General features: G+C 60.1%; 102 protein-coding genes, 1 tRNA gene and 3 pseudogenes (2 of these 106 only partly in view). 29 read left to right on the top strand and 77 right to left on the bottom strand.

Going from position 1 to position 115,343, the window contains the following annotated elements; translation table 11 throughout:
* Both U5G49_RS02255 and U5G49_RS02250 read right to left on the bottom strand, forming a co-directional pair.
* Positions 1–1,214 carry the 5' end (the start) of a hypothetical protein gene (locus U5G49_RS02255; protein ID WP_193445720.1) on the bottom strand. 1,234 nt of this gene lie to the left of the window's left edge, so 1,214 of the gene's 2,448 nt are visible here — the first part of the coding sequence; the start codon lies at positions 1,212–1,214; the stop codon falls past the left edge of the window.
* 58 nt (positions 1,215–1,272) lie between these two features.
* Positions 1,273–2,406, bottom strand: a complete 1,134-nt coding sequence (locus U5G49_RS02250; RefSeq protein ID WP_193445719.1) for a glycosyltransferase family protein — start codon at positions 2,404–2,406, stop codon at positions 1,273–1,275.
* Between the two features lie 245 nt (positions 2,407–2,651).
* Between U5G49_RS02250 and U5G49_RS02245 the strand changes: the two genes are divergently transcribed.
* From U5G49_RS02245 to U5G49_RS02235, 3 genes are read left to right on the top strand one after another with little or no spacing between them, the layout of a single operon-like run.
* The gene (locus tag U5G49_RS02245; RefSeq protein ID WP_193445718.1) at positions 2,652–3,473 is read left to right on the top strand and encodes an ABC transporter permease; all 822 of its coding nucleotides are present in this window, start codon (positions 2,652–2,654) and stop codon (positions 3,471–3,473) included.
* Entirely contained in the window at positions 3,474–4,772 is a 1,299-nt protein-coding gene (locus U5G49_RS02240) for an ABC transporter ATP-binding protein (RefSeq protein ID WP_193445717.1), read from the top strand.
* 32 nt (positions 4,773–4,804) lie between these two features.
* Positions 4,805–6,397, top strand: a complete 1,593-nt coding sequence (locus U5G49_RS02235) for a TylF/MycF/NovP-related O-methyltransferase (protein WP_193445716.1) — start codon at positions 4,805–4,807, stop codon at positions 6,395–6,397.
* A 125-nt stretch (positions 6,398–6,522) separates the two neighbouring features.
* On the opposite strand, the gene U5G49_RS02230 is transcribed toward U5G49_RS02235, so the two are convergent.
* Positions 6,523–7,712 (bottom strand): IS3 family transposase gene (locus U5G49_RS02230; RefSeq protein WP_193445715.1). Its coding sequence is split into 2 segments (ribosomal slippage): positions 6,523–7,463 and positions 7,463–7,712, totalling 1,191 coding nucleotides; the frame shifts between segments, so codons are not numbered across the junction.
* Positions 7,713–7,809: 97 nt separating this feature from the next.
* Between U5G49_RS02230 and U5G49_RS02225 the strand changes: the two are divergent.
* Positions 7,810–8,031, top strand: a pseudogene (locus U5G49_RS02225) (hypothetical protein); the annotation flags it as partial.
* Positions 8,032–8,108: 77 nt separating this feature from the next.
* The gene (locus U5G49_RS02220; protein WP_284200558.1) at positions 8,109–8,384 is read left to right on the top strand and encodes a transposase; all 276 of its coding nucleotides are present in this window, start codon (positions 8,109–8,111) and stop codon (positions 8,382–8,384) included.
* Here U5G49_RS02220 and U5G49_RS02215 read toward each other — a convergent pair.
* The 4 genes from U5G49_RS02215 to tnpA form a co-directional block, all read right to left on the bottom strand.
* Positions 8,366–8,842: a hypothetical protein gene (locus U5G49_RS02215; protein ID WP_132576265.1), complete on the bottom strand. Its 477-nt coding sequence runs from the start codon at positions 8,840–8,842 to the stop codon at positions 8,366–8,368. The two genes, U5G49_RS02220 and U5G49_RS02215, sit on opposite strands and share 19 nt — an antisense overlap.
* 92 nt (positions 8,843–8,934) lie before the next feature.
* The gene (gene tnpC, locus U5G49_RS02210) at positions 8,935–10,470 is read right to left on the bottom strand and encodes an IS66 family transposase (protein ID WP_193445714.1); all 1,536 of its coding nucleotides are present in this window, start codon (positions 10,468–10,470) and stop codon (positions 8,935–8,937) included.
* A gap of 68 nt (positions 10,471–10,538) precedes the next feature.
* Positions 10,539–10,892 (bottom strand): IS66 family insertion sequence element accessory protein TnpB, encoded by a 354-nt coding sequence (gene tnpB / locus U5G49_RS02205; protein WP_071084382.1) that lies wholly within the window; start codon positions 10,890–10,892, stop codon positions 10,539–10,541.
* On the bottom strand, positions 10,889–11,275 hold the full coding sequence (gene tnpA, locus U5G49_RS02200) for an IS66-like element accessory protein TnpA (protein WP_193445713.1): 387 nt from the start codon (positions 11,273–11,275) through the stop codon (positions 10,889–10,891). The genes tnpB and tnpA overlap by 4 nt, the downstream gene beginning before the upstream one ends.
* 85 nt (positions 11,276–11,360) lie before the next feature.
* Between tnpA and U5G49_RS37310 the strand changes: the two are divergent.
* A pseudogene (locus tag U5G49_RS37310) lies at positions 11,361–11,992 on the top strand (IS5 family transposase); the annotation flags it as partial.
* Here U5G49_RS37310 and U5G49_RS02190 read toward each other — a convergent pair.
* The 3 genes from U5G49_RS02190 to U5G49_RS02180 form a co-directional block, all read right to left on the bottom strand.
* On the bottom strand, positions 11,989–12,279 hold the full coding sequence (locus U5G49_RS02190) for a hypothetical protein (protein ID WP_193445711.1): 291 nt from the start codon (positions 12,277–12,279) through the stop codon (positions 11,989–11,991). The pseudogene U5G49_RS37310 and the gene U5G49_RS02190 overlap by 4 nt on opposite strands.
* 74 nt (positions 12,280–12,353) lie before the next feature.
* A complete protein-coding gene (locus tag U5G49_RS02185; protein ID WP_193445710.1) occupies positions 12,354–13,406 on the bottom strand; it encodes a polysaccharide pyruvyl transferase family protein in 1,053 nt (350 codons plus the stop codon).
* Between the two features lie 332 nt (positions 13,407–13,738).
* A complete protein-coding gene (locus tag U5G49_RS02180; protein WP_193445709.1) occupies positions 13,739–14,650 on the bottom strand; it encodes a glycosyltransferase family 2 protein in 912 nt (303 codons plus the stop codon).
* Between the two features lie 529 nt (positions 14,651–15,179).
* On the opposite strand from U5G49_RS02180, the gene rfbC reads away from it, so the two are divergent.
* From rfbC to rfbA, 4 genes are read left to right on the top strand one after another with little or no spacing between them, the layout of a single operon-like run.
* A complete protein-coding gene (gene rfbC, locus U5G49_RS02175) occupies positions 15,180–15,746 on the top strand; it encodes a dTDP-4-dehydrorhamnose 3,5-epimerase (protein ID WP_131647306.1) in 567 nt (188 codons plus the stop codon).
* A 13-nt stretch (positions 15,747–15,759) separates the two neighbouring features.
* The gene (gene rfbB, locus U5G49_RS02170) at positions 15,760–16,815 is read left to right on the top strand and encodes a dTDP-glucose 4,6-dehydratase (protein WP_193445708.1); all 1,056 of its coding nucleotides are present in this window, start codon (positions 15,760–15,762) and stop codon (positions 16,813–16,815) included.
* A gap of 1 nt (position 16,816) precedes the next feature.
* A complete protein-coding gene (gene rfbD, locus U5G49_RS02165; RefSeq protein WP_193445707.1) occupies positions 16,817–17,710 on the top strand; it encodes a dTDP-4-dehydrorhamnose reductase in 894 nt (297 codons plus the stop codon).
* Positions 17,707–18,570, top strand: coding sequence for a glucose-1-phosphate thymidylyltransferase RfbA (gene rfbA, locus U5G49_RS02160; RefSeq protein ID WP_193445706.1), 864 nt, complete (start codon positions 17,707–17,709; stop codon positions 18,568–18,570). The genes rfbD and rfbA overlap by 4 nt, the downstream gene beginning before the upstream one ends.
* A 27-nt stretch (positions 18,571–18,597) precedes the next feature.
* On the opposite strand, the gene U5G49_RS02155 is transcribed toward rfbA, so the two are convergent.
* Genes U5G49_RS02155 through U5G49_RS02145 form a run of 3 tightly spaced genes read right to left on the bottom strand, consistent with a single transcriptional unit; the run spans position 18,598 to position 20,594 of the window.
* A complete protein-coding gene (locus U5G49_RS02155) occupies positions 18,598–19,407 on the bottom strand; it encodes an anti-sigma factor family protein (protein WP_193445705.1) in 810 nt (269 codons plus the stop codon).
* Positions 19,404–20,009, bottom strand: coding sequence for an RNA polymerase sigma factor (locus U5G49_RS02150; RefSeq protein ID WP_193445704.1), 606 nt, complete (start codon positions 20,007–20,009; stop codon positions 19,404–19,406). Before U5G49_RS02150 ends, U5G49_RS02155 begins: the two co-directional genes overlap by 4 nt.
* 48 nt (positions 20,010–20,057) lie before the next feature.
* The gene (locus tag U5G49_RS02145; protein ID WP_193445703.1) at positions 20,058–20,594 is read right to left on the bottom strand and encodes a tetratricopeptide repeat protein; all 537 of its coding nucleotides are present in this window, start codon (positions 20,592–20,594) and stop codon (positions 20,058–20,060) included.
* Between the two features lie 168 nt (positions 20,595–20,762).
* Here U5G49_RS02145 and U5G49_RS02140 point away from each other — a divergent pair, with 168 nt between their 5' ends.
* The 3 genes from U5G49_RS02140 to U5G49_RS02130 all read left to right on the top strand — a co-directional run bounded on the left by U5G49_RS02140 (position 20,763) and on the right by U5G49_RS02130 (position 23,638).
* Positions 20,763–21,815, top strand: coding sequence for a type III polyketide synthase (locus U5G49_RS02140; RefSeq protein ID WP_193445702.1), 1,053 nt, complete (start codon positions 20,763–20,765; stop codon positions 21,813–21,815).
* Complete coding sequence (locus U5G49_RS02135; RefSeq protein WP_193445701.1) at positions 21,812–22,315, top strand: isoprenylcysteine carboxyl methyltransferase family protein; 504 nt, start codon at positions 21,812–21,814, stop codon at positions 22,313–22,315. Before U5G49_RS02140 ends, U5G49_RS02135 begins: the two co-directional genes overlap by 4 nt.
* 75 nt (positions 22,316–22,390) lie before the next feature.
* Positions 22,391–23,638, top strand: a complete 1,248-nt coding sequence (locus U5G49_RS02130; protein WP_193445700.1) for an NAD(P)/FAD-dependent oxidoreductase — start codon at positions 22,391–22,393, stop codon at positions 23,636–23,638.
* On the opposite strand, the gene U5G49_RS02125 is transcribed toward U5G49_RS02130, so the two are convergent.
* The 8 genes from U5G49_RS02125 to U5G49_RS02090 form a co-directional block, all read right to left on the bottom strand.
* Positions 23,628–24,167 carry a gluconokinase gene (locus U5G49_RS02125; RefSeq protein WP_193445699.1) on the bottom strand — a complete coding sequence of 180 codons (540 nt, stop codon included), beginning with the start codon at positions 24,165–24,167 and terminating at the stop codon, positions 23,628–23,630. The two genes, U5G49_RS02130 and U5G49_RS02125, sit on opposite strands and share 11 nt — an antisense overlap.
* 27 nt (positions 24,168–24,194) lie before the next feature.
* Positions 24,195–25,148: a peptide ABC transporter ATP-binding protein gene (locus tag U5G49_RS02120; RefSeq protein ID WP_018445768.1), complete on the bottom strand. Its 954-nt coding sequence runs from the start codon at positions 25,146–25,148 to the stop codon at positions 24,195–24,197.
* On the bottom strand, positions 25,145–26,161 hold the full coding sequence (locus U5G49_RS02115) for an ABC transporter ATP-binding protein (RefSeq protein WP_193445698.1): 1,017 nt from the start codon (positions 26,159–26,161) through the stop codon (positions 25,145–25,147). Before U5G49_RS02115 ends, U5G49_RS02120 begins: the two co-directional genes overlap by 4 nt.
* Positions 26,161–27,051, bottom strand: a complete 891-nt coding sequence (locus U5G49_RS02110; RefSeq protein WP_193445697.1) for an ABC transporter permease subunit — start codon at positions 27,049–27,051, stop codon at positions 26,161–26,163. Before U5G49_RS02110 ends, U5G49_RS02115 begins: the two co-directional genes overlap by 1 nt.
* 9 nt (positions 27,052–27,060) lie before the next feature.
* Positions 27,061–28,065, bottom strand: coding sequence for an ABC transporter permease subunit (locus U5G49_RS02105; RefSeq protein ID WP_193445696.1), 1,005 nt, complete (start codon positions 28,063–28,065; stop codon positions 27,061–27,063).
* An 87-nt stretch (positions 28,066–28,152) separates the two neighbouring features.
* Complete coding sequence (locus U5G49_RS02100; protein ID WP_018244874.1) at positions 28,153–29,748, bottom strand: ABC transporter substrate-binding protein; 1,596 nt, start codon at positions 29,746–29,748, stop codon at positions 28,153–28,155.
* A gap of 340 nt (positions 29,749–30,088) precedes the next feature.
* Entirely contained in the window at positions 30,089–30,571 is a 483-nt protein-coding gene (gene rirA / locus U5G49_RS02095; protein ID WP_018244873.1) for an iron-responsive transcriptional regulator RirA, read from the bottom strand.
* Between the two features lie 333 nt (positions 30,572–30,904).
* A complete protein-coding gene (locus tag U5G49_RS02090) occupies positions 30,905–32,401 on the bottom strand; it encodes a CoA-acylating methylmalonate-semialdehyde dehydrogenase (protein WP_193445695.1) in 1,497 nt (498 codons plus the stop codon).
* A 192-nt stretch (positions 32,402–32,593) separates the two neighbouring features.
* Here U5G49_RS02090 and U5G49_RS02085 point away from each other — a divergent pair, with 192 nt between their 5' ends.
* Positions 32,594–32,908, top strand: a complete 315-nt coding sequence (locus U5G49_RS02085; RefSeq protein ID WP_018244870.1) for a putative quinol monooxygenase — start codon at positions 32,594–32,596, stop codon at positions 32,906–32,908.
* A complete protein-coding gene (locus U5G49_RS02080; RefSeq protein WP_018445773.1) occupies positions 32,905–33,786 on the top strand; it encodes a LysR family transcriptional regulator in 882 nt (293 codons plus the stop codon). The genes U5G49_RS02085 and U5G49_RS02080 overlap by 4 nt, the downstream gene beginning before the upstream one ends.
* On the opposite strand, the gene U5G49_RS02075 is transcribed toward U5G49_RS02080, so the two are convergent.
* The 3 genes from U5G49_RS02075 to traA form a co-directional block, all read right to left on the bottom strand.
* Positions 33,783–33,950 carry a hypothetical protein gene (locus U5G49_RS02075; protein ID WP_164903171.1) on the bottom strand — a complete coding sequence of 56 codons (168 nt, stop codon included), beginning with the start codon at positions 33,948–33,950 and terminating at the stop codon, positions 33,783–33,785. The two genes, U5G49_RS02080 and U5G49_RS02075, sit on opposite strands and share 4 nt — an antisense overlap.
* A 43-nt stretch (positions 33,951–33,993) precedes the next feature.
* Complete coding sequence (locus U5G49_RS02070; RefSeq protein ID WP_128409056.1) at positions 33,994–34,431, bottom strand: DUF4174 domain-containing protein; 438 nt, start codon at positions 34,429–34,431, stop codon at positions 33,994–33,996.
* A gap of 109 nt (positions 34,432–34,540) precedes the next feature.
* Positions 34,541–39,187: a Ti-type conjugative transfer relaxase TraA gene (gene traA, locus U5G49_RS02065; RefSeq protein ID WP_322790905.1), complete on the bottom strand. Its 4,647-nt coding sequence runs from the start codon at positions 39,185–39,187 to the stop codon at positions 34,541–34,543.
* Between the two features lie 349 nt (positions 39,188–39,536).
* Between traA and U5G49_RS02060 the strand changes: the two genes are divergently transcribed.
* Together U5G49_RS02060 and U5G49_RS37305 are read left to right on the top strand one after the other, a co-directional pair.
* Positions 39,537–40,481: a nucleotidyltransferase and HEPN domain-containing protein gene (locus tag U5G49_RS02060; RefSeq protein WP_210262440.1), complete on the top strand. Its 945-nt coding sequence runs from the start codon at positions 39,537–39,539 to the stop codon at positions 40,479–40,481.
* 31 nt (positions 40,482–40,512) lie between these two features.
* Positions 40,513–40,694: pseudogene (locus tag U5G49_RS37305) on the top strand (IS481 family transposase); the annotation flags it as partial.
* Between the two features lie 118 nt (positions 40,695–40,812).
* On the opposite strand, the gene U5G49_RS02050 reads toward U5G49_RS37305, so the two are convergent.
* Positions 40,813–40,889 (bottom strand) — tRNA-His (locus U5G49_RS02050).
* A 129-nt stretch (positions 40,890–41,018) separates the two neighbouring features.
* The gene (locus U5G49_RS02045) at positions 41,019–41,468 is read right to left on the bottom strand and encodes a phasin (RefSeq protein WP_018244864.1); all 450 of its coding nucleotides are present in this window, start codon (positions 41,466–41,468) and stop codon (positions 41,019–41,021) included.
* A gap of 213 nt (positions 41,469–41,681) precedes the next feature.
* Here U5G49_RS02045 and U5G49_RS02040 point away from each other — a divergent pair, with 213 nt between their 5' ends.
* Positions 41,682–45,467, top strand: coding sequence for a sensor histidine kinase (locus U5G49_RS02040; RefSeq protein ID WP_193446666.1), 3,786 nt, complete (start codon positions 41,682–41,684; stop codon positions 45,465–45,467).
* Between the two features lie 221 nt (positions 45,468–45,688).
* On the opposite strand, the gene U5G49_RS02035 is transcribed toward U5G49_RS02040, so the two are convergent.
* Positions 45,689–47,641, bottom strand: coding sequence for an acetoacetate--CoA ligase (locus U5G49_RS02035; protein WP_193446667.1), 1,953 nt, complete (start codon positions 47,639–47,641; stop codon positions 45,689–45,691).
* 276 nt (positions 47,642–47,917) lie between these two features.
* Here U5G49_RS02035 and U5G49_RS02030 point away from each other — a divergent pair, with 276 nt between their 5' ends.
* The gene (locus U5G49_RS02030) at positions 47,918–49,810 is read left to right on the top strand and encodes an AsmA family protein (RefSeq protein ID WP_193446668.1); all 1,893 of its coding nucleotides are present in this window, start codon (positions 47,918–47,920) and stop codon (positions 49,808–49,810) included.
* Positions 49,811–49,899: 89 nt separating this feature from the next.
* On the opposite strand, the gene U5G49_RS02025 is transcribed toward U5G49_RS02030, so the two are convergent.
* The 5 genes from U5G49_RS02025 to U5G49_RS02005 all read right to left on the bottom strand — a co-directional run bounded on the left by U5G49_RS02025 (position 49,900) and on the right by U5G49_RS02005 (position 55,509).
* The gene (locus U5G49_RS02025; RefSeq protein WP_018244860.1) at positions 49,900–50,718 is read right to left on the bottom strand and encodes an ABC transporter permease; all 819 of its coding nucleotides are present in this window, start codon (positions 50,716–50,718) and stop codon (positions 49,900–49,902) included.
* A 3-nt stretch (positions 50,719–50,721) separates the two neighbouring features.
* Positions 50,722–51,633 carry an ABC transporter permease subunit gene (locus tag U5G49_RS02020; protein WP_018244859.1) on the bottom strand — a complete coding sequence of 304 codons (912 nt, stop codon included), beginning with the start codon at positions 51,631–51,633 and terminating at the stop codon, positions 50,722–50,724.
* Between the two features lie 4 nt (positions 51,634–51,637).
* A complete protein-coding gene (locus U5G49_RS02015) occupies positions 51,638–52,780 on the bottom strand; it encodes an ABC transporter ATP-binding protein (protein ID WP_012756109.1) in 1,143 nt (380 codons plus the stop codon).
* A 95-nt stretch (positions 52,781–52,875) separates the two neighbouring features.
* Positions 52,876–53,973: a polyamine ABC transporter substrate-binding protein gene (locus U5G49_RS02010; protein ID WP_018244858.1), complete on the bottom strand. Its 1,098-nt coding sequence runs from the start codon at positions 53,971–53,973 to the stop codon at positions 52,876–52,878.
* A gap of 126 nt (positions 53,974–54,099) precedes the next feature.
* A complete protein-coding gene (locus U5G49_RS02005) occupies positions 54,100–55,509 on the bottom strand; it encodes a helix-turn-helix domain-containing protein (protein ID WP_193446669.1) in 1,410 nt (469 codons plus the stop codon).
* Between the two features lie 190 nt (positions 55,510–55,699).
* Here U5G49_RS02005 and aceA point away from each other — a divergent pair, with 190 nt between their 5' ends.
* Positions 55,700–56,989 carry an isocitrate lyase gene (gene aceA / locus U5G49_RS02000; protein ID WP_193446670.1) on the top strand — a complete coding sequence of 430 codons (1,290 nt, stop codon included), beginning with the start codon at positions 55,700–55,702 and terminating at the stop codon, positions 56,987–56,989.
* Positions 56,990–57,010: 21 nt separating this feature from the next.
* Complete coding sequence (locus U5G49_RS01995; RefSeq protein WP_003545603.1) at positions 57,011–57,247, top strand: SMc00767 family acetate metabolism repressor; 237 nt, start codon at positions 57,011–57,013, stop codon at positions 57,245–57,247.
* Between the two features lie 142 nt (positions 57,248–57,389).
* On the opposite strand, the gene U5G49_RS01990 is transcribed toward U5G49_RS01995, so the two are convergent.
* On the bottom strand, positions 57,390–58,259 hold the full coding sequence (locus U5G49_RS01990) for a LysR family transcriptional regulator (RefSeq protein ID WP_193446671.1): 870 nt from the start codon (positions 58,257–58,259) through the stop codon (positions 57,390–57,392).
* A 90-nt stretch (positions 58,260–58,349) separates the two neighbouring features.
* Here U5G49_RS01990 and U5G49_RS01985 point away from each other — a divergent pair, with 90 nt between their 5' ends.
* Complete coding sequence (locus U5G49_RS01985) at positions 58,350–58,586, top strand: hypothetical protein (RefSeq protein WP_193446672.1); 237 nt, start codon at positions 58,350–58,352, stop codon at positions 58,584–58,586.
* On the opposite strand, the gene U5G49_RS01980 is transcribed toward U5G49_RS01985, so the two are convergent.
* From U5G49_RS01980 to U5G49_RS01965, 4 genes are all read right to left on the bottom strand, one after another.
* On the bottom strand, positions 58,559–60,406 hold the full coding sequence (locus tag U5G49_RS01980; protein ID WP_193446673.1) for a methyl-accepting chemotaxis protein: 1,848 nt from the start codon (positions 60,404–60,406) through the stop codon (positions 58,559–58,561). The genes U5G49_RS01985 and U5G49_RS01980 overlap by 28 nt on opposite strands.
* A gap of 258 nt (positions 60,407–60,664) precedes the next feature.
* Entirely contained in the window at positions 60,665–63,196 is a 2,532-nt protein-coding gene (locus U5G49_RS01975; protein ID WP_193446674.1) for a methyl-accepting chemotaxis protein, read from the bottom strand.
* A gap of 311 nt (positions 63,197–63,507) precedes the next feature.
* The gene (locus tag U5G49_RS01970) at positions 63,508–63,651 is read right to left on the bottom strand and encodes a hypothetical protein (RefSeq protein WP_003556626.1); all 144 of its coding nucleotides are present in this window, start codon (positions 63,649–63,651) and stop codon (positions 63,508–63,510) included.
* A gap of 271 nt (positions 63,652–63,922) precedes the next feature.
* Positions 63,923–65,143, bottom strand: a complete 1,221-nt coding sequence (locus U5G49_RS01965; RefSeq protein WP_193446675.1) for a BaiN/RdsA family NAD(P)/FAD-dependent oxidoreductase — start codon at positions 65,141–65,143, stop codon at positions 63,923–63,925.
* 88 nt (positions 65,144–65,231) lie between these two features.
* Between U5G49_RS01965 and U5G49_RS01960 the strand changes: the two genes are divergently transcribed.
* From U5G49_RS01960 to edd, 5 genes are all read left to right on the top strand, one after another.
* Positions 65,232–66,668 carry a glutamine synthetase family protein gene (locus tag U5G49_RS01960; RefSeq protein ID WP_018244849.1) on the top strand — a complete coding sequence of 479 codons (1,437 nt, stop codon included), beginning with the start codon at positions 65,232–65,234 and terminating at the stop codon, positions 66,666–66,668.
* Between the two features lie 9 nt (positions 66,669–66,677).
* The gene (locus U5G49_RS01955) at positions 66,678–67,976 is read left to right on the top strand and encodes an NAD(P)/FAD-dependent oxidoreductase (protein ID WP_193446676.1); all 1,299 of its coding nucleotides are present in this window, start codon (positions 66,678–66,680) and stop codon (positions 67,974–67,976) included.
* A 135-nt stretch (positions 67,977–68,111) separates the two neighbouring features.
* Positions 68,112–69,587, top strand: a complete 1,476-nt coding sequence (gene zwf / locus U5G49_RS01950; RefSeq protein WP_018244847.1) for a glucose-6-phosphate dehydrogenase — start codon at positions 68,112–68,114, stop codon at positions 69,585–69,587.
* Between the two features lie 10 nt (positions 69,588–69,597).
* Positions 69,598–70,296, top strand: coding sequence for a 6-phosphogluconolactonase (gene pgl / locus U5G49_RS01945; RefSeq protein WP_130715643.1), 699 nt, complete (start codon positions 69,598–69,600; stop codon positions 70,294–70,296).
* A 77-nt stretch (positions 70,297–70,373) separates the two neighbouring features.
* Complete coding sequence (gene edd / locus U5G49_RS01940) at positions 70,374–72,197, top strand: phosphogluconate dehydratase (protein ID WP_193446677.1); 1,824 nt, start codon at positions 70,374–70,376, stop codon at positions 72,195–72,197.
* A 73-nt stretch (positions 72,198–72,270) separates the two neighbouring features.
* On the opposite strand, the gene U5G49_RS01935 is transcribed toward edd, so the two are convergent.
* The 7 genes from U5G49_RS01935 to U5G49_RS01905 form a co-directional block, all read right to left on the bottom strand.
* A protein-coding gene (locus U5G49_RS01935; RefSeq protein ID WP_370090368.1) for an IS3 family transposase occupies positions 72,271–73,637 on the bottom strand; the annotation gives its coding sequence in 2 pieces (ribosomal slippage) (positions 72,271–73,160 and positions 73,160–73,637; 1,368 coding nt in all).
* Between the two features lie 117 nt (positions 73,638–73,754).
* Positions 73,755–74,108 (bottom strand): hypothetical protein, encoded by a 354-nt coding sequence (locus U5G49_RS01930; protein WP_018445791.1) that lies wholly within the window; start codon positions 74,106–74,108, stop codon positions 73,755–73,757.
* A gap of 176 nt (positions 74,109–74,284) precedes the next feature.
* Positions 74,285–75,373 (bottom strand): ABC transporter ATP-binding protein, encoded by a 1,089-nt coding sequence (locus tag U5G49_RS01925; RefSeq protein ID WP_018244844.1) that lies wholly within the window; start codon positions 75,371–75,373, stop codon positions 74,285–74,287.
* Positions 75,374–75,517: 144 nt separating this feature from the next.
* Complete coding sequence (bglA, locus tag U5G49_RS01920) at positions 75,518–77,170, bottom strand: beta-galactosidase BglA (protein ID WP_018445793.1); 1,653 nt, start codon at positions 77,168–77,170, stop codon at positions 75,518–75,520.
* Between the two features lie 34 nt (positions 77,171–77,204).
* On the bottom strand, positions 77,205–78,368 hold the full coding sequence (locus U5G49_RS01915) for a carbohydrate ABC transporter permease (RefSeq protein ID WP_193446821.1): 1,164 nt from the start codon (positions 78,366–78,368) through the stop codon (positions 77,205–77,207).
* 1 nt (position 78,369) lies between these two features.
* Positions 78,370–79,383 (bottom strand): carbohydrate ABC transporter permease, encoded by a 1,014-nt coding sequence (locus U5G49_RS01910; RefSeq protein ID WP_018445795.1) that lies wholly within the window; start codon positions 79,381–79,383, stop codon positions 78,370–78,372.
* 187 nt (positions 79,384–79,570) lie between these two features.
* On the bottom strand, positions 79,571–80,932 hold the full coding sequence (locus tag U5G49_RS01905) for an ABC transporter substrate-binding protein (protein ID WP_018244840.1): 1,362 nt from the start codon (positions 80,930–80,932) through the stop codon (positions 79,571–79,573).
* 298 nt (positions 80,933–81,230) lie between these two features.
* Here U5G49_RS01905 and U5G49_RS01900 point away from each other — a divergent pair, with 298 nt between their 5' ends.
* Positions 81,231–82,256 (top strand): LacI family DNA-binding transcriptional regulator, encoded by a 1,026-nt coding sequence (locus tag U5G49_RS01900; protein ID WP_193446820.1) that lies wholly within the window; start codon positions 81,231–81,233, stop codon positions 82,254–82,256.
* Between the two features lie 16 nt (positions 82,257–82,272).
* Here U5G49_RS01900 and folD read toward each other — a convergent pair whose 3' ends face one another.
* From folD to U5G49_RS01770, 26 genes are all read right to left on the bottom strand, one after another.
* Entirely contained in the window at positions 82,273–83,172 is a 900-nt protein-coding gene (folD, locus tag U5G49_RS01895; protein WP_018244838.1) for a bifunctional methylenetetrahydrofolate dehydrogenase/methenyltetrahydrofolate cyclohydrolase FolD, read from the bottom strand.
* A gap of 120 nt (positions 83,173–83,292) precedes the next feature.
* Positions 83,293–85,062: a GumC domain-containing protein gene (locus U5G49_RS01890; protein WP_193446819.1), complete on the bottom strand. Its 1,770-nt coding sequence runs from the start codon at positions 85,060–85,062 to the stop codon at positions 83,293–83,295.
* Positions 85,063–85,281: 219 nt separating this feature from the next.
* Positions 85,282–86,121: a WecB/TagA/CpsF family glycosyltransferase gene (locus U5G49_RS01885; protein ID WP_193446818.1), complete on the bottom strand. Its 840-nt coding sequence runs from the start codon at positions 86,119–86,121 to the stop codon at positions 85,282–85,284.
* Positions 86,122–86,411: 290 nt separating this feature from the next.
* Positions 86,412–86,951, bottom strand: coding sequence for a hypothetical protein (locus tag U5G49_RS01880; protein ID WP_112905977.1), 540 nt, complete (start codon positions 86,949–86,951; stop codon positions 86,412–86,414).
* The gene (locus U5G49_RS01875) at positions 86,951–87,316 is read right to left on the bottom strand and encodes a hypothetical protein (protein ID WP_003556590.1); all 366 of its coding nucleotides are present in this window, start codon (positions 87,314–87,316) and stop codon (positions 86,951–86,953) included. The genes U5G49_RS01880 and U5G49_RS01875 overlap by 1 nt, the downstream gene beginning before the upstream one ends.
* 117 nt (positions 87,317–87,433) lie before the next feature.
* Entirely contained in the window at positions 87,434–87,997 is a 564-nt protein-coding gene (locus U5G49_RS01870; RefSeq protein WP_018244835.1) for a rod-binding protein, read from the bottom strand.
* A gap of 32 nt (positions 87,998–88,029) precedes the next feature.
* Positions 88,030–88,443 (bottom strand): hypothetical protein, encoded by a 414-nt coding sequence (locus tag U5G49_RS01865; RefSeq protein WP_018244834.1) that lies wholly within the window; start codon positions 88,441–88,443, stop codon positions 88,030–88,032.
* A 7-nt stretch (positions 88,444–88,450) separates the two neighbouring features.
* Complete coding sequence (gene fliR, locus U5G49_RS01860; RefSeq protein WP_018244833.1) at positions 88,451–89,203, bottom strand: flagellar biosynthetic protein FliR; 753 nt, start codon at positions 89,201–89,203, stop codon at positions 88,451–88,453.
* Complete coding sequence (gene flhA / locus U5G49_RS01855; protein WP_018445802.1) at positions 89,200–91,287, bottom strand: flagellar biosynthesis protein FlhA; 2,088 nt, start codon at positions 91,285–91,287, stop codon at positions 89,200–89,202. The genes fliR and flhA overlap by 4 nt, the downstream gene beginning before the upstream one ends.
* A gap of 150 nt (positions 91,288–91,437) precedes the next feature.
* Positions 91,438–91,704 carry a flagellar biosynthesis protein FliQ gene (gene fliQ, locus U5G49_RS01850; protein WP_017967052.1) on the bottom strand — a complete coding sequence of 89 codons (267 nt, stop codon included), beginning with the start codon at positions 91,702–91,704 and terminating at the stop codon, positions 91,438–91,440.
* A gap of 107 nt (positions 91,705–91,811) precedes the next feature.
* Positions 91,812–92,240 carry a flagellar hook assembly protein FlgD gene (gene flgD, locus U5G49_RS01845; protein WP_193446817.1) on the bottom strand — a complete coding sequence of 143 codons (429 nt, stop codon included), beginning with the start codon at positions 92,238–92,240 and terminating at the stop codon, positions 91,812–91,814.
* Positions 92,231–92,680 (bottom strand): flagellar biosynthesis repressor FlbT, encoded by a 450-nt coding sequence (gene flbT / locus U5G49_RS01840; protein ID WP_018244830.1) that lies wholly within the window; start codon positions 92,678–92,680, stop codon positions 92,231–92,233. The genes flgD and flbT overlap by 10 nt, the downstream gene beginning before the upstream one ends.
* Positions 92,677–93,024: a flagellar biosynthesis regulator FlaF gene (gene flaF / locus U5G49_RS01835; protein ID WP_003545562.1), complete on the bottom strand. Its 348-nt coding sequence runs from the start codon at positions 93,022–93,024 to the stop codon at positions 92,677–92,679. Before flaF ends, flbT begins: the two co-directional genes overlap by 4 nt.
* Positions 93,025–93,058: 34 nt before the next feature.
* Positions 93,059–94,111 carry a flagellar hook-associated family protein gene (locus U5G49_RS01830; RefSeq protein WP_193446816.1) on the bottom strand — a complete coding sequence of 351 codons (1,053 nt, stop codon included), beginning with the start codon at positions 94,109–94,111 and terminating at the stop codon, positions 93,059–93,061.
* Between the two features lie 3 nt (positions 94,112–94,114).
* Positions 94,115–95,602, bottom strand: coding sequence for a flagellar hook-associated protein FlgK (gene flgK, locus U5G49_RS01825; protein WP_112905975.1), 1,488 nt, complete (start codon positions 95,600–95,602; stop codon positions 94,115–94,117).
* A gap of 19 nt (positions 95,603–95,621) precedes the next feature.
* On the bottom strand, positions 95,622–96,923 hold the full coding sequence (locus U5G49_RS01820) for a flagellar hook protein FlgE (protein ID WP_018072584.1): 1,302 nt from the start codon (positions 96,921–96,923) through the stop codon (positions 95,622–95,624).
* 126 nt (positions 96,924–97,049) lie between these two features.
* The gene (gene rem / locus U5G49_RS01815) at positions 97,050–97,721 is read right to left on the bottom strand and encodes a transcriptional activator Rem (RefSeq protein ID WP_003545558.1); all 672 of its coding nucleotides are present in this window, start codon (positions 97,719–97,721) and stop codon (positions 97,050–97,052) included.
* A gap of 280 nt (positions 97,722–98,001) precedes the next feature.
* Positions 98,002–98,559, bottom strand: coding sequence for a transglycosylase SLT domain-containing protein (locus U5G49_RS01810; protein WP_112905974.1), 558 nt, complete (start codon positions 98,557–98,559; stop codon positions 98,002–98,004).
* Positions 98,507–99,949, bottom strand: coding sequence for a flagellar hook-length control protein FliK (gene fliK, locus U5G49_RS01805; RefSeq protein WP_193446815.1), 1,443 nt, complete (start codon positions 99,947–99,949; stop codon positions 98,507–98,509). Before fliK ends, U5G49_RS01810 begins: the two co-directional genes overlap by 53 nt.
* On the bottom strand, positions 99,946–101,241 hold the full coding sequence (gene motC / locus U5G49_RS01800; RefSeq protein ID WP_193446814.1) for a chemotaxis protein MotC: 1,296 nt from the start codon (positions 101,239–101,241) through the stop codon (positions 99,946–99,948). The genes fliK and motC overlap by 4 nt, the downstream gene beginning before the upstream one ends.
* 4 nt (positions 101,242–101,245) lie before the next feature.
* A complete protein-coding gene (locus U5G49_RS01795; RefSeq protein WP_193446813.1) occupies positions 101,246–102,565 on the bottom strand; it encodes a MotB family protein in 1,320 nt (439 codons plus the stop codon).
* Complete coding sequence (locus U5G49_RS01790) at positions 102,562–103,191, bottom strand: hypothetical protein (RefSeq protein ID WP_193446812.1); 630 nt, start codon at positions 103,189–103,191, stop codon at positions 102,562–102,564. Before U5G49_RS01790 ends, U5G49_RS01795 begins: the two co-directional genes overlap by 4 nt.
* 203 nt (positions 103,192–103,394) lie before the next feature.
* The gene (locus U5G49_RS01785) at positions 103,395–104,357 is read right to left on the bottom strand and encodes a flagellin N-terminal helical domain-containing protein (protein WP_018244821.1); all 963 of its coding nucleotides are present in this window, start codon (positions 104,355–104,357) and stop codon (positions 103,395–103,397) included.
* Positions 104,358–104,657: 300 nt separating this feature from the next.
* Complete coding sequence (locus tag U5G49_RS01780) at positions 104,658–105,569, bottom strand: flagellin N-terminal helical domain-containing protein (RefSeq protein ID WP_018445808.1); 912 nt, start codon at positions 105,567–105,569, stop codon at positions 104,658–104,660.
* A 247-nt stretch (positions 105,570–105,816) separates the two neighbouring features.
* Positions 105,817–106,725: a flagellin N-terminal helical domain-containing protein gene (locus U5G49_RS01775; RefSeq protein WP_018244819.1), complete on the bottom strand. Its 909-nt coding sequence runs from the start codon at positions 106,723–106,725 to the stop codon at positions 105,817–105,819.
* 281 nt (positions 106,726–107,006) lie between these two features.
* Positions 107,007–107,912, bottom strand: a complete 906-nt coding sequence (locus tag U5G49_RS01770) for a flagellin N-terminal helical domain-containing protein (RefSeq protein ID WP_018244818.1) — start codon at positions 107,910–107,912, stop codon at positions 107,007–107,009.
* A 446-nt stretch (positions 107,913–108,358) separates the two neighbouring features.
* On the opposite strand from U5G49_RS01770, the gene U5G49_RS01765 reads away from it, so the two are divergent.
* Positions 108,359–110,275 carry an O-linked N-acetylglucosamine transferase, SPINDLY family protein gene (locus U5G49_RS01765; RefSeq protein ID WP_065276529.1) on the top strand — a complete coding sequence of 639 codons (1,917 nt, stop codon included), beginning with the start codon at positions 108,359–108,361 and terminating at the stop codon, positions 110,273–110,275.
* A gap of 244 nt (positions 110,276–110,519) precedes the next feature.
* Here the strand turns inward: U5G49_RS01765 and fliP are convergent, their stop codons facing one another.
* The 7 genes in view from fliP to flgG are tightly spaced (at most 15 nt apart) and all read right to left on the bottom strand, a layout consistent with a single transcriptional unit that may run on beyond the window.
* Positions 110,520–111,257 carry a flagellar type III secretion system pore protein FliP gene (gene fliP, locus U5G49_RS01760; protein WP_018244816.1) on the bottom strand — a complete coding sequence of 246 codons (738 nt, stop codon included), beginning with the start codon at positions 111,255–111,257 and terminating at the stop codon, positions 110,520–110,522.
* Complete coding sequence (locus U5G49_RS01755; protein WP_193446811.1) at positions 111,254–111,757, bottom strand: flagellar basal body-associated FliL family protein; 504 nt, start codon at positions 111,755–111,757, stop codon at positions 111,254–111,256. The genes fliP and U5G49_RS01755 overlap by 4 nt, the downstream gene beginning before the upstream one ends.
* Positions 111,758–111,769: 12 nt before the next feature.
* Positions 111,770–112,486, bottom strand: a complete 717-nt coding sequence (gene flgH / locus U5G49_RS01750; protein ID WP_003556536.1) for a flagellar basal body L-ring protein FlgH — start codon at positions 112,484–112,486, stop codon at positions 111,770–111,772.
* Positions 112,483–113,025, bottom strand: coding sequence for a MotE family protein (locus U5G49_RS01745; protein WP_018445813.1), 543 nt, complete (start codon positions 113,023–113,025; stop codon positions 112,483–112,485). The genes flgH and U5G49_RS01745 overlap by 4 nt, the downstream gene beginning before the upstream one ends.
* On the bottom strand, positions 113,022–114,143 hold the full coding sequence (locus tag U5G49_RS01740; RefSeq protein WP_027685986.1) for a flagellar basal body P-ring protein FlgI: 1,122 nt from the start codon (positions 114,141–114,143) through the stop codon (positions 113,022–113,024). The genes U5G49_RS01745 and U5G49_RS01740 overlap by 4 nt, the downstream gene beginning before the upstream one ends.
* Complete coding sequence (gene flgA / locus U5G49_RS01735; protein ID WP_131647253.1) at positions 114,140–114,622, bottom strand: flagellar basal body P-ring formation chaperone FlgA; 483 nt, start codon at positions 114,620–114,622, stop codon at positions 114,140–114,142. Before flgA ends, U5G49_RS01740 begins: the two co-directional genes overlap by 4 nt.
* Before the next feature lie 15 nt (positions 114,623–114,637).
* Positions 114,638–115,343 carry the 3' portion of a flagellar basal-body rod protein FlgG gene (gene flgG, locus U5G49_RS01730; protein ID WP_028734020.1) on the bottom strand. 83 nt of this gene lie beyond the right edge of the window, so only the last 706 of its 789 coding nucleotides appear in the window; its start codon lies off the right edge, out of view; it ends in the stop codon at positions 114,638–114,640.

The following is a 115,343-nucleotide window of genomic DNA, read 5'->3' as shown; positions in this document are numbered from 1 at the left end:
GATCTTGCCTTCTCAAGGTCCGCCTTTGTCGCCGCTTCGTCGAGAAGATACCGTCGAAATCCGCCCTCCCAATCATCGGTTACGATGCAATCCTTCAACGGCTCGAGAGACATCAGACGCGAAGCTATCACCGGAGTACCGCAGCTAAGCGCCAGAAGCGCGCGATTGGCCGATTTACACTCTGAAAATTCATCCTCGATCTGGGGCATGAGGAAGGCGTCACTCGCCCTGACAGCCTCAAAGCAGCCCTCCTGGCTCCACAACTCAAATCGTGACCGGAATGGGAGTGGCTCTATCAAAGTCCTATAAGCATCAGAGCGGCTACTCATAACGACCAGTTCGAAATCAACCGTCTGCGCAAGGCGGATCAGATCAGATGCAATGAGCGTCAGGGTTTGTATGCCCGATTGAAAGCTGTCCGAACCCGAGTTTCCGAACCAGATGAGCTTCTTGCCACCGTTGAGACCCGAGACCCGCGCCTGATTCCCCACTTTATTGCGACTTGCAGTCGCTAGAGAAGCGACCCTTCGAGAGCCGGATGTCCAAGAATTACGAAGCCGCTGATGAAACCTCGCCGGCAAGCTGCGCGGCGCGCGGGACAGCTCTGCGACCAGCAGCCGCAGAGACAGAAAAGACCCTCGTGCCTCTCGTTGCAGGCGTCCTATTTTGGATTTCAGGGCGATCAAGCGAGCGCGCGGGCGAACGAGGCGGCGAAGTTCAGCTAGACTATAGGGATCAATCTTTTTGACGCTGAAAACACGCGTGCGCTCAATGAGCGCACTAGACTCCGCTTGATCAGGAATAACAACGATCGGAATTGAATCCGAAAGCGAAGCGGATAAAACCTTCCTCAGCTGCTCCGTTGGCACCACGATAGCGTCGATGTAGGGAGCCTGAGAGAGAATGATAACCCTGCGCAGTTCCCCCGAGCTGTTGCCGTACCTGGGATGCGTGACATAATCGCATAGATCGAGAAAGACCTTTCGTGCGTACCGTTCGCGGAGTTCCCGCATAATCGCGGTCAAAACATGGCTTACCGTCTTGACGAATATGACGACATCATACTCCTTCAAATGCTCGATCTTGGCATCGCGAACCGAGAAATAGGCATTTTGGAATCCATTGTCCGCAAGGGCGAAGCTGGGATAAAGCGCGCGATACCTAAAACTGGCAACGTTCGGGCTGATGTCTGACGATACCCAAGCAATCTTCATGTGGCTACCAGGAAAAGATCCATACTGCGCAAGGCGTCACCGAGGATCGCTCTTGCATTCAAACATGCAACCGCAGGACCCTTACAACTTGGTCCTCCAATCTCGCAAGAGAATAAAACTCCGCGATCCTATCCTGCACGTGCTGCAACAAAGAAGCCGCTTGGCTCTGGGGCATCGAAAGCAATTCGATGATCCGTTCTGACCAGGTTTCGTTCTCGGTTTGGGGCAAGCCCGTAATATCGCAAATACGAGCATAGACCGGTCCTGTCGACAGCACAGGCAGGACGCCAGAACTCGCATACTCTATGAACTTGGTATTTGCCTTGCAGTCATTAAACGGATTGCGCACCAGCGGCGCCAAGCCCACTTTCCAGTCAAGCTCACGCATCCTCGCGAGGAAACCATTATAGTCCGCCGTCGGCGGAATGGCGCGCACCCTGCTTCCGTATTTCCGAACCATTTCAGGCGGCATCTTGATCGATCCGAAGGTTTCGAAGCGCGCTTCCGGGAGACGATCCAGCACATGCTCGATGGACGGCAGGACTTGCGCGAGATCCTCCGCGTGACCGGCAGTCCCCATGTAGCCGAACAGGAGCTTGTCCGACAGTTCTCGCTTTATGTCATTTGAGGCGGGGCAATATATCTCGCCGGCGATGGCCTCGGACCTGAAGTCATAGCGGTTAAAACGTCTCTTCAGCTCTTCGGTGGACAGGTAAATAAGGCTAGCGCCTTCGCAGAGCGCTCGCATGCTCTGCAGGCGGATAGGATCACGGTACCGATCGTACTTTGCCTTACCCAGCGAGAGCGGAACGTCAAACAAGTCATCGTCGAAATGGCTCACGAGCGAAATGCCCGCGCTGTGACAGTAAGCAACGACTTCCTTCGAACCGACACCTCCATAGCGGCTCGCCACCACTATAGTAGGATGCAAAGACGACAGAAGTGCACGCATATCTTGAGGGGTCGAAATGACCGACTCCTCAAACAGAGCGAGCGCAATCTCCCCGGTCTGCCGGCGTAACGTCAGCGGCAAATCAAAGCTTATTCGCTGAGTTGCACCAGCTCCATCAGCCATTACCACCACCCTATGCCGAGCGTCGGAAAAATGGCGATCGAATATGAGCGGAGAAATCTTCGAGGTCGATTGTCCCTGAGAGGTGGGGCGGAACATACGGGCGATACGGCGCAGCATTCAATGGCACTTCATCGGTAGCAATATTCGTAAAGGCTTGAGTTGCCGCTTTAGATATAGCAGGAGAAACGCAATCGCAAACATTATCCCCACCCGAGGTATCGTGTGCGTTCGGAGCCGGGGGCAAGACGCCTCAAAACGGCGTGCGGGAGAAGTTTTCGCTGGCGCACCGGCCAAAAGCTGAATATCGGTTCCCCGCTGGACCATGCAACTCACCCACTAAGATAGGACATTTGTTTCTCAGCATGCAGACTGAAAGCGTTGATTTCGATGGTACGCCTTCGCCGGCCAAACAGGTCCGGCATAGTATCGCGCTTGCCTATCAATTGTTCCGACCGCAGCTCAAGGCCAAATTCAACCGGTCATTCCTTGGCTATTTCTGGATCATTTTCCCTATAATTGTCCTGACGGTGGCGGCGCACGGAGCACATCAATCTGGCATCATGTTCGCGCCAGACATCAATCTCCCGTTTTTCATATTCTATATGATTGGAGTGGTGGCGTGGCTGAATTTTGGTGAGGCTCTTATGCTAGGGGTGCGATCGGTTGAAGCCTCCCGGTCGTTCATCGCGCGTGTCCGCTTTCCAATGCTTAGCATCGTGCTCAGCCAGTTGTTTGCAATCCTTGTCGACGGCCTGATCCGTATTCTTTTCGTCGCCCTGGTCTCGCTTGCCTTTGGAATTGGCCCGTTGAGAGTCATACTTAGCTGCGGGATTATCCTGTTCGGGACGGTGTTTGGGGCAATGCTCGGCGCCTTTATTGCTCCCTTTGCGCTATTGGTGGAGGACGTGAAGCGCATCTTTCAGCTATTTTTGTCGTTCGGACTTTTAATTAGTCCGGTGTTCTTTCAGCCGCGGCCCGGCACAACATTGGAGACTGTTTTATATTTTCATCCGATTGCCCCGATAGCTTTGCCGGCTCGCAAGGCGATGGCGGGTACACCGATTGACGTTCCGCTGTCGATTGTGTTCGGTCTCATTGTGTTGGGTCTATTGATTGTAGCGCTACGCTTCTTCATCAAGGCAAAGCCGCTGATCGTCGAGCGCATGCTGTTGGGAGGGCGATGAATGTCAGATAATGCCGTCGTCCGCGTCAACGGTTTGAACAAAAAATTCAATCGCGATCTGAAAGGCTCCTTTACATCGGGCATTCGTACGCTGATTGGTGGTGCCTTTAAAGAGAACCCCAGCAAGCTGAAGGCTGGCGAATTTTGGGCGCTTCGAAACATAAATTTGGAGCTCAAGAAGGGTGAGTCACTTGGCCTTGTCGGGGTCAATGGCAGCGGCAAGACCACCCTGCTTCGCTTGATAGCCGGGGTCATAAACCCTACATCCGGAACGATCGAGACCCGTGGCAAAATCGCACCCATGCTGGCTCTCGGCGCAGGCTTTGAACCCAGCCTCAGCGGCTCTCAGAACGTCTACCTCAATATGTCGCTTCTTGGCATGACCACGGATGAAATCCGAGCGAGCTACGACGCGGTCGTCGATTTTGCGGAGATCGGGGAAAGCATCGACGCCCCGCTCGGCACCTATTCTACGGGCATGAGGATGAGGCTTGGATTTGCATGCGCCGTCCACACCGACCCGCAACTTCTCATCGTCGACGAGGTACTGGCAGTCGGGGATGCGAGCTTCCGCGTAAAGTGCCGCAACAAGATCAACGATATCCGCAAGGGAGGGGCATCTCTCATTCTCGTCTCCCATTCCCGGCTTTCGATAGAGTACTTGACAGATCGAGCAATCTATCTGCGGAAGGGCCAGGTGCTGGCAGAGGGAGATTCGAAGTCCGTTCTCGATGCCTATGAAGCCGATCAAGCCAGCACAACAAGAGAAAAGCTAAACAGTCGGGACAAGCCCTCAACCTCTGCGACATCAATTGCGACAGGCAAGAAAATAACCATCGACCACGTCCGATTGCTTGACAATGCCGGCCACGAAATTGAGCAGATTTTTCCTGGCGAGGATTTGACCGTCGAAGTAGCCGTGACAGCTCATGAAGACCTTGACGAGTGTGCTTTCAACGTCATGTTTAAGCCGGTGGTCGAACCAGTGGTCTATCATCCCTCCTCGACACGAGATGAATTGGGATGGGTACAAATTACCAAAGGCAGGCACACGGTTCGCATGAAATTTGATCCTGTGATCTATTTGCCTGGCCTTTACTCGATCAGAGTCAACATCTCGCAGGGATCGATGATGGACATACTGTGTCACGTGGAAGAGAAGAGTGTCCGAGTACTGCGACCCGAGGGAAAGATAATTCGTTCGCACTATATACCGCCGCTGCACATCGACCTCGCAGGCTTGGCTGTTACTGCGCCGGATCCGGAGGACGTGGATTTTGAAGGAGCAGAAGATCTTTGACGAGGCGTCCGGGCATACTGAATGAAAGGTCAGTGCAACTTGTTGTGTTTCATGTCGATAAAGGCGCTGCTGTTATCGATCGAACCAAATATGGAGACTTTCGCGCGCGGGATTATCACAAAATGATTGCCCTCATGTGGGCGTCATTCCGGCGCTACCACCCAGGCACGACCCTCACAATTCTTACGGATACAGACAGCCGATTTAAATTGCCGGGTGCTACGATCTGGCGTCGCGAAATCGACATCGATCGAATAATGTATGAGCGCATGATCTGGCAACGCGATGCACTCACGCGCCTCGGCAGCGAACACCCGGTATTCCTGCTCGACTCCGACATGCTCTGCCTCAGAAGCTTCGCCCACTTATTTGAACAGAAGACCGGTACCTTTGATCTCGCGTTGACATTCCGACGCTCCCACAACTCACCGATCAACGGCGGGTTGTTGATCGTCAATAGCGGTGACGAAGCGCGCAAGCGCGTAGTGAGCATGATGTCTCAGATGATTGATAACTACACGTCTATGAGCGAGGAGGAAAAGACATGGTTCGGCGACCAGCTCGCGCTCCGTGATCTTGTGGGCCTACATCACAGCAAAATGCGTAACCTTCAAGTGATCGAAAACTGGCTGGGACACATCCTTCTGCTGGACTGCGAACAATATAATTTCACCCCGAAATTGAGCGATCATGACATCCTCAAGCCGACGACGAAGTGTCGGCTGTATCACTTCAAAGGTAATCTCAAGCATTATATGGGGCCGTATTTCACGGTCGCACGTGCCAAGCCCTTTAGGCCGTCGGCATTTCTTGCCTATCCGTTTCTGCCCTGGGCACTCTTTAAAATTTGGCGGCTGGAGCGGATTCGACACGCTGAATCCCGACGTGGCGAACAACAGCCGGAGAGCAACGGCGCGATAGCGACGAAGAGAAAAGGTCCTGACGAAGGCGAGCAAATACGCACCGAAATCAAGACGCTTTCCGATGAGCTGCGCGCTCGCAATTTGACATACTGCGGCTATGACAAACTGGCCATCCTTCACGATTGTATTGTTGATGTGGAACGGAACAAGCTGGAAGGGCGGTTCGTTGAGGCAGGGGTCGCTCTTGGCGGCTCGGCTATCTTCATGTGCCATTATAAATCTCACAATAGGCCACTAGACCTGTATGACGTTTACGACCAGATCCCAGCTCCTGGGCCGGAAGACGGGTTTGATGCACATGAGCGCTATGCTCAAATCGAGTCTGGGCAGTCCCACGGCCTTGGCCAGGATCAATATTACGGTTACCTAGGCGATACAAAGCAGCTTGTCGCCGACAACCTCAAGACTTTCGGCTTTCCTGCGTTGGAGCACAACATCCATTTCATCAAGGGATTGTTCCAGGATACGATGAACCGGACAGAACCTGTCGCAGTGGCTCATATCGACGGCGATTGGTACGATTCGGTGAAGACTTGCATCGATCGCATTGCGCCACATATCGTAAAGGGCGGTTACATTATATTTGACGACTATTCGTCTTATTCCGGATGTCGGAAGGCAGTGGATCAGTGGCTCGCGCAATCACCTGAATTCGAGCCGGTGGTGATTAAGCGCTCCATTGCCGTTCAGCGAAAACGCTAGCGAATCTCTGTCAATCCTCCGAGGTTGCCGATCTTGGCGTCTGCCTCGCCTCTTTCACCGTACGCGCGGTCATCTGCGCTGCGTGAACAGTCGACAACGATGCCGATTGACCTTGCCCCCAAGTTTTATCCAATTTTGAGTTCGCTCCGGCGGTTTTGGGTTGCTGTATTTGGGGCGGTAGCGGCGAGTTGCGGTGCGGAGCCATTTCGGCTGCGCAGCACCGCAACGCGTCGCGGGTTGATGGATTGAGCGAACTCGGTCGGTGTCAGCCAGCCGAGGCCGGAATGCGGTCGGTGATCATTGTAATCGCTGCGCCAGTTTGAAAGCGCTGATCGAGCATGGGTCAGTGACGAGAAGAGCGTTTCATTCAAGAACTCGTCGCGCAGGCGCCCATTGAAGCTTTCGATGAAGGCGTTCTGGATCGGCTTGCCAGGCGCAATGTAATGCCAATCGACCTTGGCCCGACCCGTCCATTGCAGGATCGCATTACTGGTGAACTCGCTGCCGTTGTCACTGACGATCATCCTGGGTTTGCCACGTTCCTCGATGATCCGATCAAGCTCACGAGCAACCCGCAGGCCGGAAAGCGATGTATCAGCGACGAGAGCCAGGCATTCTCTGGTGCAGTCGTCCACGACCGTCAGAACCCGGAACCTGCGACCATCGGTGAACTGATCCGACACGAAGTCCAGCGACCAACGATCATTGGCAGTCATCGGGATCAGCATCGGTGCTCGTGTGCCTATCGCTCGCTTCCGGCCGCCGCGCTTGCGCACGGTCAGCTTCTCCTCCCGATAGAGCCGGAAGAGCTTCTTGTGGTTCACAAGGTGTCCCTCGCGCCTGAGCAGCACATGAATGCGTCGATAGCCGAAGCGGCGGCGTTCATGCGCCAACGCCTTCATTCGCTCGCGAAGGCCCTGATCGTCGCCGCGGCTGGTGTCGTAACGGATCGTCATGCGGCAAAAGCCGATGGCTTTACACGCCCGCCGTTCGCTCATCCGATGTTGATCCATCAGATGCGCGACAGCTTTCCGCTTTGCTGCGGGCGTCACCACTTCTTTCCCAAAAGGTCTTTCAAAGCAGCATTGTCGAGCATGGCATCCGCCAGAAGCCTCTTCAGCTTCGTGTTCTCGTCCTCCAACGTCTTCAGCCGCTTGGCTTCCGACACCTCCATGCCGCCGAACTTGGCTTTCCATTTATAGATGCTGGCATCGCTGACGCCGTGCTTGCGGCAAAGCTCCGAGACCGGCGTGCCCGCCTCGTGCTCGTTCAGAATGCCGATAATATGTTCGTCTGTGAAACGGCTGCGCTTCATTCCCTGGTCCTCTCAATGGGCCAGAGCTTACTTCAAAATGGATTATTTCAACGGGCAAGGTCACGATGCATGAAGACGACATGATGGTCGCCGGAAGAGAAAAGAACCCGGACCGGGGGATCTCGCCATTGCTCTCGCTCTTCTGCTCGTCAGCAGCTACGTTATAACCGGCAGCTTTGGCATCATGTTCAACCAGAAGGCTCTGGATCCGATCTTCGCCTATATGGTCGCCCTTATTTGTGTGGATCGTGGCAGCACAGGCTTTGCACTTGCGCCATTCCTGGGAAAACTGCTTCGCACTTTACTGGCGTTGCTCTAGCTGACGTCACACCGATGCCTAGGCTCTGTCCCAAATCGGCTGAGGCGTGATTCAAGACTGCTGTTTAGGAGGCAGCAGTGGCGGGAGGCGATTTGAGTGATGAGGAGTGGCGGATCATCGAACCACTGTTGCCGACCGAGCGTGGTCGCAAGTCTCGGCCCTCCCATGACAACCGTCGCTGTTTTAACGGAATGCTCCATGTCTTGCGTTTTGGTTGTCCGTGGGTAAGCGTTGTTCCGGGCACACCGCGCCTTGACCAGGACGGGTTTGAAGGGTCGAGAGCCAGCCATGACGTGGATCGGAACTATGCGCCAAAAGGAGCTGACAGCCGATGTTACTTACGCAGCATGTGAAGGTCGAATCGAGCGATTTCCGTTTCCAGCACATCTAATTGCTCGCATGTTTCCGCAATAATTACATCGGTGCGGTCATAATTCCCAAGGATGCGCACCCCGTATCCCTCAAGGTATATATCCATGAACCGAGCCTCGCGCAGACTACGCCGCAGTATGCGTTGAAATTCGGAGCTTGCGGAAACTATGGGCCGAAGCACTCCTGAAAAGTTCACGATGGTGCCGGCGTTTCCAAGATGATTATAGAGCGCGAGAAATTTTCTCTCCCCGGCTAAATAATCCTGAAGTTGATTGGCCTTTAGGGCACTTTCATAGGTGAACAAACTTGTCGCCGTACATTCCGCTTCGGTCAGCCAGTGATCGAAAACAGAGACAAAAGCAAAAGGTACGCCCAGACTGGCAATCTCCTGATCGCCAATATCGGGAAAGTGGTCCTGGTGCGGAATAATGACGGCCATAACGCTGCTCAGACAAGGTGGTCCAGAGCTACCTCTATGAGTTGTAAGCTGTCAATCGTCTGCGTCCCGGCAATAGAAGCTTTGAGCACATATCACACCACCAAGTTATTCCACGGCAGGAGTTCTCCTATTCGGCTCTGCTTGTGGCCATTGACGATGGCGGTAAGGGCTCTGGCCAAATACGCATACGGATCGACGGCATTGAGCTTGCACGTCTCGATCAGCGAGGCGATGATCGCCCAGTTCTCCGCTCCAGCGTCATGTCCGGCGAAGAGCGCGTTCTTCCGATTGAGAGCAATCGGCCTAATGGTTCGCTCGACGCTGTTGTTGTCGATCTCGACGCGACCGTCGGTCAGATAGACGCAGAGCCCATCCCAGTATTTGGCGACATAGGCGAGTGCTTCGCCGAGCGGCGACTTGCCAGCGACGCGGGCCCGATGAAGGATGAGCCATGTCCGCATGTCTGCGATCAACGGCGCTGACCGTGCCTGCCTCCCAGCGCGGCGAGCTTCGGCGTCGAGACCGCGCAGCCCTGCTTCGATGCGATAGAGTTCGCCGATCCGCTTCACGCCATCCTCAGCAATCGGGGTCGCGCCGGTGCGGGTGATCTCGACCAGCTTACGCCGAGCATGCGCCCAGCAATAGGCCAGCCGGATGTCGGGACCCACACGATCCGGCGCAATCAGCCGATTATATCCGGCGTAGCCGTCGACCTGAAGCACGCCCGTAAACCCTTGCAATATCCGTTCGGCATGCTGCCCGCCACGCCCTGGAGCGTAGGTAAAGGCTACGCCGGGTGGAGCACCTCCGCCCCATGGTCGGTCATCGCGGGCCAAGGCCCAGAAGTATCCAGTTTTGGTTTTGCGGGAGCCAGGATCGAGGACTGGCGCACGGGTCTCGTCCATGAACAGCTTGGTGGACCGCTTCAGGTCGGCGATCAGAGCGTCGAAGACCGGGCGAAGCTCGAATGCCGCCCGGCCGACCCAGTCGGCGAGCGTGGAGCGGTCGAGATCAACGCCCTGGCGGCTCATGATCTGGGCCTGTCGGTAAAGCGGCAGGTGATCGGCATATTTGGAGACCAGCACATGCGCGATGGTCGCCTCCGTCGGCAACCCGGCGTGGATCAATCTAGCAGGCGCTGGAGCCTGGGCAACGCCGTCGGTGCAGGCACGGCAGGCATATTTGGGACGACGCGTGACGATGACGCGAAATTGTGCCGGGATGACATCGAGCCGCTCGGACACGTCCTCCCCGATGCAATGCAGGCCTCCGCCGCAAGAGCAGATCAAGCTTTCTGGCTCGATGATCTCCTCGACACGAGGAAGATGGGCTGGAAGAGAACCCCGATTGGCGGCGCGTGGTTTAGGCTGCGGCTTCCCTAAGGGGCTATCGGCTTCATCTTCGGCATGGATGGCAGCAATGGCCGTTTCCAGGTCCTCCAATGCGAGATCGAATTGTTCAGGATCGGCCTTCTCGGATTTGCGGCCGAAGACTGCCTGCTTGAAAGCTGCGACCAGCTTCTCCAGTCGTTCGATCCGGTCATCCTTGCGAACTTCACGCGCTTGCGCTGCGATCAGCATGGCCTTCAGCACAGCAATGTCGTCTGGAAGATCGGCGGCATCCAACATGCCCGAAGTCTATCAAACCCCGTCACGCTTCGCCGGAAGAATCCACCGTCCGAGTCATCGTGCCGCATCTATTCGATGGCATCCGGCGGTCTCGCCTCTACGGAACGAACCCGACGCCAGTCGAGGCCTGCGAACAACGCTTCGAACTGCGCGTGGCCCAGTGTCATTAGGCCGTCCTTGATGCCCGGCCAGGTGAACGTGTGTTCTTCCAACCGCTTGTAGGCCATCACCAGACCGCTGCCATCCCAATAGATCAGCTTCAGTCGATCTGCTTTCCGGGACCGAAACACGAAGACCGTCCCCGTAAAAGGGTCCTTATGCAGCTCGTTCTTGACCAGCGCCGCCAGGCCATCGTGGCCCTTGCGGAAGTCGACCGGTTTGGTGGCCACCATGATCCGGACGCGGTTCGACGGAAAGATCATGCCGGAACCGCGCAGGCACGCGCGACAGCGGCGATGCGAGCGGCAGACGCGCCTTCTTCCAGCCGGATGGTGACAGAACCAACGATGATCTCGGGGCGACCGACTTCCTTCGACGGCGAGTTCGAAACAGGGGGGTCAACGATCACCGCTGCGAACTCGACCGCATCCTCGGGTGCAGGCAGAACCAACTTGCGCTGCCGGGCCATAGTTCGCCAAGTCGAAAGACGGTTGGCCCGTAATCCATAGCGCTCGGCAACTTCATTCACCTTCGCACCGGGCCGAAGGCTCTCCGACACGATCTGCGCCTTGACCTCATCCGGCCAATGACGGTGGACCTCACGTCCAGGCTTCCTGGCTGTGAGAACCTCCACTGTAGTCTCCATGGAGAAACTCCCGTTGCTCGTCCATGGTAAGGCGATCACAGATCAGTGCGGCGAGGACAACGTGGGAGCGGCACACCGGTTACGTCCGTGGCGGGATATGCACGAGCGGTATGGAAAGTGGAATTCGGTCTATGTTCGGTTCCGCCGTTGGGCCGAACAAGGCGTATGGGACGCGCTGCTGGAAACGCTTGTCGAATTTGGGCTGACCGACGACTGGCAACATATGATCGACAGCACCACGGTTCGCTGCCATTCGCAGGCAGCGGGCGCTAAAGGGGGACTCACAAGGAGGGTTTTGGTCGATCACGCGGCGGCTTTACGACAAAAATCCATGCCCGCGCAGACGGTCAGGGGCGTCCTCTTGGTTTTGTCCTGACAGGCGGCGAGACCTCCGATTATCGTGCCGTTCTTGCCATACCCGTGGGCAAACCAAAGTCATTTCTAGCCGACAAGGGCTATGACGGCGACGCTGTTCGCGAAGAGCTGCTCATCCATGGTATTCGTCCGGTTATCCCGCCGAAAGCGAACCGCAAAAACCCGCCTTCCTGCGACTCTGAGATATATAAAGACCGCAACCGTATCGAGCGAATGTTCAACCGGCTCAAGCAGTTCCGTAGAATCGCCACTCGTTACGACAAAACCCGAACTTCCTTCGAAGCGTTCCTTTCACTGGCTGCGGCAAAAATATGGCTGCCGCACTTTGTGGATCGTCTTTAGGTCACCTCTGGCGCTGCAACGGAAAAGGTTTCACCTACAGACAAAATCAGTGAGCTTGGCCCATGGATTTTGATGTGTCGTGCTGCTTGATTTTTGCATTCAGGATCGTGATTGATCCGATGGTTACACAATCGTCTCCAACCGGTGTGGGAAAAGGCAATCCTTTCCGCCGTCAAAATGTCAACGCCGGATGCGCCTCTTATCTCCTTGATGAGTTCTTGCCACGAGGCCTTCTCTTGAAAGAGCCTGTCGACAAGCTCGAGTATCTGCAAAACAGGTCCGGCCATGAAACCCCTCCATCAGGAAGCGACCTTATCGCATCTTCACCATCAACTTTGTCAACAGAGCCTAGTTGATCTGCTTACGGGCGGCCCGGAATCGCATTTACGAAACGCTGCATCACCAAATGGCACGCCTGGGCCGAGGTTCTGATCGTCTCCAGATCCGCATCGAGGTGATGGCGGAGTTGCCCGGGTTCGATGAGTTCGAAACCGAGGGCACTCGCAATTCCGGGGGAGCGTTCGTCGACCTTGACGAGAAAACTCCATTTGTTCTGACTCAACATATGAAGATGCGCATGGAGGCGACTACCCACATGCAAGTCCACTTGCCCGTAAAATGCCAGGAGCCTGTCAACGTCGTCGGCAAGGAGGATCTCGTACCCAAGCTGTCGAGCGAGTTGGCGCAGGTGGCGAGGCGTCTTCGCCTTTTGGCTGCCCAAACGCATCCCGAACCGGTCGGCCAACGGCTCAAAGACAGACGGAGGATCGAAATTCTGATGGAACACCAAAACCCGCCTCTTGTCCGGAAATAACTCGGCCACCTCTTTTAAAACCGGAATCTCTCTATCCCAGAAATCACCGCGATCTGTAATCGTTACCGCGATGGTTGATAGGTTGCGCTCGAACTTAGAGCCGTCCAATAGAGGGCGGTCCATGACAACTGGGCAGCAGGTCATCAGTGTCTGTTCACGCAATGCCGGCAACGCCGTGTCCAGAAGCCCCTTCGTCAGCGGACAGCGCCAACTTGAGTATTCAATTCGTTCGTGGATGATCGACAAGATCTCACTAGCGTTGTCTGTGAACCCTTCGTTGAAACCCGCTTCTCCGTGCAGACCGATACCGAAGGGTATGAACACCAGGTTTGACTTGCGTAGCGTGCTTGCCTTCATTTTCGCGATCGGCGCGAAGTCATCCTTGAGCTGGTTGGCTCCGGCGAGAATCACATAGCGATGCGACTGCAACCGCGCAAAATCCTCATCGACGAGGGGCGTTCTGGGAGAAAACATCGCTGACTGAGAGAACCTGCCTACCTGCCTCTCAATCGCACGCAAGATGAAGCCGTCACCATAATTGACCTTCTTTTGATGACGAATGGAAGGCGGAACCAGAAATGGGGTGAGAACTGCGGACATCAAGAATTGCACCTATTTCGGGCTAGCGTAAACCGCATATGGACTAGAAGGCGCGAAACAAGGATCGGCGACAACGACACGCTCCACTTCCCGAATTTGACTATCTCTCAGAATAAAGAAACGCAGATCTCGGCCCGATTGAGCCATGACGTAGCCTTTTGATCCGACAGGTTATAGCGATTCATCATTGCTCTCTTGACGCCTCCACTCAGAAGTAACAACTCCTCTATGTCCCGAAGGCGACATTGCGTTTAGCCGCCTTCCGAGACAAAGGCTAGCCTTTTTCCCGAGCGGCCCCGCTTCCTTCGAAACCGTCGATAGGCGCGCAGCGCCTACAGCCTGTTCAGTAGAGCGAGAATGGGAAGAAATCTGGTCTGGAGCGCGCTTTGGCGCTTTATCCCAGTTCGCTTGAGCACCGACAATCTCTCAAAGGGCCAACCACCGTTGCGAGCCCGCTGAAAAGCATGGAAAGCGGTGCGATTTTCGGGGGTAAGACGATCCTCGAAGGTCTTGATCGCCTCTTCGTGAGCAGTGTTCCACGCACGCCATTGCCCCCGGAAGGCCATCCACAATCTGGCGACTTGCATTGAGATACCGTTGTTAGCGCCGACCAGGTTGGTGGCGTGCTGGCGGTATTTCAACACCGGTTCCGAATCGTATCTGACCACCCCGCCGCAGCCTGCCACGACAATATAGAACCACCAGTCGTGGGAAATGAGACGTGTTTTCGGCAATGTATCGACCACAAGATCCCTCGCCGCCTGATTGAACATCATGGTGTTGCCTCCGCCGATGCTCTGGACCAAGGCGTTGCGAAAACTTGGTTCGAGTTTGAATTCGGGCGACATTCCTACATGATTGAGTTGTTCATCGACAATTTCAGTCCGAGCGAAATAAACTGCCGGCCTGCCAGGATCGACCCGCGAGAGCCAGTCAAACGCACGTTTGAGTTTATCCTGATACCAAATGTCATCCTGGTCGCTGAACGCATAAGCGTCAGCGTTTTTGAGCTTCGAAAGGTTGTTGAGGAAGTTACCGCAAAAGCCGAGATTGACGGGATTTCGTATCAAACTCAAGCGGGTATCATTTACGGCCAGAGCTGCCAGCATTTCGACGGTACCATCCGTCGAGCCGTCGTCGAAGAACGTGATATGCCACTCGGTGAGCGTCTGCGCCTCAATGGATGCAATCTGCTCTCGCAGATGGCGCATCCCATTATAGGTCGCGCAAAGAATCTCTATCAACTGAACATCTCCGATCCAGCTCGTACAACGAGGCGCCTGGCGATTTGTCGATCCGTTGTTTCATCAGCATACCGCAACCCCTGCGGCAAATGCCTGTACCAGCGTGCGCCATAAAGCATGATCGTCATCTCTGCCAAGCACCAACTGAAACTCAGAGCATGTCGGGCGTGAATTCTCTTTGGCTGCAGCCGTTATGCCACTCCAAAGCACCTTGCGATCTCGGATAGAGGCGGGCCGGCACCTAGGCCTCCCGCGATTCCAGATTGAAGTCAGCCCGTCATGAGACACCAGATGCTCGACATAACTGCGCATGAAGGCTTTTTGACCGACATGGATCCGCAATTTAACGCTAGAAGCCAACACTTTGCCTTGGCTTCAATCGTTTGCTCCGACGCCGCACACAACCGGCGGCAGAACTGGATTCTCATCTTGCCGTCCAGGCCTCGCCAAGGTATGTGCTCAGCAGCACAATTGCTGTATTGCCGGCGTTGGCCGCTGTCACAATCCAGCGATCGAGCCTAATGCAAGGATGTACGCGTTGAATGTAGAACAACTGGAGATCGGGGACGTCAAAAAGATCACTCCCGCCAGGTTCGGTGACTCTAGGGGCTATTTCAGCGAAGTCTTCAAGGATTCCTGGTTCCGCACTAGTGTGGCCGACGTCTCTTTCGTGCAGGATAATGAGTCCCTTTCAGCACAGCCGGGAACCGTCCGGGGATTGCATTTTCAGTTGTCTCCCTTTGCGCAAGGCAAACTTGTGCGCTGTCTCCGTGGCGCGCTCCTGGATGTGGCCGTCGATATCAGGCATGGCTCTCCGACATATGGGAAGTGGGTCTCGGCAGAACTGTCCCCCGAGAATGGCTCACAACTTTGGGTGCCAGCCGGATTTGCACATGGGTTCGTAACTTTGCAGCCTGATACGATCATAAGCTACAAAGTCACAGCTCCCTACAGCGCGGAGCATGACCGTGGCGTGCGGTGGAACGACGCCGAGATCGGGATCGAGTGGCCGCAGATGGATGCCTACGTTCTTTCTGATAAGGACAATAAGCAGCCACTGCTTTCCGAACTCCCCGAATATTTTCAATTTTCGTAAAACGGAGGGCCTCATGCGTGTTCTTGTAACAGGTGGCGCTGGCTTCATCGGTTCGGCATTGGTGCGCTATCTCGTCAGCGAGATCGGCGCCGACGTCCTCAATGTCGACAAGCTGACCTATGCCGGCAATCTTGCCTCGCTGAAAGCGATCGAGAATGCTCCGAACTACAGGTTTCTCAAGGCCGACATTTGCGACAGAAGCGCAGTCAGCAGCGCTTTCGAGGAGTTTCGTCCCGATTACGTCATGCATCTGGCGGCGGAAAGCCACGTCGACCGCTCGATCACCGGCGCGGCGGATTTTATCGAAACGAATATAAACGGCACCTTCAGCATGCTGGAGGCCGCGCGGCAATATTGGCAAGGTCTTCCGGCGGAAGAAAAGGCGGCATTCAAGATGCTGCACGTGTCTACCGACGAAGTCTATGGTTCCCTCGGCGAAGACGGGCTGTTTGCCGAGACGACATCTTACGATCCGTCCTCTCCTTACTCCGCGTCCAAGGCAGCAAGCGATCACCTCGCAACGGCGTGGGAAAGGACTTACGGCCTGCCCGTGATCATTTCCAACTGTTCGAACAATTACGGTCCCTTCCATTTCCCGGAAAAGCTCATTCCCCTCATCATATTGAACGCGCTGGAACGGAAGCCGTTGCCCGTCTATGGAAGCGGCTCCAACATTCGCGATTGGCTCTATGTCGACGACCACGCACGAGCGCTTTGGCTGATCGTGCAATGGGGCCGTCCCGGCGAAAAATACAATGTCGGCGGGCGCAACGAACGGCGAAACATCGACGTTGTCGAGCGCGTGTGCGCGATCATGGATGAAATCCGACCAGGAACCCCGCCGCATGGCGATCTTATAAGCTATGTTGCCGATCGGCCGGGCCACGATGCACGCTATGCTATCGACGCCACCAAACTCGAGACCGAACTCGGCTGGAAAGCACAGGAGAATTTCGACAGCGGGATTCGCAAGACCGTCGAGTGGTATCTGGAAAACGCTTGGTGGTGGCAGCCGCTGCGTGAGCGTGTGTATTCCGGTGAACGGCTTGGCGTGTTGAAAAAGGTGTGAGATGCGCATCGTAGTAACAGGCAAGAGTGGCCAGGTCACATCTGCGTTGCAAGCGCTGGACGCGGGAGGTATCGAGGTCATCGCCATAGGGAGGCCCGAGTTGGATTTGCTCCAGCCTTCGACGGTGCGTGAAATCATTGCGAAAATCAAACCTAACGTCGTCGTCTCGTCGGCCGCCTACACCGCCGTTGACAAAGCCGAAAGCGACGAGGCGTCAGCTTTCGCCATCAATCGAGACGGCGCAAGAGCCCTCGCTGCAGCAGCTGCCGAGCTGTCCCTTCCTATCATCCATCTCTCGACCGATTATGTTTTCGATGGAGACAAGGCCGAAAGCTATGTCGAGAGCGACGCGGTCGGACCGGTATCCGTCTATGGCAGATCGAAGCTCGAGGGCGAATATGCGGTCGCCGCAGCGAATGAAAACCATTTCATCATGCGGACAGCCTGGGTCTATTCAACGTTTGGCCACAACTTCGTGAAAACCATGCTCAGGCTCGCAGAGACGCGAGAAGAGTTGAGCGTTGTGAGCGATCAACTGGGTTGCCCGACCTCAGCCAACGACATAGCCGAGGCTATCGTCAAAATAGCAGACAGGCTGGCAAGTGACTCCAGTCCGGACTTGCGTGGCGTTTTTCATTTGGCCGGCAACGGCGAAACGAGCTGGGCTGGGTTTGCACGATATGTAATGTCAGTTCTCGAGGAAAAGACCGGCAGGCGCGTCACCGTCAAGGACATTGCCACCGCCGACTACCCCACAGCGGCGAAACGGCCAGCCAATTCCAGATTGTGCTGCGATAAGTTGAAGGGTCTTTATGGCGTGAGCATGCCGGAGTGGCGGATGTCAGCGCGAGATGCTGTGACAAAGCTCTTGGAAGAGCCGAAGGAGGCCGTATGAAGGGTATAGTGCTTGCGGGGGGGAGCGGCAGTCGCCTGCACCCGATGACTCATTCGGTCTCGAAGCAGTTGCTTCCGATCTATGATAAACCAATGATCTACTACCCGCTGACGACCTTGATGCTGGCTGGCATACGGGAAGTTTTGATTATCTCCACTCCACACGATATGCCGCTCTTTCAGCGTTTGCTGGGTGATGGCAGTGAATGGGGTATGTCTCTAAGCTATGCTGTCCAGCCAAGCCCCGATGGACTGGCCCAGGCCTATATTATCGGCGCAGACTTCGTGGCGGGCGGGCCATCCTGCCTTATCCTTGGAGACAATATCTACTTCGGCCACGGCCTTCCGGAACTCCTCGAAGAGGGTGCCTCCAAGGGTGATGGCGCGACGGTATTTGCCTATCATGTGCACGATCCCGAACGTTACGGTGTCGTCGAATTCGGCAGCGACATGACTGCCATTTCGATTGAAGAAAAGCCGGCTAAGCCCAAATCGCACTGGGCTGTCACCGGCCTATATTTTTACGATGAAGACGTCGTTGATATCGCAGCCAATCTAAAACCATCGCCACGCGGCGAATACGAGATCACCGATGTCAACAAGATCTACCTGGAGCGGGGGAAGCTGCGTGTCTCGATGATGGGCCGGGGATATGCCTGGCTCGATACGGGCACACCCGAAAGTCTGCTTGAGGCCGGCGAGTTCGTCCGAACGCTTGAAAAACGCCAGGGCTTCAAAATCGCCTGCCCGGAGGAAATTGCGCTGGCGAAAGGCTTCATCACCAAGGAGCACTTCGCCCAGATTGCCGCCAAAGCGGGCAAAGGCGATTACGGCCAATATTTGCGTGGTCTGGTGGAATAATAGCTGGGATTCGGCAGAATATAGAGGTCAGGCTGAAAGCCTCCTCCTGACGACCTCTCCCAATTCCTTCATGCGGTCGGCCGGGATGCGGCCGATCAGCATGAAGGCGTGCGTCTCGTTCGACCAGTAGATCACGTTCAGGCCCTTGCGGCTTTCGAGGTCCGGCGCCTTGCTGCCCGCATCTGATTTGACGATGCACAGCGCCATCGGGCCGGTTTCGGGGTCGAGATAGGCGATCTGGGCGAGCGGCTTGCCATCATATTGCAGCATCAGTGCGCGTTTGAAATCGATGCCCGGAAGCGAGACGGCTTCGGGTGAGAGCGACAGGCCGAGTTTTTCGTCGAGGCCCGCGAGCTGGGCGGCCTGGACGTCTCTCTCGGGTACGGGGCCGGCGAGAGTCTCCGGGGTATAGAGTGAGATATAATCGGCGACCACAGCGCGCCATTCGCTGTTTTCGTCCTTTGCCGAAAAGCTCCTGCCGATGCCGATGCCGATGACGGCGCGGTCGATCGCGATGCCGGCGACGAGGGAGGCGGCGAGCGCGCCGAGGAAGCGGCGGCGGCCGGCGAAGGCCGCCGTAGCATTGGATTTTGTGCTTGGCTCCGCCGGGATGGCGGCGAGCATCGTCTCCAGTTTCTGGCGCGGGGCTTCGGCGAGCAGCGGGGCGAACGCTTGCTTGAAGGGCAGGCTGGCGCGCGCCAGAAATTCCAGCCGTTCGGCGGTGCTCTCGTCTTCGTTCACAACGGCTTCAATGCGCGCAGCCTCTTCGGCCGTCAGTTCACCGTCGATGAAGGCGGTCAGGTCCTCGTCGGAGGGAATGGTGTGCTTCGTGTTCATTGCCGTCCCCCTTCCGATCCGGCGTCGGAGAGCTTGGCGCGGGCAGCCGCCAGCCGGCTCATCACGGTTCCGATCGGGATATCCAGTATGCCTGCAACCTCGCGATAGGAAAGTCCTTCCACATAGGCGAGGAAAACCACCGTCCTCTGCGCCTCAGGCAGCGCATTCACCTGCTTCAGCACCTGACCCGCCATCACATGCGTTTCGGTGTCGTGCGCACCGTCGAAGGTCAGCGTCTCCCCGGCATCGACGAAACCCTGGCCCTGGCGCACCCGGCGAGAGCGGATCTCGTTCAGCCAGATTGAATGCAGGATTGAAAACAGCCAGCGGTCGAGCCGGGTGCCGGGGATGAACTGATCGGCGTGCTCGAGTGCGCGAAGGCAGGTCGCCTGCACCAGATCGTCGGCGACATCGCGCTGATGCGAGAGAACGAGACCATAACGCCAGAGCCTTGCCAGATTTTCCGTCAGGCCGCTCCTGATATCCGCTTCGCTCGCGATGGCCGCCTCCGCCAATCCTGCATCCCTCGAAACCGCCGGATGGACCGGCGATTCCATTCTCGCGCGACTATAGGCAGGAAAATGGGTGCGCGCGACCGACATTCTTTCATCCCTTTCGCGCTTCCGTTTTCCCGCGCCGTGGCCCGCTGATCAGATCTTCGAGGGATCAAGGATTGCAGCGTTCAGATCCTGATATTCCTCGCAGCCGGTGCCGCAGATCGCCTTGATTGACTTCAGCTGGTCCTTGGCGAGATCGAGCTGACCCTTGATGACATAGGCTTCACCGAGATATTCGCGGACCTTGGCGTATTGCGGATCCATTTTCACCGACTGCAGATAATAGGAGATGCCCTCGTCGGTGCGGCCGAGCTTGCGGGTGGCATAACCGCGATAATTCAGCACTTCGGCGGTGTTCTTATCCTTGACCGTGTCGAGCACGGCAAGCGCCTCCTCATAACGACCGGCCTTGGCCAGCGAATAGGCATAGTCGGCGCGGTTCTCGTCGGAGACGTTGGCGCTCTGCTGCTTGACGCATTTCTTGGTCTTCTGGTCGTAGATCTCGCCCTTCTTGCAGGTGGGCGTCGTGCTGCTATCATTGCCGACCGCAAAAACCGGGCCGGAGACAACAGAAGCGGCAAGGCAGCCGCCGAGAATGATGGAAGCGATGCGGGCTGTCATGATCGTCATGGGGAAACTCCTCGAAAGTGACGTTGCGACGAGAGAACACCGCTGCATCCAGCTTTATTCGGCTGCTGCTTGCATTTCTTTCTTCACCCTTTCGTGAAGCTTCAGAGCTGAATAATTTGGGCGTCTGCGTGTTTTCCTTCGTTCCGCCGGAGGGACAAGGAGAATTCTGTGACCGATACCGTCAAACTCGTCAGCCTCGCCGTTGCGACACCCGAACATGTCATTTTCCAAAAACAGGCGGTCGAAGCCTCGGCCCGGTTGTTTGCCGACCGCTTCGAGGATTTCCGCCATCTTGCCCGCGTCTTCGATAGCGCCGGTATCGAAAAGCGCCATGCGGCGCGGCCGCTTTCCTGGTTCGACGAGCCACATGGCTGGCAGGACAGGATGCAGGCCTTTGCCGAGGTGGCAGGCGGGCTTTTCGTCGAGGCTGCCACCTCTGCCCTTCGCCAGGCAGGGCTTGAGGCCGGCGATGTCGACTGTGTCGTGACCGTCTCCTCCACCGGTTTTACGACACCGAGCCTTGATGCGCAGCTTAGCCGCAGGATGGGTTTCAGACCCGATATCGAACGCGTGCCGGTCTTCGGGCTCGGCTGTGCGGCCGGCGTATCAGGCTTTGCGATCGCCTCGCGGCTGGCGCGAAGCCGGCCGGGCACTGTTGTGCTTTTCGTCTCGATCGAGCTATGCACGCTTGCCTTCCGGCTGGACGAGCTGACGCGACCGAACATCATTGCGACGGCGCTTTTCGGCGACGGCGCTGCCGCCTGCGTGCTGCGATCAGGCGGAGACGGACTGGCGGAGGTGGAATCGACCGGCGAGCATCTCTTTCCCGACACGCTCGATATCATGGGCTGGAAGATCGATGACGGCGGCTTCGGTATCGTGCTGGCGCAATCGCTGCCGCCGTTTGCCGAAAAGGAGCTCGGCCCGGCGATAACGGCCATTCTGGCGCGAAACGGGCTGAGGGTGGACGATATCGACCGCTTCATCTGCCATCCCGGCGGCATGAAGGTGCTGGCCGCGATGGAGAGCGCGCTTTCGATACCGCCGGGCACGTTGGATCACGAGCGTACCGTGCTGGCCGAATACGGCAACATGTCCTCGCCAACCATCCTGTTCGTGCTGGAGCGGGCAATCCGCGCCGGGTTGCCGGCGCGCTCCGCGATGATCGCCATGGGGCCCGGCTTTTCGGCCAGCTGCGTGACGCTGCGGAGGGCGGCATGATGTGGCCGTCGATCGGGCTTTTGACATTCGTGACGCTGCAGCGGCTGGCGGAACTCGTGCTCGCCCGGCGCAACACCGCCGCCCTTCTCGCCAGGGGCGCCAGAGAGGTTGCGCCGGAGCACTATCCCATCATGGTGGCGCTACATGCAGGCTGGATCATTGGTCTCTGGCTGCTTGCACCGGGCAGGCCGGTCGCGCTCTTCTGGTTTCTGGTGTTCATGGGGCTGCAGGCGCTGCGGCTCTGGGTGCTGGCGACGCTGAAAGGCCGCTGGACGACGCGCATCATCATCCTGCCCGGCGCGCCACTCGTCAGCTCCGGGCCCTATCGCCTCCTCCGCCATCCGAACTATGCGATCGTCGTCGGCGAGATCGCCGTCCTTCCCCTCGCCTTCGGCCTGCCGCTTTACGCGATCGTCTTTTCACTTCTCAACGCGCTTATCCTCCATGTCCGCGTGAAGGCTGAAAATGCCGCACTGAAAAGCGCAATGATTTTGAAATGAATGCGATTTTCCGTTTGCGTCGCGGTATCGGCACGGGCATTTTCACCCCGATAAACAAAGTGGAATGCAGGGGAAATGACGAAGAACGCAATCGTGCTCGGCGCCGGCATCGTCGGGGTTTCCACGGCCATCCATCTTCAGCGGCGCGGCCGGCAGGTGACGCTGATCGACCGCAAGGATCCGGGCAACGAAACCTCCTTCGGCAATGCCGGCCTGATCCAGCGCGAAGGTGTCGCGCCTTACGGCTTTCCCCAGCAGCTCGGGCTTTTGCTGCGTTATGCGCTGAATAACCGCATCGACGCGCATTATCACCTGCGCACGCTCCCGAGCCAGGTCGCCTTTCTCGCCCGCTACTGGTGGAATTCCAATGCCCGCCGCCACGCCATCATCACCCGGGCCTATGCGCCGCTGATCGCAAATTCGGTTGTCGAACACAAGGACCTGATCGAGGCGTCGCAGGCCGAAGGACTGATCCGCAAGGACGGCTGGATGAAGATTTTCCGCACTGAAGCCAAGCGCGACGGGGCTCTTGCGGAGGCAGCACTTTGGCAGAATGAATTCGGCGTGGAGTATGACAGCCTGACTCCGGCCGATATCGCCCGCATGGAACCTCATATAACCGGCGATTTCGCCGGCGGTATCCGCTGGCGCGACCCCTGGTCGGTGCTCGACCCGCATGCGCTGACATCGGCTTATCGCCGCTATTTCGAAAGCCTCGGCGGCCGGTTCGTCACGGGTGACGCCGCCTCGCTCGGTCAGTTCGGCTCCGGCTGGAAGATCATGACCAGGGAAGGTCCGCTCGAAGCAGAGGATGCGGTGATGGCGCTCGGCCCCTGGGCGGCCGTAGCAACGCGCCGGCTCGGCTATTCTTTCCCGCTCGGCGTCAAGCGCGGCTATCACATGCACTATGCTACTGAGGGCAATGCCGTGCTCAACAACTGGACGCTCGATGCCGAACGCGGCTATCTCCTTGCGCCGATGAACCGCGGCATCCGCCTGACGACAGGGGCGGAGTTTGCAACGCTCGACGCACCGAAGACGCCGGTCCAGCTCGACCGGGCCGAAGCCGTGGCGCGTACGATCTTTCCGCTCGGAGGCAGGCTCGATCCCGAACCCTGGATGGGGGCGCGGCCCTGCACTCCCGACATGATGCCTGTTATCGGCAAGGCGCCGCGCCATCAGGGCCTGTGGTTTGCCTTCGGCCATGCTCATCACGGGCTGACACTCGGGCCGGTGACCGGCCGCGTGCTTGCCGAACTCATCACCGGCGAGACGCCGTTCATCGATATCGCGGCATATTCGCCGCAGCGTTTCAACCCGTAACGCCGAGCGCGGCAAGGCCTTCGAGCGCCGTTGCCGCGATGCCTTCGATCGTGTCGTCGATATCGACAGTGACGACGCCCGGCTCGCCTGTGGGCACCTCAAGCGTCGCCAACTGGCTGTCGAGCAGCGAGACCGGCATGAAATGTCCCTTGCGCTCGCCCATACGCTTCATCAGCAGCGCCCTGGAACCTACGAGATAGACGAAGAACAAATTGCCACCGGCAGCAGCCCGCAGCCTGTCGCGATAGATGCGCTTCAGCGCCGAGCAGGAGACGATGATGCCCTCGCTTTTCTCCAGCGAGGCCTTCATGTCTTCGCCGATCCGGTCGAGCCAGGGCATCCGGTCCTCATCGGTCAGCGGAATGCCCTTCGACATCTTCTCGACATTGGCGGCCGGATGAAGCGCATCACCTTCGACGAAGGCCAGGTGCAGGGCTTCGGCGAGTTTCTCGCCGACGGAGGATTTGCCGCAGCCGCTGACCCCCATGACGATGATCGCATGAGGCCTGTTCATCTGCTCATCCGGCATGTTTACTCCTCGGGCTTTTCTTCCCGCTCAATCGAGCGGGAAATGACAGGCATATTGATGTGTGCCTTCCCCAGTTAATTCGGGAGAAACCTGGCGGCAATGGTCCTGCGCCTTCCAGCAGCGCGGATTGAAGTGGCAACCCGACGGCGGCTTCAACGGCGAAGGCAGTTCGCCCTGCAGGCGAATGCGGGTCTTTTCGCGATCGGGATCGGCGATCGGCGTCGCCGACAGCAAGGCTGCCGTATAGGGATGGCGCGGCCTGGCGAAGACCTCGGCGGCGGGACCGGTTTCCACCGGACGGCCGAGATACATTACCATCACCTCGTCGGCGATATGATGGACGACGGACAGGCCGTGCGAGATGAAGAGATAGGCAAGCCCCATCTCCTTCTGCAGGTCCATCAGGAGGTTCAGCACCTGCGCCTGGATCGAAAGGTCGAGCGCCGAAACCGGTTCGTCGAGCACCAGTACCTTCGGCCGCAGCATCAGGGCGCGGGCAATGGCGATGCGCTGGCGCTGGCCGCCTGAGAACATATGGGGATAACGGCCATAATGCTCCGAACGCAGGCCGACGCGGGCCATCATCTCCTCCACCTTGCGGCGGCGGGCGGCGGCGTTGAGATCGGTGTTGATCTTCAGCGGCTCTTCGAGGATCGAACCGACCTTCTGGCGCGGGTTGAGCGAGCCGTAGGGGTTCTGGAAGACGATCTGCACCTGGCTGCGCAGGCTGCGGTCACCGACATGGGCCGGCTTGCCGTCGATCAGCAACTGCCCTGATGTCGGATCCTCGATCATGGTGACCAGGCGGGCGAGCGTCGACTTGCCGCAACCGGATTCGCCGACGACGGCGAGCGTCTTGCCGGAATGCAGGCTGAAGCTGACGCCGTTCAGCGCCTTGACGGTGGCATCGGCTTTGAAGAGGCCGCGGTTGACGGTGTAAAAGCGGGCGAGATCCCTGCCCTCGAGAACGGCGTCCGTCATACGAGGTCTCCTGCAGTTTCAACGGCCATGATGCCGGGATGCCCGAGCGGCTTGGCGTCCTTCAAAGGATAGTTGCAGAGCGCCAGTCCGAGCTCCGGCCCCTGGCGGACAACGCCGCGCTCGCATTCGACCGTGGCGAAGCCACAGCGCGGCGCGAAGAGACAGCCCGTCGGGCGACCATGTTGGCCGGGAACGACACCGGCGATAGAGGGAAGACGCTGGCCGACTTTGGCGCGTTCCGGCAGAGCGGCGAGCAGGGCTGCGGTATAGGGATGATGCGGATCGCGGAACAGCGCCCTCACCGGCTGCTCCTCGACCTTCTGGCCAGCATATTGCACCTGCACACGTTCGGCGGTTTCGGCAACGACGCCCATGTCGTGGGTGATCAGCACCAGCGCCATGCCCTGCTCCTTCTGCAGGCGAACGAGCAGATCGAGGATCTGTGCCTGGATCGTCACGTCGAGCGCGGTCGTCGGCTCGTCGGCGATGAGCAGCTTCGGATTGCAGGCGAGCGCCATGGCGATCATGACGCGCTGGCTCATACCGCCGGACATCTGATGCGGGAAGTTCGACAGGCGCTCTTCCGGCGCCGGAATGCCGACGAGGTTCAAGAGCTCGATCGAGCGTTGGCGGCGCTCCTTGCGGTTGAGGCCCATATGAAAGCGCAAGGTCTCACCGAGCTGGAAGCCGACCGTGAAGCACGGATTGAGGCTCGACATCGGCTCCTGGAAGATCATCGCCATATCCTTGCCGACGATCCTGCGGCGCTGGCGGGCGGAGATGCCGCGCAGATCCTTGCCGTCGAACTGCATGCGGTCGGCGGTGATCTTCGCCGTCCAGGGCAAAAGCCCCATCAGGGCAAGCATGGCAACGGATTTGCCCGAGCCGGATTCGCCGACAACCGACAGGATCTCGCCCTTATCGCAGACAAGCGATACGCGGTCGACGGCGCGGAAGAGACCGGAAGAGGTCTGGAATTCGACAGTCAGATTTTCAATCTCGAGGAGTGGCATCACGACCTCTTCAGTTTGGGATCGAGCGCGTCGCGCAGGCCGTCGCCCATCAGGTTGATGGCGAGAACGGTGATGAGGATGGCAAGACCCGGAAACGTCACCACCCACCAGGCGCGCGAAATGAACTCACGGGATTCGGCGAGCATCGTCCCCCATTCGGGTGTCGGCGGCTGGGCGCCCATGCCGAGAAAGCCGAGGGCGGCGGCATCGAGGATCGCCGCCGAGAAGGCGAGCGTCGCCTGAACGATCAGGGGGCCCAGACAGTTCGGCAGGATCGTCTTGAACATCAAACGGAAGGTGCCGGCCCCGGCGACACGCGAGGCAATCACATATTCCTTCTCACGCTCTGAGATGACCGAGGCGCGCGTCAGCCGCACGAAATGCGGCTGGTTGACCAGCGAAATCGCGATCATCGCATTGGTAAGCCCTGGCCCGAGCACGGCCACCAGCACCAGAGCCAGCAGCAGCGACGGGAAGGCCAGGATGATATCCATCAGGCGCATGATCGCGGTATCGATCTTGCCGCGGAAAAATCCGGCGACGAGGCCGATCAGCACGCCTGAAATGACCGAAAGCGTAACGACGACGACGCCGATGAACAGCGAAAACCGCGCGCCGTAGATCAGGCGCGAAAGGATATCGCGGCCGACGGCATCCGTTCCAAGCGGGAAGGAGGCGCTGCCGCCCTCCATCCAGAACGGCACGGCCAGCAGTACCGCACGGTTCTGCTCGTTCGGCTGATGTGGCGCAAAGAGCGGCGCGAGGACTGCGACGACCAGAATGATGATGAAAACCACCAGGCCGATGACGGCGCCCTTGTTGCGGGAGAAATAATGCCAGAACTCCGCAAGAGCGGATGGTTGGCCGATTTTGACGGTGACCGTGCTCATGGACCGCTCCTAGTGACGAATGCGCGGATTGATGAAGCCGTAGAGAACATCAACAATCAGATTGACCAGCATGATGACGCCGGCGATCAGCAGAAGACCGCCCTGGACCACGGCGTAGTCGCGCTTGAAGACCGAATCGACCATCCATTTGCCGATACCCGGCCAGGAGAAAATCGTCTCTGTGAGGATGGCGCCGGCAAGAAGAACACCGATCTGCAGACCGATCGTGGTGATGACCGGGATCATCGCATTGCGCAGCGCATGCACGCCGACGACGCGCAACGGCTTCAGGCCCTTCGAGCGTGCCGTACGGACATAATCCTCACCCAGAACCTCGAGCATCGCCGAACGCGTCTGGCGGGCGATGACGGCGAGCGGAATGGTCGCCAGTACGATGGTCGGCAGAATGAGGTAGCTGACCGCCGATGCGAAGGCGCCCTTTTGGCCCGACAGCAGGCTGTCGATCAGCATGAAGCCGGTGACCGGCTTGAAGAAATACATCAGCGAGATGCGGCCGGAAACCGGTGTCCAGCCGAGATAGCCGGAGAAGAAGATGATAAGCAGCAAGCCCCACCAGAAGATCGGCATGGAATAACCGATGAGGGCAACACCCATCACGCTCTGATCGAACCACGTGCCTCGCTTGACGGCCGCAAAGACGCCGGCGGGCACGCCAAGACAGACCGCGATGATGATGGCACAGAGCGAAAGTTCCAGCGTTGCCGGGAACAACGTGAAGAACTCACCGAGAACGGGCCGCTTGGTGACGATCGAGGTGCCGAGATCGCCGTGCAACACTTTTACGATATAATCGAAATATTGCATATATATGGGCCGGTCGAAGCCGAGATCGTGCATGATCTGGGCGTGACGTTCCGGCGCCATGACACGTTCCCCCGACAGAAGCATGACCGGATCACCGGGAATTAGGCGGATGAACGAGAAGGCAATGAGTGAAACGCCGAGAAACGTCGGGATCAGCACCGCGAAGCGGCCGATGAAAAAACGCAACATAGCAGGTTTTCCAATAGTTTCCGGCGGTCAGGGGAACCTGACCGCCGGCCGCACCCGGCGTTAACCGGGTAGTTTACAGATTTTTTATTATTCGGAAATGTCCACGCCGTCGAAACGGTGGATGCCTAGCGGATCCATGAAGAAGCCCGAGACCTTCTTGCTCATCGGAACAAAGACCAACGAGTGGTCAAGCGTATTCCAGGGAGCTTCCTTCTTGAAGATCAGCTGCGCCTGCTCATAAGCCTTGGTGCGCTCGGCGACGTCGGCCGTCTGCTTGGCCTTCGTCATCAGATCGTCGAACTCCTTGTTGCACCACTGAGCGCGGTTGTTGCCGCCGACAGCGTCGCAGCCAAGCAACGTATCCATGAAATTGTCTGGATCGCCGTTGTCGCCGGTCCAGCCGAGGATGACGGCACCGTCGCGATTCTTGTCGGACGAAAGCTTCAGATATTCGGCCCATTCATGGGTAACGATTTCCGCATCGACGCCGACCTTGGCCAAGTCGGCCTGCATCAATTCGGCGGCGCGACGCGCGTTCAACATGTACGGACGTGAAACCGGCATCGCCCAGATCTTCATCTTCAGATCCTTGACGCCGGCATCTGCCAGCATCTTCTTCGACGCATCGGGATCGTACTTGTCGTCTACGACGGCGTCGTTATAGGACCACATCGTCGGCGGGATCGGGTTCTTGGCAACGGCCGCGGCCCCCTGGAAGACGGCATCGACGATTGCCTGCTTGTTGATCGCCATGTTCAGCGCCTTGCGGACTTCGGCCTTGTCGAATGGAGCAATCAAGGTGTTGTAAGCGAGATACGAAACGTTCAGGCCGGCCTGCTCAAGCACGGTCAGGTTCTCGTCCTTCTTAAGTTCGGCGACGTCAGCCGCGTTCGGATAAGGAATGAGGTGGCATTCGCCGGCCTTCAGCTTCTGGGCGCGCACGGCAGCGTCAGAGGTGATCGCGAAAACCAGATCGTCGATCTTTTCCTTGCCCTTGAAATAGGTTTCGTTGGCCTTGTAGCGGATAACGGCATCCGGCTGGTAGGCGACGAAGGTGAACGGGCCAGTGCCGAGCGGCTGCTGGTTCATCTGCGCCATCTTGCCGTCGGCGGCGAGCTTGTCGGCATATTCCTTGGAGACAATCGAGGCGAAGTCCATGGCGAGGTCGGCGAGGAACGGCGCTTCGGGATGGTTGAGCGTGAACTTGACGGTGAGGTCGTCGACCTTCTCGACCGACTTGATCAGCTCCGGGAAGCCCATGCCGGCAGCATATTCGTAAGAGCCGCCCTCGACATACTTGTTCCACGGATTGTCAGCCTTGAGCTGGCGCTCGAACGAGAAGATGACGTCGTCGGCATTGAAGTCACGCGTCGGCGTGAAGAAGTCGGTGGTCTGGTACTTGACGCCCGGATGCAGCTTGAAGGTGTACTCCTTGCCGTCGGCCGAAACGCTCCAGCTGTCGGCCAGGCCCGGCTCGATCTCGGTGCCGCCATGCTTGAATTCGACGAGACGGCTATAGACCGTGCGCGACGACGCGTCGAAGGTCGTGCCTGCCGTATAGAGGCTCGGGTCGAAGCCTTCCGGCGAGCCCTCGGAGCAATAAACAAGGGTCTTGGACCAGGCCGACGTCGCCATGACGGAAATCAAGGCCGTCGCTGCCAGGAGGACAGAGATCTTTTTCATAATATTGTTTCCCGGTTGTTCTTTTTTGATGTTTGGAGATCGTAGAATGGCATCACGATCGACGGTTGATGGAACGATATTTATCTACTGAAAGCAACGGGCTACGCAGAAAAATTTTCCAGCTGGACAATTTTAGAAATTTTCAGTCAAAAATCAGCCGCATTTGGAAATATTCAGACAAAAAAGACCGGAATTTTGTCGCATTTGGTATAAAAGCGCGCCCATCGCGACATGCAACCGGCATTTCCCAGCATTCCGGAGGCCAAAGAGACCCCCGCAAAAACAAAAACCGCGGTTGCCGGGGCAACCGCGGTTCAGAAGCATATTCAGCTCCTTTAATTCAGGCGGCGGGCGCAACGATCGCGGGTTTGCGATATGCCGGCTCGCCGGTAATTCCGAGAAGGAAATTGATCTGCGGACGCGCCTTGACGAGGTCGTCGATGGAATATTCCGACAGCACGGCGAAGAAGGCGTTGAGCGCCTTGCGCAGCGCCGAATTCAAACCGCAACTGTCGACCAGCGGGCATTCGACCTCACCGTCATCCTCGAAGCATTCGGCCATGGCGAAACTGTCTTCCGTCACCCGAACGACGTCGAAAAGACTAATGTCGGCGGCCGGTTTGCCCAAGCGCACACCGCCATTGCGACCGCGCACGGTTTCGACCAGACCCGCCTTGTTCAGCGGCTGGAGGATCTTGAAAAGAAAGAGCTCGGAAACGCCATAGGCCTTGGCGATTTCCGGAATCCGGCTCAAGTGCCCATCGTTGGCAGCACAATACATCAACATGCGAACCGCATAGTTCGTCTGCTTCGTCAACCGCATGCCGATCTCCTGACTCGTGCCTGTTCAGACCTATATAGGCGGTTTGGTAGTTTTGAACAATTCCAAAATATGAAATTCGCATTCAGCTTATGAGGCCATTTGCCGCGACGTCAATCCCGCTCCAGGATCCCGACGTCACCAGGATGGCCCGCCCGCGCTCGGGCGTGCCTTGCGCATCAATTTGACCTCGGCACTGGGGGAATAGGAGATGGCGAGCAGACTCAGGACATCCTCGACGCCGGACCGATATCGCCGGCAATCAGCATGACGAGGAAGAATTCGGGAGCCAAAAGGCCCCCGAATTGCAGATTTCAGATCGGAACGTCGTGACGATCACTTCATCGTCGGCATGACGAATTCAGCGCCGCTCTTGATGCCCGAGGGCCAGCGGGCAGTGACGGTCTTGGTCTTCGTCCAGAACTTGATCGAATCCGTGCCATGCTGGTTGAGGTCGCCGAAGCTCGAGGCCTTCCAGCCGCCGAAGGAGTGATAGGCGAGCGGAACCGGAATCGGAACGTTGATGCCGATCATGCCGATATTGATGCGCGATGCGAAATCGCGGGCGGCATCGCCGTCACGGGTGTAGATGGCGACGCCGTTGCCATATTCGTGCTTCATCGGCAGCGACAGCGCTTCCTCGTAGTTCGCGGCGCGAACGACGGAAAGGACAGGTCCGAAGATCTCGGTCTTGTAGATATCCATCTCGGGCGTGACATGATCGAACAGGCAGCCGCCGACGAAATAGCCGTCTTCATAACCCTGGAGCTTGAAATCGCGGCCGTCGACGACGAGTTTGGCACCTTCCTCGATGCCGCGGTCGATCAGGCCGCGAACACGGGTATAGGCTTCCCTGGTGACCAGCGGGCCCATGTCGGCCTTGTCGTCGGTATAGGGGCCGATGCGCAGGGACTCGATCTTCGGCGTCAGCTTCTCGACGAGGCGGTTGGCGGTCTCCTCGCCGACCGGGACGGCAACCGAGATCGCCATGCAGCGCTCGCCGGCCGAACCGTAGCCTGCGCCCATCAGCGCGTTGACGGCCTGGTCCAGGTCTGCATCCGGCATGATGATCATGTGGTTCTTGGCGCCGCCGAAGCATTGGGCGCGCTTGCCGTTCATCGCCGCGGTGCCATAGACGTAGCGGGCGATCGGCGTCGAGCCGACGAAGGAGACGGCGCCGATATCAGGATCGGTGAGAATTGCGTCAACCGCACCCTTGTCACCATTGACGACGTTGAGGATGCCGGCGGGCAGACCGGCCTCGATCATCAGTTCGGCTAGGCGGATCGGCAGGGAGGGATCACGCTCGGAGGGCTTCAGGATAAAGGCGTTGCCGCAGGCGATCGCCGGGGCAAACATCCACATCGGGATCATGCCGGGGAAATTGAAGGGGGTGATGCCGGCGCCGATGCCGACCGGTTGGCGGATCGAATACATGTCGATCGCCGGCCCGGCGCCCTCGGTGAACTCGCCCTTGGCGAGATGGGGAATGCCGCAGACGAATTCGCAGACTTCGAGGCCGCGAATGACGTCGCCCTTGGCATCCTCGATCGTCTTGCCGTGCTCCTTGGAGAGGATTTCGGCAAGTTCGTCCATGTGCTTGTTCAGGAGTTCGACAAATTTGAAGAAGACGCGGGCGCGGCGCTGGGGGTTGGTGGCAGCCCATTTCGGCTGCGCAGCCTTGGCATTTTCGACGGCGGCGCGCAGTTCCTCGACGCTTGCGAGTGCGACCGTCGCCTGCACTTCGCCTGTCGCCGGATTGTAGACATTGCTCACGCGGCCGCTGGTGCCGGCAACTTGCTTGCCGCCGATGAAATGACCGATCTCACGCATGGGTGTTCCTCCTGTTTTTCGATGACCGACATTCGCACTTCAATTTGCACAAATCAATGCGATGATATAAGCAACCGTTGTGCGTAGATTATAGCCCTATCGTCGCATCAGGCGCTGCGGCTACTTCCAAACTGGCACTGCACGCCAACAAGTCAAACGCCGACAAGTCAAACCCTGGGGGAGGTCAAACCGATGAGCCGGAAACCCATCGTCAGAATGGCGGAACTGGAGATCGATCCGGACACGCTTGAAACCTATCGCGCCTTGCTCACGGAAGAAATCGAAGCATCCCTAGCGCTGGAAGACGGTGTCCTTTCCCTGAGCGCTGTTTCCATTAGGGACAGCCCAAACCGGATCCGTATCCTTGAAGTCTACGCCGACCAAGAAGCATACGAGGCCCATCTGCGGACACCGCATTTCCTCAAGTACAAGAACCAGACGGCGCAGATGGTCACATCGCTGACGCTTGTCGAGGTCGATCCGATTGCAATGCGTGCCAAGCCATGAATTGGGACGATGTTCGGATTTTCCTAGCCGTCGCCCGCACCGGGCAGATCCTTGCCGCCTCGAAGCGGCTGGGGCTCAATCACGCCACGCTCTCACGTCGACTGACTTCGCTGGAAGAGGCGCTGAAGACGCGGCTTTTCATCCGTCGCACAAACGGCTGCGAGCTGACGGCCGAAGGAGAAATGTTCCTGGCATCCGCGGAGCGGATGGAAACGGAAATGCTCGCAGCACAGGCCAGCCTCGGCCATACAGATACGGCAATTGCCGGGACTGTGCGCGTCGGCGCGCCTGATGGGTTCGGCGTTTCCTTTCTTGCGCCGCGCATGGGCAGACTGATCGAGCGCCATCCGGAGCTGAAGATCCAGCTCGTGCCGGTGCCGCGCTCTTTCTCGCTGTCGCAGCGCGAGGCGGATATCGCCATCACGCTGGAGCGGCCCGAACAAGGCCGGCTCGTCTCCTCCAAGCTCACCGACTACACGCTCGGTCTCTATGCCTCACGCGACTACCTCGCCTCCCGGGGCACGCCAGGCGATATCGACGCGCTGAAGGCGCATCCGCGCATCGGTTACGTCGAAGACCTGATCTTCACCGCCTCGCTGAATTTCTCCGGCGAGGTGATGCGGAGTTGGGATGCAAGCTTCGAAATTTCGACGGCGATCGGGCAGACGGAAGCGGTACGATCAGGCGCCGGCATCGGCATCCTGCACGATTATATCGCCCGGCAGTATCCGGAACTCCAGCGCATCCTGCCGGAGGTTTCGATCCGCCGCGCTTACTGGACGACCTATCACGAAACGGCGCGCGACCTCATGCGCGTCAGGAGCGTCGCCGATTTTCTGCAGGAACTCGTCAGCGCCGAACGGCACATCTTTCTTTAAGCCTCGAAAGCGTGTTTTGCCGGTTCGTCGTTTTCGTCGGGATTGGGAACCGGCGCCTCGTCAGGCAGCCGGTCAGGCTCCGGCTCCTTGATCGGAGGCACCGGCTTCCAGCCGGGCCCGGGCATTGGCGGCTGATCGGGAATGGGTTCGTTGGGCACGGACATGACCGCCTCCCTTTGATGATTTCAATTTACGCGATGTTCGGGGCTATTTGTCCGGCTTCAGCGATTCGGCAGCGCGCATCGGCATGCTGTCGATAATGGCGAAGAGCTCGCCATCGGTAATCGGCTCGCTGGCCTTGAGCTTCACGGTGCCGTCCTTGCCGAGAAGGAAAGCGGCGAATTCGCCGACCTCCGGCGCCTCGAGATCGCGGCGGATCGCTTCGCCGTCGAGGCCGTCAGCCGCACCGAAGAGTGGTCGAACGCCGGCACCGGAAATCTTCAGCACCACCAGGTCACGCTCATCGAGCGCCGAGCGATCGGCCAGCAGGTGATTTTCCTGCCGGGCGGCGCGGGAATTATCCCTGTCGGCAAAAACAACGAAGACGCGGTTCTTCCACTGAAACTGGGCGAGACTTTCGGCAGGCGCATAAGCGCTGTTAGTCTCGTCGATCTTCGTCGCACCGTAGAGAAGAGTTTTCGACATGCGTATTCTCCCGTCAACTGGAGAACGGCCCGAGATGGTGCGGGTTCCATCGAAACGTCAGGGAACCGTATTTTTGGTTTCGCTTCCCAAATTCATCAGTGAGATCCGTTTAAATGCCATTCACACCGATGCCACGGCCACGACTGACAGCCCGCTGGCGCCGTTCCGAGATGATCTGTTCGCTGCTTTCCATGCGCACCGTCCGCTGCAGGACCTTCAACCTGTCCTGCATCGCCTCGAAGGCGCTGCGCTGCGCTGGTGGCACACGGTTGATGAGATCCTTTTCGCCGCGAATGATGGCACTACGGCCGAAGCGCTCGTCGAGCGCCGTGCTGACTCCGGCAAACTCCCGGCGAATGTCCGGATCGAGAATAGCGGCATATGCGCTCAGCTTGCGACCGTTGTTCTTCGCCTCAGCTGTCAGCCGCATGAGCACGTCTTCCGCCGCCGTCGACAGAGCAGGAATGGCAACCGCCATGCGCCGTCGCTCTTCGGCAATAGCCTGGCGTTCGGCATCGAGCACATTGACGTAGGCCGAACCGAGCGATCGCAAACGGGCGGCGGCTTCAGGCACGGCCTGCACCGCCTGTTTCCGCTCCCGGCCGACGGCCAGCATCCGGTCCATCAGGCGATCGGAACCGCGCAATGCGCCATAGGCGGCCGGATCGTTGGTCACCGCGGCCGCGATGCGCTCGCCAGCAAAACCTTTCTGAAGCAGATCTTCGATCTTGCCGACGGCGCCGACCGGATCGCGCCAGATCGCGATTGCCACCGCCGCCAGCGCGGCGCGCTGGTGGCGATACAGTGGTGTGGCCAGAGCACGAGACCTCGCCTCCTCGTCGATCGGGGTCTTGAACTCGGTGACGGCGGCAAGCATGGGCAGCACGGCGGCATTCTCCTTGTCTGTCTCCATCCCCTGATCGGCACTGGCGCCGGCAACACTCTTCGAACGATCCCGTCGCTCGGCGAGATGCTGCTCGTCGGCAAAGCGCTTCACGGCCTCGAACAGCCGGGTCAGCTTCTCGCCTCTGATACTGGCGAGGTCCTCCGGCATACGCTCGACCATGTTGCGTTCGCCAACCGCGTCGGCCTTCGAGGTAAACGCGCGCCAGCCGAAGCGGGCGGTCAGCGCCTCGCTGACCGCCTTGACCTCCTGGACGATCGAGCGGTCTTTGGCGGCAAGCGCAAAGGCGGCCTTGTAGGCGTCGTCACCACCTTGCCTGCGCACCGCCTCGATCTCGGTAAGACGTGCCATCGCCTTTTCGGAGAGCGCCGGGATCGACAATGCCATTTGGGCGCGGCGTTGCTGCTCGTGGCTTTCGAAGCGTTCGGCATTCCGGCGGAACTGGGTGGCATGGGCGCGGACGAGCGGCAGCAAGTCCGTCAAGGCAGTGATCGCGGCATTTCGTTCGTCGCGTGCCGCACGACCATCGACGATCAGGTCGGAACCCCGCAGGCGGCCGAGCCGCTCGGGTGCTTTGGCAAGATCATCGGCAAGCCTGCGCGGATCGACGCTTGTATCCGATGAAAGCGCGTTCAGGGCGACAAGAGCTGCATCCGGGTCACGATAGATCTTCTCCAACAGCGGCCGGAGGATGGCTTCCCGTTCCTTCCAGGCAGGCGACGAAAGTTGTGCCAGCCGCCCATCTTCCTCCACGCTGCTGGTGAAGACTGTGGTGGGTGGAATCAGATATCGGCCGCGAGCAACATCCGCCTCCAAGACGGTTTGGGGTTCAGCCCGTTCCTCGTTGTAGGCGATGCGCCGTTCCCGCTCGATCGTGAAGCCCAGCGCAACGCTTGCCCGCTCCCACAGCTTCGCCAGCTGCTCGCGCTTCTCGGCAATCCCGGCCCACCGCCGGGAAAGGCTTTCCTCCACCCCGGCTGCGGCAAGCGAAAGGTGATCGAGACCACGGCGGCGCGCGAAGTCTTGCGCCTGGGCGCGATAACCGGCCTCGCTTTCAAAATCGAGCGTCGTCGTCTTGGCGCCGGAACGCGACAGGCGCTCTACCAGTTGCTTGAACAGGTCCGGTCGATGGCTTTCCCGCTCGATGCGTTGCTGACGTTCTGCGGCGGTTTCGATCCGCCTGGCTGTCCAGACGTTGCGGTCGACCTCTCTTTCCTCGAACCGCTTCTGGCCGGTTTGCTCGTCGACGATCGCAACCTTGATCGTCACCCGCTCGACGCCGTCCTTGCGCAGCGTGACGGTATCGCCTTCTGAGACGCCACCGTCCTCGAGCGCCTTCGGCAGGCTGACGCCCCATAGACGATGGAGGGTGCCGTCATCCGTCCTGACATCGGCATAGGGACTGTCGTCGGCATCCTCGTCATTCGGCCGGAACTTGGCTTGTCCTGTTTCCACGAGCGCGCCGGTGACGCCGGCGGCATGATCGACACGTGGTTTCCTGCCCCATTTCGGCTTTGCTTCAAAATCGTCCTTCGCCGCATAGAGATCGACGCGGTCTCTGTGTCTCGTCATCGACACATAGGTCAGGTGCTGGTCCATCATGCCGGTGGCGAGCACGAAGGTTCGCTCGACCGTGGCGCCTTGAGACTTGTGAATGGTCGCGGCGTAGCCATGATCGACATTGCGATAGCTGCTCTCGCTGATGACGACATCGCGGCCACTGTCGAGACGGACCGAAAGCACTGCGTCGCCACGTTTGTCGCCGGTGGAAACGACCGTGCCGAGCATGCCGTTCTTCACATGTTGCGGGCCGAGACGACTTGCGCGCGGTTCAACGAAGCGGGCATTCTCCAGGAAGATGATGCGGTCACCGATAGCGAAGTCCCGCGCACCACGTTCGGTCCGGAAGGCACGGTTCTCACTGAGCGCACCCTCGCCTGTCATCACCGATCGCAGCGCCTCGTTCAGACGCTTTACGTCCTCGTTGGTGTGGGCGAGCACCAGAAGCTCGTCACCGCGAAGACGACCGTCATTGCCGGCCGTGGTTGAGTTCCGGATCGCCTGTCGGCGTGCCTCCGTCCAGTCGCCAACAATCCGCGCGATGACGTCGTCCCGTGTCCCTGCCTCGATCAGGTGGCCATGTCGGGCATAAGCGTCGAGGCCTTGTTCGACCTCGCCGCGCGCAAAAAGTCGTGACGCCTCGCGCGCCCATGGCTGGCGCTGGCGGCGCACGCCGGCAAGTTCGGCAAAACCGATCCGTTCAGTGATCGCCCGGAACGCCGCCCCCGCCTGGATCGGCTGCAGCTGCATCGCGTCACCAACCAGCACGACCTTCACCTCGGCTTGCTCGGCGATGTCAAGCACGCGGGCCATCTGCTGCGACGACACCATGCCGGCCTCGTCGATGACAAGCACATTGCCGCGTTCGAGCAGTTCGCGTCCGCTGGCCCAGGCGAGTTCCCAGACGGCGAGTGTCCGCGACCTGATGCCGGAACTGTCTTCCAGCCCTTCGGCTGCTTTCCCGGCAAGGGCAGCACCGATCACCCGGCGGCCACCACTTTCCCAGGCGACGCGGGCGGCGGCAAGCAAGGTCGACTTGCCGGCGCCGGCAAGGCCGACCACGGCGGCGATACCTTTGTCGCGGGTGATATGGTGGATGGCGTCGACCTGTTCCGGATCGAGCCGGAAGGAGTTTTCCGGATCCTGCGTTTCGACCTGCCTGATCGCGGCGGCAACCACCCGATCGGAAACGGCAAAACCGCGGCGCTTCGCCAAAACCCGCGCCGACCGCCCCATGTCATATTCGATGCGCAGCATCTCCCGCGTGGTGAAGACGGCAGGTTCGCTCGCCTTTCCCGTTTCGGCATCGATCTGCTGCGGCTTCAGCATGATGAGATCGTCCGATGCCATCAGGCGCGCGCGGATATTGGCGAAGTCCGCGGGATCGTCGACAGTGCGATGCAGCGCCTTGGCGATATCGCGCTCATCGAAGGTGGAGCGTTCATTGCTCAACTGCTTCAGCAGGAGCGCAGGATCGGCAAGCAGCCGGTCGGCCATCTTCTGGCGACGGGCAAGGTCGGCCGGAGCAAAATACATCTCCGCGTCCCTGCGGGAGAGTGCTGCCTTCTCCGGTCCGAGGTGCTTCTGCGCGATGCCATCAAGGCCCTGTTCGGCATAGGAGCGGCCATCGAGCCGGATCTCGTGACCGGCAAGCGCCAGGTGCCGGCTGGCCGTCTCCGCCCAGGCGATCTTCCATCCCTTCATGGTTTCCTTGTCGCCGCCCCAGGACTTATAGACAATCCGACCAGTGGGCCGCCTGGCCGTGACAAAACGCAATGGCTCGCCATTCTCTCCCAAAACAGGAGCGTTTTTCGGCCCGAACCCCTCCTCCGTCAGCGGTCTCACGGTCGTTAACAGATGGATATGCGGATTGCCGTCTTTGTCGTGATAAACCCAATCGGCGACCATTCGCTCGGACGTAAAGTTATCACGGACGAACTCGCGCACCAGCGCGATGTTCTCGGCCCGCGTCAGCTCTTCCGGCAACGCGATGATCAACTCGCGCGCCAGCCGCGCGTTTGCCTGTTTCTCGAAAGCTTCAACAGCATTCCACAGCGCTTCACTGGCACCAGCGACGGAACGCCCCTCGACCGCCGACCGCAGCCAGGCCGGCGTCTGATCCGGTAGGGCCAGTTCCTCGTGCACCAGTTCGGAAGCCCCGCCGCGAAAGCTGAACGACGTACCGGCCTGTTCGTCCATCATCCTCGTGCGATGACGATAGGCGGCGGCCGAGACGATGTTGCGTCCCGCTCCCCTGCTGATCACCTGCGCTCTGACGAACATGATCGCCATGATTGTCCTCGCATATTCGGAGCAGTGCACCAACGAGCGACGCCGCTCTCTTGCAATGGTCAGGCCGAACGACGTTTTTGCGCCGGGTCCTTATCAGTTGCGACAAATAAGCGATTTAACTGATTTATTCAAGATAGTATAATCGAAAACTTAATTCACGCTTTGTTCGGGCTGTGCACGGCGTTCCGACTACGCCGCAATCAGACGATACTTGTCCCTAAGCGGCTGACGTTTTTCATCAATCTCGAGCGTTGGTTGGCAACCGGATGAGACACAAGGACAAAGCTGGAGTTGAGCGGTGCTAAATTTGCCAGTGGACGATATTGGATCTTTCGCCTATCGATTGCTCATGAAATCGTCGCTTGAACATATGCCGCTTCGCAAGCAGCGAGAACTCGGCCGCGTCCTCGAAATCCTCCACGAGGAATTCGAAGATGCGCTGAAAGAAGGCACCGCCGATTTCAAAAAGCGCGGCAGGATCCTGAAGATTCTCCTCTTCGGCTCCTACGCCAAGGGCGGATGGGTCGATGAACCCTTCACCATGAAGGGGTATCGCTCCGATTTCGATCTGCTGATCATCGTCAACAATCGCAAGCTCTGCGAGTTCGCCGAATATTGGCACAAGGCGGCTGACCGGCTGATCCACGATAAGTCGATCGAAACACCGGTGAGCTTCATTGTCCATTCCAGGCGTGAGGTGAACACCTACCTCAAGGAAGGGCAGTATTTTTTCTCGGACATTCGCAAGGAAGGCATTGTTCTCTATGAGCTGGATGACGAGCAACTGGCTGAGCCAGAGCCTCTTTCGATGGAGGATCGGCTCCGCGTCGCGAAGGAGCACTTTGAGCAAAGGTTTCGAGCGGCAACTCGTTTCCTGGAAATGGGCCGCTTAGCGATAGATCGGGGGTATGCAGAGAATGCTGCTTTCGAACTTCATCAATCTCTCGAACAAGCCTATTCCTGCATCCTGCTCACTCTGACCAATTACGGCCCGCCATCGCACAACATCAAGTTCCTGCGCTCACTCGCCGAGGAACAGGACCGCCGCCTGGCCGAGGCCTTTCCGCGTGATCAGCACAAGGAACGCGCCTGGTTCAATACGTTAAACGAGGCATACGTGAAGGCGCGCTATTCGAAACATTTCGAAATTAGCGAGGAAGCGCTTGGCTGGCTCGCTGAACAAACTGCATTACTGCTCGAACTGGTCAAGACGGTTTGCGAAGGGCACCTGGAGGTCCTTAAAGGAATAGTTGGCAGCGACGTAATCAAACGAGATTCGCGGTCATGCGGTTGACGTAATTCGGCATCTCGGCACGACCGGCTAAAAAATTTTCAATTGCTACAAAGATGACGGCCTGGAGGCCGTGGCGGATTGGTCGCGACGGCCGAAGCATTGCGCCAACCACTCCGTGAACCGGTCGAGGCGATGAGCATCTCGCAAAAGAAGCCGCATTGGGCTGCCAGGAAGATCAGAGAACTGCTGGTCAAGCGCGTGGCCGGCGATGTCGGCCTGCGGGTCGAGCAAAGGACTTTGCGACCGATCGGCAACCCGTTCGCCACGAGGTTGTCACCTATGTCTTAGGGACGCTCTGTTACCTATGTCTTCGATATGGACAAGTGGGAGATGGTACGGTTGGGGGGTCTCGAACCTCCGACCTCAGGTGCCACAAACCTGCGCTCTAACCAACTGAGCTACAACCGCATAAATCGCGCTTGGCGCGACGGGGGTCACATACGAGGACTTGGCGACGAATTCAAGCCCCATTCCTCGCCAATATACAAAAAGGCTGGACGCGAGGTCCAGCCTTTTATCTCGATCGGTAAAAACCGATCAGGCAACCTTGAAGGAAGCCATGGCCTTTTCGGCGGCGTCCTTGGAGGGCTTTGCGAGCTTCTCGGCCACCTGCTTGGTGGTTTCCTGGATCGACTTCGCCTGCTCGACGGTGAGTTCGGCCTGCTTGCGGATGAACGAGGTCTGCAATTCGAAGAATTCGGCCGGCGACTTGACGCCGAGCAGCGCTTCGAAGTGCGACAGCGAGTTCTCGGAATTGACGCGCAGGATGTCGATCGCCTTCAGGCCGATCTCGACCGAGCCGGCCTGTGCCGTCTGAACGGTGGCTTCGAGCGTCTTGCCGGCTTCCTCGCCAGCGGTCTTCAGCTTGGCATAGGCATCCTTCGACTGCTGAGCGCCCTTTTCGGCGAACTCACGGAAAGATTCCGTGAACTTGGACGGGTCGAAAGAAGCGATTGAAAAAACGTCGTCGGTCTTTATGGTAGCCATGGGTCGCATCCTTTGGGTTGAGGCAGCCGCTGCCTGCGTTTGTTGGATGATGCTTATATAAGACATTTCATTGTGCATTGCAACAATTATTGTGCGGTGCACAAGACGTTAACCTTTCCGGCCGAAAACCCCCTCCTCTTCTGGACCGGCATGCGCCCCGCAGTTATTAATAAGCCGTTAATTTAAGAAGGCCGACAGCGACAAGGTTCGAACATGCCCGCAGTCCAATATCCGTTCATCGATATCGCCGTGCATGCACGGGTACGGGAACGCTTTTCACGCGGCGAGGCCATGGTGCTGTTTTCGGCCGATCTTGCCCGTCTGCTCTGGGCGAACGGTGCAGGTGCCGAGCTTTTCGGCCATTCGGCTGTCTATGACCTGCTCGATCAGGGGGTCGACCGCGCCGACATCACCTTCCGCCAGCTGGAAACCGCCGCGCGCCAGCTGACCGATATCGGCGACAGCCGCAGCCTGATGATCCGCGTTGCCAAGGGCTTTCAGCGTGCGCAGGTACAGGCGGCTGCCGAACTGATCCGGCTTTCCCAGGGCGAAAAGGCCATCCTGTTTTCAGTGCCGATCTCGGCAAAGCCACTCGCGGCCGGCGCATCGGCGGCCCAGATGCTGCAGGGACTTGATGATCCCGACACGCATATGGCGGTGATCGGCGCCAATGGCGAGGTCATCGCGGCCTCGCCGGGCTTTGCCTCGCTCGCGATCTCCGAGCAGACGGCAAAAACCTTGATCAACCTTGCCGGCGCGCATCCCGACCGGTTGGTGAAACGACCCGTCGCCACGAGCAGAGGCAATCTTCCGGCCGCCGTCGGCAAGCTCAGCGACGATCCGGCGCTCAATCTGCTTTTTGCCGTGGAGACTGCGATCGGTCATCTCGACGGGATCGATGCGCCCGCGCTCGACCCGGTCGATGCGCCCGCACAGGAAGAAAGCGTGCCGCCGGCCGAAGCGCTTCAGGACGGGCCTGTTGCCGCTACAGGCTTCACCGATATCATCGACGCGGTCTCGGGAATCGAAGAGGTCGAGGAGACGCTCGAGGAGATCGCCGGCGAAAGCGAACAGCCGGCCGGGATAGCTCTAGCATCCGCAGACGAGGCGGTTGACGATGGGCTTTCTCCTGCCGCGGATGCGAAGCCGGAGAGCGACGAGAGCACGATCGATAGCAGCGCGGCTGAAGCCTCCGAGCCCGCCGCGGTCATCGAGGACGATTTGGCCTCCGTTGCCGAGACGGTGGAACCGCCTATTGAAGCCAGCGAAACGCCTATTGAAGACACGCCGGAAGCGGTCCATGAAGAGCCCGTCATCGCAAAGTCTGTGGTCGCCGACCTGCCCCCGCTTGCGGCTGAGCCCGGCTTCGTCTTCAGGCCGAACAGCCGCGCCACGCGCTTCGTCTGGAAAATCGACGCCGAAGGCCGGTTCAACGAGGTGAGCCACGAATTTGCCGAGGCCGTCGGTCCGCACGCCTCCGATATCATCGGATCTGCCTTCGGCGATGTCGCCGCCCTCTTCAATCTCGATCCTGACGGCAAGCTTTCCGAGGCGCTCGCCCGCCGCGACACGTGGTCGGGCAAGACGATCCTCTGGCCGGTCGAAGGCACCAGCCTCGTCGTTCCGGTCGATCTGGCGGCGCTGCCGACCTATACTCGCAACCGCGACTTCGATGGGTTCCGCGGCTTCGGCGTCGTCCGGCTTTCCGATGCCCAGGAAGATCCGCTGGCGCTCGGTCTGACACTCGGCCCGAACGGCATCGGCCATGACGCAGCGAGCCTCGGCCCACCTGCCGAAACCATTGCCGAGGTGATAGATGAAGCGGAGACAGCGCTTGAAGAACCGCTGATCGAACCCACCCTGACGCAAGAGGTCGAGGATCAGGCGCCGCAGGCGGAGCCAGCGCCGGAAGAGATCGCCACCGAGCAGGTGGCCATCGAGACCCCTGCCCCGGAAAATGCTGCAGAAAGAGCGGAAGGCAGCGTCGATGCCGGCGACGTTTCCGCTGCCGAGCCCGCAGCCGATCTTCCGCAAGAGCCGCCGGCGCTTCGCATTTCGGAAACGCCCAATCGCCGTTTCTCCGACAAGATCGTTCAGCTCCACAACAGCGGCGCTGCGCTGACGGCCGCCGAACAGGCCAATTTCCGCGAGATCGCCAAGCGCCTCGAAGCCTTCGGCGCCAGCAAGGACGAGCCTGCCGTTCCGGCAACGATGGAAACCGCCGTCACCGAAACCGCCGGCTTCGAAAAGGCCTCCGGACCCGAAGAGGTCGAGGCCGAAACACCCATCGCCGAGAAGGCGGAAACACTGTCGCTCGAAGAGGTGGCGGCGCAGGAGGCGATCTTCGAGAATGCCGTCGAGGCGCAGAGCGAAGACGACGGCGCCACCGAAGAGCCTTCAGTCATCGCCGAAGACGAGGCAACGGAAGGGCTCGAGGAGACGGTCAGCCAGATCGAGGTTCTCACAAGCTTCATTCCGCCGCGCGTCAAGATGACGGACGGGCTTTCGGTGGGCACGGTCGACCTGCTGCCTGTTGCCGTGCTCATCCATATCGGCGATGCGCTGATCCATGCCAATCCGGAATTCATGCGGCTGACGGGCTACGATTCGCTCGAGGCATTGCGCGAGGTGGGCGGCATCGAAGCCCTGCTGCAGCGCCGTGAACTCGAGGAAAAGTCTGTCGGCTCCGGGACCATGATGCTCGTCAAGGCCGATGATACGCTGGCGCCGGTAACCGCGCGGCTACAATCGGTGCGCTGGGAAGACGCCAATGCATTGATGCTGGCGTTGATGCCGGTGGAAGGCAAGGAAGATGGCCGTGGCGAAGCAAACCGTTCCGAGGGCCGCCCCGAGCGGATGGTCGAGAAGGTCGCCAAGCTTCAGGTCGAAGTGGAAGAATTGCGCTCGATCCTGGAAACGGCGACCGACGGCGTCGTCGTCATCGGCACCGAGGGCGACATCCGCTCGATGAACCGGTCGGCCAGCGCGCTTTTCAATTACGACGAGCAGGAGACGCGCGGCAAACCCTTCGTCATGCTGTTTGCCCATGAGAGCCAGAAAGCGGTCATCGACTATCTCAACGGCCTCTCCGGCCATGGCGTGGCAAGTGTGCTGAACGACGGGCGTGAAGTGATCGGCCGCGAGGCCGCCGGCGGCTTCGTGCCGCTGTTCATGACGATGGGCCAGCTCACCTCCTCAAACGGCTATTGCGCCGTCATCCGCGATATCACCCAGTGGAAGCGCACCGAGGACGAGTTGCGCAACGCCAAGGGTGCGGCTGAAACCGCCAACGCCCATAAGACCGATTTCCTCGCCCGTGTCAGCCACGAGATCCGCACGCCGCTCAACGCCATCATCGGCTTTTCCGACATGATGGCGGGCGAGCGCTTCGGCCCGATCGGCCATCCGCGTTATATAGAATATGCTAATGACATCGGCCGCTCCGGCCGGCATGTGCTCGACATCGTCAACGACCTGCTCGACATTTCGAAGATCGAAGCGGGCGAGATGGATCTCGATTTTGATGCCGTCGGTCTCAACGAGGCGGTCTCCGAGGCCGTGGCGCTGATCCAGCCGCAGGCGAATGGCCAGCGCGTCATCATCCGCACGGCGCTGTCGCAATCGGTGCCCGATGTCGTGGCCGACCTGCGCTCGATCAAGCAGATTGCCCTGAACATCCTGTCGAACGCCATCCGCTTCACCCCATCAGGCGGGCAGATCGTCGTTTCCACGTCCTATGAGGCCAATGGCAGCGTCGTCCTCAGGGTCCGCGATACCGGCATCGGCATGACGCGCAGCGAACTCGACCAGGCGATGAAGCCGTTCCGGCAGGTCTCCTCGACCCAATCGCGCCATCGAGGCGACGGCACCGGGCTCGGCCTGCCGCTGACCAAGGCGATGGTGGATGCCAACCGGGCAACGTTCTCGATCAATTCGACGCCCAACGAGGGCACTCTCGTCGAGATCACCTTCCCGTCGCAGCGGGTGCTGGCCGGCTGATCGGAGCGCAAAGAAAAGGCAGCCAGAGGCTGCCTAGAATTTGGTGCTGTTCAACAAGAGCTCAGTCGATCAACGTCATGTTTCGGAGGCTAGAAAGCCCCAGGCCGCCTCGTTCATGTGCGACCCCCAAGATGGCTTCACCTTTGACAAACCTTTCTTAACGAAAGGTTTCCATGACAGGAGATTGATAGAGGGTGAAAGCTTGTAGTTTCCGATCGCTGTCAATCCTTCAGTTCGCTTAGCCCGGCGAAGAGCCGCAGCGCCTCGGGATTGGCAAGCGCTTCCTGGTTTTTCACCGGCCGGCCGTGAACGACCTCGCGCACGGCAAGCTCGACGATCTTGCCGGATTTGGTGCGGGGAATATCGGCAACCGCGATGATCTTCGCCGGCACATGCCGCGGCGAGGCGCCGGTGCGAACACGCGTCTTGATCGCCTTGACGAGATCAGCCGTCAGCGTCACACCTGGGGCAAGGCGAACGAAGAGGATGACGCGGACGTCGTCGTCCCACTCCTGGCCGATGCAGAGCGCCTCGGCCACCTCCTCCATCTGCTCGACCTGATTATAGATCTCCGCCGTGCCGATGCGAACGCCGCCGGGATTGAGCGTCGCATCCGAACGGCCGTGGATCACAAGGCCGCCATGCTCCGTCCATTCGGCGAAATCGCCGTGGCACCAGACATTGTCGAACCGGTCGAAATAGGCGGCGCGATATTTGGCGCCATCGGGGTCGTTCCAGAACATTACCGGCATCGAGGGGAAGGCCTTGGTGCAGACGAGCTCACCCTTCTCCCCGCGCACCGGCTTGCCATCATCGTTCCAGACATCGACGGCAAGGCCGAGGCCGGCCCCCTGGATCTCGCCGCGCCAGACCGGCTGCAGCGGATTGCCGAGCACGAAGCAGGAGACGATATCGGTGCCGCCTGAGATCGAAGCGAGCTGCACGTCCTCCTTGATGCCCTCATAGACGAAGGTGAATCCTTCCGGCGACAGGGGCGAACCGGTGGAAGTCATCAGCCGCAGGCTGGAAAGATCGTGACTTGCGCGCGGCGTCAGCCCGCCCTTGCGCACCGCATCGATATATTTCGCCGAGGTGCCGAAGATGGCGAATTTTTCGGCCTCGGCATAGTCGAACAGCACGTTGCCATCGGGGGCGAAGGGCGAGCCGTCGAACAGGCAGAGCGTTGCGCCGCTTGCGAGACCGCTGACCAGCCAGTTCCACATCATCCAGCCGCAGGTGGTGAAGTAGAATAGCTTCTCGCCCGCCTGCAGGCCGCAATGCAGCCGGTGCTCCTTCAGATGCTGCAGCAGCGTGCCTCCAGCCGAATGCACGATGCATTTCGGCACGCCTGTCGTGCCTGACGAAAAGAGGATGTAGAGCGGATGTGCGAAGCCAAGCCGCATGAATTCGACTTCCCTTGCCTCATAGGGCGCGACAAAGGCCTCAAGCGTTGAAGCCCCTGCCGTCTTGCGCGCCACTGCCTCCGCATCGCCGGCGTAGTGGACAATGACGGAGGGAATACCCAGACTTTTTGTGACGGTGGCGACCTTGGCGCCGACATCCTGCAGCTTGCTGGAATACCAATAGGCATCGCAAGCGATGAACAGCCTCGGGCCGATCTGGCCGAAACGGTCGAGCACACCCTGCTCGCCGAAATCGGGCGAACAGGACGACCATATGGCGCCGATCGAGGCGGCGGCGAGCATGGCGGCCACGGTCTCCGGCATGTTCGGCATCATGGCGGCGATGCGATCGCCCTTGCCGATCCCGAGTGCTGCGAAGGCCTGCTGCAGCTTCGAGACCAGCGCGCGCAGCCGGTCCCACGACCAGCGGTCCTCGGCCTTGTCCTCGCCGCGGAAGATGATGGCATCGCCCTCACCGCGGCCAGACAGCAGGTTCTCGGCGAAGTTCAGTGTCGCGTCAGGAAAGAAGCGGGCGTCCAGCATGCGATCGCCATTGGCAAGCACCTCTGCGCCGCGCTCTCCCTTCACGCCGCAGAAATCCCAGACGGTCGACCAGAAATTCTCCCGCTCGGCCACCGACCATGCATGCAGCTCCTCAAAGCCAGAAAGAGAAAGCCCGAAATCGGCATTGCAGCGTTCCATGAAGGCATGGATCGGGCTTTTTGCAACGGCATCCCTCGAGGGCACCCAAAGTGGTCTGTTATCCTGCATTCAATCCTCCTCCCCAATGCCGTCTTTATATCATGCTGCATTGCATTATAAAGTGCGGAACCGACGCGATCCGACGCCTGGAGAATGATGCCGAAAAGTGTGCGCGGTTTTCGGACGACATCATGCTCCAACTATTTAATTGAAAGTGCTACATCGTCCTTTGCGCGTCTGAAATGACGCGCGGCGCTGTATGGGATTTGCATATGCCTGATATTTCCTATATCCGCCGAATTCAGCGCATAACGGGATGACCGGCTGAATTTGCCGGCGGAGATCATGAGCACGTCAAGACATCGCAGGTGGCGCAGGAAGATCGGACCCGTTTCGCGCTGGCTTCCGGCCTTCGCCCGCCTGTCGACGGTATTCCTGCTGATAGCGCTCGCGCTTTTCGTGGCGCTCAGGGTCGCCGCACCCTATCTCATCTCGACCGGCTTCGTGCGATCCGGCATCGAGGACGCGCTGTCGAAATGGACGGGCTACCATGCCGAGATCAAGGGCAGTCCGGTTCTCGAATTCTGGCCGACGCCGCGCATCACACTGAACCAGATTACCATCCGCCAGCCGCGCGAAAGCGGCGACAAGCTGCTCGGCAGTATCGAAAGCCTGTCAGCCGATTTCAGCCTTATCGATGCGTTGCGAGGCCGAACGAGCTTCCACGAATTCCATCTGGTGCGCCCCAACCTGGCGCTGACGCGCGACGAGAAAGGGCTGATCGACTGGAGTTATGCCGGCCTGCTCGCTCGCGCGATCAAAGGCGTACGCTCCGAAAACGGAGCTGAGGTGCTTGCTCGGGATCTCGATGCCGAGATCGGCGCAGTGACGGTCGAGGACGGGACGGTTGTGGTCACCGACATCAAGTCCGCCAAGACCTATCATTTCGATAGCGTCACCGCTGATATCGCCTGGCCGAGGCTATCCGGCGCGATCTCGGCGGTCGTCATCGCCCGCATCAACGGCGAGGACCTGAAGGTCGATTTCGCCTCGCGCCAGCCGCTGCTCGCCTTCGCCGGCAGGAATGCCGAGACCCGGACGTCGCTCACATCGAACCTGTTGACGGCGCACTTCCAGGGGATTGCCAGCATCGCCAGCCTTTCGGCCCTTTCCGGTAATATCACCGCCAGCATTCCCGATGTGCCGGCACTGCTGACATGGTCGGGCAAATCGATCCCCGGCATCGCAACGTTGAAGAGCGCTTCGCTGGAATCCGACATCATGTCGTCGGGCAACGGGCTGCGCTTCAACAATCTCAGTCTCTCGCTGAACGAAGCGAGTGCCACCGGGGTGATGGACCTTTTCACCCAACCCGGAAAACGGCCGAAGATCGGCGGCACGCTGGCCTTCGACCAGATGAACCTCAAGCCCTTCCTCGATGCCTTCGCGCTCAGGCTCGCCGCCGGCGAGGCGGAGGAAATCTCCGCCGGCATAAGCGGGCCGCTGCGGCTGCTCGATGTCGACGTCAGGCTTTCGGCACGGCGCGCGCAGATGGGTCTCTTCGAGCTTTCCGACGTTGGCGCCAGCGTGATCGTTGCCGGCGGCGAAGCGAAATTCGATATTGGCGACAGCCAGTTCGAAGGCGGCGAGATGACCGCGCATCTGGAAGCGACGCAGCGCGACTTCGACGGCGGCGGCAAGCTGCAGTTGTCGATCCGCAATGCCGACTTCGCAGCCCTTGCAGAGCGCCTGCAACTGAAGGGTCCGCTGCCGCTTGCGACAGGATCGCTCGATCTCGACCTGCTGTCGCCGAAGGCGATCTGGACGACCGGCCTTGCCGACGTCACCGGCAAGTTGCGTTTCTGGACCAGGGAAGGCACGATTCCCGGCATTGATGCTGCGGCATTGCGCACGCAGGCAGCCGAAAAGCCGTTCTTTCCGCTGAGCGCGGCAGCAGGCGGCGCCTTCGCCTTCAACCAGCTGAACCTGCAGGCCGATTTCGCCAACGGCACCGCCGAGATGCACGACGCCCGTATCGCCGGCGCCACACAGACGCTGACGCTTTCCGGCGTCATCACCTATCAGTCGAACGGGCTGGCGCTTTCCGGATCGCTGGAGGCAACCGATCCTGCCAAGGCGGCGGAGCTGCCGCTTCTGCCGTTCTTCGTCGGCGGTTCATGGCCGAACCCGGTGATCTCACCGGTGCCGCTTTTCGGCAATACACCCCACGCGCAATGAAGCATGTCGCGCAAACGCGTGCAGCGGTTTTGCGAGAACGACATGCGTAAAATAGAGACATAAAGCGCGAGGAGCACGCGCTTTAGACCTTACGCCCCGGCGGCGGCGGCGCGTTCGTCCCTCTGGCGCTGCGTTTCGCGGCGCTTGGTGATGATCGAGGCGCAGATGACGCCGAAGGCGACGACGCCGATCAGGATCGTGCACACCGCATTGATCTCGGGCGTCACGCCGAGGCGGACCTGGCTGTAGATCCTCATCGGCAGCGTGGTGGCGCCAGGCCCCGAGGTGAAGCTCGCAATCACCAGATCGTCAAGCGACAGGGTGAAGGCCAGGATCCAGCCGGAGAGCACGGCTGGCGCGATGATCGGCAGGGTGATCTCGAAGAAGGTGCGCACCGGCGGCGCGCCGAGATCCTGGGCAGCTTCCTCGATCGAATGATCGAAACTGAGCAGGCGCGACTGCACAACGACGGCGACGAAGCACATGGTCAGCGTCGTGTGCGCGAGCGTGATCGTCCAGAAGCCACGATCGAGACCGATCGCCACGAAGAGCAGCAGCAATGACAGGCCGGTGATGACCTCCGGCATGACGAGCGGGGCATAGACCATGCCCGAAAACAACATGCGGCCGCGAAAGCGGGTGTAGCGCACCAATGTCAGCGCCGCCATCGTGCCGAGGATGGTTGCAAACGTTGCCGACAGCAGCCCGACGCGCAGCGTCACCCAGGCAGCGTCGAGCAAGGCCTGATTGCTCATCAACGAGACATACCATTTCGTCGAGAAGCCGCCCCAGACGGTCACGAGTTTGGATTCGTTGAAAGAGAAAATGACGAGAAGCACGATCGGCAGATAGAGGAAAGCGAAGCCGAGCGTGACGGAGACGATGTTGAAACGGGTCCATTTCAGCATGGCTTATTTCCCCCGCTCTTCGGCTTTGGCCTGGACATTCTGGAAGAAGACGATCGGGATGACCAGGATCAGCAACAGGATGGTCGCCACCGCCGAGGAGACCGGCCAGTCGCGATTGGAATTGAACTCGTTCCACAGCGTCTTGCCGATCATCAGCGTCTGCGACCCGCCGAGCAGATCGGGAATGACGAATTCGCCGACGGCCGGGATGAAGACCAGCATGCAGCCGGCCACCACGCCGGGGATCGACAGCGGGAAGGTGACGCGCCAGAAGGCGGTGATCGGCGGGCAGCCGAGATCCTGGGCGGCTTCGATCAGCGTGCCGTCCATCTTCTCGAGCGCCGAATAAAGCGGCAGCACCATGAAGGGCAGATAGGAATAGACGATGCCGATATAGACGGCGGTATTGGTGTTGAGGATGATCAGCGGCGTATCGATCAGGTGCAGCGACAGCAGCAGCTGGTTGAACAGGCCCTCCGGCTTGAGGATGGCGATCCAGGCGTAGACGCGAATCAGGAAGCTCGTCCAGAAGGGCAGGATGACGAGCATCACCAGCGTCGGCCGCAGGCCACGTGGCGCCTGCGCCATGCCGTAGGCGATTGGATAGGCGATCAGCAGCGTCAGGAAGGTGGAGATCGCGGCGATCACCACGCTCGACACATAGGCGTTGAAATAGAGCGGGTCGTCGGTGAGGTAGGTGTAGTTGTCGAGGGAGAATTCGCCGATCTTGCTTAAGAGGCCGGCCCAGCCGTCAGCGAAGGAGAAGACAGGCTCATAGGGCGGCATGGCGATCGCCGTCGTCGACATCGAAATGCGGAAGACGATGAAGAAGGGCGCCAGGAAGAAGAGTAGCAGCCAAGCGTAAGGGATGACGATGACGAGGCGATTGTAGAGGCCGGACGTGAACTTCCCCATGATGTCAATCCTTCAGCAGGACGCCGGCATTCTCGTCGAAGGAGACCCAGACTTCCTGATCGTAGGTGAAGGGGTCGTCGACGGAGCGCTGCGCATTGAGGGACGAGGCCTTGACGACGTTGCCGCTCTGCAATTTCACATGGAAGACGGTCATGTCGCCGAGATAGGCGATATCCCAGAGTTCGCCTCTGGCGGCGTTGACGGAGGCGTTGGCGGGCGGCGTGCGCCCGACCCGCATCTTTTCCGGCCGGATGGCGAAACCGACGGCGCTGCCTGCAGAAGGTGTTTCGGCGGCGGCGACACGCACGCTGAAGCCGCTATCGACTGATATCTCGACGGTGCCATTGCCCGATGAGGCGACCTTGCCGTCGAAGATGTTCACGTCGCCTATGAAATCCGCGACGAAACGGCAATTCGGCGCCTCGTAGATCTCGGCCGGCGTCGCCACCTGCACGACCTTGCCGTGGCTCATGACAGCGATACGGTCCGCCATGGTCATCGCCTCTTCCTGGTCGTGGGTGACGACGACGAAGGTGAGGCCGAGATTCTGTTGCAGGTCCATCAGTTCGAACTGGGTTTCCTCGCGCAGCTTCTTGTCGAGCGCGCCGAGCGGTTCGTCGAGCAGCAGCACCTTCGGGCGCTTGGCGAGCGAGCGGGCCAGCGCCACGCGTTGGCGCTGGCCGCCGGAAAGCTGGTTCGGCTTGCGGGAGGCAAATTGCTCCAGCTTGACGAGCTTCAGCATCTGCAAGACGCGGTCAGTCATCTCGTCCTTCGCCATGCCGTCCTGTCTCAGGCCGAAGGCGATATTCTTCTCGACCGTCATGTGCGGGAAAAGCGCATAGGACTGGAACATCATGTTGACGGGGCGCCTATAGGGCGGCGTGCCGGCCATGTCGGTGCCGTCGAGCACGATTTCGCCCGAGGTCGGCTGCTCGAAGCCGGCGAGCATGCGCAGAAGCGTCGACTTTCCGCAGCCGGAAGCGCCGAGCAGCGCGAAGAACTCGCGGTGATAAATATCGAGCGACAGGTTATCGACGGCGGTGAAATCACCGAAACGCTTGGTGACGTTCTTGATGGATATGAAGGGCTTGGCGGACGGATCGGTCCAAGGTGCGAAAGAGCGGCGAATATTGCCTAGAGACTTCATATTGTTCCCCGAAAATACATTCTTTTGCTCCCGGCTTCACCCGGCCGGAATCGTCAAAAAAAGACCCGGACGTTTCCGTCCGGGCCGTTATTCTATCATTGGCCGGTGACCACGGTGGTCCATAGCCGCGTCACGATCCGCTGCGTCTTCGGATCGAGCGGCGGAACGGTGAAGAGTTTCGCCATCACCTCGGGCGTCGGGTAGATCGCCGTATCGTCGAGGACCTCCTTGTCGAGGAACTGCTGCGACGCCTTGTTGCCGTTGGCGTAGAAGACGAAGTTCGAGGCCTTGGCGATCACTTCCGGCTTCATCATGTAGTTGATGAATTCATGGGCTTCCGCGACATGCGGCGCATCCTTCGGAATGCCGAAGACGTCGAAGAAGATCTGGGCGCCCTGCGACGGCACCGAATAATCGACCTTGACGCCGGCATTGGCTTCCGCGGCACGGTCGCGGGCCTGGAACATGTCGCCGGAATAACCGAGCGCGATGCAGATATCGCCGTTCGCCAGCGCGCTGATATATTCGGACGAATGGAACTTGCGGACGAAGGGACGGACGGCCGTGAGAACCTCCTGTGCCTTCTTGAGATCGGCTGGATCGGTGCTATTGGGATTGAGCCCGAGATAGGCGAGCACCGAGGGCACGACGTCAGTCGGGGAATCCAGCATATAGATGCCGCAATCCTTGAGTTTCGCCGCTTTCGCCGGATCGAACAACGCGTCCCAATTGGGCTTGTCGTCGGTGCCGAGGGCCGCCTTGACCTTGTCGACATTATAGCCGATGCCCGTCGTGCCCCACATGTAGTCGACGCTGTATTCATTGCCGGGGTCGAAGGACGCCACGCCCTTCATGATGACGTCCCACATATTGACCAGGTTCGGCAGCTTCGACTTGTCGAGCTTCTGGTAGACGCCGGCGGCGATCTGGCGCTGCATGAAGGATACGGTGGGGACGACGACGTCATACCCCGAACCACCGGCCAAGAGCTTGGTTTCCAGCGTCTCGTTGGAATCGAAAGTGTCGTAGACGACCTTGATGCCGGTTTCCTTGGTGAAATCCTCGAGGATGGAACTGTCGATATAATCCGACCAGTTGTAGACGTTGACCACGCGCTCCTGGGCAAAGGCCGGAGCGGCAGCAAGGAGTGCGGTAACGGCGGCGGCCGTCACGCATAGGATGGTTGACCTCATGACTTCTCCTGTTTGTTCAAAGATTCCGCACCCCCGGACATCTTTTCCCTCTGGTTTTCCACGCAGACTAAGAAGGAATTTCACAGCCCACAAGCGCAAAATCCTGCGCCCTCAATGATTTCACAATCACTGGAAATCGAAGGCGCTGAGCCCCGCCACCATCTCATCGAGCCCGAGCGGTCTCGTCACCGGCGGCTCGGCCCGGGAAAGGCAGCCGCGCCGCTCGCAAAGGCGACAGGCCGGACCGATCGTGACCGGATCGAGCGCCATCGCCTGGCCATAAACCACACCCTCGCCAAGGGCAGCGTCGCAGCCGATCAGGATCGCGGTGCGCCTCACCCTTTCGCCGAATTCGACGCTCGGTCCCTCCAGGGTGCGGGCGACCGTCAGGAAGGATGCCCCGTCCGGCATGACCACCGTTTCGGCAAGGATCTGGCCCGGCTGCAGGAAGGCGGCATGGATATTGAGCTTCGGACAGCCGCCGCCGAAACGGGCCTGCGGAAAGCCCTGGGCGCCTGCCCGGCGCAGCCGGTGGCCAGCGGCATCGATCTCGATCAGGAAGAAGGGAATGGCCGCCGCTCCGGGACGCTGCAGCATCGCAAGGCGCGCGGCGGCATGGCCGAAGGAGACGCCGAAGCGTGCACGCAGAATGTCGATATCGTAGCGCGTTGCCTTGGCGGCCGAAAGAAAGGCCTCGTAGGGCATTGCAAGCGCCAGTGCGGCGATGCGGGCAAGCTCGAAACGGGCGATGCGGCGCGCCTCGGCGGAGGAAAGCGAGAGATCGGCGAGCTCGGCATCGATTGCCGGCAGCAAAGCAAGGGTCGCAGCCACGATTGATATCTCATGCGCACGGTCGGCCTGTGACAGGCGCTCCGAGATGAAAAGCCGCATTGAATGGCGATCGAAACGGCGGCGCAGATCCGGCATGACGTGGACGGGCAGGACACGCACCGCGATGCCGCGCTCGGAACGCAGCCAATCCTTCAGCCCGGCAGCAAGATCGAGGCCGCCGGGGAGCGTTGCGGCAAAAGCTTCTGCCGCCGTCTCGATCCGTCCGAAATAACCAGACCTGCGCTCCAGCGTCTCGCGCACCTCGTCCAACGGCAACCGGCCGGCAGCGACCGGTGCATGTCCTTCGGCGACCATCAGCGCCGTCAGATCGGACAGCCTTGCCGCCTGCTCGCGATAGGCGCGATAGAGCTTGATCATGCCGCTCGCGGCATTGGGTGCTGCCTCGGCCACCTCCACCAATTCCTGATCGCCCGGCAACTCGCCCGACAGCAGCGGATCGACAAAGATTTCCTTGAGCTGGTCGAGACTGCCGCCGGTCGGCCCCCGCAATTCCTCCAGATCGACCCTATAGACGCTTGCAAGCTTGAGAAGGAGCTGCACCGTCAACGGACGCTGGTTGCGCTCGATCAGGTTCAGGTAGGACGGTGATATTTCAAGCGCTTCGGCCATGGCGGTCTGCGTCAGCGCCAGCGCATTGCGGATGCGCCTGACTTTCGGGCCTGCGAATATCTTTCGTTCCGCCATGTCACACCCTTTGACAAGGAAGGAGCGCTGTATTTACAAAATTTTACAAATTCACAGCGCCGCTCTGTCAATCCTCGTCATCTTAACCTCTTTCCAAGCAAGAAATCAAAGGTTTTTCTGGCCATATCGGCTCATATTGTCAATCTTGTCATGCAGCACCTTTGTCAGGCTTTTTAGTGAGGAGAGCAGCATGACGGATTTTTACAAGCTTGTTCCAAACGCGCCAGCTGATCGTTTCGACGGCATCGAGAGACCGTACTCGGCCGATGACGTGCGGCGGCTGAGAGGCTCGGTGGCGCTGCGCCATTCGCTGGCCGAAATGGGGGCGGACCGGTTGTGGCGGCTTTTGCACCAGGAGGATTTCGTCAATGCGCTCGGCGCACTTTCCGGCAACCAGGCCATGCAGATGGTGCGCGCCGGGCTGAAGGCGATCTATCTCTCCGGCTGGCAGGTGGCGGCCGATGCCAATACGGCATCGGCGATGTATCCCGACCAGTCTCTCTATCCGGCCAATGCCGGTCCGGAGCTTGCCAAACGCATCAACCGCACGCTGCAGCGCGCCGATCAGATCGAGACCTCGGAAGCCCAGGGACTTTCCGTCGAGACCTGGTTCGCACCGATTGTTGCCGATGCGGAAGCAGGCTTCGGCGGACCACTCAACGCCTTCGAGATCATGAAGGCCTATATCGAGGCGGGTGCAGCGGGCGTTCACTTCGAGGACCAGCTCGCTTCGGAGAAGAAATGCGGCCATCTCGGCGGCAAAGTGCTGATCCCGACGGCCGCCCATATCCGCAATCTCGACGCCGCGCGGCTTGCCGCCGACGTCATGGGCGTTGCGACGCTCGTCATCGCCCGCACCGACGCGGAAGCGGCAAAGCTGCTGACGTCAGACATCGACGAACGCGACCAGCCCTTCGTCGACTATGATGCCGGCCGCACGGTCGAAGGTTTCTATCAGGTGCGAAACGGCATCGAGCCCTGCATCGCGCGTGCCGTCGCCTATGCGCCGCATTGCGATCTCATCTGGTGCGAGACCTCGAAGCCGGACCTCGATCAGGCGCGGCGCTTTGCCGAAGGCGTGCACAAGGTGCATCCCGGCAAGCTGCTCGCCTATAATTGCTCGCCTTCCTTCAACTGGAAGAAGAATCTCGACGAGGCGACGATTGCGCGGTTCCAGCGCGAACTCGGCGCGATGGGCTACAAGTTCCAGTTCATCACGCTCGCCGGCTTCCACCAGCTGAACTACGGCATGTACGAACTGGCGCGCGGCTACCGGCAACGGCAGATGTCGGCCTATTCCGAGCTGCAGCAGGCGGAATTCGCCGCCGAGGTCAATGGCTATACCGCGACCAAACACCAGCGCGAGGTCGGCACCGGCTATTTCGACGCCGTGTCGCTCGCCATCACCGGCGGCCGGTCTTCGACGACAGCGATGCACGGCTCGACCGAACATGCGCAGTTCAAACCGGCTGCGGAATAACTCGAAGAGGAGGAGATGATCATGGCATCCATCACACGCGTCAGGGAACGGGCCGAAGAGCAGGCAAGCAGCATGAGCGAGGATCAGCAGACGACGATCCGCATGCTCGCCAACGACCTGCATCGGCTGAACCAATCGGTCATGAAAGCCGTCGAGGCCGGTGTGTCGGTCGAACTGGTGCGCTCGGCCCGTCATCACGGCGGCGACGGTCACTGGGGCGACCTGCTGATTCCCGTCGTCGTCACCAACCGGCATTGACGAAAAGCCGACCGTTGGCGGGCCGGCGAAGTCGGCCCGCTTCTTCAATCGCCGCGCGACCTATCGGGTGCGCGGCGCTTTACGTCTCTATTTGATGCATGTCGTGGCGCCAAAACCGCTGCACAGTTCTGGGTGACATGCTCTAGCCGCGGCTCGGTCGTTTTCCAGCGAAGAGATCGGCATAACTTTTGATGAGCTTGGTCATGCGGTCGGCGACCGTGCGGATCTCCGGGCGATGACGATCCTCGGCATTCATGACGATCCATTGCCGGTGGCGCAATTCCGGCAACTCGCCGCCCTGCCGCTGCAATTCAGGATGGAGATCGCCGACGAAGCAGGGAAGCACGGTCTTGCCGGCGCCGGCGCGCACCAGATCCGGCAGCGAACGCGGCCGATTGACGGTGGCGACGATCCCCGTCGCGGCCTTGGCGTGCGGCCAGCGCAGATAGGCCGATATCGCCTCTTCCTCAGCGACTGCAATCCAGCGCTCGTCGGTCTCGGCGGCGTTGCGTCTGATATAGACGGCATAGGCCACCTCCCCAAGCTGACGTGCGGCGAGATTGGCCTCCTCAGGCTCGAAGGCGCGAATACCGATATCGCTCTCGCGATAGGCAAGGCTCGCCCGCGCCTCGCCGATGGTGAGCGAAATGGCGAAGGCATCGCCCGGCACGCGGATTGCGGCGAAATTCTCCGTCAGCAGCCAGGCGACCCAGGTGCCGGCGGCAATCCTGACGGTCGTGCCGCCCTCGCCGGATTGCCGCCACGCCTCGACCTTGCGGGCGGCGGCTTCCATTTCCTGAAGGTGATCGAGCAGCGCCTGACCGTCCGGGGTCAGACGGTATCCGGTCTGGCTGCGGACAAACAATGCACGACCGATCTCCTGTTCGAGATCGAGCATGCGCCGGCCGACCGTCGCAGGACTAAGCCCGCTTGCGGTGCTTGCTCCCGTCAACCCGCCGAGCCGGGCGACCTGCAGGAAAAGCTGATAAGAATCCCAATTCGCGTTTTTCATAAATGAAAAACATAGCGGGATTTTCCCCGTTTATAAAGATAAATTCGATGCCTAGATCAGGTGATGTCTTACATAGGAAAGGACATCGTCATGATCGACATGATCACCATCGCAGGCACGATCGGCTATCGGCACTCTCCCAAGCGATGCGGTTGCAAGGCGGAGGAGGATAGATTCTACGCCGAATTCGGAAACAGCAGCCTCATTGGCTTCGCCGCCTGGCTGCCGTCGCTCGATCTCAACCTGGGAAGGCGCCGCAAGGCCGCGGCGCATTCCCGTGGCAGCTGCGGCTGCGAGGTTCAGGCGACTTTTCTTGCCCCGAGATGAGCCGGTGCGGATTCTGCGACGATGCGGAAACGCTCGATCAGCGCCATCAGCGTGTCGGCCTCGCCGGCGAGCAGGCGGCTTGCCTGCGTCGTCTCGGCAACCATCGACGCGTTCTTCTGGGTCATCTGGTCCATGGCGTTGACCGAACCGTTGACTTCCTGCAGCGCGGCCGACTGATCGCGACTGGCCGTGGCGATGGTCTCGACATGACCGCTGATTGCGATGATCTCCTGGCTGATCGAGGCAAGGACGCTGCCGGTCTTCTGGACCAGTTCGGAACCTGCCGTCACTTCCCGGCTCGATGTCTCGATCAACGACTTGATCTCGCGCGCCGCATCGGCCGAACGCTGGGCGAGTTCGCGGACTTCCTGGGCGACGACGGCAAACCCCTTGCCCGCCTCGCCGGCGCGTGCCGCCTCGATGCCGGCATTCAGCGCCAGAAGATTGGTCTGGAAGGCGATATCGTCGATTACCTCGATGATCTGCTCGATACGCTGCGAAGCCTGCTCGATGCGCTCCATGGCGGCGACAGCATCGCCGACGACGGCGCCGGAATTGTCGGCGGTCTTCTTGGTCGCGGCCACGACATTGTTGGCTTCACGGGCACGCTCGGCGGACGAACGAACCGTCACGGTGATCTCTTCGACCGCGGCCGCAGTCTCCTCGAGGTTCGCCGCCTGCGCCTCGGTGCGCTTCGAAAGCTCGCCGGCAGAGGCGGAGACGGCGCCGCTGTTGCGCTGGATGCTCGAGGCGCTGTCGCGGATGCCGGACAGCGTATCCTGGAGCCGAAGAAGCGAAGCGTTGAAATCGACGCGCAACTGCTCCAACCGGCCGACGAAAGGCGTGCCGATCGTCTGCGAGACGTCGCCCTGGGACAGGCGCCCGAGGCCTGCGGCAAGCTGATTGACGGCAAAGTCGATCTGGCCGTCAAGCGAGCGCTTGTCGGCATCGTTCCTGGCACGTTCGGCATCGCTCAAGGCGCGCTGTTCGGCGGCCTGGGTTTCCAGATCGCGCCTTGCGCGGGCGCTGTCGCGGAAAAGCGCGAGGGCCCGGCCGATGTCGCCGAACTCGTTCTTCTTTTCAATACAAGGGATCGCTCCCTCGAGATCGCCCGCAGAAATCGAGTGGACGCTGCTCGTCAGCGCCTGCAAAGGCTTCACCGACAGGCGGATCGCATAAAAGGCGAGAACGCCGACGATGAGCATGACGATGGCGCCGACGCCGAGAACCAGCATCTGCAGCTCATACATGCGCTGGTAATAAAGCTCCATCGGAATACCGATGAAGAGAATGCCGACATTGGCGTTCGAGGCGTTCTTGATGGGGAAATAACCGGTCATGAACTTGCGGCCGAAAAGCTCCGCCGGTCCGTAATAGGCTTCACCCCTGGCGAGAACCGGCTGGGCCGGGTGCTCGGCGACCAGCTTGGTGCCGACGGCGCGGTCGCCGTTTTCCTTCTTGACGTTTGTGGATATGCGGACGTAGTCGCCACCCTGCTTTTGGAAGATGGTCGCAACGCCGGCGATCGACTGCGCGGTGCGGTCAACCAGCGAATGATCGGCAAGGGCCGGAATGGCGTCTTCGGTGACGGCGGAGAGCTGATTGTCCTTCAGCTCGATCTTAGCAGCCTGATCGGCCGCGCCGTAGAGGACAGCCATCGCACGGGCGGCGTCCTTCGCGTCGGAGACGGCCCCGTCCATGACCTGATGGCTCAGATTGTAATAGGTCACGCCGACAATGGCGGCCGTGCTGATGGCCAGCAGAAACAGCGTGATCGCAACGATCTGGCGTACGATCGACGTAGAGAAAAGGCGCAGCATCGAGACCCCCGGGAGATAAACCAAGGTTAAATTAGACTAAAAGCGTTAAGGAAGATTCTCCGCAAATCATGGCTGTCGAAGATATTCATCGCCTCGTTTCCAGGCGTTTTTCGATTATCCCGGCGTGATAGGCTGCCCCGGCATTCGAGCTATTCTTCCATCGTTCAAATCTTCTCAATCGAGGCGCTGTTTTTCAGAATAAAGAAAAACGGCCCGGAAAGTCCGGGGCCGTTCGCATGAAGACGGATCGATCGATGATCAGGCGGCGCGGTAGACCGGCGCGGCGGCCGCCTCGCCGTCGATCTTGAACTGCTGGATGAGCCGGCGCAGCGAATCGGCCTCGTCGGCCAGTTCGCGGCTGGCGGCGGTTGTTTCCTCCACCATGGCGGCGTTCTGCTGCGTCATCTGATCCATCTGGTTGACGGTCGCGTTGACGCTCTGCAGCGCGTTGGACTGGTCGTGGCTGGCGCGAGCGATCATCTCGACATGTTGGCTGATCGTGACGATCTGGGCGCTGATCTTGGCGAGCACCGTGCCGGTCTCCTGCACGAATTGCGAGCCGGAATTGACCTCGTTGGTCGACTTGTTGATCAGGCCCTTGATCTCCTGCGCCGCAGCGGCGGAGCGCTGGGCCAGTTCGCGGACCTCCATCGCGACCACCGCAAAGCCCTTGCCGGCTTCACCGGCGCGCGCTGCCTCGATGCCGGCGTTGAGCGCCAGGAGGTTGGTCTGGAAGGCGATCTCGTCGATGACGCCGATGATCTGCTCGATCTGGCGAGAGGCATCCTCGATGCGGCCCATTGCATCGATCGCATTGCTGACGACGACGGCGGAATCGTCGGCGCTACGCTTGGCCTGGCGGACGATCTGGTCGGCGTCCTTGGCGCGTTCGGCCGACGAACGGACCGTGACGGTGATTTCATCGACGGCAGCCGCGGTCTCTTCGAGCGAGGCAGCCTGCTGTTCGGTGCGCTTGGAGAGGTCCTCGGCCGACTGGGCCATCTGGTTGCCGTTGCCCTGGATCAGCTCGACATTGTCGCGGATCTGGCTCATCGTCGCCTGCAGGCGCATCATCGAACCGTTGAAATCCTGGCGCAGCTGTTCGAGACGGCCGATGAAGGGCGTTTCGATCGTCGTCGAGATATCGCCCTGCGACATGCGTTCGAGGCCGGCGGCGAGCGCATTGACCGCAAATTCGATCTGACGATCCATCTCGCGCTTTTCGGCGTCGTTGCGCTGGCGCTCATGTTCGGCCGCGGCGCGTTCCTCGTCGCTCTGCTCCTCGATGCGGATCTTCGAGATGGCGTTTTCCTTGAAGATGCCGAGCGCGCGGGCCATGTCGCCGATTTCATCGTGGCGCTGCTCGCCGGAGATGCTGGTATCCAGCGCCCCTTCGGCGATGCGGCGCATGGCGGCGGTGATATGACTGATCGGGCGCTGCAGCGTCAGCACCAGGGCAATGCCGCCGAGGATCGACAACAGGATGCCGAGACCGGTGGTCATGACCGAGATGCTGTTTGCCTGAGTGCGCTCGGTGCCGGCCGTCTGCTTTTGCAGCTCGGCGAAATCAGTCAGCTTTTTCCAGATCTGGTCGAGCTCCTGGCGGGCGGCGGCATAGGCGGTGACGCGCTCGCCGATCGTGTCGACGATCTTCGAGCCGCCGCCGGAGATGATGTCGAGCGCCGGCTGGATCGCGCCTGATATGCCTTCGGCAAAACCCATGCCCTTGGCGCTGGTGATCAGTACCTGCATGTCCTTGCCGAGCGTGCCGGCCTGCTGCTGCAGACGCACGAGATTTTCCTTGCTGGAGTCGGCGAGAAAGTCGGAAAGAACGATCTGCAGCGAATAGACGGAATTTTCGAGACGCCTCGTATCCTGCAGGACCGAGTTGGCCTGGGCAATCCGGCCGTCGAGCGCGGCGAATTCCTGGGTCGCGTCACGCATTTTCTGCGTGGCGGTCAGCTGCGTATAGGTCGAGGTCTGGCGGAAGCGCGAAACGAGACGGCCGAGTTCAGTAGCGGTCTCGTCAGTTGGATTGGGCGTCTGGACGATCGCCTTGATTCCGTCGATGGTCGCAGCCAGCGCGTCGATGACATTCTTCTGATTGCTCGGAACCGAGATGGCGATCAGACGCTGCGATTTGATGATCTCCGGCATCTGTTCGTTGATGAAGGCGATCTTGTCTTGCGGTGTCTGCGGCTTGCTGAAGCCGCTGGCGACGGTGCCGAGAAAATCGCCGCCCTTCAGCAGGCGGTCGGCAGTGCGAAGGGTGCTGGTGGCGGCGCTCTCGTCGCTCTGGACGGTGCTCTGCAATTCCTCGGCCTGGTAGGACACGGTGAAGCGGGTGCTGATCACGCTCTTCTGCGCTGCATCGATCTGCTCATGCAATGCCTGCTCCTGCTCGTGCAGCGCCCAGAGCTTGTCGACGACGCCCGAAATGTCCTTGGTGCGGCGCGATGCCTCCGCAAGGCTGTCGCGACCGGCGGCCTCTTCACCGACCTGGTTCAGCGTCTGGTCGAGCACGCCTTGCTGGGTCTTCAGATCCGCGAGCAGCTTGTCGCGCGCCTCAGGGCTGGTGACGCGCAGGAAATCGTCCATCGAACCATAGAGATCTTTGAAGCCGCTGAGCGACTGCAGCACACTGTTGGATATTTCCATGCGGCCCTGCAGCAGTCCCGAAGCGTAGAGGCCCGTCAGGCCCACCGCCGAAATGGTGACGACGAAAGGCAGAACGAAGATCAGGACTTTCGTCTTGATCCTGAAGCGGGAAAGAATCTTGTCAATCAACATGGCGTTCCGGGCCTTTCATACACCACTCCTCCCGCAGGCAGCCACATGGCGCCAGCCGGGTGCACATCGAGCTATTCTTAATTACATTGGGGAACCCGGAGGCCAGGCGGCAGTCATTGCCAGTTCATGTCCAAACAACTTGGAGATGCCCAAATATTCGCGAGCAATTGTGTCAGATTAGATATTAATTTTCGGATAAGCTGTTATGGCGGGTTAAGCCAAGGCAGTGAAATAGTTGCAAATTATCGGCCGCGACGCCGCGGTGCGACAATAGCCACGTCGCAACGTTCGTTCCAGATCTGCGGACGGGATCAGATGAAGTGCGAGAGCAGCAGCGCGATGCTGGCGGCGGTGGCGCCGGCGGCAAGCATCAGATAACGCAGGGCGACCATTCGAGCGTTCGGCTTTGCCTCGGCAATTGCGATGGCGCGGGCGCGTCGTGTGTTTCTTGTCATGGTCGAAACCTCACTTCTCTCTGACACAACAACAATCCAACAAATCGGCTTGCCGGTAAAGCTTAATTTAGGAACTACCTTACAAACCGCCAATTGAGACAGGATGGCGCACCTCTATTAAAAAGTCTTGAATCGGCTTTTCTAAAGCACGTCGCGTTGAATCGGAATCATGCGACGCGCTTTAGGTCTTTGCTTTCTGATCAGCGCTGTGCTCCTCGGCCTCATGCAAGTCGTTATCTCAAAACCGCTGAGCACTTTTGGGCGACATGCATCAGGCCCATTCACCGGCGGCAAAACCGGAGGCCCAGGCCCACTGGAAATTATAGCCGCCAAGCCAGCCGGTGACGTCGACGCATTCACCGATGAAATAGAGCCCGGGCACAGCTTTTGCTTCCATGCTGCGTGAATCGAGCGCTGCCGTGTCGATGCCGCCGAGCGTCACTTCGGCGGTGCGATAACCTTCCGAGCCGGACGGTTTGACCGCCCAATTCTGGACGCCAGCGGCAAGACGCAGCAGCGCCTTGTCTGGCAGGTCGGCCATGTTGCCGGAAATCTTTTCGCGTTCGACGAGAAATTGTGCGAGCCGCTTCGGCAGGATGTCGCCAAGGGCTGTCTGCGGCGACTGGCGGCCATTGAGCTGCTTTGCCGTCTTCAAATGCGCCGCAATATCGATATCCGGTTCGATGGCGACCACGATCTCGTCGCCCTCGCGCCAATAGGAAGAAATCTGCAGGATGGCCGGGCCGCTCAGCCCGCGATGGGTGAAGAGCAGCGCTTCGCGGAAGCCGGTCCTGCCATGGCGAATTTCGGCCGGGGCGGCGATGCCGGCGAGCGGGGCGATGCTTTCCAGCAGGCCGGGATCGAGCGTCAGCGGCACGAGGCCGGGCCGGGTTTCGAGCACGGGCAAGCCGAACTGCTCGGCAAGGCGATAGGCAAAACCAGTTGCACCCATCTTCGGGATCGACTTGCCCCCGGCGGCGACGATCAGCGATACCGCTTCATAATGACCTTCGCCGGTCGATACGCGGAAGCCGACTTCGGTCTTTTCGACACCTGATATCTCGGTGCCGAGATGCAGCACCGCACCGGCCATGCGCATCTCCGCCAGCAGCATGCGGATGATGTCTTTGGCGCTATCGTCGCAGAAAAGCTGGCCGAGCGTCTTTTCGTGCCAGGCAATGCCATGCCGGTCGACCATGGCGATGAAATCGGCAGGTGTGAAACGAGCGAGCGCCGATTTGCAGAAATGCGGGTTGGCGGAGAGGAAATTCTTCGGTCCGGCATGGATATTGGTAAAATTGCAGCGGCCGCCGCCCGATATGCGGATCTTCTCGCCAGGCGCCCTGGCATGGTCGAGGACCACGACCGAGCGACCGCGTTTTCCCGCGCCAATGGCCGCCATCATGCCCGCCGCCCCGGCGCCGATGACGATGACGTCGCTTTTGCGCTGCAAATCCGTTTCCCCGATCAAAATCACGTCTTCTTTTTCCATCAAAGGGCGAAAGTCAACGTTTGCCACCCCTCGCCAATTGGCAAAGTCTGGTTATGATGGTGCCACGATCAACACAAACCGGTGTGTCATGTCCCCAAAAAAGACGACGCTGAAACCTGCCAGAAACGTACCCGCCTCGAAGAAAACTCCCCCGGAACCCGGATCCCTGCGTGGCGTTGCGAACTGGAAGGAAGCAGCGCGGTGGCTGAGGGACAGAGGCATCGAAGACATCGAATGCATCACGCCGGACCTTGCCGGCGTTGCGCGCGGCAAGATGATGCCGAGCTCGAAATTCACCTCGAACACGTCGCTGGCGCTGCCTTCGGCAATCTACCGGCATACGATATCGGGCGAATATCCCGACGAGACGGAGAGCTTCCGCTACGAGCCGCGCGACAGCGACCTGAAGCTGATGCCCGACCTTTCGACGCTTTCAGTCGTGCCTTGGGAGACCGACCCGACGGCGCAGGTGATCTGCGATATCGTCGATTCGGACGGCGGCGAAGTGCCCTACACGCCGCGCAACGTGCTGAAGCGCATCATGAGCCTCTATCACGAACGCGGCTGGAAACCGATCGTGGCGCCTGAGATCGAATTCTATCTCGTCGCCAAGAACGACGATCCCGACTATCCGCTGCACCCGCCCAAAGGCCGGTCCGGCCGCTCGATCCTCGGCGGTCAGGGCTATTCGATCGCCGGCATCAATGAGTTCGACGAGCTGATCGACGACGTCTATCATTTCTCGGAGAAGCAGGGGCTGGAGATCGATACGCTGATCCACGAAGAGGGACCGGCGCAGCTCGAGATCAACCTGCGCCACGGCAATCCGATCGAACTTGCCGACCAGGTTTTCCTGTTCAAGCGGACGATCCGCGAGGCGGCGCTGAAGCACGACATCTACGCGACTTTCATGGCCAAGCCGATGCAGGGCCAGCCGGGTTCGGCGATGCATATCCATCAGTCGGTGGTCAATATCGAGACGGGCAAGAACATCTTCTCCAATCCCGACGGATCGGCTTCAAAGGAATTCTTCCATTTCATCGGCGGCATGCAGAAATTCGTGCCGAGTGCGATGGCGATGCTTGCGCCCTATGTGAATTCCTACCGGCGCTTGCAGCCGGATATGTCCTGCCCCGTCAACAATGCCTGGGGCTACGACAACCGGACGACGGCTTTCCGCGTTCCGGTTTCCGATCCACAGGCGCGGCGCGTGGAAAACCGGCTGCCGAGCTCGGACGCCAACCCCTATCTCGCACTCGCCGCCTCGCTCGCCTCCGGCCTGCTCGGCATCATGAAGGAGATCGAGCCGACGGCGCCGACGGAAGATTCGGCCAATGAGGGCTCGATCGATCTGCCGCGCGGCCTGCTGGAAGCCGTGGCGCTGCTCGAGGACGAACCCGCTTTCGAGGAGATGTTCGGCAAGCAGTTCATCGGCCTTTATGCCGGCGTCAAGCGCGGCGAGTTCGAGACCTTCATGCAGGTGATCAGCCCCTGGGAGCGGGAATTCCTTCTGCTCAATGTGTGAGGGACTATCATGGCATCGCAGGAGACATGGCAGAGCCCGATCGCGCCCGGGCTATCCTGGTATCAGGCAACCGTAGGGGAGCGGCCGACCTATGCCGCTCTCGACGGCTCGAGAACATGTGACGTCGCCATCGTCGGCGGCGGCTATACCGGCCTGCAGGCCGCCTATAATCTTGCCAAATCAGGCGTTTCGGTGGTGCTGATCGAGGCCTGCCGCTTCGGCGACGGGGCGTCCGGGCGCAATGGCGGCCAACTCGGCACCGGCCAGCGATGGTGGCCGGAAGAACTCGAGGAGAAGATCGGCTACGAACGCTCGAAGGCGCTGTTCGATCTTGCCGAGGCGGCCAAGCGCCATCTCATCGATTTCGCCCGCGAGCATCAGATCGAGATCGACTATGTGCCCGGCCAGCTCAACGTCGCACACAAGGCGAGCTACAAACGCGCCTATTACGAAAATGCCGAGATCGCCGCCTTCCGCTACGACTATCCGCATCTGCGCTTCATGGACGAGAAGGAAACGCAGGAAAGGCTCGGCTCGAAGCGTTTCCATTGCGGCGTGCGCGATGTCGGGACCGGCCACATCCATCCGCTGAAGCTGCTGGTCGGGCTCGCGCGGGTCGCTGCCAATGCCGGTGCTGAAATCTTCGAGATGACCAAGGCAACGGCGATCCGCCAGGGCGGCGGCAAGGTGACGATCGAAACCGAAAGGGGAACGATCACCACTGAGCGCGCGCTGATCGCCTGCGACGGCTATATCGACGGCCTCGAACCAGTGACGGCAAGCCATGTCATGCCGATCCGCTCCTTCATCGGCGCCACGGCGCCGCTCGACGGGCATCCCGGTGTACTGCCGGGGGGCGAGGCTGTGGCCGATTCGCGCTTCGTCGTGCGCTACTTCCGCAAATTCGGGGACGGCCGACTGCTGTTCGGCGGGCGTGAGGCCTATACGTCGGACAACCCGCGGGACATTTCGCAGCACATCCGCCGACAGATCGCCGAAATCTATCCTGATCTGAAGAACATTGACATCACCCATGCCTGGGGCGGCAGCGTCGGCATCACCATGCCGCGTCAGCCCTTCGTGCGCGAGGTCATGCCCGGGGTCATCTCGATCGGCGGTTATTCCGGCCATGGCGTCATGCTGTCAAACTACTGTGGCAAGCTCTACGCGGAAACGGTGCTTGGAAAATCCGGCGATCTCGATCTCTTCACATCGCTCGATATTCCCGCCTTTCCCGGCGGGGCCCGCATGCGCGCACCGTTGCTTTTCCTCGCCTTGTCGTGGTTTGCGCTTCGCGACAAGTTTTAGTCCGATTGCGGATTTCCTCTTCCGGAAATTCGCTCTAAAACCGGTTCCTGAGAGATTCATTGCACTGCACACTGGCTTTTTTAAATCGATTAGATTAAAAGGGCCGCCAACCAGCCTTGATTGAGAGACAAGCTCATGAGCAGCCAAATCATTCCCGTTGAGCCCTTTGATTATGTCGTCTTCGGCGGCAGCGGCGACCTTGCAGAACGCAAGCTTCTGCCCGCGCTGTATCATCGCCAGATCGAAGGCCAGTTTTCGGAACCGACCCGCGTGATCGGCGCCTCGCGCAGCCCTTTGACGCACGAGGAATACCGCAAATTCGCCAAGGACGCGCTGAACGAGCACCTGAAGAAGGGTGAATACGACGAGGCGGAGGTGGAGAAATTCTGTGCCCGCCTCTACTACGTCTCGGTCGACGCCCGCACGGATGCCGGCTGGGATCAGCTGAAGAAGCTGCTCGACGAAGGCAAGGATCGCGTGCGCGCCTTCTATCTGGCCGTCGCTCCGGGCATCTTCGGCGACATCTCGCAGAAGATCCATGACCACAAGCTGATCACCAAATCGACCCGCATCGTCGTCGAGAAGCCGATCGGCCGCGACCTCGCCTCGGCGCTGCAGCTCAACGACACGATCGGCCGTGCCTTCAAGGAAGAACAGATCTTCCGCATCGACCATTATCTCGGCAAGGAGACGGTGCAGAACCTGATGGCGCTGCGTTTTGCCAACGCGCTCTATGAGCCATTGTGGAACGCCAACTACATCGACCACGTGCAGATCACCGTAGCTGAATCGGTCGGCCTCGAAGGCCGCGCCGGCTATTACGATACGGCTGGCGCGCTGCGCGACATGGTGCAGAACCACATCCTGCAGCTGCTCTGCCTGACAGCGATGGAAGTGCCCTCGTCGATGGATTCGGAAGCCGTTCGCGACGAGAAGCTGAAAGTGCTGCGCGCGCTGAAGCCGCTCAATGCCTCAAACGTCGAGCAGGCGACGGTCCGCGGCCAGTATCGCGCCGGCGCATCGGGCAGCGGCCCGGTCAAGGGCTACCTCGAAGAGCTCGAAGGCGGCGTGTCGAATACCGAGACCTTCGTTGCCATCAAGGCCGAGATCAACAACTGGCGCTGGGCGGGCGTGCCTTTCTACATCCGCACCGGCAAGCGCCTGACGGGGCGCATGTCCGAGATCGTCATCACCTTCAAGCCGATCCCGCATGCGATCTTCGATCAGGCGGCCGGGCGCATCGTTGCCAACCAGCTGATCATCCGCCTGCAGCCGGATGAGGGCGTCAAGCAGTCGCTGATGATCAAGGATCCGGGCCCGGGCGGCATGCGTCTGCGCAACGTGTCGCTCGACATGAGCTTCGCCCAGGCCTTCAACGTCCGCAATCCCGACGCCTACGAGCGCCTGCTGATGGACGTGATCCGCTCCAACCAGACCTTGTTCATGCGCCGCGACGAAGTCGAAGCCGCATGGAAATGGGTGGATCCGATCCTCAAGGGTTGGGAAACGACCGGCCAGCAGGTGCAGGGCTATACGGCCGGCACCTGGGGCCCGAGCCAGGCCATCGCGCTGATCGAGCGCGACGGCCGTACCTGGCATGACGAGATCTAGGACGAAACCGATGGCATCGACCCTGCATTCCTTCGCCAGCGCCGCAGACCTCGCCGGCAGCCTCGCCGACAAGGTCGCGGATACGCTTTCGGCGGCGATCGCCGCTCGTGGAACGGCGTCCATCGCCGTTTCCGGCGGCTCCACGCCGAAGGCCTTCTTCCAGGTGCTTTCGACGCGCGACATCGCCTGGGACAAGGTGACGATCACCCTTGTCGACGAACGCTTCGTGCCGGCCGACAATGCGCGCTCGAACCATTTGCTGGTCGACGCCAATCTGCTGCAGAACAAGGCAAAGGCGGCACACTTCCTGCCGCTCTATCAGGATGTGGCTTCGGTGGAGGAGGCAGCCTTGCTCGCGACCGAGAAGACCAAGGCGATCAGTTCCCCCTTCGACACCGTCATCCTCGGCATGGGCGGCGATGGCCACACGGCCTCGTTCTTTCCCGGCGGCAGCAATCTTGCCAAAGCGCTCGATGCATCGACGCCGCGCGGCATCATCACCATGGAAGCTGAAGGAGCCGGCGAGCCGCGCCTGACCTTCACCTTCTCCAGTCTTGAGGATGCCGCACTCCTGGTTCTCCATATTGAGGGCGAAGGCAAAAAAGACGTTCTCGCCAAGGCGGAAGGCAGCGGTGACGAGGCAGAAATGCCGATCCGCGCCGTTCTGCGCCGGGCCACTTCCCCGGTCGAGATCTACTGGGCTCCCTGATCAGCCGTCATCCGGATTGAGATTCAGGCCAGAGCCGCCGAAACAGATAGAGACAACGAACAAGGCAGGGATTTTCCATGTCCGCTCACGCACGCATTTCTGCGATCACCGATCGCATCGTCGAACGCTCGAAGCCAAGCCGCGAGCGCTACCTGGAACGGCTGCGCGCCGCCGCTTCCAAGGGTGTCGCGCGCTCAGTGCTCGGATGCGCCAATCTTGCCCATGGCTTCGCGGTCTGTTCCCCCGCCGACAAGGATGCGCTCGCCGGCGACCGCATCCCCAATCTCGGCATCATCACCGCCTATAACGACATGCTCTCAGCCCACCAGCCATTCGAGACCTATCCGGCAATCATCCGCGAGGCGGCAGCCGAAGCAGGCGGTGTGGCGCAGGTGGCAGGCGGCGTGCCGGCGATGTGCGACGGCGTCACCCAGGGACAGCCGGGTATGGAGCTCTCGCTCTTCTCGCGCGACCTGATCGCCATGTCGGCGGGCGTCGGCCTGTCGCACAATATGTTCGATGCCGCCCTCTTCCTCGGCGTCTGCGACAAGATCGTGCCCGGCCTCGTGATCGCTGCCCTGTCCTTCGGGCACCTGCCGTCGATCTTCGTTCCGGCCGGTCCGATGACCACAGGCCTGCCGAACGATGAGAAGTCGCGTGTGCGCCAGCTCTTCGCCGAGGGCAAGGTCGGACGCGCCGAACTGCTGGAGGCGGAATCGAAATCCTATCACGGCCCAGGCACCTGCACCTTCTACGGCACCGCCAATTCCAACCAGATGCTGATGGAGATCATGGGCTTCCACATGCCCGGGTCGTCCTTCATCAATCCCGGCACGCCGTTGCGCGAAGCGCTGACACGCGAAGCCGCGAAGCGGGCGCTGGCGATCACCGCGCTCGGCAACGAATTCACGCCGGCGGGCGAAATGATCGACGAGCGCTCGGTCGTCAACGGCGTCGTCGGCCTGCATGCGACCGGCGGTTCGACCAATCATACGCTGCACCTCGTCGCCATGGCGCGGGCAGCCGGCATCCAGCTCACCTGGCAGGACATCGCCGAGCTTTCGGAAATCGTCCCGCTGCTTGCCCGCGTCTACCCGAACGGCCTTGCCGATGTGAACCATTTCCAGGCGGCCGGCGGCATGGGTTTCCTCATCAAGGAACTCTTGAAGCACGGACTGGTGCATGACGACGTGCGCACGGTCTTCGGCCAGGGTCTCCAAGCCTATACGGTCGATGCCCGTCTCGGCGAAAATGGTGCCGTCCTGCGCGAGGCATCGCCAGACAAAAGCGTCGATCCCAAAGTGCTCTCCAGCATTGAGACGCCGTTCCAGGCGAATGGCGGGCTGAAGATGCTGCGCGGCAATCTCGGCAAGGCGGTCATCAAAATATCCGCCGTCAAGCCGGAACGCCACATCATCGAGGCGCCGGCGATCATCTTCCACAGCCAGCAGGAGCTGCAGGACGCTTTCAAGGAAGGCAAGCTCAACCGCGATTTCATCGCCGTCGTGCGCTTCCAGGGCCCGAAGGCGAACGGCATGCCGGAACTGCACAAGCTGACGCCGCCGCTCGGCGTGCTGCAGGATCGCGGCTTCCGCGTGGCGCTCTTGACCGACGGGCGCATGTCTGGCGCATCCGGCAAAGTGCCGGCAGCGATCCACGTCACGCCGGAAGCGGTCGACGGCGGTCCTATCGCCCGCATCCGCGAAGGCGACATCATTCGGCTGGACGCGATCAAGGGCACGCTCGAGCTGCTCGTCGATGCGGCTGATTTGGCCGAGCGGGAGCCGGTGACCGTCGATCTCTCCGACAATGAATTCGGCATGGGCCGCGAGCTCTTCGCGCCTTTCCGCCGCGCCGTCGGACCTTCGGACCAGGGTGCAAGCGTGCTCTTCCACCACTGAGTGGGTGGCTTCTGGCAAACAAAAACCCGCGGGGAGCCTGAAGCCCTGAACTGACCCCAATAAGTTGGACGGTTTAAAGGCTGGTTAGATTTAAGGGCTGAGTTCTGTATTGCACAGGGCTCAGCCCTTTGAGTTTCAACTTGATGCGCTGATGATTGTAGTAGTGGATGTAGTCGTCGATGCCGTCTTTCAGGCTTTTGATGCTGACGAAGCGATTGGGATGAAAGAGCTCGGATTTAAGGGTGGCAAAGAAGCTTTCCATGGCGGCGTTGTCGAGGCAATTGCCTTTGCGTGACATGCTCTGGGCGATGCCGCATTTTTGAAGCTGTCGCTGATAGGCTGGCATCTGGTAGTGCCATCCCTGATCGGAGTGCAGGATCGGCTTGTCATTGCTCCCCAGCCGGCTCAAGGCTTTGTTCAACATGCTTTCCACCAGTTTGAAGACCGGCCTTGTGGTCGTCTCGTAGGCGATGATCTCGCCATTGTAGAGGTCCATGACCGGCGAGAGATAGAGCTTCTCGCCGGCGACCTTGAACTCGGTGACGTCGGTGACCCATTTCTGATTGGCTGCCTGCGCAGTGAACTGCCGTTTGACGAGGTCGGGGGCTGTGCGCCCGACGTCACCTTTGTAGGAGCGGTATTTCTTCGGCCGTACCAGCGATTTCAATCCCATCTCGACCATCAGGCGCTGGACCGTCTTATGATTGACCGTCTGCCCGAGCTGGCGGATCGCCGCCGTCACCCGGCGATAGCCGTAGCAGCCCTTGTGAGCCTCGAAGATGGCTTTGATCCTGTCCTTGAGCGCAGCATGCCTGTCGGCCAGCTGCGACATCCTTTGCCGGTAGTAGAACGTGCTGCGGGAAAGGCCCGAAAGCTTCAGCACGTCGTCAAGCGGATAGAGTGGCCTTAACGCCTGGACGACTTGCGCTTTTTGAGCGCTGGTTGCTTGCGCGTTAAGGCCTCGAGTTTTTTTAGGTAGTCGTTCTCCATGCGCAGATAGTTCAGTTCCGACAGCAGTTCTTCGCGGCTCTTCGCCTCGTCGCTCTGCAAAGCTTGCGGCTCCCGGGGGATCGGCGGCTCGGACATCGATCGGGGGCCTCCTTTGCGGCGTGAGGTCAGTGCATCAATCCCACCAGTCTCGTAGCGTCGCTCCCAATCCGAAAGGCAACCCTTATTGCGGATGTCGAACAGCGCCGCCGTCTGGCGGTAGGAGAGCCCATCCTTCCACATCCGCTGGAGAACCGATAGCTTGAATGCTGCATCGTAGTGGCTGAACTTCTTCGCAAGACCTGGAACCCCATGCGCCTCATAGCTTGCTACCCATTTGCGAACCGTCCCATGGTCTACCGCGAAGTGCGCGCCGACCTCCCGAGCACTACGCTCGCCCTTCTCATAAAACTCCACAACAGAAAGCTTAAAAGCCAGGCTGTGATTGGACATGCAAAACCCCCGAAGGTGGATGTCCAACTTTCGGGGGTCAGTTCACCCCCGCGGGTTTTTGATTTAAATCTGCTTGCTCAAGTAGTGAGCCATTCACACGTCCTGGTGGACGCGGCTTTAGGCTCGAATATCGAGAACGTAGTCGCGGTGCGCCGGATGGGTGCTGTAGACGAAGATCTTGTTCAGCTCCTTCTGCGTCAGCAGGCGCAGGAAGCGGACATCGATCGTATTGTTGGCGTTGACCTTCATCAGCAGGCAGCCGACCTTGGTGATGCGGGCATCCGGAATATCCAGATAGAACTGCTTCGGCAGGCTGAACTGGGTCAAGATTGCGAGCGTCGCGCTGCTCATCGAAATCCGGACAATGTCGCAGCGGCGCGAAGCCGCATGCATGACGCCCTTTTCCGTATATTCGATGCGCGCGGCGTTCATGGTGTCCTCCATCTTGAACCGCGCCTCGCGGTCATACATGAAGGATTCTTCCTTGCTCAGGAAATGAGATTTTGGCTGTGACGGATTGGAAGCGGCCACGTGCTTATCCCCCTCATAAATTGACGAGGAAAAGGTAGCAGCCGATCTTTAACAGAAAGTGAGAATTAGGCCCGTCCCGCACAATTCTTGGGGCCATCACCCCAAAAATGGCCGCCTCACTTCCGGTAGGTATGGCCGGTTGCGTCAAAGAGATGCAACTTCTGCCTGTCAGCGGCAAACCGCATCCTCTGTCCCTTCTTCACATCATAGATGCCGGGCAGCTTGACGACGATCGGCTCGCCCGGAACCAGGCCCTCGATATAAAGCAACGTCACTTCACCCAGCGCTTCGACGATCGACACTTCACCTTCGAAAAGGTAGTCACCGCCATCGGCAACCCGGAGATCCTCCGGACGAACGCCGAAGCTTGCCTGCTTGCCCATTTCCGACGCGTCGGTTGCCACATCAAGGGTCACCGACATGCCGCCGGTCAGCGTCACCGTCGTCTGGCTTCCGGTTCCGGCGACCGTCGCCGGAATGATGTTCATCGCCGGCGAGCCGATGAATTTCGCGACGAAGAGGTTTGCCGGGCGCTCGTAGAGGTCCAGCGGCGCGCCGACCTGCTCGATATTGCCGGCTGAGAGAACGACAATGCGATCGGCGAGCGTCATTGCCTCGACCTGGTCGTGGGTCACGTAGATCATCGTCGTATCGGCCATCTGTTCGTTCAGGCGGGCGATCTCGATACGGGTCGCGACGCGCAGCGCGGCATCGAGGTTGGAGAGCGGCTCGTCGAAGAGGAAGACCTTCGGATCGCGGCAGATGGCCCGGCCGATCGCCACGCGCTGGCGCTGACCGCCGGAAAGCGCCTTCGGCAGGCGATCGAGATATTTGGTCAGCTGCAGGCTCTCGGCCGCCGCCCGGACGCGGCGGTCGATTTCCTGCTTGCTTTCGCCGGCGATCTTCATGCCGAAAGCCATGTTGTCGAACACGGTCATATGCGGGTAGAGCGCATAGGACTGGAAGACCATGGCGATGCCGCGCTTGGAGGGCGGCACGTCATTGACGAGATGGCCGTCGATATACATCTCACCGCCGGTGATCGCCTCGAGGCCGGCGATCATGCGCAGAAGCGTGGACTTGCCACAGCCGGACGGACCGACGAAGACGATGAATTCGCCCTGCTTGATATCGAGGTCGATACCATGGAGAACGTCCACGGAACCGTAGGATTTGCGGATATCCTTCAGCGTCAGTCCAGTCATTTCTCTCTCCCCTGTGTTCCTTAGGCCTGTGTTCCCAGAGCATGATGCCGAAAAGTGTGCGCCGTTTTCGGCATCAGTGCTCTATTTCTTTGATTTAGATCAGGATTCAGATTTTAGGCCGATCGGGCCTAAAATCATCCTGATCTAGGCAAGACGGGCGAAATACGCCCCCCAGGCCGGAATATCGATCTTGTCGCCATAGTTGTTGCTGGTAAAGCCGTGGCCCGTCAATGCCTGCCATTCTCCAGCAGGCAGAATGACGGCGGCCTCGGCCGGACTCATGTTGAAGATGCAGAGCAGCTTCTCATTGCCGTATTCACGGGTGAAGACCAGGCTATCGCCCTGTTGTTCCTCGAATTCGATCTCGCCCTTGGCAAAAGCCGGGTGCAGCTTGCGGAAGGCGATGAAGCGGCGATAGTGCTCCAGCACCGAAGTCTCATCGCCCAGCTGGACGCTGACGGCACGCAGGATATGCTCGACCGGCACCGGCAACCAGGGCTTGACCGTCGAGAAGCCGCCCTGGGCGACCTGGCTGTCCCAGACCATTGGCGTGCGGCAGCCGTCGCGGCCCTTGAATTCCGGCCAGAACTGGATGCCATAGGGGTCCTGCAGATCCTGATAGGCGAGATCGGCCTCGGTCAACGCCAGTTCCTCGCCCTGATAGAGGCAGACGGAGCCGCGCATGGTCATCAGCAACGAGGCATAGAGCTTGGCGAAGGCGTCGTGATCGGCGACCAGCCCGCCCCAACGGCTGACATGGCGCATGACGTCGTGATTGGAGAAGGCCCAGCAGGCCCAGCCATCGGGTGCGGCGGCTTCGAAATCCTGCATCACCTCCTCGACGCGCTCCGGCGTCAGCGGATCGGGCGCCAGGAATTCGAAGGCATAGCACATATGCATCTTGTCGTTGCCGGAGGTGTATTCACCGACGATTTCAAGGCCGCGCTGGCTATCGCCGACTTCCCCGACGGCGGCGATCGCCGGGAATTCCTCGAGAACGGCGCGGAAGCGCTTCAGGAAGGCAAGGTTCTCCGGGCGGTTCTTGTCGTAGAGATGCTCCTGAAAATTATAGGGATTAACTGCCGGCGCCGTCGAGGCGTTGCGGCGCTCAGGAGCAAGCGCCGGATTGTCGCGCAGTTGCGTGTCATGGAAATAGAAGTTGATGGTGTCGAGGCGGAAGCCGTCGACGCCGCGATTGAGCCAGAAGCGCACGACATCCAGCAGACGGTCCTGCACCTCCGGGTTATGCAGGTTCATGTCCGGCTGCGAGGTCAGGAAATTGTGCAGGTAGTATTGCATGCGCGTCGGATCCCACGCCCATGCCGAGCCGCCGAAGATCGACAGCCAGTTGTTCGGCGGCGTACCATCCGGCTTGGCGTCGGCCCAGACATACCAGTCGGCCTTGGCGTTGGTCTTGCTCGATCGGCTCTGCACGAACCAGGGATGCTGATCCGAGCTGTGGGAGATGACGAGGTCGATCATCACCCGGATGCCAAGGCGATGAGCCTCTGATATCATCGTGTCGAAATCCACCAACGTGCCGAAGATCGAATCGACATTCTCGTAGTCGGAAACGTCATAACCGAAATCGCGCATCGGCGAGGTGAAGAAGGGCGAGATCCAGATTGCATCGACGCCAAGGCTTGCCACATGCGGCAGCCGGGCGGTGATGCCCTTCAGATCGCCGATGCCGTCGCCGTTCGAATCCTGGTAGGAGCGCGGGTAGATCTGATAGATCACTGCGCCGCGCCACCAGTCCTTGTCGGGGGTCGAGATCGATTGAGAAGCCACGTTCATGGAATATCCTGTTTGAAGTCACGGTCGGGAATGGTCAGCCTCCCTTGACCGAACCCGCCAGCAGACCGCGCACCAGGTAACGCTGCAGCCCGAAGAAGACGAGCAACGGCACGATGATGGTGACGAAGGCCGACGCCGTCAAAATCTCCCAATTGCCGCCGCGAGAGCCGAGCAGCGCGTTCAGGCTGCCGGTCAGCACGAGGTGGTCCTTGTCGGTGCCGAGGAAGACCATGGCGACGAGCAGGTCGTTCCACACCCACAGGAACTGGAAGATGGCGAAGGAGGCGAGTGCCGGGAAGGACAGAGGCAAAACGATGCGGACGAAGATCTCGAAATCGCTCGCGCCGTCGACGCGGGCCGATTCGATGATCTCCTTCGGCAGGCCGGCAATATAGGCCCGCAAGAGATAGATGGCGAGCGGCATGCCGAAGGCGGTATGGGCCAGCCAGATGCCGGGATAGGTCTTCGACGGCTGGCCGAGCATATTGCCGATTTCGTTATAGAGACGCAGCAGCGGGATCAGCGACATCTGCAGCGGCACGACGATGAGGCCGACGACGAGCGCAATCAGCAGCCCGCGGCCGGGAAACTCCATCCAACTCAGGGCATAGGCGGCGAAAGCGGCAATCAGGATCGGGATGATCGTCGCCGGGATCGTCACGGTCAGCGAGTTGATGAAGGACTGGCCGATGCCCTCGCCGGTCAGAACTGTGTTGTAGTTCTGCATGGTGAATTCCGGCGGCGCGGAGACGGACGCATAGATGCGCTTCGGGCGTTCGTCGGGCGAGAAGGCGGCATTCTTCACATAGCGATAACTGCCGTCGCTGTTGATCTGCAGCGTTTCACCGTCACCGAGATCGGCGGTCTCGCCGGCCTTGAAGGCGGCCGGCTGCTGTATGCGGTTGCCGAAGGCCTTCACGGCACGGCCGGTCTGGCCTTCCAACACATTGCCCGAGATGACGTAGGTCGCACCCTCCTGCTTTTGCTGGTCGGGTGTACCGAGGCGGACCGCGGCCGTCTGGGTCGAGCCGACGAAGGCCGTCCACCAGCCGGAGACGACGATCTGGTCCTTGTCGCGCAGCGCGCTGACGAAGATGCCGAGTGTCGGGATCAGCCAGACGATGACGATCAGCAGGACGGCTGCGTGAACGAAGAGGCGGGCGGGGCCGATCTTGAAGTAGCTTCCGATAGCGGTCATCTCAGTGCCCCTTCAGTTCGCGATTGGCGCGGCGCACGTTCCAGACCATGATCGGCGTGACGGCGAGCATGATGATGATGGCGATCACCGCACTTCGGCCGGAATCGCCGCCGCCGCGGAACATCCAGTCGAACATCAGATTCGCCAGCACCATCGTCTGCCACTGGCCGTTGGTCATGGTCAGCACGATGTCGAAGACCTTGAGGACGAGGATGGTGATCGTCGTCCAGACGACGGCGATGGAACCCCAGACCTGCGGCACCATGATGCGCCAGAAGATCTGCCAGCCATTGGCGCCGTCGATAACGGCGGCTTCGATCGTCTCTTCCGGAATGCCGCGAAGGGCGGCCGACAGGATGACCATGGCAAAACCGGTCTGGATCCAGATCAGGATGACCATCAGGAAGAAGTTGTTCCAGAAGGGAATGGAGATCCACACCTCGGGCGTTCCGCCGAAAGTCTGGACGATGGCGTTCAACAGGCCGATCTGGACGTCGTTGCCGCCGCGATATTCATAGATGAATTTCCAGATGACCGAGGCGCCGACGAAGGAGATCGCCATAGGCATGAAAACGATGCTCTTGGCGATATTGCCCCACCAGATGCGATCGGTCATCACGGCGATGACGAGGCCGAAGAAGGTGCAGGCGGCCGGCACGACGGCCAGCCAGAGGATGTTGTTGAAGATCGACTGGCGGAATTCGCGGTCGCCGAGCGCCCATTTGTAATTGGCGAGGCCGACGAACTGCAGACCGGCGCGGTCGTAGAAGGAGAGGATGAAGGTCGCAACGACGGGATAGACGAGATAGACGATAAGCAGGAAGAGCGCCGGGCCGATGAACAACCACGGCCGGACGAGCGCACGACGGTTGAGATTGCGCGATGCGGCGCGAATGTCGCCATCCTTCACCGGCAGAGCGAGATCCAGAATCTTGTTCGAAAAATAGAAATAGGCCGAGCACGCGAAAACGGCGACGACCACGACGCCCAAAGCGGACACTATCTGCGACAGCATTTCGTCCCTCCCCTGCTTCCCCTGATCTTATTCCGACCGGTTGTTATGCTGACGGATCAGCGCCGGTCACCGTCAATCTTTTTGTGTTGCCCAATCACAATATATCCTGCGATGGCCGGGCTCTTTGCGAGCCCGGCCAGTCATGCAAGCCATGCCGCCGGCAAGCCGGCGGCATAATTTTGAAAGATTACTTGATGCCGTCCCAGGCGCTCTGGATTTCGCCTGCAGCCTCTTCAGCGGACTTGCCGCCGACGAAATCGACCATGCCCGTCCAGAAGGCGCCGGCGCCGATCTTGCCCGGCATCAGGTCGGAACCGTCGAAGCGGAAGGTGGTGGCGGAGGTTAGAATCTCGCCTTCCTTCTTCATCTGCGGGTTGGCATAGGCCTCGGTGCTGACGCCCTTATACGGCGTCAGGAAGCTCGACTGCGCCATCCAGACCTCATGCGCGATCGGGGTCTTCAGGAAGTCGATGAAGGCGCGGGCCGTCTTCGAGTCCTTGGCGATCGAGACGAGCGTGCCGGCGCCGAGAACCGGCTTGCCGAGTTCGGGATGCGACGCAAAGGTCGGCATGTAGAAGAAGTCGGCATCCTGGCCGAGCTTCGTGCCCTCAGGGAAGAAGGACGGAATGAACGACGCCTGATGGTGCATGTAGCACTTCGGAGGAACCGCGAAGAGGCCCTTCGGGCTGTCGCGGAAATCGGTCGAGGCCACGGCCGCGACGCCGCCATCGACGTATTTGGCGTTCTTGGCGAACTTGCCGAACTCGTCGATCGCGGCAACGACGGCCGGATCGGTGAACTTCAGCTCGTTGGTCGTCCACTTGTCGTAGGCTTCCGGTGGCTGCATGCGCAGCATGATGTCCTCGACCCAGTCGGTCGCCGGCCAGCCGGTGGCGCCGCCGGAACCAAGGCCGATGCACCAGGGAACGCCGCCATCCTTGACGATCTGGTCGGTCAGGGCATGCAGTTCTTCCATGGTCGTCGGGATCTTGTAGCCGGCTTCCTCGAAGTTCTCCGGAACATACCAGACCAGCGATTTTACGTCGGCCTTATACGGGAAGGCGTAGAAGGCTTCCTTGCCGTCCTTGCCCTTGTAGGTGCCGTAACCGACCCAGCTGTCGCCGGCGCCGTAATTGTCCTTGATCCACTTGGAGTTGTCGTCGCCGAGCGGCGTCAGGAAGCCCTTGCTGGCGAGATCGGCCAGGAGGCCCGGCTGCGGCAGAACGGCGATATTCGGCGGCGAGCCTGCCTGCGTGTCGATGACGATCTGCTGTTCGTAGTTTTCGGAAGAGGAGTATTTGACATCGATGCCGGTGGCTTCGGTGAAGTAGGCAAGAACGCTCTGGAAGAACGCCTCGTCCTCGCCGCGCCACGGCCCGAAGATCGTCAGCGGCTGGCCCTTCAGATCGGCATGAGCAGCCTTGAATTCGTCATAGCTCTTCCAGTTGAACTTGGCATCCTGTCCCGGGGCAAATTTCAGATCGGCTGCAGACGCAGTACCGGCAAAAAGCGCTGCCACGGCAACGCCCATCAAAAATGACTTTTTCATGTGATCAACCTCCCATCACAATCCCAACCGCGCCGAATTCCCTCCAAAAGAAATTTCAAAGCGCTTTGACACCCAACTCATTTCACTTTCGGGGGAATGGAGTCAAGTCAATTCGCGAAAACCCGCGGTGAACATTGCTAGATATCGCAGCGCAGCAACGTCTATCGGGAAATATGGAGCGATTTTTCTTGAGTCAAGCGCGCCAGATGATACATAATTGAAAGCGCTTTGGATGCCACTGGGAGGCGGCAAGCCTTTTCAGGACGGCGGACGGGCGGGCTGGGAGGAAGCATAGCAGGTGAATCTCAAGCAGCTATCGGAATTGCTGGGGCTGTCGCAGACGACGGTGAGCCGAGCGCTGAACGGCTATCCCGAGGTCAACGAGGCGACCCGGGAGCGTGTGCTCCAGGCTGTCAAGGAAACCGGGTACCGCCCCAACAAGGCGGCGCAGCGGCTTGCGACCGGCAAGGCAGGCTCGATCGGCCTCGTCATGCCGACGGCGCCCGGCCACCAATCCGACGTGCATTTCGGTGAATTCCTGGCCGGGCTCGGCGAAGAGGCCGTACGCCACGATTTCCACTTCGTGATCATGCCGGCCGACCCGGATGACGAGGTGGCGGCGCTGCGGCGCCTTGCCATCAGCGGCAATGTCGATGCCCTGTTCGTCGCCTATATGCGCGGCCACGACCCGCGGCTCGCCATGCTGAAATCACTCTCGATGCCCTATGTCGTGCACGGCCGCTCCTTCGGTTCGGAGCCGGACTATCCCTATCTCGACATCGACAATGAAGGGGCCTTCTACGATGCGACGCGGCTCTTGCTGCAACTCGGCCATACGCGCTTTGCGCTGATGAACGGACCGATGCATCTCGATTTCGCCATCCGCAGGAAGAACGGCGTCATATCAGCCCTTGCCGAGCGCGGGCTTGCGCTCGATGAGGGTTGCATGAGCCACGCGCTGATGACGGACGAGCAAGGGCTGCTGGCGATGGAACACTTCCTGCGATTGCCTGAGCGGCCGACGGCGATCCTCTGCTCCAGCACGGTGCTGGCGCTCGGCGCGATCCGCGCGGTCAACCAGGCCGGATTGCGGCTCGGCGAGGATATCTCGCTGATCGCCCATGACGACGTGCTGCCGCTGCTCAAACCGGAAAGCTTTTCCGTGCCGCTGACGACGACACGCTCGTCATTGCGGGCGGCCGGCGTTCGCATCGCGCAGCGGCTGATCGGCACGGTCAAGCAGGCCGGCCCCTTCCCCGACCAGGAGCTCTGGAAGACCGAGCTGATCGTCAGAGCCTCGACCGGTCCTGTTCCCCAGGCCTAGAGCCTTTCTGGTCTAATCAAAACTGCGGCGGTGTCTGCCCTGCCGTGCGATGGGCGGCGATGACGGTGTTGGCCATCAGCATGGCGATGGTCATCGGCCCGACGCCGCCGGGAACCGGGGTGATGGTGCTGGCGACCGCGGAGACCTCTTCGAAGGCGACGTCGCCGACGAGCCGGGTCTTGCCCTCGCCTCTTTCGGGGGCTGGCACCCGGTTGATGCCGACGTCGATGACCGTCGCACCTGATTTGACCCAATCGGCCCTGACCATCTCCGGCCGGCCGACGGCGGCCACCAGGATATCGGCGTTGCGGCAGACCTCGGCGAGATTCTTGGTCCTGGAATGAGCGATCGTCACGGTCGCATTGGCGTTGAGCAGCAATTGCGCCATCGGCTTTCCGAACAGGTTGGAGCGGCCGATGACGACGGCGTTGAGGCCGGAGAGATCCTCGCCATGGGTGCGGCGGACGAAAACCATAGCGCCGGCCGGCGTGCAGGAGACCAGTCCGGTCTTCAGGTCGCCGGTGGCGAGCTTGCCGGCATTGACGACGCTCAGGCCATCGACATCCTTTTCCGGCAGGATCGACTGGATGATCGCCTCGCTGTCGAGCGGCTTCGGCAGGGGCAGTTGCACCAGGATGCCGTGGATCGACGGATCGGCATTGAGGGTGGCGACGAGAGCTGCCAGCTCTTCCTGCTTCGTCTCGGCCGGCAACGTGTGCTGGACGGACTTAAAGCCGCATTCCTTGGCCATGCGGCTCTTGGAGCCGACATAGGCGTGGCTTGCCGGATCGTCGCCGACGATGACGACCGCAAGGCCGGTGGTGACGCCGCTGCTCTTTTCCAGCGCTGCCGTCGCACTCTTGACCGTCTGAATGACCGATGCTGCTACGTTCTTGCCGTCGATTACTGTCGTCACGCGTCTCTCCGCCCTGTTTCGCGTCAATCTATGGATAGTTGACGAGCGTCAAATGCCCGCTAACGCCCTATCCTGTCGGAAAGCGGCAACGCAATATCAAAAATGCAAGGAAATGTTCGTTCAACGCAGCGGCTGCCGCGCTTCGAGCGCATGAACACGAAGCCGGTCGCGCAGGCCGGAGATTTCGGAGCGCAGCACCTCCATCTCGTCGACTGGCGCGGGGTCCTGTGCGAACGTCGGCGGCAGTGGGGTCTGCAGCGGGGATACCGGCATTTTCTCCCTTGCAGGATCGGCGACCGGCCGACGCAGGCGCAGCAGGAAAGCCGCGGCAAGACCGACAGCAAGACCCGCGGCGGCACCCATCAGCGAGCGACCGATGCGGCCATCCGTTGCCGATACCGCCGTCGCCAGTGCCGGCTTCAGGAGAACGACACGACCGTCAGCGGCCGTTCCCACAGCTGCGGACGTCGCCTCTTCCAGCCGCGAGCGCGCGGCATTGGCCTTTTCGCGCAGTTCGGTCAGGCGTGACAAATCGACGCCGGTGTCCCGGCTCTGGGCGATCAGCGTGTTGCGGCGGTCATTGAGACCCTTGCGCGCATCGACGGCGGCCTTGGCGGCGAGGTTGGCAGTCTGGGCAAGACGGGCAAGCTCCTTGCCCATATTCTCCTTCAGACCATCAGTTTCGGCCTGCTGCTGCAAGAGGCGCGGATGGCGCGGGCCAAGCTCGGCGGAAACCTGCGCAAGCGCCGTTTTGGCGACGGCATATTTGTCGCGCCAGTCCTGGAGCGCCGGCGAGAGCATATCGGAGGGCAACGAACCATCGAGCACCTCGGCAAGTTTTGCGGCCTTCAGCCGGTCGGTCTGCGCCTTGGCGGCAAGAATATTCTGGTCGGCCGCGTTCAGATCGGCATCGAGCTGGTCGATCTGGCGGCGAAGATCAATCGCCACCTTGACGTTGCCCTCGCCGCTCTTTGCCGTGAAAGCGGCAAGCTCCGCCTTGGCCTCGTCATAGGTTTTACGCAAGGCGGCATCGGTTTCGGCGTTGCCGCCAGGGCCGTCTGCTGCGGAAACCGCTTCGGCAAGCCTGGCGGCGATGCGCATGGATTTGCCGCTGTCGCCGGTCGTCACCCTGACGAGGATCGTGCCTGTCGCGGCATCGGGCAGTATCTCGACCGCATGCTTCAGCGTCGCCTCGGCGCGCGAGGCCGGATCGGCGGCAGCACCGGTCGCCGAGAGGAGATCGAGCGCGACGCCGAGCGCATTGGCGCTGGCGCCGGCAAATTCGGGATCATGATCGAGTTTCAGGGCGGCAACCGTCGAAGCAACCATGCGCGCCGACAACAGCCCTTTCGCAGCAGCCTGGGTGAAGGCAGCGCGGCTTGCGGCATCCGCCTTCACGGAAAGCGTCGTTTCGGCGCGGTAAAGGGCCGGCGAAGCCGGCATCAGCGCCGGGAGGCCCGCACTGATGATCGTCGCGGCCGCGACCATCGTCGCAAGACCAATGCCGCCGACACGGCGGCGCGGCACCGGCCGGGGCTCGGCGGGTTCTTCACGGATCGCGGCCAGCGGTTCCGGTGAGATCATCGGTCCGTCGGCCGGAACGCTCAGCTCTTCATCGCCCGCCGGCTCCTGAAGAAGCGGATGGCCGACGTCGTTGGCGGCCCGGAGGCGGTTGCCGAGGATGGTTTCGATGCGGTCGACCAGCGGTGCGGTGCGCGCCGCCCTGGCGCGCTGCTCCTCCAGCACGCGGCCGATGGCGCGCAGCAATTCGGTCTCGGGCGGCGCAATATCAGGCCGGCTCGACCGGGGCGCCCCGTAGGAATCCTCAAGGGGGCGCTGCCCTGCGGCTGCGCGATCCTGGAAGCTGTTTCTGGCCCTGATATCGTACATTTGCGCCACATCTCATGCACATGATGGCCGAGTTCGCTCATCCGCACGGACGCAGATGATTAAGCCACTCTAAACATTCATGGCAAAGAAATGGTTAACCGCAGCGGGTAAGAACTAAGCATAGTCCCTTAAATCGGAAACGATTTGAGGACAAAACTATGCCGCAATTTAAAGTGCTGCAGCGTCCTTTGCGCGTCTCAAAAGACGCGGCGCTGTGGGTCAGCTCGCCTTCTTGCGATCCGACTGCGGCTGCAGCGTGCTGCCGTGCTCTTCCGGATAGCTGAGGATCCTTTCGCGCCGGCGGAAGCGATAGCGCAGGACATGAAAGAGGAATACCGGGATGCCGATGACGTAACGGCGCCAGAGGCGCGCCGGCTCCTGCAGCAGGCGATAGGCCCATTCCAGGCGCATCATCCGCACAGTCCTCGGCGCGCGTGGGACGGCGCCTGAGACGAAGTCGAAGAGAGCGCCCACCGTCAACACCAGACGCGCATGATCGGTGCGAATATGATCGTGAACCCACTTCTCCTGCAGCGGCGTCCCCATGCCGACGATCAGGATATCGACCTTCTGGCGCTCGAGCTCCTCGATGACATCAGTGGGATCGACCTTGTCGAAGTAACCGTCGGAAACGACGACGAATTCGTGCCAGGGCGTGTGCCTGCGGAAATTTTCCGCCGCCGCCTCGACGACCGAACGCTTGCCGCCGATGAGGCCGATGCGGCGCGGGGCCTCCATGAAAGTCAGGAAGGCCGGCACGAAATCGGTGCCGTTCAGATTGGCCGGAAACGGCGAACCATGGGCGATCTGCGATGCGATGTTGAGGCCGATGCCATCCGGCAGCACCAGATTGTGCGACATGATTCGGTAATATTCGTCGTCGCGCAGCGTGGTCAGCATGTTGTGGGCGTTGACGAAACAAACCACGGTCTGGCCGACGGGAATGGAGGCCAGCTCGTTGATGAAAACGAGGGCGTCGTCCCAGCCGAGATCGCAGACCGGCAGATCGAAGATCGTCCGCCGCGATGCGAGCACCGCGAAGTTTGCAATCAGATTCATTCCTACCTCCTGCCGAGGGTGCTGCATGCGCCCGACATCCCGGAAAACAAGCCCATATTTCCGCACCGGAGGTCTCGAAAGGACCGGTCGCGTCCCGCCGGGACGCGTCGCTCCGATCCCGGATAAGCGGCGCATGCCAAGCTGTGACACCTGATATAACAGGACGGTTTCAAACAACCCTTAGGAAAATTCCTTGAATTTCCATGCTCGCATAAGTGGTTTATTAACCACGCGCGCCAACGACAAACGGCGCCCTCAGGCGCCGTTTGTCGTCAATGATGTGATGGTCCTTAGTGGGCCGCTGGTGCCGGGGCCTCACCGGCCGGTACGGTCTCGACGATCTTGACGGGCGTGCCCACCTTCTTCGGCTGACCGGCGGAGCTTTCCTTGACCTCTTCCTTGGAGAGATAGTCGAGCTGCTCCAGCATCACTTCGGCGACGTATTCGCCACCCAAACGCTCGTTCATGCCCTTCTTGATCTCCTCGCGGAAGGCGTTCGGATCGAAGGATTTGATGTGGGCGATATCGACCATCTTGTTGCCGACAAGCAGGCTGAAAAGCTCGTCCGTCGTCATCTCGCTCAGCGGCAATGTCACGCCTTTCAGCATGTCCTTGTTCATCATGAACGAAACGCGGCCGAGGAAGTAACCGGTGATCGCACCGTTACCGATGATCGGTACCGTGATCGTTTCGCCCTTCACCAGTTCGAGCGCGCTCTGCTTGGAATCCGTTGCCGCCGGCGCCGGCGCGGTCGCCAGGTACACCGAGAAATAGACCGATGCCAAGGTGATGGCGCAAACCCAGACACCGGTGAGGACGAGCTTGATCATCAGTTTCCACGCGCGGCGAATTGTTCCTGGGAATAGGTGCCGTCGGCATCGGCGTCCTGAACTGCGTTCTTCAGGAGGTCGGCCACGGCGCGAACCGCTTCGAGATGCGCCTCGACGCGACGGGCATTGAGAACCAGTTTCTTCTTCAAGCCGTGCAGCTGATCGAGATGGGCAGCGGCAAGCTCGGCCGGATCGGTGTCGCGGAAAAGCATCGACAGCTCGTAGAGGCAGCGGCTCTTATGTGCATTGGAGACCTTGAGATCGAACTGCGGATCGTTGCCGATCCGGGTGTTCTCATTGTCGATGATCATTTCGAGGCGTCCGAGAACGGATTTGATCCTGTATTCGTTCGAAACTATTTCCATTGTACCCCCGGTTATGCGTCGCTTAGAGCATGATGCCGTGCGCGGTTTTCGGACGACATCATGCTCTAACTATTTAATTGAGAATAAGATTCAGATTTTAGGCCAACGGGCCTAAAGTCATCCTGTTCTATCGGACTTGGCTTCGGCGGTCGGCGTGCCAAAAGTCTTGCGCTGGAAGTCATCGATCATGCTAAGCGCGGTGTTGCGGTCATCGTCATCGGTCGAGGCATTGACGATCTTGCCTTCCTGCCGGCGCAACTGCTCGCTGTACATCTGCTTGGCAATACCGATGCCGTCACCCTTGGCCATGGTGTTGCCGAGCTGTTCGGCCATCATCCCTTTCCAGATATCGCCGGTCGCGCCCTTGCCGTAGACATCTTCGCTTTCGCTCGGCAGCATGGACTTGACGAAATTCTGCAGGACCATGGCTTCGAACTTCCGGTAGCTTTCCGGAACTTCCTCGGCCTTGGTGCGGTTCTGGATGTTGGCGAGGCCGCTCTTCTGGCCGATATGGTCGAGAACGTCGACCGTATTGGAGAAGCCCTTGCCATTCTCGGCGAGACTCGTTGCGGCAAAGGCCGCACGATTTGCCTTCAACTTTTCCTGGGCCGCCTGAACCTCCATGGGGTCGGCAGCTTTGACAACGTCCAGGACCAGATCACTGGGGGGCGAAATAGCCACGTTACAATCCTCTGAATTTAAGATCGTAACGACTATGGTTTTTGAAGCTTGCTGGAGGCTGGCGTTGCGAATTGCTGGTCGATGACATCGTAGACGGCGTTGTCATCGGCCTCGCGGCGCTCGGCGTCGAGGGCTTCCTGCATGCCCTCTTCAAAGCGGTCGCCCTTGGCGCGCTCGCGCGCCAGTCGCATCTCGTGGATCTGCTGCATGCCGGTCAGCTGCTGGTCCTTGATGCTGAGCCTGCCGAATCGGTCGGCGTAATTCTGCGAGAATGCGTGGTGGACGGGGTCCATCGAGCCGAGCGCGATGATGACGTCGTCCATCGCCGCATTGACCTCGACACGCTGACGGCTGGTTTCGGCCAGGTCGTTCTCGGCCATTCGTTCGATATGCCGCTGCACCGAGAGCAGTCGCTTGAGCTTCTGGGAGCGCTTCTTTTCGATCATATCAGCCTCATCGCCCGATATAGATCGAGCCGAAGGACTGGCCGAACTGGCTGAGCAACGCCGCAATCGAGAAATAGATCAGGAAGAGCCCGCCCATCAGCAGATAGGGCGTGGAAATGAAGTAGACCGGGATCTGCGGCGCCAGCTTGTTGATGAAACCGATCGAGACGTTGAAGATCATGCCGTAGATCAAAAACGGGCTCGACAGCCGCAGCATGATGTAGGTGGTCTGCTCCAGCGTGTCGGTGAAGGAGATCAGCGTCGCGCGCATCTGCATCAGGCCGCCGAAAGGCATGGTCGTGTAGGAATCGATCAGCGCGCGGAAGACGATGTGATGGAAATCCATGATGAAGAGAATCATGATGCCGGCAAAGGTAATGAAGCCGGAAAGGCTGGTCTCCGGCGTGTCTTCGAGGATGTCGGCGGAACCCGGCTGAGTGTAGCCGACCATCATCGCGATGATCGTCGCGGCGAACTGCATGCCGATCGTGTAGATCCTCGCCAGCATGCCGTACATCACGCCGATCAGCGATTCGCTGAAGATCAGGCCGATATAGGTTCCCGAGCTTGTGTGAACGGCCGGGTAGACGGTGTCCCAGAGCAGCGGCATGACAGCGATCGAGAGTGCGCCGGCGATGAAGACGCGCAGCTGTTCGGGCACGCGCGCCGAGGAAAAACCCGGAAGAGCCAGCACACAGCCACCGATCCGGCAGAAAACCAGAAACAGCGCGAGAACGGTCCCTTGCGGGTCTGTTATCATGAAATAGAGCCCAAAATCTTTATCTCGATGCCCTTGGCCAGTTCGACATGCGACAGGACCGGGAGCGTGGCGAACAGCCGTTCAATGATCATGCGCACATAGGAGCGTGTTTCCGGCGACGTGACAAGGGCGAATGGCAGGCCGCGATCCATGAACTCACGGATAACTTTGGTGGCCTGCTCGCTGAACTCTTCCAGGCTGCGCGGATCGATGTCGAATTCGATCACCTCGCCCTTGGCGTCGCGCTTCAGCGCCTGGTGGAAAGCCAGATCCCATTTGCTGCCCAGCCGCAGGACGCGCAGCACGCCGTTGTCGGCCAGGTCGCCGCAGAGCTGCTGGGCCATGCGGATGCGGACATGCTCGACGATCTGCTCGGTCTTCCTGACATGCGGGGCGAGCTCGGCCACCGCTTCGAGGATGAGATGCAGGTTGCGGATCGAGACGCGCTCGGCAAGCAGCAGCTTGAGCACCGCCTGCAGGCCCGAATAGGACATGTGCGACGAGCAGATCTCGTCGGCAAGCTTCTTGTATTCGGGATCGAGCCGATCGATCAGCACCTTCACGTCCTTGTAGGACAGAAGCTGCGGCAGGTTGTTGCGGATGACCTCGCTCATATGGGTCAGCACGACGGAGACGTTGTCGATCGGCTGGAAGCCCTCGCGTTTCAGATCGTCGGCGAAGTTTTCGAGGATCGAGACGGCAGGCATACCGAAAGCGGGTTCACGGATTTCGTCGCCGGGAATGCTCGGCCGGCGCCCGGCGCCGGTCACGACGAGGACTTCGCCGACGCGAAGCAGGTTGGAGGCGACCGTCGTGCCGTGGATGCGGATCTGATAGGACTTCTCGGCGATGGCGATATCGTCGGTCACCTTGATCTCGGGTACGACGAAACCGTATTGCGTGGCGAACTTCTTGCGCATCTTGCCGACACGGAAGGCGAGCTCCTGATGGGCGCCGAGCAGGCGCGTCGAGACCATCTTGCCAAGTGCGAGCTCGATCTCCGAGGTGCGCAGCACCGACTTGACCGAATCCTTTTCCAGCTCCTTGTTCTGGACGACCTTCTTTTCCTCCTGCTCGCGGCGAAGCTTGTTTTCAGCTTCGACCTGACGCGGGATGAACCAGGCGCCGAAGGCGAGAAGTCCGCCGAGGACCACGAAGGGGACAAACGGCAGGCCCGGCATCAGGGCCAGGACGAACATCAGCACGGCCGAGACGGAAAGCGCGCGGGGATATCCGCTCAACTGGTTGACGACCGCCTGGTCGGTGGAGCCGACGGTGCCGCCGCGAGAGACGAGAAGGCCGGCGGCGAGCGAAACGATCAGGGCCGGCATCTGCGAGACGAGGCCGTCGCCGACGGAGAGCTTGACGAAGACGTCGGCCGCTTCGCCGATCGGCATGCCGTGGCGGAAGTAGCCGATGATGATGCCGCCGAAGACGTTGATGCAGGTAATGATGAGGCCGGCGACGGCATCGCCGCGCACGAACTTCGACGCACCGTCCATCGCACCGAAGAAGGAGCTTTCTTCCTCGAGTTCCTTGCGCCGGCGCTGGGCTTCCTTTTCGTCGATGATGCCGGCTGAAAGGTCGGCGTCGATCGACATCTGCTTGCCGGGGATGGCATCCAGGGTGAAACGCGCGCCGACTTCGGCGATACGCGTGGCACCCTTGGTGATGACGATGAAGTTGATGGTGATGAGGATCAGGAAGACGATCAGACCGATGACGAAGTCGCCGGACATCACCAGGCTTGCGAAACCGGCGATGACGCCGCCCGCTGCTTCATGGCCTTCATTGCCGTGGGACAGGATGACGCGTGTCGTCGCGATGTTCAGCGCCAGCCGGGTCATCGTCGCGATCAGCAGAATGGTCGGGAAAGACGAGAAATCGAGTGGTTTCTGGATCCACAGCGAGACCATCAGGATCAGCACCGAGAAGGCGATCGAGAAGGCCAGTCCCATATCGATCAGGAACGGCGGAATCGGCAGGAAGAGAATGCAGATAATGCCGATGATGCCAAGGGCAAAACCGACATCGCGCAGGCTCGGGGCGACTTTTGGAAGGGGGAGTGCAGGTGGTTGCGCCATGACGATTCCGTCTCTTCATGAGAGGAGGCGGACATGCGGCCCGCCCAATTCGGATCGAGAGTTAAATGGCGAAGCTTGCGCGAAGGTGGCTCAGAGCGGTTCTACGCAATCCCGGACGCAAAACCGCTGCGCACTTTTGCTGGAATTGCTCTAGAAGCCGGACTGGATGCGCGAGAAGACCAGATTGGTGAAAATGGAGATCTGCGAGCCGGCGAAAGGTGCGGTGACGCCGACCGTGATCAGCACCGCGACGATCTTCGGCACGAAGGTCAGCGTCGCTTCCTGCACCTGGGTCAGCGCCTGGATCAAGGCAATGATGAGACCCACTGCCATCGCGACGATGACGGCGGGACCCGCGGCAATCAGGACGGTCCAGATCGCCGCCTGGAACAGATCCAATGCATCAGCTTCATTCATTCGAAGGCAACCTCATATCGCCTTGAAGCAGCCCCGCCGCAGCCGGACCACCATTGGTTGGTATCACTCGACGCATCGGCGCCGCTAAGGTGCGCAGCGCTGTCGTATCAGGTATCGCTGCTGGGAGCCTTGTCGGCAACAGTGATTCCCGCTTGCACCAGTATATTACCGCCAGCCGTGGTCGTCGCTATGATTCCGTCGGAATAAACCTTGACGGATTCGATGGTGCCTTTGACGGTGCCGTCGGCGCTTTCCATGTATTTGCCGACGTAGCTGCTGGCCTGGGTGAGGCTCGAGCTTGCGAGCAGCGTGTCCAGCTTGGTGTTGGTCTGGATCGTCTGTTCGACCTGCGAGAAGCTCGCCAGCTGCGACATCTGCTCGCTGGCGTCGACCGGATCCGTCGGATCCTGGTTCTTCATCTGCGCGATGAGCAACTGAAGGAAATTGTCGTAATTCAGCGTTGCCTTCTGCTGAGCCGAGTTCGTCGAGTTCGAAGTGCCCGTCGTGCTCACGCTTGATGTGGCATCTACCGCCATGGTGCAATCTCCCTGCGAATCTGCTCGACCATTGTCGGCGGCATTTCGTGGTTGTTGAGAATACTGTCTTCGATCGTGTAGAGGCCACGGATCGCCTTGAGCGCATCGAAGGCGCGGCCCGTCGAGACGAGCGCATCAATGCGCTTCAGTTCGGCGAGGATCTCCTCGTTCTTGAAGCAGGAGAGCAGCATGGTGATCGACTTGCGGAACATCGCCGTCGAGTGGTCCTTGCCCTCAGGGTTGATGAGGATCATCTGCGCGATGAAATAGAGCTGACGCAGCGGCGTCGTGGCGCCCTCCGGTTGGAGGACGTGGTTTTCGAGAAGGAACGTCACATCATTCAGGAATTCCAGCGCGACCTTGCGGTCGACGCGCAGGACGGCGCCGTTGATGAAGATTCTTTCTCCGGCTTTCAGAGAAATTCGAAGTGTACTTTTCATTTAAGTCCATCCCTGATGATGGTGGTAACGTCGATGATGCCCTGGTAGTTATTGGACTGACGTTTTCTGATCCTGTCACATTCCTTCAAGATCCAGATCGCGATCGAGATGAGGTTGGCCCTGAGCTCGATCTCCAGCTGGTTGTCGGGGTGTTTCAGATCCTCGATGAAGCTGATCCACACCCGGCGTGTATAAAACAGGGCTTCAATGGCTTCGCGGCCGTATTTTTCCTTTTCGCGCGCCAACGACAGCAGGTCTATGGACCGGTCAAGAACCTGCCATTCCCGCTCTTTCGCGTCGGCCACCGAGTCCTGCATGACTTCGGCATATGAGAACTGATACATTCATGCATCCTTCTTTATTGCGCGCCTTTGCTCATCAAAGGTAATTTACAAGACTCAACTGCTGGATTTTCGAGACGATCGTGTAAGCGGTTTCAAGCTGCGTTTCCAAAGTCTTGACGAGGGTCGAGGCTTCGTAGGGATCGACACCCTGGAGATCGACCAGCTTGTTCTTGATGATGTTCGACTGGGCGTCGAGGGCATCGTTGGACTTCTTGACGCGCTCCTGGGAAAGGCCGAGCTGGCTTGCCTGCGTCACGAGGCCGCTGGTCGCCTTCGTCGTATAGCTGATCGCCTGCTTGGACACCGTGCTCATCGCATCGCTGCTGAGGTTCTGGCCCAACAGCGCCGAGGTCATCACCGAGGCGAGCGCGAAGTAGCGCATGCCCTCGGAATTGGCGTTGGTCGAGGATTCGATCACTTCCGAGTTGCTGATGCGGCTCGTCATGTTCTGGCTCGATGCCTGCGACCAGCCGGTCGTCGAGTTGGTCCAGGCCGCCTGGTTGAACATCGGCTCTACCGTCGTGGTGATGAAGGTCTCCATTTCGGCGCCGGTGAGGTCACTGACCGCCTTCGGCGGGACAAGAGCGGCGGCGTAGGCATTCAACTGCGTGACGATGGCTGCGCTCGTCGCGGTCGTCTTGTCGGTCAGCGGCTGCACGTCGGTGTTAATGCCCGAGAACAGATATTCGCCGTTCACCATGGTATTGGCGGTGTCCATCATCGTGGACAAGGCGCTGGTCGCCGACTGGATGGCGACGGTGATGCTGCCCGGATCATGGCTGCCCTGGAGCGCCGTCAGCTTCGAAACGAGGCCGTCGCCGACGTCCTTCATCTTGGAAAGGCCGAGCTGTGAGGATTCCATGCGTGCGGTGACAAGCGAATTGCTTGATTTGATCGAGGCTATCCTGTCGACCTCGCGGCTGAAGTCCACGCTCCTGGAGGCGTTGCCGCCGAGCGAGACACCGATATCCGCATAGACTCCCGTCGTCGCCTCCATCGTTGCCTTTGTCATCTGGTTCTGCGCCTGACGGATCGTCAACCGCATCGCGTTTTGAATGGCCGAACTTGAAATAAATGAGCTCTTCATGGCTTAACTCGCAATATCCAGCAATGACTTCAACATTTCGTCAACGGCGTTCAGGATCTTGGTCGCCGCCTTGTAGGACTGCTCTATGTCGAGGAGCAGCGTCAGTTCCTCGTCGAGGTTGACGCCGGTCTCGTTGGAATAGGCTTCGTCGGAACGCGACAACGCCGCCGAGGTGTTCTCCGCCGCCGTCGTGGCATTGCTGCGGTACTGTTCGAGCCAGCCGAGGGAATTCGTGGCGAATTCCATGATGCTGACGTTTGAATCGATGCCCGTCGTAGCGTCGAAACCGACTGTCGTTCCCGTTGCCGGGTCAAAATCAATGTCGGAGCCCAATGCGGTATAAAGACGATCGAGTTCGGTCGTATAACCACTAAGGCCGGTAGTATTCAGGACGAGACCGGTCGCATTGATGCCGCCATCGCGCAGGCGCATCGGATCGCCGCCCTGCGCGGTGATCACACGGCTGCTGACGGTGATGGTCGACGCCATGCCGGCAACAGCAGTGCCGCCCGTATCGACGGTGCCGCCGCTCCAGGTGAAGAGGCCTGGCACATAGGCCGGGCCGGCCACCGTGTTCTGCTCCTTGAAGAGCGAGACCAGGCCGCGGGCAATTTCGTCGAGCTGCTTCTGGAAGTTCGGGGCGATTTCGTCGCGGACCTGGAGGAGAGACTGGAGGCTCCCCTGCCCTGTCGTCGTTGATCCGCTACCGCGCGGAAGGGCCACACCGTCGACATAAACCGAATTGCCGACAGTGGTGGCGGTATAGATATCCTGAGACTTGAACGTCACGGTGCGCGGAACCGTCTCGAAGAGGATCGTCCCGTCAGACGTGCTCAGCACCATGTCGTTATTATCGCGTGTCGTCGCGTTGACGCCGACGATCTGCGAAATCTGCTTGAGAGCCTTCTCGCGTTCGTCGAGGGCGCCGGATGCATCCGTCCCCGAGGCCGTGGCGGTCTTCACCGCATTGTTGGCCTTCTCGAAGTCACTGAGGAGCGTATTCAGCTTATCGACGTCGGTGGCGATCTGCTTGTCGGCGGTGGCGCGGACGTCCTGAACGGATTGCGAGGCATTGTTCAGGGAGTTGGCGACATCCTGGGCGGCGGTGATGGCGCCCTGGGCGGCGACAGTGCTGCCCGGCGTCGTGCGGAAAGCTTGAAGCTTCTGCTGGAAAACACCGAGATAGGTGGATGGCGACGTTTCGTAGTCGTTGCCACCCATGATCGACTTGAGGTCTTCGAGACCGCCGAGCAAAGCCTGCTGGGCGCTGTCTTGAGAGGATGTCTTCAGGTACTGGCGCAGCAGCGCATCTTCCTGCGCCCGGTCTATCTTGACGACCTGGGCACCATTCAAGGACGTGGTGAGCATCGCCTGCCGGCGCACGTAATCTTTGTTGCCCGCATTCGAGATATTATTCGATACGACACTGCTCTGCGTGCCTGTACTATTGAATATGCTCTGTGCGGTATTAAGTGCGGATGTGAGCGACATGGCTTACCCGGTACCTTGCTTATCTCTTGAGGTTGACGAGGACGTCCATAATGTCGGACCCCGTCTGGAAGACCTTGGAATTGGCGGTATAGCTGCGCTGCGATTCGATCATCTCGGTCAGCTCGCCGGCGAGGTCGACGTTCGAACCTTCGAGAGCGCCTGATTTGATAGTGCCGAGACCGTTGGTCTGCGGGAAGCCGGTGACGGTGACGCCGGACTGGCCGTTGGCGCTGTAGACGTTACCGCTCATCAGCGTCAGCTTGTCGGGGCTCGCGACGTTGGCGAGCGGAATCCGATAGAGCGGCTTGGTGCTGCCGTCTTCATACTTGGCGTAGACGATGCCGTCGCCGTCGATCGTGACGTCCTTCACCGGGGTCGCGGCCTGGCCGTTCGGCGTACCGGTACCAGAGAAGTCGGCGCCGAGCTGCGTGAAGCCGGACAAATCCATGGCGATCGTCTGGCCGGTCACCGTATCGACGATGTTAACGGCGCCGCTCGAGGTCATCTTGCCGTTGGCGTCGAAGGTGAGCGTTCCGGTGCCGACAGCGCCACCGGCGGTGTAGGGGAAGGAGGTTGTTCCGCCGACCGCCGCATTGGCGTTGCGGAACATTGCCACTTCCCAGGTGGCAGCCGTAGCGGGCGTTGCCGGCGGCGGCGTAACGACTGATTGCTTCGTGAAGTAGAAGTCGTACATCACCTTGTTGCCGAGGCGGTCATAGGCGACCATCGAGACCTTCTTGGTGTCGGTCGTCGTGGTCGCGGCGTTGGCGCTCGGCAGCGTCGCAGGAGCGACCGGAGCGATTTTGGCGTTGGAATCGAGATTGCCCTTGAAGACACCCGATGTCGAGGCGATGGCGGTCAAGCCATCCTGGTTAACGTTGACGGGAACGAGGCCATCGAAGCCGTTGACGACGACGGCAGGGGCGCCGGAGTCGTAGGAATAACCCATCAGCTGAAAGCCGGCGGCGTTGACGAGGTTGCCTTCGTCGTCCTTGGTGAAGTCGCCGGCGCGGGTCAGAACCGGCGTGCCGTCCGCACCCTGAACGATGAAGAAGCCATCGCCCGAGATAGCAAGATCGGTACCCGAAGTGGTGTAGGAAATGTCGCCCTGGTCGGAGACGGCCTGGCGGACGGAGGTCTGAACGCCGCCGGAATTGTAGTTGCCGCCCGAGGAGGGCAGAACCAGCGACGAGAAGCTCGTCGACACAGCCTTGTAACCGGTGGTGTTAACGTTGGCGATGTTGTCGGCGACGGTGCTGAGGCGGTTGGCCTGCGCGTTCATCCCCGATACTGCCGTCTTCATGCTGCCGAAAATGCTCATCTGAAAACCTCGTTTTACCTGTTATGCACGAGAGTATTTGTCGGGCCTTGCGTGAAGCTGTCTGTCATGGCGAGTTGCGAGGCCAACTATGAGGTTCAGCCGGACACCGGCGCCCGGCCGAGAAAATCAGGCCCAATCAATGCAGTAGCCAAGGAAGCGCTTGGAATCGACCGGATCGACGCCGAGCTTTTTGCGCAGCTTCTTGCGCAGCTTCGAGATGTGGCTTTCGACGACGTTCTCCTCGACCTCTTCATCGAAGATGCCGTAGATGGCGTTGAAAATCTGGGTCTTGGTGACCCGGCGACCGCGATTGGCGATCAAATATTCGAGGATGCGGCGCTCGCGCCGGGGAAGCGCGAAGACTTCGCCGTTGATCTCGGGGTCACGGCCATCCGAGAAGACGCGGATCCCGCCGATCTCTGTGTAATTGGTGATCGCCTTCAGCCGGCGCCGGATCGCAGCCGCTCTTGCAAGGATTTCGCGGGGATGCACTGGTTTGCGCACCACGTCGTCGACGCCGCAGTCGAACAGCGCGAGGGTGTTTTCGAGCGAGTGCTGGTCGCTGACCGCAATCACCGGCGCCATCGACCGATCCCGGATCGCCCGGGGCAGTTCGAAGTTGCGTTGGCCCTGACCGATCAGAAAGGCCTCGACTGCAGCTATATCGGAATCGGCGGCGGTCTGTACCCACTCGCCAAATTCCGCTGGATCAAAGCCGGTGGAGGGAATGCCCTCACGACCAAACAGAGATGTGTATCCATCTTTCACGAGCTCACGCTCATCAACCACTACGATCATTCGTCCGCCTCCGAATCAGTGTGGCACTTCGATGATCTATGGGTACGAATCGCACGAATCGGCGACAACTCGTTAAAGTTAATGGCAGAAACTAATAATTGATTAAGATCTGGGTAGCGATTTGATCTATATCTAGTGGGTGCACCTGTTTATGCACACCAAAATTTCGTGGAAAAGTTAACGGTCCGTTAATTATGGCTTGCGCACAGGATTCACGCCGGATTCCTGCCACATTGTGACACAGTTTCGTCACAATATGCCTCTTCCATCTTTGGTTGAATCAATTTTGACAAAAGTTACTCGCATTGGGAGTCCACTTGCCGTAGCCCGTGGCGACCAGATTGGCGATGACGCGGCAGACATATTGCTTCTGTGCCGGATTATTGTTGGGTCCGGCATGGTATCTGGCTACCGCCATCGTCCATGTCTCGTGACGGTCATGTAGGTTGCGGAGAAATTTTGCAGCATATTCCACGTTGCGATGCGGGTCGAACATCTCCTCAGCGGAGCGGAAATTCTCGCCGTGAAAGTAATGGTTGATCTGCATGCAACCGATGTCGATGAGCTTCGCGCCGCTGTTGCGGGCGACATCGAACTGTCTCATCGCGTCCTGCTCCGAGGGCGGAAAGATCGCTTTGCCTTCGACGTTCATGGCATAGGGATAGAGTGAGCCCTTGCGGCCGGTCTCCGTCAGGCCGACCGAATAGAGGATGCCTTCCGGGATACCGTATTTGGCCGCTGCCGACTGGATCTCGCGCTCGCAGGCGCCGGTAGAAGCGACCGCCTCAGAGGTAAACGCCGCCAGTGCCGCTGCTACCGCCAGCACGAGCGTCTTCAATACCCGTCTCGCCTGCGCCATTGAAGCCTCCGTCCGTCCGCTGTGCCGTCTGATTGTGGCGCTCGCGCGCCTCGCCGCCCTGCCCCTGCTGGGGGAGCGACTGCTGCTGAGAGGCCTGGCTGCCCGCCTGGTTGCCGGCGTCGGGACGCTCGACAGGCGCCATGCTGATGGTGACGTTTTCGACCGCGTAGCCCTGGCTGCGCAGAGCTTCGAGAATCTTGCCGTGATCCTCCTTCATTTGACGATAAGCCGCCCCGGTTTCGACCTTGAGGTCGACGTTCAGAGCGTCGCCGGACAGGCGCATGGTCGCCGTCACCAGACCGAGGTCGAGCGGGTTCATCTGGATCTTCAGCGTATTGACCACCTTGCCGGTGCTCGTCCATTCCGCTGCGTTGGAGAGCGCCGAGCTCGGCTCCATGGCGCGCGCCCATTCGGAATCGCCCGAGAGAGCAGCGGTCACGGCGGCGGAATTCGAATTCTGCATCAGGCCGATATAGCGTCGCGATTCGAGCACTGAAACGTTTTCGACATCGGCTTTCTTCGAACCATCCTTCGGTCCGGCCTGATCGGTGCCGATGTGAACATCCATCGACACGCCGCGGCCATCGGCGCGGCTGATCCTGAATGTCTTGCCATCGGCGGCTTCGGCATTCTCCGATCCGGGAACCTTGCTGTCATCCGCCTTGCCGCTCTCGATGTTGCTGCTGACCGCCGCCAGGGCGTCGGACGCATGGCCGCCCATCTTGGCGTCGATACCGTCGAGCTTCTTGTCGGCCGTTCCAGCCTCATCGACCTTGGCGGAGACGTGATGCGCGGCTGCCGCCGCCGGCAAAGTCACTGCACCATCGGCAGGTTCCTGCTTCAGCAAGCCGAGAACATCCGAAATGCCGCCGTCATCGTCATCGCTGATCTTGTCCGTGTCGGTTTCCAATGCGTCGCCCTTGCCGTGCTTGGCGCCCTTAGCGGCCGGAGCGACCTCATCTGCGGAACGGTCCTTCGGATCGAGCTTGCCCAAGGCGAGATCTGCCGGCACTTTGACCTCAGCCTTTGCGGGTTTTGCTGCGACCTTGTCGACACTGGCGATCGTTGCCGGCTGAACATCAGCCTGCGCCTTCAGCGCGGCGTCGCTAAGATCGATCAATGGCTTTGCGCTGCTGCGGCCGCGGATCGTCTGCGCCACTTTGTCGGCGCTTCCATCGGCAACCACGCCCTGATCCCCCTGCGCATCATCGGCATCGTCATTGGCGGTACCGCTGCTCGCCTTGGCCAGCGCGTCGGAGAAGCCATTCTTTTGGCCGGCGGCATCGTCTTTTCCGGCCGGTCGCGCAGATTTCGCAATCGCGGCGGACTCCGCACCGGGGGCTCCGCCCGAGACGCTCATATCCATCATTGTTCGTTGCCTTCCTGCGCCAGAAGACCGTCGATCTCGTCGAGCTTGGATCGATTGGTCGTCACAAATGCGTTGAATGAGGGGTCGGTATCCTGGCTCTGGCCAGTCGATGCCACACCTCCCGGAACAGGCTCGGGAAGCGCGCCTGGCGCTTCCGATTGCGTGGCTATTGCCACAGCCTTTTCAGAAGTGATTTCTTGATGATCAGTGTTAGGGTTGGAGGCTTGCGTCAAGCTTGCCGGCTCGGGAGCGCGCAGGATCTGCTCGGCAACGGATCGCGCGGCCTCCTGCAGCGCCTGATCCCGCGGCGAAAGTGTGTTGCCGTCGATGCCGCTGACATTCTTCGCCGCCCGGTCGATATCCTCTGTGGGAAGGCCGGCCATGCCGCCATAGAAATCCGCGAGCGGACCGAAGGCATTGTCGGTGCCGCCGCCAAGCGACTGCACCCGTCCGACCGCCATGCGCGCCAGCTCCGGCTTGCCTGATATCGCGGCGGCGCGGGCGATGCGCAGATAGACCTCGCGCTGGCGCGGAGCGTCCATGAAGGACAGGATATCGATGACGTCCTGCGGTTTCACGTCGTGATCGTGGCCGACGACGAGCGTGACGAAAAGATCGGCGAACTGGCTGGCATAGGGCGAATGCAGGAAGCGTCTGACATAACGCTGGGAATAGGCCATTCCCTTGTCGAGCATCCCCTTGTCGACGCAGATGGCGACCGAGCGGCGCAACGCCGCCTCCTCGACGATCGTACCGGGTGCTGCAAGACGCGCCTGGTCGTAGAGATCCAGCGCGTCTGACGGTTTCGTCGCGATCAGCACGTTGCCGCCGATCAGCGCAAGATAGGGGCCGATCTTCTTGTCGCGATATTCCCTGGCCGTCTCCTCCAGCGTCTTGGCGACAAGCAGCCCCTTGCCGCTCAGATATTTGCGCAGCACATCGGTGACGCGGTTGTCGAAATAGCCGTTGACGTCGTGGGCGATCAGATATTCGAGCGTCTGGGGATTGCCGCCGCTCATCGCGTAGATCAGCGCTGCGTCTACATTGCGATCGTCGTCGAACGTCGAAGGATCGACAGTGCGCAACCGCTCGTCGATCGTGCCCAGCATGAAGCGCTGCATCTCGCCGGCCGAATGATCGCCGCTGACGACGGAATCCTGCACGAATTGCAGCGACCGCAGCATCTTGTACGGCGCGAGATCATCCGGATCCTGTGCATTGCCTGCTGCCGGCGAAAGCATCGCCAGGCCAAGGGCCACAAATCCGACGTAGCGATGCTGCCGACGCGCCATTCGACTATCCTTGATCCGCCTGCACCAGAATCTCGATCCGGCGGTTGGTCGCGTTGAACGGGTCAGACGGCAGCTTCAGCCGACGGTCGGCGAAGCCAGAAACCTGGGAGATGCGTTTCTCGTCGAGCCCGCCGCGCACAAGCATGTAGTAGGCGCTCTGGGCGCGATCCATCGAAAGCCGCCAATTCTCGTTCTGCGTGCCCTTATACTGGCGCCCGTCCGTGTGGCCGCGGATGGCGATCGCACCACCCCTCGCCTTCAGGATCGCACCGATCTTTTCCATGGCGAGCACCATCTCCTGGCGCGGAACCGCAGAACCGATATTGAACATCGAATCGTCGGTCTGGTCGGAGATGCTGACCAGCAATCCGCCCTCGGACGCCGTCACGGTCAGACCTTCGGCGAGCTTGCCGGCGACACCGCCGATCTGCTGGGCGATCTGCGCCTGCAGCTGCTCGGCTTCCTTCTTCTGCTGCTGCTCGGTCTCGGCGGCACTCTTGTCCGCATCCTTCTGATGATCGGCGTCTTTCTGAGCGTCGGCTTTCTTGCCCTCAGGCGACTTGCTGTCCTTGGCTTCGACCGGGCCCTTGGTTTCCTTAGTTTCTTTGGTTTCCTTGGCGGCCTTCTGATCGGTGGTCAGCGGTATCGGCTTCATATCCTCGACCTTGGCGATCTCGCTTGTCTCGCTCTCGACCGCCTGCTGGTCGTCGCTCTTGCCGGGCGGCAACGTCTTGCCGGCCGTCGTGACCTCGACTTGCTTCGTCCAGAAATCCGGATCGAAGGGATCACGATAGGCCTCGCCGCCATCGGCGCCGGTGGCCGGGCCGGAATCGGCGGCACCGCCGTCGCCCTTGGCGCTGACATTGGCCTGCTGGCCGACCTCCTGGGCGATCTCGGCAAGAACCGAATAAGGATTTTCGAAGAAATCGGCCTCGGAATAATTGGTTTGGTCGCCTGATGTCGATGTCTGGTCGTCACCATCGGCCGCAGCCTTGCCGTCGTTCGGATCTTCTTCCTTCTGCTTCGACTTCTCCTGCTTCTCTTCGCCCTCGGCGTTGTCGACGGGCTTCTTCAGGCCCTTCTCGGTGGGCTTTTCGTCGGAGAGTTTGATCGGATTGAAATAGGTCGCGACCGACGCCTTGGTCTCCTCGTTGGCGGCATTGACCAGCCACATGACCAGGAAGAACGCCATCATCGCCGTCATGAAGTCGGCATAGGCAATTTTCCACGCACCGCCATGGGCGCCATCGTGATCACCGCCGCCATGTCTCTTGACGATGATGATCTCGTTCTTGCCGTGGTGGTGGTTTTCGCCTTCGCTCATTCGAGAACTTTCTTCAAGCTGGCTGCCCAGGCGGACATACGGGTGACGATGACGGATTCACCGATTTCGACGGCAAGATCGATATCGTCGGTCTCAATGTGGCGAACCGCCCCGGCATGTTCGCCGAGCTCGGCCTTCACTATGTCGAAAAGCCGGGTCGGGCCTCTGACGACGATCGCTCCGGCCGCGCCTTCGAGGATCGCGTCGCGCAGCAGGGTGGCGAGGCTTTCGGCGGCCTTGGCGGCGAGCGCGTCCGTCATCACAGGCGCGATGGCGGACGCGGCGCCGGCGCTGACCAGTTGCGCCACCTCTTCGGCGATATCGCGGATGCGGGATGCAATGACCGCCGCCGCCTCGACTTCGTAGCGAAGTTTCAGTTCCTCGAGTTCACGCGCATGGACCTCCGCCAGCGTCCGCGCCTCGAGTTCGTATTTGTCAGTCAATTCCGCGGTCGCTGCGGCATGACCTTCCGCATAGGCTTCGCGGCGCTCTGCCTCGATATCGATCGCCGGTTCGCTCGGCATTTCGGGGAAAGCGTCGCCGCCGAAATCATCCATGTCGAGGATCGGCGCTGACGATTCCGGTTCACCGAAATCCTTCAAATACCGGGAAAGCGAAATGCTCATAAAAAACCATCCAGCATTCGGGAGGCATGCAACATGCCCGCCCCCGCTCAAAGTGACCTTGCGCGCCGCCATCCCCTTCGAAACGGACAAGGGCCTGACCTTGCGCCGGCACGGATTCGGACGATGCCTTCATGCCGGAAACTAGGAAGTCAAACTTGCGCGAGGATGAATGGCGCCGCCGCCACCCGTGATCGCGCCCGCCCCTATTCCAGCAGTATCAGGATCTTGCTTGCGGCCGTGTTGAGGATCGAGATCGCTTCGACGGCCATTTGTTTCTGGGTTTCGATCGCCTTCTGCCGAATCGAAGCCTCGTCCATGTCGGTATCGACGAGCGCACCGACGCTCTTGTCGATCGAATCGGACAGATCGGCGGTATAGTCGATCTGATCATCGATGCGCGTCTTCATCACCCCGATGGACGCGGCCGTCGTCGTCAGCGAGGAGAGCAGCGAGTCGGTGACGTCAAGCATGTCGGTGAGTTGTGCATCGGTCGTGGTCTTGCCAATCGCAATTTCCGTACCTGTCGCCGGCGTGGTGGAGTTGGCGTTCAGCAGATAATAGTTCCGCGACGTCGTGCCGCTGTTATTGATCGCATTGGCATCGACCGGCTTGGTCAGCAGGCCGCCGCTCGCATTGTTCTTGTCGATGAGGATGGTCTGCGAGGATGGAAAATCGATGGTCTGGGCCTGATATTCGCCGGTCGGAGCGCGCACGAAACCCGAGATGACCTGCCATGTCGGCGGCGCAGCGGTGTCACCGTTCAACAGCCAGTTTTCACCCGCAAACGACGTCGATTCGACGACCGTCTGCAACTGCTCTTTGTATTCGCTGATCTCGGCGTTGATCTTGTCCTTGTCGGCGCCTGGCTCTCTTGCCGAAACCAGCTTGGCGCGAATCTGGCCGATGAGATCGATCGCCGAGTCCATCGCCGTGTAGGTCGCATCCACCTTGGCAGCGCCGAGACCGAGCGCATCTCCGATCGTTCCGAGATTGGTGCTGTCCGAACGCATGACGGTCGCGACCGACCAGTAGGACGCATCGTCGGCGGCCGTCTCGATACGATATCCCGAGGACACCTGCTGTTGGGTCTGGTTGGCTTCTTTGTTGATGCTGCGCAGCACCGCAAGCGCATTCACCGCGGCCGCGCTGGTAATCTTAACGGTCATCGACAGGTCTCGGAATCGGGGTGAAAGGGCAGGCCGGATTACCGGCGGCGACTGAACTGGCGTCATGCCTCCGGCAGAGTTTCTACCGGCGTGTCGCAAAAGCAAATCAACTCGAGGCGAAGTTAACTCGATACCAACCTATTGGGCAAGAGCGCAGCACTGAGCCTGGCGCAGCGATCGAAATGTCGACCAAAGCATTGATATAAAAGAAAGAACCGCGCCATTTCGGGCGCGGTCCGGGAGGCTTTGCGCTTGCTGCCAGACGGTGGCGCAAGATTCGGTCCAGCTTCAGCGCCAGATTTAGCTGCGGAACAGCGTGAGGATGTTCTGAGCGCTGGAGTTGGCGATCGACAGCGACTGGATGGCCAGCTGCTGCTGCGTTTGCAGCGCCGTCAGCTTGCTCGATTCCTCTTCCATATCGGCATCGACGAGGCGGCCGACGCCCGAGTCGATCGAGTCGCTGAGCGCGCCGACGAAGTTTTCCTGCAGCTCGATACGAGTGGAAATCGAGCCGAGCTGCGATGCAGCCTTGGTCATCGCATCCAGGCCGGCCTCAATTGACGTCAGGGCCATGGAGATCTCAGCCGAGCCGAAAGTGCTGATGTCCATCGAGTAGATCGAGCCGATCGTGCCGGATGAAGTGCCGAGAATGCCGGAGCTCGTCTCGATCGTGCCAGTCGAGGTCATGCCGAAGAGGACGTTGCCCGCGGAGCTCGAGTTCAGAATGTAGTCCGTTGTCTTGACCGAGACATTGCCGTTGCCATCGCGCACGAAGGTGGAAACGACGCTCTTGGTGCCGTCAGCGCCGGCAACCCAGTTTTCACCTGAGAAGGAAGCCGATTGCGCGATGCTCAGAAGCTGCTGCTGCAGCTGGCTGATTTCTTCCTGAATCTTGGTCTTGTCGACGCCCTTTTCGGTCGCGGCGACGATCTTCGCCTTGATTTCGCTGATGACGTCGATGGCGCTGTCCATGGCGGAGTAAGCGGTGTCGACCTTGGCGGCGCCGAGGCCGAGAGCGTCGGAAACGGCGGAAAGTGCCTTGTTGTCCGAACGCATGGTCGTTGCGATCGACCAGTAGGCGGCGTTGTCGGCTGCCTTTTCGACGCGGTAACCCGACGATACGTGGTTCTGCGTCGTCTCGAGGCTGTCGTTGATTCCGCGGAGTGTCTGAAGAGCGGCCATCGCCGCGACGTTCGTCAAAATGCTGGTCATGAAATGATTGCCCCTTGTTGGCAAATGGAAAAAAGGGACATTCCGGGAAGCTACCGGGAACGGGGATCAGCCTCATGCCTGTTAACCGGTTCTTAAATTTGGTTAACTCGCCGTCTCGTTGACCGCAGAAGACAGCATTATGGTTAATCAACAGTTAACGGAAATTAAAAAAGCCGCGCTCCATTGAAGCGCGGCTCGATTCCGAGATGCCCGCCGGAGACCGGCGGGCCGATATTTCCGAGGGTTATTAGCCGCGGAACAGCGTGAGGATGGTCTGCGAAGAGGAGTTCGCAATCGACAGCGACTGGACCGCCAGCTGCTGCTGGGTCTGCAGGGCGCTGAGCTTGGAGGACTCTTCTTCCATGTTGGCGTCAACGAGACGGCCGACACCGGAGTCGATCGAGTCGCTGAGGGCGGACACGAAGTTTTCCTGCAGCTCGATGCGCTTGGAGATCGAGCCGAGCTGAGCGCCGGCGCTGGTCATGGCCTTCAGAGCCGATTCAACGTTGGTCAGAGCCGACTGGATCTGGCCGAGGGTGAAGTTGGTGATGTCCATTGCGTAGACAGAACCGGTCGCACCATTCGAAGTACCGAGGATGCCCGTGGAGGTTTCGACCGAGCCGCCGCTCATACCGAACAGAACGTTGCCCGTGGAGCTGTCGTCGAGAATATAGTCGGTCATCACGACCGAAACGGCGTTGGAGCCGTCGCGGACGAACGACGAAACGACGTTCTTGGTGCCGTCAGCGCCGGCAACCCAGTTTTCACCGGAGAAGGAAGCCGACTGCGCGATGCTCATCAGCTGCTGCTGCAGCTGGCTGATTTCTTCCTGGACCTTGGCCTTGTCGACGCCGTTTTCAGTCGCGGCAACCAGCTTGGCCTTGATGTCGCCGACGACATCGATAGCGCTGTCCATGGCGGAGTAAGCGGTGTCGACCTTTGCAGCGCCGAGGCCGAGAGCGTCGGAAACGGCGGAAAGTGCCTTGTTGTCCGAACGCATGGTCGTTGCGATCGACCAGTAAGCAGCGTTGTCGGAAGCCTTGCCGACGCGATAGCCGGACGAAACGTGAGCCTGGGTTTCCTGGAGACCCTGGTTGATACCACGGAGAGTCTGGAGGGCTGCCATTGCAGCGTTATTGGTGTTGATGCTCGTCATAGTTTGCTTGCCCCTTGTTGGCAGATCTTAAGAAGGGACATTCCGGATTTCGGCCGGCCCACAGCGATCAGCATCATGCCTGTTAACCATCTCTGTTAAGGTTAACTCGCCGTTTCGATGGGCCTAGAAAACAGCAAGATGGTTAAAGAAAGCTAAATCGAGATCGGAAATTATTCAAAAATATCTGAGGCTTAGAAGGATTTTCATTAACCTTATATTAAAACATTTCGCGGCCGGGGATGACCCGGCCGCGAAACTTGGAAACCTTGTGCCGACCGGTCTTAGCGGAAGAGCGACAGGATGTTCTGCGAAGAGGAGTTCGCGATCGACAGCGACTGGATCGCCAGCTGCTGCTGGGTCTGCAGGGCGCTGAGCTTGGAGGACTCTTCTTCCATGTTGGCGTCAACGAGACGGCCGACACCGGAGTCGATCGAGTCGCTGAGAGCAGACACGAAGTCGTCCTGGGCGTCGATGCGGCTGGAGAGCGAACCGAGAGCAGCGCCGGCGCTGGTCATGGCCTTCAGAGCCGCTTCAACGTTGGTCAGAGCCGACTGGATCTGGCCGGCGGTGAAGTTGGTGATGTCCATCGCGTAGATCGAACCGGTCGCACCACTCGAAGTGCCGAGGATACCGGTGGAGGTTTCGACCGAACCGCCGCTCATGCCGAACAGAACGTTGCCCGCAGAGCCGCTGTCGAGAACGTAGTCGGTCGTGGTGATCGAAACGGCGTTGGAGCCGTCGCGGACGAACGAGGAGACGACGCTCTTGGTGCCAGAGGCGCCGGCAACCCAGTTTTCGCCGTTGAAGGAAGCCGACTGAGAGATGCTCAGGAGCTGCTGCTGCAGCTGACCGATTTCTTCCTGGACCTTGGCCTTGTCGACGCCGTTTTCAGTCGCGGCAACCAGCTTGGCCTTGATGTCGCCGACGACATCGATGGCGCTGTCCATGGCGGTGTAAGCGGTGTCGACCTTGGCAGCGCCTACGCCGAGAGCGTCGGAAACGGCGGAAAGTGCCTTGTTGTCCGAGCGCATGGTCGTTGCGATCGACCAGTAAGCAGCGTTGTCCGAAGCCTTTTCAACGCGGTAACCAGAAGAAACGTGGTTCTGCGTGTTGTTGAGGCTCTGGTTAACGCTACGCAGCGTCTGGAGAGCGGCCTGCGCGGAAGTATTGGTGTTAATGCTTGTCATAAGTCTGTCCCCTGGAAAACTAGATACAAAAAGGAGGACATACCGGACTATAGTACCGGCGATGACGGACCAGCTTCATGCTACTCGGCGCCTTTTTTGTTTGGCCCAAACCCGTCATGTCCAGGGCAATCTCGCAGCCAATGCTTGCCAACTCCTTAAAAATACAGGCCCCAGGCCGGCTCCTCGCAGGGGATAGTTAATGCTTGCTGAATATATTCCTTGGCACTCTAATTCTCTTGAAAACCAGGCGTTTTCCCTAGGCAAAAGTCGGCATTTCCCCTCGAAAACAGAGGTTCACCAAGCGCACCGGTTTCAAGCAAGCTTCGAATGCCAATGTGGCAGGCGCCGGGATAGCACCATCGGACCGATCCTCCCGTTTTTGCGGAGGACGGCCTGTCCGTGCCTCGGCGGTCGACGCCAGAACATTTCCTTCACGGAGTTGGGTTTTGAACAGCAAAGTTTCGTTCTCTGCGGCATCCAAGGATTACCAGATGGGCCGCTACACACAGTCCTTGGCAACGCTCAACCAGCTGATGGATATTCAGCAGGACGCCAAGACCTATGCGCTGCTGGCCAAGAACCTCGTGCAGCTCGGCTTCAAGGCCGATGCCGCGAAAGCCTATGGCCTGGCCGGCAACTGCGAAGGACCGAACTCCTACGAATACCAGAAACAGGCGGCCAAGCTGCACTACGAGACCGGCAGCGAGGACGATGCTCTGCTGATCGCCATGCGAAACCTTAGCAAGGCGCAGGAAGACCCGGAACTCGCCTTCATCATCACCGCGATCTATCTGAAGCGGCAGCAGCGGGATATCATCCGCCCGTTCAAGACGGTGCTGTCGCAGAGCGCCAATCCCGATCATATGCGCCTGGCAGCCCTGCTACTGAGCGACGATCTGAACGATGCAACCAACCAGAGCCTCTCGCGCAACCTCTTCAAGCGCTTTCCAGGCAATCTTGCATTCCGCTTCCTGCATCTGGTTTTCGCCCGCGAATTCAATGAGTTCGAAGAGGCAAGCAAACATCAGGCGGTGATCGATGCCTCACTCGCAAAGGGCGATGTCGAGATCCTGCGCAAGGATAACCCGTTCTATCATCTGCACTGGTGCGGCAACGAGGATTTCAACCGATATGCGACGATCGGCACCACCCCCCTCAACCCGGAACGGGTGGCCCTCCGCCGCAACCAGCCGCACAGCTGGTCGGACAAGATCCGGATCGGCTACATGTCATCGGATTTCTGGGATCGCCACGCCACGATGAAGCTCTTGCAGCGCATCCTCGAACTGCACGACAAGGACCGGTTCGAGGTGACGCTCTTCTGCCATACTGGCCCTGAATACCTCAAGCACAACAATACCGATCGCAGCCGCTGGGGCCGGATCGTTACTGTTCATGGCTTCTCCGACCAGGGGATGCTGGCGGCGGTGCGCGAGCATAACATTGACATCATGGTCGACCTGAAGGGCCATACTTCGGGCAGCCGCGCGTCGGCCTTCAATTTGCCGCTCGCGCCGGTGCATGTCGGCTGGCTCGGTTTCCCCGGCAGCACGGTCAATATCGATCTCGACTACGTCATCGGCGACCATTCCGTATTGCCCGAGGTGGCCAAGCCCTTCTACCATGAGAAATTCTGCCGGCTGCCGGAGAGCTACCAGCCGAACGACCCGATGCATCGCCCGAAGCCGCGTCCTGTCACCCGCGAGCAGCTCGGCCTGCCGGAAGACGCCTTCATCTTCGCGTCCTTCAACGGCAACCGCAAGATCACGCCGGAGACGATCGACAGCTGGTGCCGCATCCTCAAGCGCGCGCCAAACAGCGTGCTCTGGCTGATGGCGAACACGCCGCGCAACCAGGCGAACCTCTTGAAGCAATTCCAGGCGGCGGGGATCTCCGCCAAGCGGATCATCTTCTGCCCGCGCGCGCCCTACGAAGAGCACATCGACCGTCAGCAGGCGGCCGACATCGGCATCGACACCTTCCCCGTCAACGGCCACACGACCACTTCGGAGCAGCTCTGGGGCGGCCTGCCGGTCCTGACCGTCAAGGGCACCAACTTCGCCTCACGCGTCAGCGAGAGCCTGCTCAGGGCCATCGACCTGCCCGAGCTCGTGGCCAGCGACCTGCAGGCCTATGAGGATCTTGCCGTCGAACTGGCTGAGAATCCCGCGCGGATCGCACAATACAAGGCGCATCTCAAGGAGAAGCGTTATATCGCGCCGCTCTTCGATGCCGAACGGTTCTGCGACCATCTGGAGCAGGCCTATGAAATCATGGCCGAGCGTGCCAAGCAGGGTCTTGCACCCGATCACATGGACATTCCGGCGCTGCCGCCGCGCACGGCGCCATTCGCGGCCGAGTGAGGCTTTCGATCCGCACTCCGTTGCGCGTCGGTTCAGACGCGCAACGGGCGCTGCAACACTTTGGGATGGCTGCACAATTAGAAACCCGCCGGAGCGATCCGGCGGGTTTTCTCATTGGCGAATATCAAGCTGCGGCAGCCGGTTAGAGCAATTCCAGGAAAAGTGCGAAGCGGTTTTCCGTCCGGAATTGCGTAAAAACAAAAGGATAGAGCGGTTCTGCGCTTCCGTTAAAAGCTGAACCGCTCTAGCTGAACGAGCGCACCAGGCTGCCGACGAGCAGGTTCCAGCCGTCGATCAACACGAAGAAGAGAATCTTGAAAGGCAGCGAGATCGAGGTCGGCGGCAGCATCATCATGCCCATCGCCATGGTGATTGTGGCGACGATGAGGTCGATGACGAGGAACGGCAGCACGACGAGGAAGCCGATCTCGAAGCCGCGGCGAATTTCGGAAATCATGAAGGCCGGGATCAGCACGCGGTAGTCGATCGGATTGGTCGTCTGGATATTCTGCCCGCGTTCGCGCGCCAGATCGACGAAGAGCGCCAGATCCTTGTCGCGGGTATTGGCCGCCATGAAGGTGCGGAAGGGTTCGGCGATACGCTGGACCGCCTCGGTCTCGTTGATCTGATTGGCAAGCAGCGGCTGTACGCCGTTCTGCCAGGCCTGATCAAAGGTCGGCGACATGACATAGAAGGTCATGAACAGCGACAGCGACAAAAGGATCATGTTGGAAGGCGTCGAGGAGAGGCCCATCCCTGAGCGCAGGATCGAGAAGGCGATGATGAAGCGCGGGAAGCTCGTCACCATGATCAGGATGCCCGGCGCGACCGAAAGAATGGTCAGCAGGCCGAATGTGCGGATGATCCAGGCGGCGACGGAGCCATCGACGGGCACGTTCAACAAGTCAGTCGGCAGCTGCTGTGCCACCGCCAGTTCCGGTACCGCCATCATGGCGGCAAGGAAAACTATGAGACGAATCATTCGATGACAAATGTCCTGAACATGACCTTCGATACCCGCCCTTGCGAGCGAAGGTCAACACGTTCCTGTATGTCATCCTTGAGATATTGAAAGCCGCGCGGCCCCTCGATCTGCTGAAGGGAAACGGTTCCGATATAGGCGAGGATATCCTGGTGAATATCCTCGGAAACCTTGACATCCGGCGGCCCGTTGAACAGCAGCGCGACTTCGAGTCGCACCCAGTTTTCCGAGGGGTAGGCGAGGTTCGAGGTGATCGGCTCGAGCTGGACGACGTTGTTGGCCTCGGTCGAGATGCGCGCCAGACCTTCCTCGGCCTTCTTCTTGGCCTCGGCATCCTTGGCCTGCTCGACCTCCTTGGCACCCTTGATGTTGGGCGCGACGATCGTGCCGACCGCCCAGCCGCCGCCGGCCCCGAGCAGGGTCAGGACGACGACGCCGATGATCGTCATCAGCGTGCCGGATTTCTTCGGTTGGCCTGCGCTTGCGTCTGGTTCTGCCATCGTCGTTCAGCCTCAAAGCGGCGAGAAAAGATCGACGGCCTGCTGGCCGCGCGGAGGCTGCTGCACTTCCATCAGGCGGCCGCGGCCACCATAGGAAATGCGGGCTTCGGCGATCTTGTCGTAGGAGATCTGGTTTTCGGCATTGACGTCCTGCGGACGAACGATACCAGCAACGTTCAGGATGCGCAGTTCCTGGTTCAGGCGGACTTCCTGCGAGCCCGATATGACGAGGTTGCCGTTCTCGAGAATGCCGGTGACGACGGCGGCGACCAGAAGGGTGAGCTTATCGGTGCGCTCGATCTTGCCCTTGCCGTCGGTGCTGGTATCGGAGCCATAGGTCAGATCGGTCTTGGACTCGGGCGTCCAGCCGAAGATCTGGGCGTTGACGTCCCAGTTCATGCCGCTCGAATTCTTGCGGCTGCGGTTGGTCTCGTTGTCAAAGGAGCCCTTGTCGTTGATCTGGATGTCGACGGTCAGGATGTCGCCGACGTTGAGCGCGCGCGCATCCTTGAAGAGAGCGGCCTGCGAATCGCTCCACAGCGAGTAGCCCTGCGCCACGGCGCGCGGCTGCTTCGGATAGAGCGCCATCTGCGGCGTCTGGCCGTAGGCAAGACCGCTTCCGATCGGGCTCATGGCGGGCGCGCGGCCGATCTCGCTGACCGCCGTCGGAGACTGGCAACCTGCAAGGAGTGCGAGGGCGGCGATCGCGGCCGGGAAACGCATATTCATGAAGGATCCTTCGACGTATTGGGATCGGACGCACTGGCAATGACGCTGGCGATGGCAGCGGCCTTCTGCGGGTCCATCTCGTTGAGGATGAGGCTCGACTGCCGCGGGCCGAGCCGCATGATCACGGCGGAGGCCACCTCGATCTTCATGTCCTGCAACTGGAGTGCGGCCGCATCCGGCTTCATCTTCTTGTAGATCTCGGTGAGGCCGGCTTCCGCCTGCTTCAGGAAATCGTCGCGCCGCTTCAGCCAGTCCTGATATTCGGCCTTGCGCTTGTCCATCTCCGCCATGCGGGCGTCGATGTCGGCGCGAAGCTTTTCCAGTTCCTGCTTCTGCAGGAGATAACGCTGGTCGCGGGCGGGCTCGGCAATGTTGGTACAGAACTGCTTGATCTCGTCTTGGGACGTGATGTCGCCAGCCGGCGCATGTTCCTGCGCGAAGGCGCCGGGGATCGACAGAAGGACGAGGCCCGCGGCCGGCAGCGCCAGACGGCGCAGCAATTGCAGGACCGTCATGTCAGGGTTGATGATCTTGATCATTGCAGCACAAGCTCCGCCTGCAGGGCGCCTGCCGATTTGATGCCCTGGAGAATGGCGATAATACCATCCGGTTTCACCCCGATGTTGTTGAGGCCGGCGACGAGGGTCCGGAGGTCAGGGCCGTCAATGATCGCGACGCGCCCGCCGGTCTGCTCCGCGGCGATATCGGTCTGCGGCTGGACCGCGGTTACGCCGCGCGAGAAGGGTTCGGGCTGGATGATCTGCGGCGTTTCGGTGACCTGAACCGTCAGGGTTCCGTAGCTGACGGCAACTGGCGAGACGCGGACGTCCGAGCCGATGACGATCGTTCCGGTGCGTTCGTTGATGACCACCTTGGCCGGCGTATCGGTCTCGACGATGAGATTTTCGATGTCGGCCATCAGCCGAGTGAGATCGGCCGTGCGCGGCTTCTGGATCACGACTTCCTGCGAATCCTTGGCTTCGGCAACCGGGCCGCCGAAGCGCGCCGAGGCATAACCATTGACGATGTCGGCGATACGGATCGCCGTCGAGAAGTCGGGGTTGCGCAGTTGCAGGACGAGATTGACCGAATCCTTGAAGCGGGACGGCAGTTCGCGCTCGATAATCGCGCCGCCGGGCACGCGGCCGGCGGTGGTGACGCCTTCGGTGACGGTCGCCGCCTGGCCCTGCGCCTGAAAACCGGAAACGATGGCAGCACCCTGCGCGACGGCGTAGATCTGGCCGTCGGCGCCGGAAAGCGAGGTCATGACGAGCGTGCCGCCGCGCAGCGACGTCGCATCGCCGAGCGAGCTCACCGTCACGTCGATACGGCTGCCAGGGCTTGCGAAAGGGGGCAGGTTGGCGGTGACCATCACGGCCGCCGTGTTCTTGGCGTTCGACTGGCCGCCCTGCGTCGAGATGCCGAGATTCTGCAGCATCGCGCGCATCGACTGCTCGGTGAAGGGCGAGGACCGGAAGCCGTCGCCGGTCCCCTGGAGGCCGACGATGAGGCCATAACCGATCAGCTGGTTATCGCGGCCGGCCTGAAGGGAGGCGATGTCCTTGATGCGGGAGGTCAGCGCCCAGGCGGGCGCGACATCAGCCAAACTCATGGCGAGAACCGCGACAAGAGTAACGAAACGGAAGAACAATTTCATTTTGCCCTCACATGGACCGTGCCGTCCGCAAGCACCGTGCCGCTGACGATGACACCGGAATCCATATTGCGCGCGCGGACGACCTGCCCCGTCGCGCCATCTTCGAGCGGCGTGCCGGCGGCGGAGATCGTCATCGCGCCGAGCGAGAAGACCAGGCGGATCGAAGAGCCACGGGTCACGGTATAGGCCTCGCGCAGGGCCGAAACCGAGATGGTGCGGCCCGGCAACAGCGTGCGCTTGGAAACCATGCCTTCGACCTGCGAAACGGATTTGGCATAGTCGCCGGCGAGGTTGGGGTTGGTGACCTCGACCTCCTGAAGCTGGCTGGCCGACAATGTGTCGCCGGGGTAGATGATCGTGGTCGGGACGACGGCATAACCCATGCCGGCATCCGCGTCCGCAGGCAAGATAATGCCCGCGACTGCGATCGTGGCTGCCGCCACCCATCCTGAGATGTGTCCTACCCGGCAAAACATCATGTTTCGGCCCTTCCCTTACTTCAGGTTCTTGCTGACGATGGAGGCCATTTCATCAGCGGTGGTGATCACCTTGGAATTCATTTCGTAAGCGCGCTGGGCCGAGATCAGCTCGGTGATTTCCTTCACCGGGTCGACGTTCGAAGATTCCAGATAGCCCTGTTTCATGTAGGCGAAACCTTCCTCATCGGGATTGCCGATGACGGCTTCGCCGGAGGCCGGCGTTTCCTGGAAGAGATTGTCGCCGAGCGGCTGGAGACCCGCCTCGTTGACGAAGTCGGCAAGCGTCAACTGGCCCAGCACGGTCGCATCCGTCGCACCCGGCAGCTTGGCAGAAACCTGGCCGGAGCGGCTGATCGTCAGCTCGGTCGAGCCTGTTGGAATGGTGATGCCAGGAAGGACCTCGTAGCCGTCGATGGTGACGAGCTGGCCCTGGTCGTTCTTGTTGAAGGCGCCGGCGCGGGTGTAAAGCGTCGTGCCGTCGGTCGACTGGATCTGGAAGAAGCCCTTGCCGATCAGCGCCACGTCGAGATCGTTGCCGGTCTGGGTCAGTTCGCCCTGGAGATGCAGGTTGCGGACCGCCGAGGTCTGGACGCCGAGGCCGATATTGGCACCTTCCGGAACGACGGCCTGATTGGCGCGGTTGGCGACACCCTTGGCACGTTCGGTCTGGTAGAGAAGATCCGAGAATTCGGCGCGAGCGCGCTTGAAACCCGTCGTATTG

The organism is Rhizobium indigoferae (genome assembly GCF_034554815.1).
GTDB lineage: Bacteria > Pseudomonadota > Alphaproteobacteria > Rhizobiales > Rhizobiaceae > Rhizobium > Rhizobium leguminosarum.
The sequence above is the reverse complement of the archived record's forward strand: the minus strand, read 5'-3'. Positions and strand labels throughout refer to the sequence as shown.

Coding starts and splice junctions, on each gene's coding strand:
- U5G49_RS02250 (WP_193445719.1), bottom strand. CDS start 2,406: ATGCTGCGCCGTATCGCCCGTATGTTCCGCCCCACCTCTCAGGGACAA.
- U5G49_RS02245 (WP_193445718.1), top strand. CDS start 2,652: ATGCAGACTGAAAGCGTTGATTTCGATGGTACGCCTTCGCCGGCCAAA.
- U5G49_RS02240 (WP_193445717.1), top strand. CDS start 3,474: ATGTCAGATAATGCCGTCGTCCGCGTCAACGGTTTGAACAAAAAATTC.
- U5G49_RS02215 (WP_132576265.1), bottom strand. CDS start 8,842: ATGGCCGTCATTATTCCGCACCAGGACCACTTTCCCGATATTGGCGAT.
- tnpC (WP_193445714.1), bottom strand. CDS start 10,470: ATGTTGGATGCCGCCGATCTTCCAGACGACATTGCTGTGCTGAAGGCC.
- tnpB (WP_071084382.1), bottom strand. CDS start 10,892: ATGATCTTTCCGTCGAACCGCGTCCGGATCATGGTGGCCACCAAACCG.
- tnpA (WP_193445713.1), bottom strand. CDS start 11,275: ATGGAGACTACAGTGGAGGTTCTCACAGCCAGGAAGCCTGGACGTGAG.
- U5G49_RS02190 (WP_193445711.1), bottom strand. CDS start 12,279: ATGGCCGGACCTGTTTTGCAGATACTCGAGCTTGTCGACAGGCTCTTT.
- U5G49_RS02185 (WP_193445710.1), bottom strand. CDS start 13,406: ATGTCCGCAGTTCTCACCCCATTTCTGGTTCCGCCTTCCATTCGTCAT.
- rfbC (WP_131647306.1), top strand. CDS start 15,180: ATGTACGCGTTGAATGTAGAACAACTGGAGATCGGGGACGTCAAAAAG.
- rfbB (WP_193445708.1), top strand. CDS start 15,760: ATGCGTGTTCTTGTAACAGGTGGCGCTGGCTTCATCGGTTCGGCATTG.
- rfbD (WP_193445707.1), top strand. CDS start 16,817: ATGCGCATCGTAGTAACAGGCAAGAGTGGCCAGGTCACATCTGCGTTG.
- rfbA (WP_193445706.1), top strand. CDS start 17,707: ATGAAGGGTATAGTGCTTGCGGGGGGGAGCGGCAGTCGCCTGCACCCG.
- U5G49_RS02155 (WP_193445705.1), bottom strand. CDS start 19,407: ATGAACACGAAGCACACCATTCCCTCCGACGAGGACCTGACCGCCTTC.
- U5G49_RS02150 (WP_193445704.1), bottom strand. CDS start 20,009: ATGTCGGTCGCGCGCACCCATTTTCCTGCCTATAGTCGCGCGAGAATG.
- U5G49_RS02145 (WP_193445703.1), bottom strand. CDS start 20,594: ATGACGATCATGACAGCCCGCATCGCTTCCATCATTCTCGGCGGCTGC.
- U5G49_RS02135 (WP_193445701.1), top strand. CDS start 21,812: ATGATGTGGCCGTCGATCGGGCTTTTGACATTCGTGACGCTGCAGCGG.
- U5G49_RS02130 (WP_193445700.1), top strand. CDS start 22,391: ATGACGAAGAACGCAATCGTGCTCGGCGCCGGCATCGTCGGGGTTTCC.
- U5G49_RS02125 (WP_193445699.1), bottom strand. CDS start 24,167: ATGCCGGATGAGCAGATGAACAGGCCTCATGCGATCATCGTCATGGGG.
- U5G49_RS02120 (WP_018445768.1), bottom strand. CDS start 25,148: ATGACGGACGCCGTTCTCGAGGGCAGGGATCTCGCCCGCTTTTACACC.
- U5G49_RS02115 (WP_193445698.1), bottom strand. CDS start 26,161: ATGCCACTCCTCGAGATTGAAAATCTGACTGTCGAATTCCAGACCTCT.
- U5G49_RS02110 (WP_193445697.1), bottom strand. CDS start 27,051: ATGAGCACGGTCACCGTCAAAATCGGCCAACCATCCGCTCTTGCGGAG.
- U5G49_RS02105 (WP_193445696.1), bottom strand. CDS start 28,065: ATGTTGCGTTTTTTCATCGGCCGCTTCGCGGTGCTGATCCCGACGTTT.
- U5G49_RS02100 (WP_018244874.1), bottom strand. CDS start 29,748: ATGAAAAAGATCTCTGTCCTCCTGGCAGCGACGGCCTTGATTTCCGTC.
- rirA (WP_018244873.1), bottom strand. CDS start 30,571: ATGCGGTTGACGAAGCAGACGAACTATGCGGTTCGCATGTTGATGTAT.
- U5G49_RS02090 (WP_193445695.1), bottom strand. CDS start 32,401: ATGCGTGAGATCGGTCATTTCATCGGCGGCAAGCAAGTTGCCGGCACC.
- U5G49_RS02085 (WP_018244870.1), top strand. CDS start 32,594: ATGAGCCGGAAACCCATCGTCAGAATGGCGGAACTGGAGATCGATCCG.
- U5G49_RS02080 (WP_018445773.1), top strand. CDS start 32,905: ATGAATTGGGACGATGTTCGGATTTTCCTAGCCGTCGCCCGCACCGGG.
- U5G49_RS02075 (WP_164903171.1), bottom strand. CDS start 33,950: ATGTCCGTGCCCAACGAACCCATTCCCGATCAGCCGCCAATGCCCGGG.
- U5G49_RS02070 (WP_128409056.1), bottom strand. CDS start 34,431: ATGTCGAAAACTCTTCTCTACGGTGCGACGAAGATCGACGAGACTAAC.
- traA (WP_322790905.1), bottom strand. CDS start 39,187: ATGGCGATCATGTTCGTCAGAGCGCAGGTGATCAGCAGGGGAGCGGGA.
- U5G49_RS02060 (WP_210262440.1), top strand. CDS start 39,537: ATGAAATCGTCGCTTGAACATATGCCGCTTCGCAAGCAGCGAGAACTC.
- U5G49_RS02045 (WP_018244864.1), bottom strand. CDS start 41,468: ATGGCTACCATAAAGACCGACGACGTTTTTTCAATCGCTTCTTTCGAC.
- U5G49_RS02040 (WP_193446666.1), top strand. CDS start 41,682: ATGCCCGCAGTCCAATATCCGTTCATCGATATCGCCGTGCATGCACGG.
- U5G49_RS02035 (WP_193446667.1), bottom strand. CDS start 47,641: ATGCAGGATAACAGACCACTTTGGGTGCCCTCGAGGGATGCCGTTGCA.
- U5G49_RS02030 (WP_193446668.1), top strand. CDS start 47,918: ATGAGCACGTCAAGACATCGCAGGTGGCGCAGGAAGATCGGACCCGTT.
- U5G49_RS02025 (WP_018244860.1), bottom strand. CDS start 50,718: ATGCTGAAATGGACCCGTTTCAACATCGTCTCCGTCACGCTCGGCTTC.
- U5G49_RS02020 (WP_018244859.1), bottom strand. CDS start 51,633: ATGGGGAAGTTCACGTCCGGCCTCTACAATCGCCTCGTCATCGTCATC.
- U5G49_RS02015 (WP_012756109.1), bottom strand. CDS start 52,780: ATGAAGTCTCTAGGCAATATTCGCCGCTCTTTCGCACCTTGGACCGAT.
- U5G49_RS02010 (WP_018244858.1), bottom strand. CDS start 53,973: ATGAGGTCAACCATCCTATGCGTGACGGCCGCCGCCGTTACCGCACTC.
- U5G49_RS02005 (WP_193446669.1), bottom strand. CDS start 55,509: ATGGCGGAACGAAAGATATTCGCAGGCCCGAAAGTCAGGCGCATCCGC.
- aceA (WP_193446670.1), top strand. CDS start 55,700: ATGACGGATTTTTACAAGCTTGTTCCAAACGCGCCAGCTGATCGTTTC.
- U5G49_RS01995 (WP_003545603.1), top strand. CDS start 57,011: ATGGCATCCATCACACGCGTCAGGGAACGGGCCGAAGAGCAGGCAAGC.
- U5G49_RS01990 (WP_193446671.1), bottom strand. CDS start 58,259: ATGAAAAACGCGAATTGGGATTCTTATCAGCTTTTCCTGCAGGTCGCC.
- U5G49_RS01985 (WP_193446672.1), top strand. CDS start 58,350: ATGATCGACATGATCACCATCGCAGGCACGATCGGCTATCGGCACTCT.
- U5G49_RS01980 (WP_193446673.1), bottom strand. CDS start 60,406: ATGCTGCGCCTTTTCTCTACGTCGATCGTACGCCAGATCGTTGCGATC.
- U5G49_RS01975 (WP_193446674.1), bottom strand. CDS start 63,196: ATGTTGATTGACAAGATTCTTTCCCGCTTCAGGATCAAGACGAAAGTC.
- U5G49_RS01970 (WP_003556626.1), bottom strand. CDS start 63,651: ATGACAAGAAACACACGACGCGCCCGCGCCATCGCAATTGCCGAGGCA.
- U5G49_RS01965 (WP_193446675.1), bottom strand. CDS start 65,143: ATGGAAAAAGAAGACGTGATTTTGATCGGGGAAACGGATTTGCAGCGC.
- U5G49_RS01960 (WP_018244849.1), top strand. CDS start 65,232: ATGTCCCCAAAAAAGACGACGCTGAAACCTGCCAGAAACGTACCCGCC.
- U5G49_RS01955 (WP_193446676.1), top strand. CDS start 66,678: ATGGCATCGCAGGAGACATGGCAGAGCCCGATCGCGCCCGGGCTATCC.
- zwf (WP_018244847.1), top strand. CDS start 68,112: ATGAGCAGCCAAATCATTCCCGTTGAGCCCTTTGATTATGTCGTCTTC.
- pgl (WP_130715643.1), top strand. CDS start 69,598: ATGGCATCGACCCTGCATTCCTTCGCCAGCGCCGCAGACCTCGCCGGC.
- edd (WP_193446677.1), top strand. CDS start 70,374: ATGTCCGCTCACGCACGCATTTCTGCGATCACCGATCGCATCGTCGAA.
- U5G49_RS01930 (WP_018445791.1), bottom strand. CDS start 74,108: ATGTATGACCGCGAGGCGCGGTTCAAGATGGAGGACACCATGAACGCC.
- U5G49_RS01925 (WP_018244844.1), bottom strand. CDS start 75,373: ATGACTGGACTGACGCTGAAGGATATCCGCAAATCCTACGGTTCCGTG.
- bglA (WP_018445793.1), bottom strand. CDS start 77,170: ATGAACGTGGCTTCTCAATCGATCTCGACCCCCGACAAGGACTGGTGG.
- U5G49_RS01915 (WP_193446821.1), bottom strand. CDS start 78,368: ATGACCGCTATCGGAAGCTACTTCAAGATCGGCCCCGCCCGCCTCTTC.
- U5G49_RS01910 (WP_018445795.1), bottom strand. CDS start 79,383: ATGCTGTCGCAGATAGTGTCCGCTTTGGGCGTCGTGGTCGTCGCCGTT.
- U5G49_RS01905 (WP_018244840.1), bottom strand. CDS start 80,932: ATGAAAAAGTCATTTTTGATGGGCGTTGCCGTGGCAGCGCTTTTTGCC.
- U5G49_RS01890 (WP_193446819.1), bottom strand. CDS start 85,062: ATGTACGATATCAGGGCCAGAAACAGCTTCCAGGATCGCGCAGCCGCA.
- U5G49_RS01885 (WP_193446818.1), bottom strand. CDS start 86,121: ATGAATCTGATTGCAAACTTCGCGGTGCTCGCATCGCGGCGGACGATC.
- U5G49_RS01880 (WP_112905977.1), bottom strand. CDS start 86,951: ATGATCAAGCTCGTCCTCACCGGTGTCTGGGTTTGCGCCATCACCTTG.
- U5G49_RS01875 (WP_003556590.1), bottom strand. CDS start 87,316: ATGGAAATAGTTTCGAACGAATACAGGATCAAATCCGTTCTCGGACGC.
- U5G49_RS01865 (WP_018244834.1), bottom strand. CDS start 88,443: ATGATCGAAAAGAAGCGCTCCCAGAAGCTCAAGCGACTGCTCTCGGTG.
- fliR (WP_018244833.1), bottom strand. CDS start 89,203: ATGATAACAGACCCGCAAGGGACCGTTCTCGCGCTGTTTCTGGTTTTC.
- flhA (WP_018445802.1), bottom strand. CDS start 91,287: ATGGCGCAACCACCTGCACTCCCCCTTCCAAAAGTCGCCCCGAGCCTG.
- fliQ (WP_017967052.1), bottom strand. CDS start 91,704: ATGAATGAAGCTGATGCATTGGATCTGTTCCAGGCGGCGATCTGGACC.
- flgD (WP_193446817.1), bottom strand. CDS start 92,240: ATGGCGGTAGATGCCACATCAAGCGTGAGCACGACGGGCACTTCGAAC.
- flbT (WP_018244830.1), bottom strand. CDS start 92,680: ATGAAAAGTACACTTCGAATTTCTCTGAAAGCCGGAGAAAGAATCTTC.
- flaF (WP_003545562.1), bottom strand. CDS start 93,024: ATGTATCAGTTCTCATATGCCGAAGTCATGCAGGACTCGGTGGCCGAC.
- U5G49_RS01830 (WP_193446816.1), bottom strand. CDS start 94,111: ATGAAGAGCTCATTTATTTCAAGTTCGGCCATTCAAAACGCGATGCGG.
- flgK (WP_112905975.1), bottom strand. CDS start 95,602: ATGTCGCTCACATCCGCACTTAATACCGCACAGAGCATATTCAATAGT.
- U5G49_RS01820 (WP_018072584.1), bottom strand. CDS start 96,923: ATGAGCATTTTCGGCAGCATGAAGACGGCAGTATCGGGGATGAACGCG.
- rem (WP_003545558.1), bottom strand. CDS start 97,721: ATGATCGTAGTGGTTGATGAGCGTGAGCTCGTGAAAGATGGATACACA.
- fliK (WP_193446815.1), bottom strand. CDS start 99,949: ATGATGGATATGAGCGTCTCGGGCGGAGCCCCCGGTGCGGAGTCCGCC.
- motC (WP_193446814.1), bottom strand. CDS start 101,241: ATGGCGCGTCGGCAGCATCGCTACGTCGGATTTGTGGCCCTTGGCCTG.
- U5G49_RS01795 (WP_193446813.1), bottom strand. CDS start 102,565: ATGAGCGAAGGCGAAAACCACCACCACGGCAAGAACGAGATCATCATC.
- U5G49_RS01790 (WP_193446812.1), bottom strand. CDS start 103,191: ATGAGCATTTCGCTTTCCCGGTATTTGAAGGATTTCGGTGAACCGGAA.
- U5G49_RS01785 (WP_018244821.1), bottom strand. CDS start 104,357: ATGACCGTTAAGATTACCAGCGCGGCCGCGGTGAATGCGCTTGCGGTG.
- U5G49_RS01780 (WP_018445808.1), bottom strand. CDS start 105,569: ATGACCAGCATTTTGACGAACGTCGCGGCGATGGCCGCTCTTCAGACA.
- U5G49_RS01775 (WP_018244819.1), bottom strand. CDS start 106,725: ATGACGAGCATCAACACCAATAACGCTGCAATGGCAGCCCTCCAGACT.
- U5G49_RS01770 (WP_018244818.1), bottom strand. CDS start 107,912: ATGACAAGCATTAACACCAATACTTCCGCGCAGGCCGCTCTCCAGACG.
- fliP (WP_018244816.1), bottom strand. CDS start 111,257: ATGATTCGTCTCATAGTTTTCCTTGCCGCCATGATGGCGGTACCGGAA.
- U5G49_RS01755 (WP_193446811.1), bottom strand. CDS start 111,757: ATGGCAGAACCAGACGCAAGCGCAGGCCAACCGAAGAAATCCGGCACG.
- flgH (WP_003556536.1), bottom strand. CDS start 112,486: ATGAATATGCGTTTCCCGGCCGCGATCGCCGCCCTCGCACTCCTTGCA.
- U5G49_RS01745 (WP_018445813.1), bottom strand. CDS start 113,025: ATGATCAAGATCATCAACCCTGACATGACGGTCCTGCAATTGCTGCGC.
- U5G49_RS01740 (WP_027685986.1), bottom strand. CDS start 114,143: ATGAAATTGTTCTTCCGTTTCGTTACTCTTGTCGCGGTTCTCGCCATG.
- flgA (WP_131647253.1), bottom strand. CDS start 114,622: ATGATGTTTTGCCGGGTAGGACACATCTCAGGATGGGTGGCGGCAGCC.